We start from the raw sequence: 109596 nt of genomic DNA, 5'->3' as shown, positions 1-109596 counted from the left end.
GAAGCTCAGTCCGGCCACCGGCCACGGGAGTCGACCTGCCATGAGAAAAACCTTCATGGGCGTGAAGCTGCGCAAACTGCGCGCAGAGCGCGGCATGACCCAGATCGCGCTGGCCCAGGCGTTGGGCCTGTCGCCCAGCTACCTGAACCAGATCGAGCAGAACCAGCGGCCGCTCACGGTGCCGGTTCTGCTCAAGCTCAGCCGTGCCTTGGGCGTCGACCTGCAACAGTTCTCGGAGGACGATGAGGCGCGCCTGCTGGCCGGGCTCAAAGAAGCGCTGGCCGACGCCGCCGAGCCGATCTCCCTGCCCGAGCTGCAAGAGGTGGCCGCGCAGATGCCGGGCCTGGCACGGGCGGTGATCGACCTCTACCGGCGCCAGCACGCGCTGCTGGAGCGCCTGGAGACACTGTCGTCGCAGCTGGGGGACGAGCGTGCCAGCCCCGAGCCCATCGTCAGCCAGCCATTTGAGCTGGTGCGCGATTTCTTCTTTGCCCACCAGAACCATTTCGACCCGCTGGACCGGGCGGCCGAGCAGTGCGCCGCCGAGGCCAAGGTCTCGTCCTGGGGCGCTGTGGCCTGGCTGGAGCAGCGGCTGGGGGGCCTGGGGGTGCGCCTGCGCTGGGCGGCGGAGGGCAGCAAGCGCAGCTTCGACCCGCAGACCCGTGTGCTGACCTTGTCGGCCGATCTGGCGCCCGCGCAGCGGGCCTTCCAGATGGCGACCCAGCTCGCCTTGCAGGCGTTTTCGGCCGACATCGATGCCTTGATCCAGGTGCCGCCGTTCACCCACAATGAACCCGCGCGGCGGCTGGCCCGGGTGGGCCTGGCCAATTACTTTGCGGGGGCATTTTTGCTGCCGTATGGCGAGTTCCTGCAGGCGGCCGAAAGCTGCCGCTACGACATCGAGCGGCTCAGCAAGCGCTTCCAGGTGGGGCTGGAGACGGTGTGCCACCGCCTGAGCACGATGCAGCGCCTGGGGGCGCCCGGCGTGCCGTTCTTTTTTGTGCGGGTGGACCGCGCGGGCAACATCTCCAAGCGGCAGTCGGCCACCCACTTCCACTTCAGCCGCATGGGCGGCACCTGCCCGCTGTGGAATGTGTACGAGGCGTTCTCACGCCCGGGGCAGTTTCTCGCGCAACTGGCGGCCATGCCCGATGGGCGCCGCTACCTGTGGGTGGCGCACAGCAGCAGCCAGGGCGAGGCCGGGTACGGGTCGCCGCGGCGGTCTTTTGCGATGGGTCTGGGCTGCGATGCGCGGCACGCGGATCGCCTGGTCTATGCCAAGGGCCTGGACCTCAGCGACCCCGAGGCCGCCACCCCGATCGGCATGGGCTGCAAGGTGTGCGAGCGGCCCGCCTGCGCCCAGCGGGCCTTCCCCTTTGTGGGGCGGGTGCTGGCGGTCGATGAGAACCGCAGCCAGTCCACCCCCTACGGCTCGTGGTCGCCGCCCGATGCCCCCGGGCCGTGAGCCAGGTGAGCGGCCCGCAGGCCCGGCGGGCCAGGGCGGCAGGGTGTGGCGGCGGCGCTGGCGTCAGCGGTAGAAGGCTTCGACGCGGCCGCTGAGCTTGATCAGCAGCGGGCGGCCCTTGCGGTCCACGGTCTTGCCGGCGGGCACCTTGATCCAGCCTTCGCTGATGCAGTACTCCTCGACGTCAAAGCGCTCTTTGCCGTTGAAGTGGATGCCAATGTCATGCTCGAACACGGCGGCCACATGGTGCGGGCTGCGCGGGTCGATGGACAGGTGGTCGGGCAGGGCGGGCTTGGCGGGGGAGGCAGCGTCGGTCATGGCAACAATGAAAGTTCAAAAACAGGAAAGTCGCTGATTCTCGCGGATTTGGCACCCGCTTCGGCCCGCGCCCTGGGATGGGGGCTGTGCAGGCCGCCGGGCCCGCCGCGCCCCCACGTCGGGTGGCGCGGCCCCCAGCCCGGCCGGCCCCGGCTTGGGGGGGCGCTGCGGGGCCTCAGTAAGTGAGTTCGAGCACCACCAGGTGCTGCTCGTTGGCGGGCCAGTTCAGGCCCACCAGCACCTCGCCGTTGAACTCGGCCTTGACCGAGCGCAGCGGGGCCGGGGCCAGCACCAGGCGGCTGCTGGAGAAACCCGCCGTGCCCGTGGCGGGCACGCCGGGCAGGGTGCTGCTGCCGTCCAGGCTCAGGCTGTCGCGGCTGGGGTCAAAGTAGCCGCGCGGGCGGGTGTAGACCAGCACGCTGCCGGCAGTGCTGTCGGTCGGCGTCAGGCGCTCGGCGCGCAGGTGCACCCAGTCGCTGCCGCGCGCAAAGGCGCTGCGGTAGATGTGGGTGGTGGCGTAGCCGGGGGCGCTGATCACGAACTCATAGGGCTGGCCGGCCTCGGCCGTGAACGGGCCCCACAAGCCATCGCTGCCGACGGTTTTCTGGTGCACCGCGGCACCCTGGCGGCGGCCGGTCTCGGGGTTCACCGCAAACACCTCGACGCGTGCCCCGGGCAGCGGCAGGTTGCTGCTGAAGTTGCCGGTCTTGGGGTCCAGCGGGTTCACGCCCAGGCCCGTGACCTTGCCTTGCAGCACTGGCCGGGCCTGCACCACGATGCCGTGCTGGCGCGGGGCCTCGCCCGTCAGGAAGCGCCACATGGCCTCAAACGCCGGGCGCGAGTACGAGGTCTCGCGGTGATCGATGCGCGGGATCACCACGTTGGTGGCGCCCTTCAGCTCGGGGCCCGCGGCGGTCACGCCCGTGGGCTGGCCCGGCATGCCGATCCAGCGGCCCTCGGGCACGGCGTACTTGTCGTTGTTGTCGGAGCGGATGGTCATCCAGCGCACCGGGCCGGTGACCTCGTCACCGGCAGCGTTCTTGGGCGCATTGAGGGCGGTCAAAAAGGGCCCGGTGCCCGAGAATTCGTTGCCTTCGCGCACCCCCGCCACGGCCCACACGCCATGGTTCGGCGTGCCCCCGAGGATGGCGTGGCTCACCTTGTCGGCGCCACCGCCGTTCTGGATGTAGTTGCGGATCGCATTGCCGCCGCGCGAGTTGCCGATCAGCACCACCTGCGATGCGCCCGTGGCGGCGAGCACGCGTTCCACTTCGGCTTTCAGGTAGGCCATGTGTTCAGCGGCCGAGGTGCGGCCGGGCTGGGCCACCGCGTCGACATCGCGCGACAGCGGGTAGGGCAGGTCGATGGCATGCAGGCGGTCGGCCGGCCAGCCTTCGGATTCGAAGCGCCAGGCCGTGGTCTGCCACAGCGCGGCGGTGTCACCGTTGCCGTGCACAAAGACGACCGGCGGACGTTGGCTCAGCGAGGGCTTGCCGCTGCCGACAGCGGCGCAGCCGGTGGCCAGGGCCGCGGCGCCCAGGGCCAGGCCCAGGAAGCGACGGCGTGAACTGATGGGGTGCATGGGGAGCTCCAGAAACAAAAATGGCCCGCTCCGTGGGGCGGGCCCTGGGTCAGGGCAGTGTGAGGCCGGTGTTTGACGTGCCCGTGTCAGGTCCCGGTACCAGGTCCCGGTGGCCGGCCCCTGGGCGGGCGGTCGCTGACCAGCCCGCCGGGGACTCAGGCGAACACGCCTGCGGTGTCGTGCATGCGCTGCGACACCTCGCCCAGTTGGTGCAGGCTGTCGCCGAAGCTGATTTCGAGCTGGGTCAGCTTCTTGAAGTAGTGGCTCACGATGTACTCGTCGGTGACGCCGATGCCGCCGTGCAGCTGCACGGCTTGCTGGCCGACAAAGCGCATCGACTGGCCCAGCTGGTACTTGGCGCGCGCCATCGCCAGGCGGCGTTCCTCGGCCGGGGCGTTGAGGCGCAGCGAGGCGTAGTAGCTCATCGAGCGGGCCAGTTCGAGCTGCATCTTCATGTCGGCGACGCGGTGGCGCAGGGCCTGGAAGCTGGAGATCACGACGTTGAACTGCTTGCGCGTGTTCATGTAGTCGACGGTCACGGCCAGGGTCTTGTCCATCACCCCCACGGCTTCGGCGCAGGCGGCGGCAATGCCGATGTCCACCGCGTGCTCCAGCGCCAGCTGACCCTGGCGGGTCACCAGGGTGGCCGGGCTGTTGGCAAAGCGCACCTCGGCGGCACGGCCGCCGTCCTGGGTCGAGTAGCCCTGGGTGCTGACGCCGGTGGCGCTGCGCTCGACCAGGAACAGGGCGGTCTGCCCGTCCAGCTGCGCGGGCACCAGGTAGGCGTCGGCCTGGTCACCGGCGGCGACCACGCTTTTCTGGCCACTGACGGTGAAGCCCTGGCCGGCCGCTGTGGCGGTGGCTTGGGTGGCGTCGAGGCGGTAGCGGGCCTGGCGCTCCTGGTAGGCCAGCACCACCAGGGCCTCGCCCGAGGCGACGCGCGGCAGCCAGGCGGCCTTGACGTCGGCGGGGGCGTAATTGGCCAGCACGCCGCCGGCGATCAGGCTTTGGCTGAAGGGTTCGAGCACGATGCCGCGGCCCAGCTCCTCCATCACCACCATGCCTTCGACCGGGCCCATGCCCAGGCCGCCATCGGCCTCGGGCACGTACAGGCCGGTCAGGCCCAGTTCAGCGATTTCGCCATAGGCCTCGCGCGAGAAGCCGCCGGCATTCACGATGCCGCGGCGGCGCTCGAAGTCGTAGCCCTTGTCAACCCATTTGCGCACCGCGTCGCGCAGTTGCTCTTGGTCGTCGGTGAAGTCGAAATCCATGTGTGTCTCCTCTCAGCCCAGCACCGTCTGGGCGACGATGTTGCGTTGCACTTCGTTGGAACCGCCGTAGATGGTGGTCTTGCGCATGTTGAAGTAGGTCGATGCCAGCGGGGCGCAGTGGGCCGCGCCCACGTGGTCGCCTTGCCAGCCCGCGTCCATCGCTTCGTGGATGTAGGGCAGGGCGTAGGGGCCGGCCGCGAGCATCATGAGTTCGCTGTAACGCTGTTGCAGTTCGCTGCCGCGGATCTTGAGCAGGCCGGCGATGTCGAGCGAGTTCTTGCCCGACTTCTCGGCCGACAGCACGCGCAGCACCAGCATTTCGAGGGCCACGACTTCAACGTCGAGCTTGGCGATCTCGTCGCGGAAGCGCACGTCGTCGTACACCCCCTCGGCCTTGGCAATGCGCTTGAGGCGTTCCAGTTCGCGCTTGGCGCGGTTCACGTCGGCGATGTTGGTGCGCTCGTGGCTCAGCAGGTGCTTGGCGTAGGTCCAGCCTTTGTTTTCTTCGCCGATGAGGTTGTCGACCGGGACTTCGACGTTGTCGAACCAGACTTCATTGACCTCGTGATCGCCGTCGAGCAGCTTGATCGGGCGCACGGTGACGCCGGGCGATTTCATGTCGATCAGCAAGAAGCTGATGCCGGTTTGCGGCTTGCCTTCGTTGCTGGTGCGCACCAGGCAGAAGATCCATTCGCCGTACTGGCCCAGGGTGGTCCAGGTCTTTTGGCCGTTGACGATGTACTTGTCGCCACGGCGCTCGGCGCGCGTCTTGACCGAGGCCAGGTCCGAGCCCGAGCCCGGTTCGCTGTAGCCTTGGCTCCACCACACCTCACCGCTGGCAATGCCCGGCAAGAAGCGTTGCTGCTGTTCGGCATTGCCGAAGGCCATGATCACCGGGGCCACCATCACCGGGCCGAAGGGCACCACGCGCGGGGCGCCGGCGAGGGCGCATTCTTCTTCAAACAGGTGCTTTTGCACCGCGTTCCAGCCCGGGCCGCCGAATTCCTTGGGCCAGGCATGGCCCAGCCAGCCCTTTTTGCCCAGGATCTTGGCCCAGCGCTGCATGTCGTCGCGCGTCAGGCGCAAGGCGTTGTGGACCTTGTGGGCCAGGTCTGCGGGAAGGTTCTCTTTGACCCAGGCGCGAATGTCTTCGCGGAACTTCTGTTCTTCAGGGGTGAATGCCAAATCCATGGGGGTTGTCTCCGAAAGAAGCGGTTTGACGCCGGACCAGATCAACACTGGCCTCTCGCCCCATTTTTTAGCACGATCGTTCGCCTATTCCTGTCCGGGGCGCGACAAACCCAGTTGCTCGCAGAGGTGATTGAGTTCGCTGCGCAGGCTGGCCACCTCGGCTTCCAGTTGATCGACCCGGGCCTGCAGCGCGGCTGGGGCCGCGGCGCCCCCGCCGGACGGGGCGTTGGCCGGGGCCGAGGGGGTCAGCCAGGCCTCGTCCACCGGGCCGCACAGCAGGTGGGCCCAGCGCTGTTCGCGCGCGCCCGGGGCCCGCGGCAGCTTTTGCACCAGCGGACCGCCTTTGTCGGCCGAGCGCTCTTGCAATTCGTCGAGGAAGGCCTCGACCGACGAGATGTCGGCAAAGCGGTGCCAGCGTTCGCTGTTGATGCGCAACTCGCCCGCGGTTTGGGGGCCACGCAGCATCAGCAGGCCCAGCAGGGCCGCGGACTGGTCGGGCACGCCCAGCACCCGGCTGAAATTGTGTTCGTAACGCGACGCGCGACCGCCGCTGGATTCGATCACCAGCGACAGGCGCTTGAGTTCGTCCAGGGCCTCCTGGGCCTCGGCGTCGCTCAACTGCATCAGCGGTTCACGGCTGGTCTTTTGGTTGCTGCCCGAGACCACCGCGTTCAGCGTCAGCGGGTAGCTGTCGGGCACGGTGCGGGCTTTTTCCATCAGCGTGCCAAGCACGCGGGCTTCGGTGGGGGTGAGGGGGCGCAGGGGCATGGGGTTCAGGGCTCTAAAGTGCGCTGTCATTGTGCCTGCGCCGCAGGGTGGAGCGGGCCTGGCGCCGCGGCGGGCAGGGCCGACCCAGCCCGGGCACCTTGGTGGACATCCACGTGGACCCCGGGGGCTGGTACGCCTTGTGCTTTGGCCCAGGCATGAACACCGCCTTGTCCTCCGACGCCGGCCCGCTGGGCCACTTGCTGATCATCAACCCCAACACCTCGGCCTCGGTCACTGACCTGCTGTGCCGCCATGCCCAGCCGGTCGCCCAGGCGCAGGGCTGGCAGCTGCGGGCGGTGACTGCGCGGCTGGGGGCACCCTACATCAGTTGCGAGGCCAGCTATGCGGTGGCCGCGCACTCGGCGCTGGACGCCTGGGCCGCTGCACTGGCGGTCCCCGAGCCCGCGCCGCAGGCGGTGTTGCTGGCCTGCTTTGGCGACCCCGGGCTGCTGGCGCTGCGCGAGGCCAGCCCGGTGCCGGTGACGGGGCTGGCCGAGGCGTCGTTCATCGAGGCGCGGCGCCTGGGCCGCTTTGCCATCGTGACCGGCGGGGCGCGCTGGGCGCCGATGTTGCAACGGCTGGCGCAACAACTGGGCTACGCCGAGGCGCTGGCCGGCATCCACACGGTGGCACCCAGCGGGGCCGAGATGGCGGCCAACCCGCTGGCGGCGCGCGCGCTGCTGGCTCAGGCCTGCCGGGAGGCGGTGGCCCAGTGGGGCGTGCAAAGCGTGGTGCTCGGGGGGGCGGGGCTGGCGGGGCAGGCGGCGCTGTTGCAGGACACCGTGCCGGTGCCGGTGATCGACAGCGTGCAGGCGGGCCTGCGCGTGCTGCTGGGGGGGCAGGCCCCGGCCGGGGCGGGGCGCTCGGCCGCGGGCTTCTTCACGCGCTGGCAGGGCCTGTCGCCCGAACTGCAGGCGCTGGGTGCCGCGCCATGAGCCCACGCCTGAGATAATCGCGGGTTGTTCCTGAAGGACCCGGGCTGCGCCGGGTCTGGTTCTGACCCCATGAAAAACATCGTGATTCTGATTTCCGGCGGCGGCTCCAACATGCGGGCCTTGGTGGAGGCTGCCCGGCGCGAAGGCTGGGAACAGCGCTGGGGCGCCCGCATCAGCGCCGTGATCAGCAACCGCGCGGATTCGGCAGGCCTGGCCTGGGCGCGCGAGCAAGGCCTGGCCACGGCGGTCTTGAGTCACCGTGATTTTGAGTCGCGCGAAGCCTTTGATGCGGCGCTCGCGCAGGTGATCGACGGCCATCAGCCCAGCTGGGTGCTGTTGGCCGGTTTCATGCGCATCCTGACCCCCGGTTTCGTGGCCCGCTACGAAGGCCGTTTGATCAACATCCACCCCTCGCTCCTGCCCGCCTTCACCGGGTTGGACACCCACCGCCGGGCCATCGAGGCGGGCTGCGCTGTGGCGGGGGCCACGGTGCACCGCGTGACCGCGGTGCTGGACCACGGGCAAATCCTGGGCCAGGCTGTGGTGCCCATCGTGGCCGGCGACACGCCCGAGCGCCTGGCAGCCCGGGTGCTGAGCCAGGAGCACCGGCTCTACCCCTCGGTGGTGGCGCGCCTGCTGGCCCAGGGCTGAGCCTGCCCCGCCGGGCCGGCTTCGGCATGGCCTGGATGGCTAGGGGCCGTGTCAGGCCCAGCGCTGTGGGATGACCGTGGCCTTGCCGCGGTGGCGGCCGGGCGCGCGGCGCCGGTGATGGGGCTGCCTGTCAGGCGTCAGACCCGCTCGCTGAAGCGGTTGACTGGCGCGCTCCAGGCCTGCGAGTGGGCCTGGTACTCGCGGCGGGCGGCCTGCACCAGTTGAAGCCAATCCTGCGCCGGCGGCGTCGCGCTGCTGTCCTCGCTGCTGGTGCCGCTGCCGCTGGCCGAGCCACTGTCGGCGGATGCCTCGCTGCGGTTCAGGCTGTCGAGCTGCGCGCTGAGCTGGGTGACAAATTCATCGGTCTCGCTGGCGCTGATGCTGCCGTCCTGGTTGCTGTCAAGGGTGTCGAACAGCGCCTGCAAGGGATCGCTGGCGCTGGCCTCGCTGCTGCCACTGCTGCTGGCGGCCAGCCGCTCTTCGAGCGACACCACGCCGTCTTCGTTGGTGTCCAGTGGGTCGTAGGTTTGGCTGCTGCTGTCGCTGGCGCTGCCGCCGCGGCCCGGGCCGCCCGGGCCACCGGGTGGCGGCGGGGGGCGGTTGGCGCTGGCGGTGCTGGTGCTGCTGCTGGCCTGGTCCTCGTTTGACGGCCGCCCGGCGTCGAACTCGCTGCTGCTCAGGCTGCCGTCGCTGTCGCTGTCGAGTTGTTTGAACAGGGCTTCGGCCTCGCTGCTGCTGGCGGTGCTGTCGGTGTTGCCCGACATGTTCTCGAGCAAGGTCTGCAGTTCGGTTGTGCTGACCGAACCGCTGCCGTCGCTGTCGACCTGGCTGAACAGGTCGTCGCCGGCTTCGCCCGTGGCGCCGCTGCGCTGGGGCCCCCGCGATTGCGCAAACTCCAGCGTCGAGGGCGGGGGCAGGACCGACTGCAAGGTCTGTGCGAGTTCTTCGCCGCTCAGGGTGCCGTCGCTGTTGCTGTCGTGGTCGCTCAGCAAGTCGGTGGCGCTGCTGGTGCTGCTGACGCCGGTTTTTTGCGCCACGTCGTCCAGCAGGCTTTGCAGCTCGGTGCTGTCCACACTGTCGCTGTTGTCGGTGTCGAATTTCGACATCAGCTTCTCGGCCAGGCGACCCGCCCCGCCGGGCCGTGGGGGTGGGCTGCTGGACCAGGTGCTGCTGTGGGTGTTGACGCTGCTGAGGGCGGTCATGGTGCTTCCTTCCGATCGGGTGATGGGTTTCAGCGCGCTTGGCATTCAAGGCAGGAGCCGCCCGGCGTGGACCCGTTTCCATTCTTGGCAGGGCCGGTAAAGCCTGTTTGTCGGTTCTGTATCGGGGCGGGTACAAAGCCCTCTTTGAAGGCTTGAAAAAGAACGGTAAAGAACCCTTATTTCGATCTTGCAGGCGCGGGGCGCTGCTTACACTTCGCCGTCTTTTGCCCTTGGATTGCCCATGCAACATATTCTGGTGGTGGACGACGATGCAGACATCACCACGCTGTTGGTCCAGTACCTGGGCCGTTTTGGCTTCACGGTTCACGCCGCCTCGGACGCCGACGCGATGCGGGCCCAGCTCAGTGCCCACCCGGTGGACCTGGTGGTGCTGGATCTGATGCTCCCCGGCACCGACGGATTGGCGCTGGCGCGCGAGCTGCGCGCGCGCTCGCGCATCCCGATCATCATGCTGACCGCCCGTGGCAACCCTTACGACCGGGTGCTGGGCCTGGAGATGGGCGCCGATGACTACATGAGCAAGCCTTTCGAGCCGCGCGAACTGGTGGCCCGCATCCAGACCGTGCTGCGCCGCCTGGCGCCTGGGGCGTCGGCGCCCCCGGCGGTCGAGTCGGACGTGGTGCACTTTGACGGCTGGGCCCTGTACCGCATGGAGCGCCACCTGATCACGCCCGACGGCGTGGTGGTGCCGCTGTCCAACGCCGAGTTCCGCTTGCTGTGCACCTTTTTGGCCACCCCCCGCCGCATCTTCAGCCGTGACCAGCTGATGGAGCAGGCGCGTGGCCGGGCCATGGATGCCTTCGAGCGCAGCATTGACCTGCTGGTCTCGCGCCTGCGGCAAAAACTCTCCGACGACCCGCGCGAGCCCCGGCTCATCAAAACGGTGCGTGGCGCGGGCTACCTGTTCAACGTGCGCTCGGTGCAAGGCCACGTCGGATGGCAACGCTGACCCCGCGCCCGGCAGCGGCCCGGCCGACGGTCGGGGCTTGGCGTTCGCGTTGGCAAGCCTTCTGGGCTCACCCGCGCTGTCGCCAGGCGGTGCGGGTGCTGGTGGAGCGGGGGCTGCCCAAGTCCTTGTTGGGCCGGCTGGCGTTGTTGTTGTTTGTCGCGGTGCTGGCCAGCCATGTGTTGGCGCTGACGCTGATGTTCGAGGTGCATGACCTGATGGGCCTCGGCCCGCCGCGCCCACCCGAACCGGCGCCAGGCCAAGCCGTGACCCTGCGGCCGGGGCCGCCGTCCGCGGAGGCCCCGGCGTTGATGGGCCCGCCGGCCAGTGCTGCGGCCGGGGCGCCGCCTGAATGGGGCCCCAGGCAAGGTCCCGGACCGGGTCCCGGGCCAGGGCCGCGGCCTGAAGGGCCCGCTCCCGGCTTTCACGCGGGCTTGGTGGTGGACATCGGGGTGCGCCTACTGGCCTTGATGCTGGCGGCCTGGGTTGGAGCGCGCTGGCTGTCCAAACCGATTGACCGGCTCGCCTCGGCGGCGCGCGAACTGGGGCAGAACATCGACCGCCCGCCCCTGCCCGAGGATGGCACCACCGAGTGCCGGGAGGCCAGCCGGGTGTTCAACCAGATGCAGGCCCGCATCCGTCAGCAACTTGAAGAGCGCGACCGCTTTGTGGCCGCCGTGTCGCACGACCTGCGCACCCCACTGACCCGCCTGCGCCTGCGCGCCGAGAGCCTGGCGGACGCCGAGGACCGGCGCCAGTTCGGCCGCGACATCGTGGAGATGGACGAGATGATCACCGCCACGCTGGACCACCTGCGCGGCGTGGCCGACCCCGAGCCGCTGGTGTGGCTCGACGTCAAGGCCCTGGTCGACAGCCTGGCGGATGACCAGCAGGCCTGTGGCCATTGGGTGCCCGTGCATGGCCGGGCCGGGCCCTTGCGGGTGCAGGCCAGCGCGCTGCGCCGCTGCCTGGGCAACCTGGTGGGCAATGCGATCCGCTACGGCGGGCAGGCCGAGGTGTTCCTGTGGGACACCGGGGACGAGGTGGGCATCGAGGTGCGTGACCACGGCCCGGGCCTGCCCGAGGCCGAACTGGAGCGGGTCATGGCGCCGTTCTACCGCGTGGAAGGCTCACGCAACCGGCACCATGGCGGGGTCGGTCTGGGGCTGTCGATTGCGCGCGACATCGCGCTGCGCCACCAGGGCAGTCTGCAGTTGCGCAACGCCGCGGGTGGCGGGCTGCTGGCGGTGGTGGTGCTGCCGCGTCTGGCCCCGCCGTCTTGAGGTGGTTTTGAGGCCGTTTTGAGGCAGGGCGCTTGCTTCAGGGCGTTGCGGGCACCTCGGAGGCATCGCAGGGGCTGAAGCGGGGCCGCGTCTGGCCCTCGAACTCAATCGTCTCCAGGAACATGGCTGCCGGGCGCACCCACAGGCCGCGCTGGCCGTACAGGGCGCGGTACAGCGTCATGGGTTCGAGGGTTTCGCTGTGGCGCACGGTGTCGATCACCTGGTAGAAGCCGCCCTTGTAATGGCGGTAGAAGCCCGGCGTCACGCAGGGGCTGAGGGCGGGCAGGTCGAGGTCGTTGGGGGCGGTCATGGCGGTGTTCCGTGGGGCGGTGTGTGGCGTGGTGAAGGCGTGGTGATGTGGCGGTGGGGTGAGCGCCGACCCGTCACAGGGGCGCAACCCGCGGTCGGGGCTGCGCAGCATAGCCGGTGCCAGCGCTGCTGGCCGGCCGACCCGGCGACCGCCCCGAGGGATCGCTTTCAGACATGGGGCTGAGGTGGGGTTCAGGCCGGGCGAGGCGTGCGTGCTTGGGCCCGCGCGGTGAAGCATGGGAAAATGCACGCTTATGCACCCAAAAGCCCTGCTGGATGCCTGCGCCGAACTGGTCAGGCTCACCCTTCTGTTTGAACACCCCGCCGATTCGGTGGTGTCCCGTTTCTTCCGTGATCACCGCAACCTGGGGCCGCGCGAGCGCGCCACCCTGGCTGAAACCACCTACAACGTGCTGCGGCAAAAGCTGCGCTTTGAGTACCTGGCCCGCTCGGGTTCGGGGCCGCGCGAGCGCCGCCTGGCCATCCTGGGCTTCCATGGCCCGCGCGACTTTGTCAAAAGCGCCCTGACCGATCAGGAGCGCAACTGGCTCGACACCTGCGACGCCGTCACCGACGCCGACCTGATGGAGCCGCACCGCCACAACCTGCCCGAGTGGCTGGCGGGCCCGCTCAAGGCCCAGCTGCCCGAGGATTTCTGGTCGCTGGCGGCCAGCCTGAACCAGGGCGCGCCGCTCGACCTGCGCGTCAATGCGCTGGCCGACAAGCGCGACCAGGTGCAAAAAGAACTCAAGGCCGCGGGCATCAAGTCCGAACCCACGCCGTACTCGCCCTGGGGCCTGCGCGTGGACAGCAAGCCCGCGCTGACCAAGCTCGATGCGTTCACGCGGGGTGCCATTGAGGTGCAGGACGAGGGCTCACAACTGCTGGCCCTGCTGTTGGATGCCCACCGTGGCGAGATGGTGGTCGATTTCTGTGCCGGCGCCGGGGGCAAGACCCTGGCGATTGGTGCCAGCATGCGCAACACCGGCCGCCTTTACGCGTTCGACACCTCGGGTCACCGCCTGGATGCGCTCAAGCCCCGTTTGGCGCGCAGCGGTTTGTCCAATGTGCACCCGGCCGCCATTGCCCACGAGCGCGACGACCGCATCAAGCGCCTGGCGGGCAAGATCGACCGCGTGCTGGTCGATGCCCCCTGTTCGGGCCTCGGGACCTTGCGCCGCAACCCCGACCTGAAGTGGCGTCAGTCGCCCAAGGCGATCGACGAGTTGGTGCAAAAGCAGACCGCCATCCTGCAAAGCGCGGCGCGCCTGCTCAAGCCCGGTGGTCGTCTGGTCTATGCCACCTGCAGCGTCCTGCCGCAGGAGAACGAAGGCATTGCCGATGCCTTCTCGGCTGCCAACCCCGACTTCATCCCGCTGGCCGCTTCGCCGACGCTGTCCCAGCTCAAGGTGGCTGGCGCCGAAGCCCTGTGCAGCGGCGAAGGCGGCCTCTACCTGCGCCTGTGGCCGCACCAGCACGCCACTGATGGCTTCTTTGCCGCCGTCTGGACCCGCAAGGCTTGATCTGGCCGGGCCCCGCCGTCACATAACTGTCTAAACCTTGTGGTTAAACAAATTGTGGCTGGCGGGCGCCAGATTAAAATCCGAGATGGAGTCGTCCGCGTCCCTGCTCATTTCGGAGCGAGCCTCGCTTTTTGACGGGCCTCCTCAAGCAAAAGGTTGATACATGTTTTTACCGGATTGGGCTGTGTTGAACGCGGCCATTGATTGGCTGGGCCACGGCCTGTGGGGCCTGACTTGGTGGCAAGTGGTCTTGTACACCCTGGTCACGACCCACCTCACGATCTGCTCGGTCACCATCTTCCTGCACCGTTCGCAGGCGCACCGGGCCCTGGACCTGCACCCGATTCCGCAGCATTTCTTCCGCTTCTGGCTGTGGATCGGCACCGGCATGGTGACCAAGGAATGGGTTGCCATCCACCGCAAGCACCACGCCAAGTGCGAGACCCCGGACGACCCGCACAGCCCGCAGACCCGCGGCATTGAAACCGTGTTCTGGCAAGGGGCCGAGTTGTACCGCGCCGAAGCCAAGAACCGCGACACCATTTCCCGCTTCGGCCACGGCACGCCCGACGACTGGATGGAGCGCAATGTCTACAGCCGTTTCAGCTGGCAAGGCGTGGGCCTGATGCTGATCCTGGACCTGGCCTTGTTCGGCGGTCTGGGCGCCACCGTCTGGGCCGTGCAGATGCTGTGGATCCCGATCACCGCGGCCGGCATCATCAACGGCATCGGTCACTACTGGGGTTACCGCAACTTTGAAGCGGCCGACGCCAGCACCAACATCTCGCCGATCGGCATCATCATCGGCGGTGAAGAGTTGCACAACAACCACCACACCTACCCGACGTCGGCCAAGTTCTCGGTCAAGCCCTACGAGTTCGACATTGGCTGGGTTTACATCAGCCTGATGTCCAAGATCGGCTGGGCCAAGGTCAAGAAGACCCCGCCCAAGCTGCAACTGGGGGATGTCAAGCCGGTGGCCGACGAGAAGACCCTCGAGGCCCTGATCGCCAACCGCTACGAAGTGATGGCAGGCTATGCCCGTGGCGTGCGCCAGGAGCTGGCCGCGCTGAAGGTCAAGCAAGGCGATGCCTCGCTGATCGAAGCCGCCCGCCGCTGGCTGCACCGCGACGCCGAGAAAGTGCCCGCAGCCGCCCAACCGCAACTGGCGCAGGCCCGCGTGGCCTACCCGGCGCTCGACAAGATGGTCACCATGCGTGAAGAACTGCGCCAACTGTGGCTCAACACCTCGCAATCGCGCGAGCAACTGACGCGCGACCTGCAGGCCTGGTGCCACCGCGCTGAAGAAAGCGGCATTGCCGCGCTGCGCGACTTCTCGCTCACGCTGCGCGCTGCCAAGGCCTGATCCGCCCCAGTCGCCGCCACCACCGCCCCAGGTCGATCAGACCGGGGCGGTTTTTTTTCGCCTTGTCGCTTCGGGTGTCGATGGGGAGGTCGGTGTTCGGGCCCTGGGCGGGCGCAGCTTGCAGCCCGTAGCGCGCGCCCTGCGGGCCGCCCGCGCGCAGGCTGACCCAGCCGTCGACCGGGCAGCGCCAGGCCCCATGGGTGGGCAGTGACCAGATCAGGGGGGCGGCCCCCGCGCCCCCGGTGTGCATGAGCTGCACCTGGAGGGGGCCTTGCAGGCAGCGCAGTTCGCTGCCTGCCTGCAGGTGGAGCAGGCAGGTTTGCTCGGCCCCGACCGCGTGGCGCTGCGGTGCTGGGCAGGGGGAGGGTGTCGGGAGGGGGGTGTTCATGCCCTCCAGCGTAGAAAAAGCGCGGACCTGGCAACAGGCACAGTCCGGGGCGGTGCAGGGCGCATCAGCGCAGTTTGGTGCCCTCTGTTCTGCCTCGATTTGGTCGGCGCTGTATCTGTTCTGGTTGCCCGGCTTACGGCATCATGGCCCGCATGGCTGCCACTTCCCGAGACCTTCCGCCCTTGTACCGCCAGTGGGCCGAGCACTATCGCCAGGCCATCGCCAAGGGGGCCTTGTCCGCGGGGCAGCGCATGCCCTCGGTGCGCGAGCTGATGCAGCGCCACGCGATCAGCCTGTCCACGGCGCTGCAGATCCTGCGCACCCTCGAGGCCGAGGGCTGCCTGGAGGCCCGCCCGCGGGTGGGCTACTTTGTGTGCAGCCCGGCGGCTGTGAATTTGGGGGAGGCCACCGACCCGGATCCCCGCATGCCGGTGTCGCAGCTCGATGGCAAGGAGTTCGTGGGCATCAATGAGCGCATCTCCTTGTGGCTGGAGCAGGGGCGGCTGGCCGACGTGCGCATTGACCTCGGCTCGGCCATGCCGGCGCCCGAGTTGTTTGATGGTGCCACGCTGAACCGCCACGGCGCCGCGCTGCTGCGGGAGTTTCCAGACATCCTGGTTCAAGGGCATTCGCGCCCCGGCACCCACCCAGTGTTCCAGGCCGCCATGGCGCGCCGGGCGCTGGACGCCGGGGTGCAGGTGGCGCCCCAGGAGGTGATGGCCACGCTGGGCAATTCCGAGGCGGTCAACCTGGCGTTGAGCGCGGTGGCCGAGCGTGGCGACGTGATCGCGGTGGAGTCGCCGACCTTTTATGGTCTGCTGCAGGCGGTGGAGGCGCAGAACCTGCGCGCGCTGGAGATTCCCAGCAGTGCGCGCACCGGCATCTCGCTGGAGGCGCTGGAGCTCGCGGTGCAGCAGGAGCCCCGCTTGAAGGCGGTGGTGGTGGTGCCGCACCTGCAGATGCCCCACGGCGCGGTCATGCCCGACGAGCACAAGGCGCGACTGGTGGACTTTTGTGTGCGTCACCAGCTGGCCTTGATCGAGGACGACATCTACCGCGAATTCCTCGACAGCCCCCAGCCGCCGCGCCCGCTCAAGGCTTGGGACCGCCACGGGCAGGTGATCTACTGCGTGTCTTTCAACAAGACGGTGGCGCCGGGCCTGCGCCAGGGATGGATGAATGGCGGGCGCTGGCACACGCGCATCCACATGCTCAAGTTTGCCAAGACCCGCAACATGCAGGTCTGGGCCCAGTTGCTGACGGCCCGCACCGTGGAGGCGGCCGCGCACGAGCGTCATCTGCGGCGCCTGCGCCAGGCCTTGCGCCAGCAGCGCGAGCGCAGCGTGCAGGCGGTGGCGCGTTATTTTCCGGTGGGGACGCGGCTCAGTGTGCCGGCCGGGGGCTTGAGCCTGTGGATCGAGCTGCCGCCGGGGGCGTCGTCCTCGCGCCTGTTCGAGCAGGCGCTGGCCTTGGGCATCCGGGTGGCGCCCGGGCCGATGTTCTCCAACACGGGGCGCTACGAGCGCTTTGTTCGGCTCAGTTGCGGTCTGCCCTTTTCGGCCGAGGTCGAGGCCGCCTACGTCACCTTGGGGCGCTTGGTGCAGGCCATGCTTGATCAGGACCCATTGCAACGCGTGGCCGCCTGAGCGCGTGGCCGTCGCGGAGGCCGTGCGGGCATGAAAAAAGCCACCGGGCCGGGGCCGGGTGGCTTTTGGAACCAAGGCGCTGAATTACTTCAGCTTGATTTCCTTGTAGTCCACGTGCTTGCGAGCTTTGGGATCAAATTTCTTGATCAGCATCTTCTCGGGCGTGGTCTTCTTGTTCTTGGTGGTGGTGTAGAAGTGGCCGGTACCCGCAGTGGATTCCAGCTTGATCTTTTCGCGTCCGCCTTTGGCTGCCATGGTGGTTCTCCTTAAGCTTGGCCACGTGCGCGCAGGTCTGCGAGCACAGAGTCGATACCGTTCTTGTCGATCAGACGCAGAGCGGCGCTGGAAACGCGCAGGCGAACCCAACGGTTTTCAGTTTCAACCCAGAAACGGCGGTATTGCAGGTTCGGCAGGAACCGGCGCTTGGTTTTGTTGTTGGCGTGGGAAACATTGTTCCCGACCATCGGGCCCTTGCCCGTGACTTCACATACGCGTGCCATGTGGACACTCCTAAGACTGTTAACGGCCAAAGCCGCACCTCGCCACCCTGGCCGGTCAGGGCACTTAGGCTGACAGGACCCGCGTCGCTCGTCACTGGTCGCAGCGGCGGCGCGGTTCTGTTGCCTGGGTGGCGGTGGAGGTAATTTGCATCTGTGGCCAGCAAGGGTCTTGGCGACCTCATGCTTGCCTGTTTCAGCAAAGCTAAAGATTATAGCCTGCGGCGCTCAAAGGCTTCAAGCCCTGGCGCCATGCAGGGCTGTGATGGCAGAGCTCAGACCGCGCCGTCTTGCTCCAGAAAGCGTTGTGCATCGAGCGCGGCCATGCAGCCCGTGCCGGCGCTGGTGATGGCCTGGCGGTACACATGGTCTTGCACGTCACCGGCGGCGAACACGCCCGGCACGCTGGTCATGGTGGCAAACCCTTGCAGGCCCGAGCGGGTGACGATGTAGCCGTCCTTGGTGTCGAGCTGGCCTTCGAAGATCTGGGTGTTGGGTTGGTGGCCGATGGCAATGAAGCAACCGGTCAAGGTCAGTTCTTCGGTGCTGCCGTCTTGCACGTTCTTGAGGCGCACACCGGTCACGCCCGAGGCGTCGCCCAGGACTTCGTCGAGGGTGCGGAACAGCTTGAGCTCGATCTTGCCGGCGGCGACCTTCTCCTGCACCTTGTCATTGAGGATCGGCTCGGCCTTGAACTTGTCGCGGCGGTGGATCAGCGTGACCTTGCGCGCGATGTTCGACAGGTACAGCGCTTCTTCGACCGCGGTGTTGCCGCCGCCGACCACGCACACGTCCTGGTCGCGGTAGAAGAAGCCGTCGCAGGTGGCGCAGCCCGACACGCCGCGGCCCATGAAGTTCTGTTCCGACTCCAGGCCCAGGTACTTGGCCGAGGCGCCGGTGGCAATGATCAGTGCGTCGCAGGTGTATTCGCCGCTGTCACCGCGCAGTGTGAAGGGGCGCTTGCTGAGGTCCACCGAGTTGATGTGGTCGAAGATGATTTCGGTCTTGAAGCGCTCGGCGTGCTCCTGGAAGCGCTGCATCAGCTCGGGGCCTTGCACGCCGTGCACATCGGCGGGCCAGTTGTCGACTTCGGTGGTGGTCATCAGCTGACCGCCCTGGGCCATGCCGGTGACCAGCACGGGGTTCAGGTTGGCGCGGGCTGCGTACACTGCGGCGGTGTAACCTGCAGGGCCCGAGCCGAGGATGAGAACTTTGGCGTGTTTGACGTTGGACATGGTAGAAAGCCTGTTGTGATAAGGGGTCGACGTTGTGCGTTGAGGCGCCGCGGAGGCCTGAAGTATCCACCCGCAGGGGGCTGGTGCGGTCGCTGCGTTTTCAATGAGCGCGATTGTAAGAAGCTAATCAAGCCCCTGTGGGTGGGGGCTTGAAACCCTGCCGGTGCCCCGATGGGGCCCTGAGATGACCGAGTCTGGCCCAGGGCCAGCCTGCTTATGGAGAAGATTTGACATGACGACCATGGTGTCCAACCTGGAACTGCTTCGGCGCGTGCCCCTGTTTGCGCTGCTGACCGCGCCGCAGGCCGAATTGATCTCGCGTGTGGTGGTCAAGCGGCGTTTCAAGCGCGGCGAGGCCTTGGTGGAGCAGGGGCACAAGTCCGATGCACTGTTCATCCTGCTCAACGGCCGGGTGCGGGTGTTGACCACCGACAAGCGCGGCCGCGAGGTCATCCTGGCCACCCTGCGCACGGGCGACCACCTCGGCGAGATGAGCCTGATTGACAACCAGACCCACTCGGCCACCGTGCGGGCCGAGATCCAGACCGACGTGTTGACCTTGGGTCGGGCCGAGTTCATGCGCTGCCTGCAGGACAACAGCAGCGTGGCCTACGCGGTCATGAAGCGGCTGGTGCAGCGCCTGCGCCAGGCCGATCAGAAGATCGAATCGCTGGCGCTGATGGATGTCTATGGCCGCGTCGCGCGCGCCCTCATGGAACACGCCACGGAGTGCGAAGACGGCACCTTGCTGATCCGCGACAAGCTGTCGCGCCAGGACATCGCCAAGATGGTGGGGGCCTCGCGTGAAATGGTCAGCCGGGTCATGAAAGACCTCGAGGAGCGCGGCTTTGTGCAGTCCGACGACGAAGGTCGCATGACCATCAAAGACCGTTTGTTGCAACTGACCTGAGCTGGCCTCTGCCAGCGAGGCCTGGACCGGCCGAGATTGCGCTTAAGCTCGGTGCCCTTGCTGCCTTTATGACCTATTCACTCCACACCCTGACGTCTCCCGCGACCCGCCGGGAGGCGCCGCCACGCTCGGGCGTCAGCCGCTTCACCCACGAGATCGGCCTGATTCTGTGGGCCGCGGTGCTGGCCCTGTGCCTGCTCGCGCTGCTCAGCTACCACCCGCAAGACCCGGCCTGGTCGACCTCCGGCGGTTCGCGCCGGGTCTTCAACTGGGCTGGCCGCCTGGGGGCCTGGCTCGCGGACACCAGTTATTTCATGCTGGGTTTCTCGGTCTGGTGGTGCTTGGTGGCCGGGCTGCGGGCCTGGTTGGCCAGCCTGGCGCGCTGGATGCGCGCCGACGACCAAGGGCCGCCACAGGCGCGTTGGCGTTTTTGGCTGGGCCTGGTGCTGCTGCTGATGGCCAGCGCCACGCTCGAGTGGTCGCGCCTGTACCGGTTTGAAGGCCTGCTGCCGGGCCACGGCGGCGGTGTGTTGGGCTATTTGCTGGGCCCCGCCTCGATGAAGTGGCTGGGCTTCACGGGCACCGCGCTGGCGGCGCTCAGTGTCGCGGTGGTGGGCAGCGCGCTGGTGTTTGGGTTCTCATGGGGCCATGTGGCCGAGCGCCTGGGCGGCTGGCTGGACTCGCTGGTGCAGTCGCGCCGTGAGAAACGCGAGATGGCCGAGGACCTGGCGGTGGGCAAGCGCGCCGCGCGCGAACGCGAGGAGGTGGTGCTCGAAGAGCGGATCGAAAGCCGCGAACACCACCCCAAGCCGGTGCAGATCATCGAGCCGGTGATGGTCGAGGTGCCCAAGAGCGAGCGCGTGGTCAAGGAGCGCCAGAAGCCCCTGTTCACCGAGATGCCCGACAGCAAGCTGCCCCAGGTCGACCTGCTCGACGGTGCGCTGCTGCGCCAGGAAACCGTGTCGCCCGAGACGCTGGAGATGACCAGCCGCCTGATCGAGAAGAAGCTCAAGGACTTTGGCGTCGAGGTGCGTGTGGTGCTGGCCTCGCCGGGCCCGGTGATCACGCGCTACGAGATCGAGCCCGCCACCGGGGTCAAGGGCTCGCAGGTGGTGAACCTGGCCAAGGACCTGGCGCGCTCCTTGAGCCTGGTGTCGATCCGCGTGATCGAGACCATCCCGGGCAAGAACTACATGGCGCTGGAATTGCCCAACGCCAAGCGGCAGACCATCAAGCTCAGCGAAATCCTGGGCTCGCAGATCTACCACGAGGCCAAGTCCATGCTGACCATGGGCCTGGGCAAGGACATCATCGGCAACCCCGTGGTGGCCGACCTGGCCAAGATGCCGCACGTGCTGGTGGCGGGTACCACCGGTTCGGGCAAGTCGGTGGGGATCAACGCGATGATCCTGTCGCTGCTGTACAAGGCCGAGGCGCGCGATGTGCGGCTGCTGATGATCGACCCCAAGATGCTTGAAATGTCGGTCTACGAAGGCATTCCGCACCTGCTGGCCCCGGTGGTCACCGACATGAAGCAGGCCGCCAACGGCTTGACCTGGTGTGTGGCCGAGATGGAGCGCCGCTACAAGCTCATGAGCAAGCTCGGCGTGCGCAACCTGGCCGGCTACAACACCAAGATCGACGAAGCCCAGGCGCGCGAGGAGTTCATCTACAACCCCTTCAGCCTGACGCCCGAAAGCCCCGAGCCGCTGCAGCGCCTGCCACACATCGTGGTGGTGATCGACGAGCTGGCCGACCTGATGATGGTGGTGGGCAAGAAGATCGAAGAGCTGATTGCCCGCCTGGCCCAAAAGGCGCGCGCCGCTGGCATCCACCTGATCCTGGCCACCCAGCGCCCCAGCGTGGACGTGATCACCGGCCTGATCAAGGCCAACATCCCGACCCGCATCGCCTTCCAGGTCAGCAGCAAGATCGACAGCCGCACCATCCTCGACCAGATGGGCGCCGAAGCCCTGCTGGGCATGGGCGACATGCTGTACATGCCCTCGGGCACCGGCTTGCCGGTGCGCGTGCACGGCGCCTTTGTCAGCGACGAAGAAGTGCACCGGGTGGTCAGCTACCTCAAGAGCCAGGGCGACCCGGACTACATCGAGGGCGTGCTCGAAGGCGGCACGGTCGACGGCGAGGACGGCGTGGGCGAGGCCGGGGGCGACTCGGGCGGCGAAAAAGACCCGATGTACGACCAGGCCGTCGAGGTGGTGCTCAAGGACCGCAAGGCCAGCATCTCCTACGTGCAGCGCAAGCTGCGCATTGGCTACAACCGCTCGGCCCGCCTGTTGGAAGACATGGAAAAGGCCGGCCTGGTCAGTGCGCTGACCAGCAGTGGCCAGCGCGATGTGCTGGTGCCCAACCGCAACAGCGACGCCTGAGCCCGGCATCCGGGCGGTGGCGCCGGCTGTTGGCTTGTGGCTGTCGGGTGGGTGTTCTCGGATGGGTGTTGTCGATGTAGCGCCCGCGATGCAGCGCTGGCCCCGTGGGGGATCGATCCACGGGCGCACCGCCAGCGCAGGCTGGGGTGGCTGCCCGGGGCTGGAACGAAACCCGGCCCGCTTGATCTCACGCTGGCCCCCGCCTCTTTTTCTTGGAGTTTCTGAGCATGAAGTCCCGTTTTTTGCTGCTGGCCGCGCTGGCTGGTGCCTCTGTGTCGGCCTGGGCCGATGGGCTGCAGGCCCTGGAAGCCTTTGTCAAGAACACGCGCACCGGCCGCGCCGAGTTCACCCAGGTGGTGACGGCCCCGCTGCGCGAGGGGCAGACCACGGCCCGCAGCAAGACCTCGAGCGGTAGCTTTGAGTTCCAGCGTCCCGCGCACTTCCGGTTCCTCTACCGCAAGCCGTTTGAGCAAACCCTGGTGGCCGATGGGCAAACCGTGTGGCTGTACGACGTGGACCTGAACCAGGTCACCGCGCGCAAACAGGCCCAGGTGCTGGGTTCGACGCCGGCCGCCTTGCTGGCGTCCGCCCCCGACCTCAAGGCCCTGCAAGCCGATTTCAAGCTCAGTGCCGCCCCCGAGGCCGACGGCCAGCAGTGGGTGCAGGCGCTGCCCAAGGCCCGCGATGGGCAAATTCAAAGTGTGCGCATCGGGTTCCGTGGGGAGCAGTTGGCCACCCTCGACATCCTGGACAGCTTCGGTCAGCGCTCGGTGCTGAGCTTCAGCGGTTTTCAGGCCAACCCGACCTTGCCCGCCGAGACCTTTCAGTTCAAGCCCCCCGCAGGCGCCGATGTGGTGCGTCAGTGAGGTGATCAGGCCCTGATTTGGAGGCATGCAGGCCCGGTGGAGGGCTGATGTGCTGTGCTTTGGTGCACCGAGGGGCTGGCGGGCCTCGTTTTGGGGCGGATGCGTTGCGGTGATCGCTGTGGTGAACGCTGCGGCTCAGGGGCGCCTCGGGTGTTGCTGAGGCTGGGGCGGTGCGCGGGTCGCCCCGGGCGGCGGCTGGCCCAGCAGGTGGTGCAGGGTGCGGTTTTGCCAGTCGCGCTCGCTCTCCAGCACCTGCCGCGCCCGGGCCTCGGAGTCCTGACAGGCCAGTTGCTGCGCCCGCGCCGCATGTTGAGCCGCTTGCTGGGCCTCGCCCAGCACGGCACAGGCCACCGCGTGGGTGGCCGCCACCGTGGCGGCCGGGCAGGGCGGGCTGCCGTCGGCTGGGGAGGGTTGCTCCAGTTGCTGGGCCAATTTCTTGAGCCCATGGGCGGCCGCGGTCAGCGTGGGGCGGTCGATGCGTTGGCTCAGGTACAGCTCCAGCACGGTGACGGCGGTCACGGCCGCCGGGGCCTCGAGCAGGTGCTGAACCCGGCGCACGCAATGCAGGCCAAAGGCCAGTTGCAGGCGCTCGGCTTGGTCTTGCTGCTGCAGGTGGTCCCACAGGGCGGCGAGTTCAGGGGGCATGCGCGGGGCAAAAAAGGGGCCCACAGGAGGCAATCGTTCATTGTGCGCCGCGCTTGCGCCGCCGGGGCTAGGTAAAAACCAAGCACCGCCGCAGCGCCCCGGCGACGTTGGACAATGTCGTCATGAACCCGCAGCAGCCCGATCTTTTGTCTTCCGCCCCGTCCACCTCGTATGTGCCCCTGGCCGAGCGCTTGCGCCCGCAGTCGCTGGCCGAGGTGATCGGGCAGCAGCACCTGTTGGGGCCGGGCATGCCCTTGCGGCTGGCCTTCGAGTCGGGGCGCCCCCACAGCTGCATCCTGTGGGGCCCCCCCGGCGTGGGCAAGACCACCATTGCCCGCCTGATGGCCAAGGCCTTTGACGCGCACTTCATCACCATCAGTGCCGTGCTGGGGGGCGTCAAGGAGATCCGCGAGGCGGTGGAGCAAGCCGAGGCCGTGCGCCGTGGCCTGCACCCGCAGCCGACCATCCTGTTCGTCGATGAGGTGCACCGTTTCAACAAAAGCCAGCAGGATGCGTTCTTGCCGCATGTGGAGAGTGGCCTGTTCACCTTCATTGGCGCGACGACCGAGAACCCGTCCTTCGAGGTCAACTCGGCCCTGCTGTCGCGGGCCCAGGTCTATGTGCTGAAAGCGTTCCAGGAGGCCGATGCGCGTCAGCTCATCGAGCGTGCGCACACGCTGGCCTTGCAGCACCTGGACTTTGACGAGGGCGCGATCCAGACCCTGGCGGGCTACGCTGACGGTGACGCGCGCCGCTTGCTCAACCTGTTGGAGCAAAGCGCCATGGCGGCCCAGGCCAGCGGGGTGCAGGCCATCGATGCGGCCTTTCTGCAGCAAGCCCTGACGCTCAATGCGCGCCGCTTCGACAAGGGCGGTGACCATTTCTACGACCAGATCTCGGCGCTGCACAAGTCGGTGCGCGGCTCCAACCCCGATGCCGCGCTTTACTGGTTGTGCCGCATGCTCGACGGCGGCGCCGATGCGCGTTACCTGTCGCGCCGCGTGGTGCGCATGGCCTGGGAGGACATTGGCCTGGCCGATCCGCGCGCGCTGCAGATTGCCAACGATGCGGCCACCACCTACGAACGCCTGGGTTCGCCCGAGGGGGAGCTGGCCCTGGCGCAGGCGGTGATCTACCTGGCGGTGGCGCCCAAGAGCAATGCGGGTTACCTGGCCTACAAGCAGGCCAAGGCATTCATTGAAAAAGACCGTTCCCGCGAGGTGCCAGTGCACCTGCGCAACGCCCCGACCCAGCTGATGCAGGAGCTGGGTCACGGCAAGGCCTACCGCTATGCCCACGACGAACCCGAAGCCTACGCCGCGGGCGAGACCTACCTGCCCGACGGCATGGCGCCGCCGGGCTGGTACCAGCCCGTGCCGCGGGGCCTGGAGCTCAAAGTGGGCGAAAAGTTGGCCCACCTGCGCCGCTTGGACGAGGCGGCGGGCCAAAAGTGAAAATATTTTTCACCACTATTGCGTGAAAAGTGGAACTTTTACGTGCAGGAAACGACGGCAGGCGACAAAGTGCCACTGTTGCGTCTGATTTCGCCCCGTTGCGGTGCAGATCGTCTGTCAGGCCTGATTTTTAAGCGTATGGTGCTACTCAATGTGTAGCAGCGAAAACTGACTGGGGGCCATCTCGCGAGACGATGGCCCTCGTCGTGTTTGGCGCAGTGATGCCGCCAGATGGCGGCAATCGGGCGGGCCACAAAAGCAGCCCAATGAATGAACTCGGGGTTTGATCAGTTTTATTGATGAACAAATAGGCCTTCTGATGGAGGTCAAAACACGGGTAAACCCCGGCCAGACAATAACTTTTTCATTCTGTAGGCTTGGCTACAATCCCGGCCACCAACCCGCTCCGGATTTTTTCTGGCGGGTTTTTTGCTAGGTGGAAGATGGCTTTGTCGTGCCCCGGCCATCCGCCCGGGGATCGGCAAGGCTTCTGACTCAACGGAGAAACTTTATGGAAATATTGCTGCAGCAGATCATCAACGGTCTGGTACTGGGCAGCATGTATGCCCTGGTGGCCCTCGGCTACACCATGGTGTACGGCATCATCAACCTGATCAACTTTGCGCACGGCGAGGTTTTGATGGTCGGCGCGCTGACCAGCTGGACCTGCATCGGCATCATGAAAGAGGCCATGCCCGGCGCACCGGGCTGGCTGATCCTTCTGTTCGCCATGATCATTGCCTGCGTGGTGGCGGCGACGCTGAACTACGTGATCGAGAAGGTGGCTTACCGGCCGCTGCGCAACAGCCCCAAGCTGGCGCCCCTGATCACGGCCATCGGCATGTCGATCCTCTTGCAGACGCTGGCCATGATCATCTGGAAGCCGAACTACAAGCCGTACCCCACGCTGCTGCCGTCGACCCCGATCGACCTGGGCGGCGCCGTGATCACCCCGACGCAGATCCTGATCCTTGGCGTCACCGCCGTGTCCCTGGCCGTGCTGATGTGGCTGGTGAACTACACCAAGCTGGGTCGTGCCATGCGCGCCACCGCCGAGAACCCCCGCGTGGCCGCGCTGATGGGCGTCAAGCCCGACATGGTGATTTCGGCCACCTTCGTGATTGGCGCCGTGCTGGCCGCCATCGCCGGCATCATGTACGCCGCCAACTACGGCACCGTGCAGCACACCATGGGTTTCCTGCCGGGCCTCAAGGCCTTCACCGCCGCCGTGTTCGGTGGCATCGGTAACTTGGCCGGGGCCGTGGTCGGCGCCTTGCTGCTGGGCCTGATCGAGTCGATCGGCTCGGGCTACATCGGTCAGTTGACCGGCGGCCTGCTGGGCAGCCACTACACCGACATCTTTGCCTTCGTGGTGCTCATCATTGTGCTGACCCTGCGTCCTTCGGGCCTGTTGGGTGAGCGGGTGGCAGATCGCGCTTGAGCCCAGGAGAACCAACATGAATCAAGACAACAAGTTCCTGAAATACGCCGCCATGGGCGCCGGCTTGCTGGTGTTGCCCCTGGTGTTGCAATACTTCGGCAACGCCTGGGTGCGCATTGCCGACCTGGCTCTGCTGTACGTGATGCTGGCGCTGGGCCTGAATATCGTGGTGGGTTACGCCGGTCTGCTGGACCTGGGCTATGTGGCCTTCTACGCCGTGGGCGCCTACCTGTTCGGCCTGCTGGCCTCGCCCCAGTTGACCGACAACTTCGCGGCCATCGCGGCGATGTTCCCCAACGGTCTGCACACGCCATGGTGGGTCATCATCCCGGTGGGCGCGGTGGTGGCGGCCTTTGCGGGGGCCTTGCTGGGCGCGCCCACGCTGAAGCTGCGCGGCGACTACCTGGCCATCGTGACCCTGGGGTTCGGTGAGATCGTTCGTATCTTCATGAACAATCTCGACCACCCGATCAACATCACCAACGGTCCGAAGGGCCTGGGGCAGATCGACTCGATCAACTTCTTCGGTCTGGACCTGGCCAAGCGGCTGACGATTGGCGGTTTCGACATCAACTCGGTGACGCTGTACTACTACCTGTTCCTGGTGCTGGTGGTGCTGACCGTGATCATTTGCTACCGCCTGCAGGATTCGCGCATCGGCCGCGCCTGGATGGCCATCCGCGAAGACGAAATCGCGGCCAAGGCCATGGGCATCAACACCCGCAACCTGAAGCTGCTGGCTTTCGGCATGGGCGCCAGCTTTGGCGGCGTGTCGGGTGCCATGTTCGGTGCCTTCCAGGGCTTCGTGTCGCCCGAATCCTTCAGCCTGATGGAGTCGGTGATGATCGTGGCCATGGTGGTGTTGGGCGGCATTGGCCACATCCCGGGCGTGATCCTGGGCGCCGTGCTGCTGTCGGCCCTGCCGGAAGTGCTGCGCTACGTGGCGGGTCCCCTGCAAGCCATGACCGACGGCCGTCTGGATTCGGCCATCCTGCGCCAGTTGCTGATCGCTCTGGCCATGATCATCGTGATGCTGTTGCGTCCGCGCGGCCTGTGGCCAGCGCCTGAGCACGGCAAGTCGCTGCAGCAAGTTCGTTAAGGAGAGACACCCATGGCAGAAACCGTACTCAAGGTGTCCGGCATTTCCAAGCGTTTTGGCGGCCTGCAGGCCCTCAGCGACGTCGGCATCAGCATCGAACGTGGCCAGGTCTATGGCCTGATCGGCCCCAACGGCGCCGGCAAAACCACGTTCTTCAACGTCATCACGGGCCTGTACACGCCCGACAGCGGCAGTTTCGAGCTGGCAGGCAAGCCCTACCAACCGACGGCCGTGCACGAAGTGGCCAAGGCGGGCATTGCCCGCACGTTCCAGAACATCCGTTTGTTCGCTGAAATGACGGCGCTCGAAAACGTGATGGTGGGCCGCCACATCCGCACCCATTCGGGTCTGATGGGCGCCATCTTCCGCACCGCCAGTTTCAAGGCCGAGGAAGCCGCGATCGCCAAGCGCGCCCGCGAGCTGCTGGACTATGTGGGCATTGGCAAGTACGCCGACTTCAAGGCCCGTACCTTGTCCTATGGCGACCAGCGTCGCCTGGAAATCGCCCGTGCCCTGGCCACCGACCCGCAGCTGATTGCGCTGGACGAGCCGGCCGCTGGCATGAACGCGACCGAGAAGGTGCAACTGCGCGAGCTGATCGACCAGATCCGCCGCGACAACCGCACCATCTTGCTGATTGAACACGATGTGAAATTGGTCATGGGCCTGTGCGATCGCGTCACGGTGTTGGACTACGGCAAGCAGATTGCCGAAGGCAAGCCCGCCGACGTGCAGAAGAACGAGAAGGTGATCGAGGCCTACCTCGGCACCGGTGGCCACTGAGTTAGAAAGACATATCCCATGACAGCGAAAACGCTTCTGAAAGTCAGCGGCCTCAAGGTGTCCTACGGCGGCATCCAGGCCGTCAAGGGCGTGGACTTTGAAGTCCGCGAAGGCGAACTGGTGTCGCTGATCGGCTCCAACGGTGCCGGCAAGACCACCACCATGAAAGCCATCACCGGCGGCCTGGTGGCCAACGATGGCGACATCCAGTACTTGGACAAGTCCATCAAGGGCCAAGGCGCCTGGGACCTGGTCAAGCAGGGCCTGGTGATGGTGCCCGAAGGCCGCGGTGTGTTCACCCGCATGACCATCACGGAAAACCTCCAGATGGGCGCCTTCATCCGCTCCGACAAGGCCGGCATCCTGGAAGACATCGACAAGATGTTTGCCCTGTTCCCGCGCCTCAAGGAGCGCCGCGACCAGCTGGCCGGCACCATGTCGGGTGGCGAGCAGCAGATGTTGGCCATGGCCCGGGCGCTGATGTGCCAGCCCAAGGTGCTGTTGCTCGACGAGCCCTCGATGGGTCTGTCGCCCATCATGGTGGACAAGATCTTTGAAGTGGTCCGCGATGTGTCCGCCCAAGGCGTGACCATCGTGCTGGTGGAACAGAACGCCAGCCGTGCCCTGGCCATCGCCAGCCGTGGCTATGTGATGGAGTCCGGCCTGATCACCATGACTGGTCTGGGCAAGGACCTGCTGGTCGACCCCAAGGTGCGTGCCGCCTACCTGGGCGAATAAACCTCGCCCAGTGGGCCGCGCCCTGTGGGGGCGGCCCCCGAACCCCGCCGGGACAGCGCTTCGCTGCCCTCCCGAGCGGGGTTTTTTCATGCCTGCAGCGCCTGCCCGTCGGGTGGGCGGGTAGAGTGGGGGCCTTGCTTTGCGCGTTTGCCCATGTTTGCCTTCTTTCAAAACCTCCCGGTGCCGCTGCAGGCGGCCTTCCTGCTGACGCTCTCGAACGTCTTCATGACCTTCGCCTGGTACGGCCACCTGCGCAGCCTGGCCAGTTCACCCTGGTACGTGGCCGCCCTCATCAGCTGGGGCATTGCCCTGTTCGAGTACCTGCTGCAGGTGCCGGCCAACCGGATTGGCTTCACCCACTTCAATGTGGGGCAACTCAAGATCATGCAGGAGGTCATCACCCTGGCCGTTTTTGTGCCGTTTTCGGTCTTCTACCTGAACCAGCCCTTGAAGTTGGACTACCTCTGGGCGGGCCTGTGCATGGTGGGTGCCGTCTACTTCATTTTCAGGGGGGCTTGATCGCGAAGGCAGACCTTTGGCGGGTGTTGTTGGCCCGGGCGGTTAGAATGCAGGGCTTTGTCATCTTTTCGTCACATTGTGTGACTTTTTTTTCGCCTGCTAGGAGTCGCCATGCTGTTCGGCAAACTGTTGCCCCGTGAGGGCAATTTTTTCGAGATGTTCAACCAGCACGCCGAGCACATCGTCGAGGCGGCGCGAGCCTTCTCCCAACTGGTGGCCAACTACAACGATCCGCACCTGCGTGACAAGTACAACCAGGATGTGGACAACGCCGAACACGCGGCAGACCGGGTGACCCAAGAGGTTAACCGCCTGATCCACAAGACCTTCATCACCCCGATCGACCGCGAGCAGATCCACTCGCTGATCAACACCATGGACGACGTGGCCGACCTGATTCAGGACTCGGCAGAGACCATGGCCTTGTACGACGTGCGTGTGATGACCGAAGAAATCACCCGCCTGACCGACCTCAGCCTGAAGTGCTGCGAGCGCCTGCGCGATGCGGTCAAGCTGCTCGACAAGATCACCGACCAGCGCACCGCTGAAGCCGCGCTCAAGACCTGCGAAGAAATCGACCGCCTCGAGTCCGATGCCGACCGCGTGATGCGCTCGGCGATGAGCAAGCTGTTCCGCGAAGAACCCGATGTGCGTGAAGTCATCAAGCTCAAGGCCATCTACGAACTGCTCGAAACCATCACCGACAAGTGTGAGGATGTGGCCAACCTGATCGAGGGCATCGTCCTCGAGAACTCCTGATCCGGGGCGCAGCATGAGCAACGTTCAGGTGGCTTTGTGGGCCGTGATGGTCCTGGTGGCCATGGCCCTGGTGTTCGACTTCATGAACGGGTTTCATGATGCGGCCAACTCGATTGCCACGGTGGTCTCCACCGGGGTGTTGAAGCCCGGCCAGGCGGTGGTGTTCGCGGCCTTCTTCAACTTCATTGCGATCTTCATCTTCCACCTCAGTGTGGCCGCCACCGTGGGCAAGGGCATCGCTCAGCCCGGGGTGGTGGACATCCATGTGGTGTTCGGGGCCCTCACAGGGGCCATCGTCTGGAACCTGATCACCTGGTACTACGGCATCCCGAGCAGCTCGTCGCACGCGCTGATCGGCGGCATCGTGGGCGCGGTGATCGCCAAGGCCGGGGCCGGCGCGCTGCTGCCGGCCGGTATCTTGCGCACCGTGCTGTTCATCTTTGTGTCGCCGTTCCTGGGTTTTGTGCTCGGCTCGCTGATGATGGTGCTGGTGGCCTGGATCTGCCGACGCACCCGCCCGTCCAAGGTGGACCGCTGGTTCCGCCGCCTGCAGTTGGTGTCGGCCGGGGCGTACAGCCTGGGCCACGGCGGCAACGACGCGCAAAAGACCATCGGCATCATCTGGATGCTGCTGATCGCCACCGGCTACGCGCCCGTGGACGGCAGTGCACCACCAAGCTGGACCATCATCTGCTGCTACGCGGCCATCGGCCTGGGCACCATGTTCGGTGGCTGGCGCATCGTCAAGACCATGGGCCAGAAGATCACCAAGCTCAAGCCCGTGGGCGGTTTCTGTGCCGAAACCGGTGGGGCCTTGACGCTGTTCATCGCCACCATGATGGGCGTGCCCGTGTCGACCACCCACACCATCACCGGCGCCATCGTGGGCGTGGGCTCGGTGCAGCGTGCCAGTGCGGTGCGCTGGGGCGTGGCCGGCAACATCGTCTGGGCCTGGGTTTTGACCATTCCGGCGTCGGCTTTCGTGGCCGCTGTCGGCTACTGGATCAGCTTCCAGCTGTTCTGAACCCGACCGCGGGCCCCCGGCCCGCCCGACCCTGATCTGCACACCCTGTGCCGTCCCGTGCGAAGCGAGGCGGCCAGGGTGTTGTGCTTTGTGCGTGGCCCCGCGGGGCGCACCCAGGCTGGCGGGAATGCGCCGGCACCGACCGCCCCGCGCTCAGGCGGGCACGTTCATTCGCCTTGCAGGGCGTCAAACAGGGCGACGAACTCCTGCGTCAGCTTGTGGCGGGGGTCCAAATGGATCATGGGGCAGGCGCGTTCGTGCGATTCTTTGATCTTCACGCTGGCGCTGAGGTAGGGCTCCAGCACCGGCAGGCCTTCATCGACCAGCTCTTGCACCGTGCGCTTGGGCAGGGCCGCGCGGGGCTGAAACTGGTTGACGACGATGCCCTCCACCTCGAGGGCGCTGTTGTGGTCGGCCTGGATTTCTTTCACGCTGTCCAGCAGGCCGTACAGGGCGCGGCGCGAGAAGTCATCGCAATCAAAGGGGATCAGGCAGGACTGGGCCGCGATCAGCGCTGAGCGGGTGTAGAAGTTCAGCGCCGGCGGGGTGTCGATCCAGACCAGGTCGTAGGCGTCGTCCAGTTCGTTCAAGGCGTCGCGCAGCTTGTAGATCTTGTAGCGGCTTTCCAGCTTGCTGTGCAGCTCTTCGAGCTGCGGGCTGGCGGCCATCACATGCAGATGCTCCCAGGGCGATTCGACAATGAACTCGCTGGTCGCTGGGTTGCGCAGGGTGAACTTGAGCGTGGTGTCAAAGAACTCGGCCGCCCCAGCCGGGCCTTGTTCGATCGCGTCGCCCAGCAGGTAGCGGCTTGAATTGCCCTGGGCGTCGAGGTCGACGACCAGGGTCCGCAGACCGCGGGCCGCGCCGATGGCGGCCAGGTTGCTGGTGATGGTGGACTTGCCGACCCCGCCCTTTTGATTGAACACAACGCGTCGCATACCCTGTTTCCGTGCAGTTGCAATGCAGCTATTGTGCACTGCAGCATAAGTGCGTGGGCTGCTTTTTGTGCGCCAGGGCGGGGCGACCGAGCGCCGACAGTCGACCTGCGGCTCAGAGTTGGGTGCGCAGGCTCCAGATTTCGGGGAACAGCACCACGTCGAGCATCTTGCGCAGGTAGCTCACGCCGCCGGTGCCGCCGGTGCCGCGCTTGAAGCCGATCACACGCTCCACCGTGGTCACATGGCGGAAGCGCCACAGACGGAAGGCGTCTTCGAGGTCGGTCAGTTCCTCGCCGAGCTGGTACAGGTCCCAATGGGCCTGCGGGTCGCGGTAAACCTGCAGCCAGGCCTGTTCGACCTCGGCGCTGGCGGTGTAGGGTTGGGTCCAGTCGCGCTCGGTGTGGCTGCTGGGCACCACCAGGCCGCGGCGGGCCAGCAGGCGCAGCGACTGGTCGTACAAGGAAGGCGCCTGGTAGCGCGCCTGCACCTGGGCCAGCAGGTCGGGGCGGTGCGCGTGGGGCTTGAGCATGGCCGCATTCTTGTTGCCCAGCGCGAACTCGATGCAGCGGTACTGGTAGCTTTGAAAGCCGCTGGAGCTGACCAGGTAGGGCCGGATGGCGCTGTATTCGGGCGGCGTCATGGTGGCCAGCACGTCCCAGGCGTGCACCAGCTGTTCCATGATCTTGCTGACCCGGGCCAGCATCTTGAAGGCGGTGGGCAACTGGTCCAGCGCCACATGCTCAATCGCTGCGCCCAGTTCGTGCAGCATGAGTTTCATCCACAGCTCGCTGGTCTGGTGCTGCACGATGAAGAGCATCTCGTTGTGGTCGGGCGAGCGCGGGTGTTGCGCGCTCAGGATCTGGTCGAGCTGCAGGTAGTCGCCATAGCTCATGGACTGGCTGAAGTCGAGTTGGGCCTTCTCTTCGACCACGATGCGGGCCGTGTCCTGCGGGGTCGGGCTGGCCGCAGCGGTCGCTTCGGTGCCAGAGGCGGTGGGGTGGAAAGGGCACATGGCTCAGGTCACTGCGTGGGTTTGGTTGAATTCAGGGGCTTGCCAGGCACCGGTGCTCAGCACCTCGCGCAGTTGTTCGACCGCGTGCCAGACGTCGGCGTAGCCGATGTACAGCGGGGTGAAGCCAAAGCGCAGGATGTCGGGGTGGGCCGCGCCGTCGCCGCGTCGGAAGTCGCCGATCACGCCGCGCGCGATCAGCGCCTGCACGATGGCGTAGGCGCCCGAGGGGCCGCTCGGCTCGGCCGGGTTGATGCGCGTCAGGCTGACCTGCGAGCCCCGCTCGGCGTGGGCGCGCGGCGTGGCCAGGCCCAGGCCGTGGCCAGCGCAGCGGGCCTCGACCAGTTCAATGAACAGGTCGGTCAAGGCCAGCGACTTGGCGCGCAGCGCGGCCATGCCGCCCAGCGCATCGGCCGCGTGCAGGGTGTCCAAGCCGCATTCGAGCGCGGCCAGGCTGAGGATGGGCTGGGTGCCGCACAGGTAGCGGGCAATGCCCTCCGCGGGTTGGTAGTCGGGCGTGAAGGCAAAGGGCGCGGCATGGCCCCACCAGCCCGACAGCGGCTGCCAGAAGCGGCTGGCGTGGCGCGGGTGGGCCCAGACAAAGGCCGGGGCACCGGGGCCGCCGTTGAGGTATTTGTAGCCGCAGCCAATCGCAAAGTCAGCCTCTGCACCTTGCAGGTCGACCGGCACGGCGCCAGCGCTGTGCGCCAGGTCCCACACGGTCAGGGCGCCGGCGGCGTGGGCGGCGGCGGTCACGGCGGCCATGTCCAGCATGGCGCCGGTGCGGTAGTTGACGTGGGTCAGCATCAGCACGGCGACCTGCTCGTCCAGGGCGCCCAACACTTCCTCGGGCTCGACCAGCACCAGCTCCAGACCCCGTTCACGCGCCAGCGATTCGGCGATGTACAGGTCGGTCGGGAAGTTGCTGCGCTCGCTGACGATGCGCTTTCGCTGCGGGGCGTCTTCGCGCGCGATGTTGAGCGCGGCCGAGAGCACCTTGTACAGGTTGATCGAGGTGCTGTCGGTGCACACCAGCTGGTTCGGGCCGGCGCCCACCAGTGGGGCCAGTTGGTTGCCCAGGCGCTGCGGCAGGTCGAACCAGCCGGCGCTGTTCCAGCTGCGGATCAGGCCGTCGCCCCATTCGCCGGTGACCACTTGGGCGACGCGGGCCGGGGTGGCGGCGGGCAGCACGCCCAGCGAGTTGCCGTCGAGGTAGATCACGCCTTCAGGCAGTTGGAACAGCTGCTTCAAATCGCGCAGGGGGTCTTGCGCATCCAGCGCCAGGCAGTCCTGCAGGGTCGGTGGGGTGGTGGTCATGGTGGTGTCTCTTGAAAGGGCTGGGCAATGCAAAAAAAAGGGGGCGGCCGGTGGGCATCAGCGCGGGCGGCGCAACACGGCGCGCACCGGCGAGGCGTCGGCCGTGATCAATTTGAGCGGCAGGGCGATGAGTTCGTAATCGCCCTCGGGCACGGCGTCGAGCAGCAGGTTTTCCAGCACGCGCAGGCCACGCCGGCGGATCACCTGGTGGCTGTCCAGCGTCTTGCTGTCGGCCGGGTCGATGCTGGCGCTGTCGATGCCGACCAGCTGCACGCCCAGGTCGGCCAGGCGCTCCAGCACCTCGGGCGCATAGGCCGGCAGATCGGGGTCCCAGCGGGTGGGGCTTTGCGCGTAAGTGCGCACCAACACGCGCGCAGGCAGATCGACCAAGGCGTGTTCGATGTCGCGCCATTGCACCAGCGGGCGCGCTTGGCAGGCATGGATCACGCGGCAGGGGCCCAGGAAAGGGGCCAGGTCGAGCAGTCCAACGGGCGCGCCCTCGGGGTCGTAGTGCAGGGGGGCATCGGCGTGCGCGCCGACATGGGGCGACAGTGTGAGGGTGGCCACATTGACCGGGCACTCGGGCGTGATGCGGGCGTTCCAGTGTTGCTGGTAGGGCGTGTCGCCCGGAAAGACCGGTGCGTCGGCGTGGAGTGGGGGGGAAATGTCCCAGAGATCCCAGAGCTTTGTCATGGGGCGTGAAGTTAATGGCCTTGAAGACCTCGTGGTGTCGGTTTTTTACAACGAGATGGCAATTTTGCGAGCCGCTAGAATAAGAATTGTTTTCATTCAAAAGGCAGCTGTGCCAAGCGCTTCCCACTCCCTAGCTTCCCGACCTGGTGCTGATCTGGGTCTGCATGAACTGCCCCTGCGCACCGAGGCCTGGGTGTCGCGCTTGGACACCCGCAATGCGCCACAAGACCACGACCTGCTGCTGCGCCTGCTTGAAATCGGCTTTCTGCCAGGCGAGCCGGTGAAGGTGATTGCCAAGGGCTTCCCGTCGGCCGACCCCATCGCCGTGCGGGTGGGGCACACCACGTTTGCCTTGCGCCACCACGAGGCCGCTTTGGTCCGCGTGAGCGCCACCGCGCCTCAGGCCGGAGGTGCTGCATGAGCGCGGCCGAGGCCCTGACCCGCCCGGTGCGGGCCGCCCTGCTGGGCAACCCCAACTGCGGCAAGACCGCCCTGTTCAACCTGCTCACGGGCAGCCGCCAGAAGGTGGCCAACTACGCGGGCGTGACGGTCGAGCGCAAAGAGGGCGCCTTGCACACCGCTGGCGGGCGCCGCGTCGTGGTGCTGGACCTGCCCGGGGCCTACAGCCTGAACGCGCTGAGCGCCGACGAGGCCGTGACGCGCGACATCGTCACCGGCCACCGCCCCGGGGAGCCCCTGCCGGACCTGTTGGTCTGCGTGGCTGACGCGACCAACCTGCAGCTCAACCTGCGCCTGGTGCTGGAAGCCAAGGCCCTGGGCCTGCCCATGGTGCTGGCCCTGAACATGAGCGACGCAGCGCGCCGCGAGGGCATCGTGATTGACCGCGAGGTGCTGTCGCGCGAGCTGGGCCTGCCCGTGCTCGAGACCGTGGGCGTGCGCCACGATGGCGCACGCGAGTTGCTCGCCTACCTCGATCAATGGCAGGCCGCGGGCGCGGCCGATCGCGCCCACACCCCGTGGCAGCCGCCGCATTTTGACGAGGTCACCGCCACCCAGCTGGAGGTGCGCCGGATCCTGCGCCTCGCGGTGCAGGCGCGGCGTGACAGCCTGCGCGGCGACGACGCGATCGACGGCGTTGTGCTGCACCCGCTGTGGGGCATGTTGATCCTGGCGTTCACGCTGTTCATGATGTTCCAGGCGGTGTTCAGCTGGGCCACGGTGCCCATGGACGCCATCAAGGGCGGGGTGGAGGCGCTGGCCGAACTGGTGCGCGAACACCTGCCCGAGGGCGTGCTGCAAAGCCTGATCACCGACGGTGTGCTCGCGGGCGCCGGGGGCGTGCTGGTGTTCTTGCCGCAGATCCTGATCCTGTTCTTCTTCATCCTGGTGCTCGAGGACTCGGGCTACTTGCCGCGCGCGGCGTTCCTGCTGGACCGCGTGATGGGCACCGTGGGCCTGTCGGGGCGGTCTTTCATTCCGCTGCTGTCGAGCTTTGCCTGCGCCATTCCGGGCGTCATGGCGACCCGCACCATCACCCACTGGCGCGACCGCCTGGTGACCATCATGATCGCGCCGCTGATGACCTGCTCGGCCCGGCTGCCGGTGTACGCCCTGCTGATCAGCGCCTTCATTCCCGAGCGCACGGTGGCCGGGGTGTTCAATTTGCAGGGCCTGGTGATGTTCGGCTTGTACGCCGGCGGCATCCTGGGCGCCATGGCCGTGGCCGCGGTGTTCAAGCTGTGGCGCGGCAAGGTGGGGCCCACCCCGCTGGTGATGGAGTTGCCCGCCTACCGGGTGCCTGGTGTGCGCAACCTGATGCTGGGCCTGATGGAGCGCGCGATGATCTTCATCAAGCGCGTGGGCAGCATCATCCTCGCCCTGATGATCCTGCTGTGGTTCCTGTCCACCTTCCCGGGCCCGCCCGAGGGCGCCACCGGGCCTGCCATCCAGTACAGCCTGGCCGGGCAATTGGGCCAGGCCCTGGAGTGGGTGTTTGCCCCGATCGGTTTCAATTGGCAAATCGCCATCGCCCTGGTGCCCGGCCTGGCCGCCCGCGAGGTCGCGGTGGGGGCCTTGGGCACGGTGTATGCCCTGTCGGCCAGCGGTGACGATGTGGCCGCAGCGCTGGGGCCCCTGATCGCCCACAGCTGGTCGCTGGCCACGGCCCTGTCGCTGCTGGTCTGGTATGTGTTTGCGCCGCAGTGCATCTCCACCCTGGCGGCTGTGCGCCGCGAGACCAACAGCTGGCGCTATGTGGCCTTGATGGCCGGGTACCTGTTTGCCCTGGCCTACGGGGCCAGCTGGCTCACCTACCGCGTCGCGTCGTGGCTGGGGGGGGCTTGAACATGTGGCAGCACTTTCTGGTCGGGGGCGTGGTGATGGTCGCTGGTGGCTACGCGTTCTGGTACTGGATGCCGGCCGCCTGGCGCCGCCCGCTGGGCCGCCTGCAAAAGGGCCTCGGTGAGGCGCCGGGCTGCAGCGCCTGCAGCGATTGCACTGGGTGTGCGGCACCGGCCAAGACGCTGGCCAAGTTGTCCCAGTCGCCCCAGTCGCTTCAGTCGCTCCACTCGGGTGACCCGGGAGACCCGCGCGAGCGGGCGCCGGTCTGGATGCGCCCCGGCCGCTGAAAAGCACGGGGCCGGTCAGCCGGCCGCAGGGGGGAGGGCGACCGCTGGCCGCGGGGGGCAGGGCGCCCGCTGGCCGCCGGGCGGTGGGGCCTGCGCCCGCGCCCGCGCACAGGCCTCAGACGATGCGGTCGCCCACGGCCTCGGCGTAGGGCGGCAGGCCATGCCGGGCGCGGGCTTTTTCGCAGCCGTAATCGCCGGGTTCGAGTTCATGGCAGGGCGAGGGGCGCCACTCGTAGATGCCGCAGCCCACGCGCTGGCCGATCTGGCCGGTCAGCGCCGCGCAGCGGATCGGGACGTGGTCGGTGCCCCGCATGCGGCAGGTGCTGCCGTTGACCTCGACCGCCAGGCCAGACGGCACCTTGCCGCCCGCGTCGTCGAGCTCATAGACTGAAAAATCAACCCGGTAGGAGGCGCAGCAGGCGCCACAGCTCAGGCAGGGATGGGTCATGGGCGGATCGACGCGGCAGGGCCTCAGGCCACGCGGCCCAGCAGCAGGAATTCCATCAAAGCCTTCTGCACGTGCATGCGGTTCTCGGCTTCGTCCCAGACCACCGATTGCGGGCCATCGATGACGTCGGCTTCCACTTCCTCGCCGCGGTGCGCGGGCAGGCAGTGCATGAACAGGGCGTCCGGGCGGGCGACCTTCATCATCTCGGTGTCCACGCACCAGTCGGCAAAGGCCGCACGGCGGGCTTCGTTCTCGGCCTCGTAGCCCATGCTGGTCCAGACGTCAGTGGTCACCAGGTCGGCATCGCGGCAGGCTTCCATGGGGTTGGCAAAGACCTTGAAGCAGTCTTGCTGGCGCACGCCGGCCACCGCCTCGTTGACTTCGTAGCCGCTGGGGGTGCTGACGTGCACCTTGAAGTCCAGCAACTCGGCCGCCTGCAGCCAGGTGTTGGCCATGTTGTTGCCGTCACCCACCCAGGCCACCGTCTTGCCCTGGATCGAGCCGCGGTGCTCGATGTAGGTGAAGATGTCGGCCAGGATCTGGCAGGGGTGGAACTCGTTGGTCAGGCCGTTGATGACCGGCACGCGCGAATGCTCGGCAAAGCGCTCGATCTTGTCCTGGCCGTAGGTGCGGATCATCACCAGGTCAACCATGCGGCTGATGACCTTGGCGCTGTCCTCGATCGGTTCGGCCCGGCCCAGCTGGCTGTCGCCGGTGGTCAGGTGCACGACCGAGCCCCCGAGCTGGTACATGCCGGCTTCAAAGCTCACCCGGGTGCGGGTGCTGGCCTTCTCGAAGATCATCGCCAGCGTGCGGTCGGCCAGCGGGTGGTACTTCTCGTAGGCCTTGAACTTCTTCTTGATGACGGCCGCGCGTTGCAGCACATGGGCGTATTCGTCGGCCGTCAGGTCATTGAATTGCAGGTAGTGGCGCAGGGGCGTGGGACTCATTGCTTGGACTCCGACAAAAAGGCCTTCACCAGCGGGGCCAGGATGGCCACGATCTGGTCGGCTTCCTCGGCGCTGAGGATCAGCGGCGGCACCAGACGGATCACGCTGTCGGCGGTCACGCTCAGCAGCAGACCGGCGTCGGCCGCGCGCTGGGTCAGCACGCCGCAGGGGCGGTCGAGGTCGATGCCCAGCATCAGGCCTTGGCCGCGGATTTCCTTCACGCCGGGCACACTGCCCAGCTCGCGCTGCAGGGCTGCGCGCAGGTGTTCACCCACCTGGGCGGCGTTGGCCAGCAGGCCGTCTTCTTCCATGATGCGGATGGTTTCCACCCCGGCGCGCATGGCCAGCGGGTTGCCGCCAAAAGTGGTGCCGTGGTTGCCCGGCTGGAAGATGCCGGCCGCCTTGGGGCCTGCGACCACCGCGCCGATCGGCACGCCCGAGCCCAGGCCCTTGGCCAGGGGCATCACGTCGGGCACGATGCCAGCCCATTGGTGGGCAAACCACTTGCCGGTGCGGCCCATGCCGCACTGCACTTCGTCAATCATCATGAGCCAGTCGCGCTCGTCGCACAGCGCGCGCACCTGGCGCAGGTAGTCCAGGTGCATGGCGTTGATGCCGCCTTCGCCCTGGATGGTTTCAAAGAACACGGCCACCACATTGGGGTTGCCGGCGGTGGCCTGCTTGAGGGCCTCGATGTTGTTGACCGGGACGCGGATGAAGCCCTCCACCAGGGGGCCAAATCCCTTTTGGATTTTTTCGTTGCCGGTGGCCGACAGGGTGGCGATCGAGCGGCCATGGAAGGCTTTCTCGTAGACCACGATCTCGGGGCGCTCGATGCCCTTGTCATGGCCGAACTTGCGCGCCAGCTTGAGCGCGGCTTCGTTGGCTTCCAGGCCGGTCGAGCAGAAGAACACATTGCTCATGCCCGAGAACTCGACCAGTTTCTTGGCCAGTTCTTCCTGGCCCGGCACGTGGTAGTAATTGCAGCAGTGGATGAGCTTGGCGATCTGGTCCTGCAGGGCGGGCACCAGCTTGGGGTGGTTGTGGCCCAGGGTGTTGACCGCGATGCCACCCAGGCCGTCGAGGTACTTGCGCCCGTTCACGTCCCAGACCCAGGCGCCTTGGCCATGCGACATGGCGATCGGCAGTCGGCCGTAGGTGTTCATTACGTGGGGCGAAGAGGCCTCAATCAAAGCGGTCATGCTGTACTCCAAAACAGGGCTTATAGGTCCATGGCGACGGGGTTCAGCGAGAATCGTTCCGCTGAAACGTAATTTTAGGCGCAGCGCGGTGATGCTTTTTTGACCATTTCGCATTACAGCAATGCATGTCGCCTGATGGTTTTTAGTCTTATATAAGATAGAATACTGCTGCCCGACCGAGGGTGTCCCACCCCCGGTTTGACCCACCCCCAAAGCGCACATCCCATGGTTTCTGATTCCGCCAAAGAAGTCTTCATCCAGGGCCTCACCCAAGATGGCAAGACCTTCCGGCCCAGCGATTGGGCGGAGCGCCTGGCGGGCGTGATGAGCCAATTTCGCCCCGGCGGCGCCCAGCCGGGCAGCCACCTGAGCTACTCGCCCTGGTGCATTCCCACCACCCTCAATGGGGTCAAATGCGTGGTGGTGCACCGCGATCTGCGCGACCACGAGCCCATGGCCTGGGACTTTGCCCTCAATTTCGCCCGTGACAACCACCTGCAGGTGGTCGAGGCCTGTCTGGTGCCCGACGCCCCCAAGAAGCCCTGAGTCGGCTGGCCGCCAGCCTCCGGCGTGGTGGCGGGCGCACGGTGCCCGCGGGGCACGGAGCATTTCACCCTTTGACCAGGCTTGAGACCGGCACCGGCGCTGGTGTCCGAATCTGCACCTGAATCCGAGCCTGCGCGCCCGCTTGTTTTGGCGCGCCTGGGGCTTGTTCGACGCTGCGTCGGCGTCGCACCTTTGGCGGGGTGGTCGAGGGGATGGCGGGCTGATGGTCCCAACGACAGGCAACAAAAAACCGCCCGAAGGCGGTTTTTGCTTTGCTGACAGCGCACCCGTTACAAACGGCGGGTCAAAGGGCTTGCGCTTCTTTCACCCGGGCTGTTTGCCTGAAAGATCAGGCGGCGAGGGCCAGGGCCTTGACCTTGGCAGCCAGGCGGCTCTTGTCGCGAGCGGCCTTGTTCTTGTGGAAGATGCCCTTGTCGGACACGATGTCGACCACGCTCTGGGCCTTGGCGAAGGCTTCAGCAGCTTTGGTCTTGTCACCGGCTGCGACCGCCTTTTCGACGTTCTTCACAGCGGTGCGGTATTTGGAGCGCAGGGACGTGTTGGCTGCGTTCAGCTTCACGTCTTGGCGTGCGCGCTTGCGGCCGGAGGCCAGGCGCGGGTTCTTTTTCTTGGGCTTGGTAGATGCCATTTTTAATTCCTTGTGTGTTTGGAGATGTTGCCAGCAAAGCCCGCGATTCTAACCCAAGTGCGCTGCTGGGCCTAGAGGGCCTGTCACAGACAGCGAATACACTGCACGGGTGTCACTCTTCAAAGCCGCCTCCACCGTCTCCTTGTTCACCCTGGCTTCGCGCGTCACCGGGCTGGTGCGCGAGCTGTTGATGGCCTCTGCGTTTGGCGCCAGCGCCATGACCGATGCCTTCAATGTGGCTTTCCGGATTCCCAACCTTTTTCGTCGGTTTTTTGCCGAAGGGGCCTTCAGCCAGGCCTTCATCCCGGCCTTGGCCGCCAGCAAGGAGCAGCACGGCGAAGAAGCCACCCGCCTGGTCATCGACCGCGTTGCCACGGTATTGGCCTGGGCGCTGGTGCTGACCTGTGTGCTGGGCGTGCTGGGGGCCCCGTGGATGGTCTGGGCCATGGCCAGCGGCCTGCAGCAGGACCCCGAAGGCTATGACGCCGCGGTGTTCATGACGCGCTGGATGTTCCCCTACATCGGCTTCATGTCGATGGTCGCCTTGTCGGCCGGCGTGCTCAACACCTGGCGGCGTTTTGCCGTGCCGGCCGCCACCCCGGTGCTGCTGAACCTGTCGATGATCCTCGCCGCCTGGCAGGGGGCCCCCTGGCTGGCGCGCCTCAACATTGAACCCATTTTTGCCATGGTCGGCGGCGTGATGCTGGGCGGCCTGTTGCAGTTGCTGCTGCAGGTGCCGGTGCTGGCCCGCCTGGGCCTGCTGCCGCGCATTGGTTTGAGCTGGGGCCGCGTGCGCCAGGCCTGGGCGGACCCCGCCACCCAGCAGGTGGTGGGTCTGATGTTGCCCGCCTTGCTCGGTGTGGGCGTGGCGCAGATCTCGATGATGATCAACACCCAGATCGCCTCGCACCTGGCGCCCGGCAGCGTGAGCTGGATCACCTACGCCGACCGCCTGATGGAGTTCCCCACCGCCATGCTGGGCGTGGCCCTGGGCGTGGTGCTGATGCCGCAACTGGCCGCCGCCCGCAGCAAGAAGGACACCGCCGCCTATTCCGACCTGCTGGACTGGGGCTTGCGCCTGGTGGTGCTGATGTCGGTGCCCAGCGCGGTGGCGCTGCTGACCTTTGCCAAGCCGCTGGTGGCCACGCTCTACCACTACGGCCAGTTCTCCGAGCGCGATGTGTTGCAGACCACCACCGCCCTGATGGGCTGGGGCGTGGGCTTGATTGGCGTGGTGGCCATCAAGGTGCTGGCGCCCGGCTACTTTGCCAACCAGGACACCCGCACGCCAGTCAAGATCGCCTTGGTGGTGCTGTGCCTGACCCAGGTGCTCAACTATGGCTTGGTGCCGTACTTCCAGCACGCGGCCCTGACCTTGTCGATTGGCCTGGGCGCCCTGATCAATGCCACCTGGCTGCTGATCGGCCTGGTGCGCCGCGGTTCGTACCGGCCGTTGCCTGGGTGGAGCCTGTTCTTGCTGCAGGTGGTGGCCGGCAGTGCCATGTTGGCCATCTTTTTGATGTGGGCGGCCAATGAATTTGCCTGGGTGGCGCTGCGCGAACAACCTTGGCACCGCGTGGGCCTGCTGGCCGCGCTGCTGCTGGGCTCGGTGCTGATTTACTTTGGCGCCCTGTGGGCGGCCGGCGTCAAGCTGCGGCAGCTGCTGCGCCGCTAGGCCGCTGGCAGGGTTTTGGCTTGACGCTCCCCGGGGCACTCGTTAAAAACCAGTGATGGGTTTCTCCTTTTCCTTGCCGACGCCGCTGGGCTACTTCAGCACCCTGGTGCAGTCCGATGTCCACTTTCCGCTGCTCGAGGCCGCGGCCAGCGTGGCCCAGGACGATGAGCCCGAACTCGACGTGCAGCAGGTGCTGGGTGACCTGGACCAGCTGCAAGCCCGCCTGGGGCGGCGCCTCAAGGCGGGCGCCTCGTCGCTCCAGAAGCTGCAAACCCTCAACCAGTTTTTCTATCACGACCTGGGTTTTGGCGGCAACCTCAACAACTACTACGACCCCGACAACAGCTACCTCAACGCGGTCCTGCGCACGCGGCGGGGCATTCCAGTGTCGCTGGCCATCCTCTGGCTCGAGCTGGCGCAAGGCCTGGGCCTGAAGGCGCAGGGCGTGGGGTTTCCGGGGCACTTCCTCATCAAGGTCAACCTCGCGGGCGGGCAGGTGGTGCTGGACCCGATCAATGGCCAGTCGTTGGGCAAAGAGGCCCTGTCGGAGCGCCTGGAGCCGTTTCGCCACCGCAGCGGTCTGGTCGATGATTTCGAGGCCCCTTTGGGCCTGTACCTGCAAGCCACACCGCCGCGCGACATCCTGGCCCGGCTGCTGCGCAACCTCAAAGAGATCCACCGTTCGCAGCAGGACTGGGCCCGCATGGTGGCGGTGCAAGACCGCCTCATCGTGTTGCAGCCCCAGGTCTGGGCCGAGTACCGCGACCGCGGCCTGGCGCACGCCGAACAGGGCCGTGATGAGCTGGCCGAGCGCGACCTCAAAACCTACCTCGAACACGCCCACGACGCGGTGGACCTGGGCTTGGTGGCGGTGCGCCTGGCCGAGCTGCGCAGCGCCCGCCCCTGAGGCACCGGCGTCTGCCTGGCCTCAGCGCTCCGGTGTGGTCGCCAAGCGTGGGCGGGCCTCAATGGGGGCGGAGGTCAATGCGGGGCGGCGCGGCGCGTCCATTGCGACGGCGCACCAGCGCGCCCCAGGTCACGCCAGGTGCGGCGCAACTGGGTGTCCGAGCTGAAGCCCGCCATCGCGGCCGCCTGGGTCACGTTGAGCCCCGCTTGCAAGGCGGTTTCGGCCACCGCCAGCCGCAATTGGCGCACATAGTCCAGTGGCGCGATGCCTGCGTGCTCGGTGAACAGGCGACCCAGGTGGCGCGCTGAGGTGTGGGCCACCTCGGCCATGCGGGGCACGCTCCAGTCGCGCTGGGGCTCCTGGCTCACCGCGTCCTGCACCCGGTGCAGGGCGGGGTGCAGGTGGTCGCGGTGGTGCAGGAACGGCGACAGTTCCGGCGCCTGCGGTCCCCGGCGCCAGCCCATCACCAGGGTCTGGGCCACCTGGGCGGCCAGCGCCGGGCCGCAGTGCTGGGCAATGCGGTGCAGGAACAGGTCGATGCCGGTGGTCACCCCGGCGCTGGTGCTGACCGGGTTGTCCAGCACAAAGACCCGGTTCTGCACCACCTCGCAGGCCGGGTCGGCGGCCCGCAGTTCATCGAGGTGCTGGTGGTGGGTGGTGACGCGGTGGCCGCTGAGCAGGCCCGCATGGGCCGCGATGACGGCGCCGGCGCAAACGCACAGCAGCTCCAGCCGCCCGGCCTGCAGGCGCAGACCGCGCAGCCAGTGCAGCACCGCGCGGCCCTCGGGGTGGTCCAGCGCCACGGTGCGGCCCGGCTGACCCACCACCACGACCCAGTCGCAGTCGACGCCGGGCGAGGGCTGCGATGGATGCGCGTCAGCGACCGCGGCGGCCTGGGCGGCCTCGGCAGTCGCCCCCCGCGGCCCCAGTTCGGGCAGTGGTGCGAGCCCACTGATGTGGGCCCCTACCGAACTGCGGGTGTGCGGGCTTGGGCCCACAAAGTGCAGCTCGAACACCGCAGGCAGGCCCTGGGCCAGGCGGGCCTGGTTGGCGATGCGCAGCGCCTCGGCCGGGCCCGCCCAGTCCAGGATCAGGCTGTCGGGCAGCAGCACAAAATGCACGGCGATCCGGGGCGCTGCCGCCGCCAGGAGGGGCCCCCCGTCGGGCACCCTGGGCGGCGCGTTCAGGCGGGGTGGCGCAGCCATCGGTAGTCCATTTGGCGGGCGGTGCGCTCGGCCAGGGCGAGCGAGCCCAGGCGTGCCACCAGGTGCAGGCTCATGTCGATGCCTGCGCTGATGCCGGCCGAGGTGACCAGGCGCCCCTGGTCCACCCAGCGCACCCCTTCCTGCACCGTCAACGCCGGGTACTGCCGGCGCAGGTCGGCGACGTCCTCCCAGTGGGTGGTCACGGTCTGGTCGTGCAGCACCCCGGCCGCGGCCAGGATGAAGGCCCCGGTGCAGACCGAGGCGGTGACTTGGGCGTGTTCGGCCGCGCTGCGCACCCAGGCCAGGGTGGCGGGGCTGCGCAGTGCCGCGTCCACCACCCCACCGGGCACCACCAGCAGGTCGGGGTGCGGGCATTGGGCCAGTTCGTGGCTGGGCAGCAGGGTCATGCCGGCGCGGGCGCGCACGGGCTGGCGGCTGGCGCCCACGCACAGCACCTGCCAGTGGGCCGGGCTGTCTGCGGGCGGTGGCTGGCCCGCCTCGGAGGCCATGCGGGCGGCCATGCGGGCCGCGGTCGTGAAGACCTCGTAAGGGCCGGCCAGGTCCAGTGCCTCGACCTCGTCAAAAGCCAGGATGGCGATCTGCAGCGGGCGCTGAGCGCCCGGGGGCGGCACGGGGCTCATGCGGCAGCCTGGGCGCGGGCCAGGGCCTCGCTGACGCTGCACAGGGTGGCAAAGCGGCCTTGCAGCACGGTGCCGGTGCGCAGCGCGATGTCGGCGGCGCTCAGGGTGCTGCCATCGGGTTGGGTCATGGCCCAGGTCAGCGTGGCTTCGGTGACGAAGTCGACTTGCCAGCCCAGGTCCGAGGCATGGCGCGTGGTGGTCTCGCAGCACTGCTCGGTGCGGATGCCGCTGACGATCAGGCGCTGGATGCCGTTGCGGGTCAGCCAGACATCGACCCCGGTGCCGACCAGCGCGCTGTGGCGGCGCTTGGTGAAGGTGGCCGTGGCTTCGAAGTCCGCCAGACCTTGCAGCGGGCGCACCTGGCCCGACACCTGGGAGAACGGGTTGTCGGCCACTTCGGGGCCGTCGCTGTGGAAGACCCGCAGCACCGGCAGCTTGTGGGCGATGGCGCCCTCGATCAGGGCGTTTTGCGCGGCCAGGTAGGCCGGCAGGTCCTGTTCGGTGAAGAAGGGGCGGTGGCGAAACGATTCCTGCACATCAATCACGATCAGGGCGGTGCTCATTTTCAGACTCCATCAGGATTAGGGATGGCTTGAATTTTCCGCATTTCTGCGGATGTTGCCGCACGGTGTGGGACAGGTGCCGATCATTTTCGGACATCTTTGAGGGATGGCGAGCCGGCGCTTGCCGCGGCCGCGCTCAGGCCAAAAAAAAGCCAGCCCGATGGGCTGGCGTGGGGCGCGGCCGCGGCCCTGGGGCAGGGCGGCCACGCGGGGTGGGGTCGGACTCAGGCCACGACCACGGCGGCACCGTCGCCGCGCGGGGCGATGGCCCCGATGGTGTAGACGGTTTCACCGGCCGCGCGCAGCGTGGCGGCGGTGGCTTCGGCGTCTGCCGCATCGACCACCACGACCATGCCGATGCCGTTGTTGAAGGTGCGGTTCATCTCGATGTCGTCAATGCCGGCCACTTTTTGCAGCCAGGCGAACAGCTCGGTCTGGGGCCAGCTGCCCTTTTGCAGGTGGGCAGCGGTGCCTTCGGGCAGCACGCGCGGGATGTTCTCGAGCAGGCCGCCACCGGTGATGTGGGCCAGGGCCTTGATCGGGTGTTGGGCCAGCGCTTGCAGCACCGGCTTCACGTACAGGCGGGTGGGCGCCATGATGGCTTGCTTGAACGGTTGGCCGTCCAGGGTGGCGGGCAGGTCGGCGCCCGCGCGCTCGATCACCTTGCGCACCAGGCTGAAACCGTTCGAGTGCACGCCCGCCGAAGCCAGGCCCAGCACCACGTCGCCGGCCTTCACGTTTTGGCCGGTCAGGATCTTCGACTTTTCCACGGCGCCGACGGCAAAGCCCGCCAGGTCGTATTCACCGTCGGGGTACATGCCGGGCATCTCGGCAGTTTCACCGCCGATCAGGGCGCAGCCCGACAGCTCGCAACCACGGGCAATGCCGCCCACCACCGCCGCGGCGGTGTCCACATGCAGCTTGCCGCAGGCAAAGTAGTCCAGGAAGAACAGCGGCTCAGCGCCTTGCACCAGCACGTCGTTGACGCTCATGGCCACCAGGTCGATGCCCACGGTGTCGTGCATGTTCCACTCGAAGGCCAGCTTGAGCTTGGTGCCCACGCCGTCCGTGCCGCTGACCAGCACCGGTTCTTGGTAGCGCTTGGGCACTTCGAACAAAGCACCAAAGCCGCCGATGCCGGCCAAAACCCCTTCGCGCATGGTTTTCTTGGCCAGCGGCTTGATGCGCTCGACCAAGGCGTCGCCGGCGTCGATGTCAACGCCAGCGTCTTTGTAGGACAGGGGAGTGGAGGAAGATGTGGAGGAGCTCATTTGAATGGACGGCACGGACAGGCGTGCACGGCGACTAGAATTTACGGTGATTTTAAGGGCTGACCCGAAGCGGGCGTCCGCAACCTCTTCATTGATGCATTTTTCCACCACTCAAAAACGCGCTGCCACCTGGGCGGCCATGGGCGTCGGGCTGCTGTTGCTGCTGTCGCTGCTCAAGCCTGTGCTGGCCCCCTTTGTGGTGGCCGCGGTGCTGGCTTACGCGCTCACGCCGATGGTCAACTGGCTCGACGACCTGGGCCGGGGCCGCTTGCCGCGGGTGGCCGCGGTGTTGATCGTCGAGGTGGTGTTTTTGATTGCGGTGCTGAGCCTGGTCACCCTGCTGGTGCCCATCCTGGCCAAGGAACTGCCCCTGATGCGTGAACAGGTGCCCCTGCTGCTGGACCGCCTGAACGACCTGATCAAGCCCCTGGCCGCGCAGTTCGGCTTCAAGCTGATGCTCGACATGGGCTCACTCAAGACCCTGGTGCTGAAATACCTCAACACCAATGCCGAGGACATGGCCGCTTCGGTGCTGTCCTCGCTCAAGCTGGGCGGCAGCGTGGCCCTGGCGGTGCTGGGCAACGCGGTGTTGATTCCGGTGGCGCTGTTCTACCTGTTGATGGACTGGAACCGCTTCGTCAGCCTCTTTGTCGAGCTGGTGCCGCCGCGCCTGCGCGAGGGCTACGACAGCTTTGTCAACGAAGCTGATGGCGTGCTGGGCCAGTACCTGCGCGGTCAGCTGCTGGTGATGCTGTTGCTGGCGGTGTTCTACAGCGTCGGGCTGGCCCTGTTTGGGCTGGAGCTGGCGGTGCCGATTGGCATCTTCACGGGCCTCGCCGTGTTCGTGCCTTACCTGGGTTTCGGCCTCGGGCTGGTGATGGCGCTGGTGTCGGGCTTTTTGCAGTTTGCCTCGCTCAAGGCCCTGCTGATGGTGGCCGTGGTTTACGGCCTGGGGCAGTTTGTCGAGAGCTTCATCCTGACGCCGCGCCTGGTCGGTGAGCGCATTGGCCTGCACCCGCTGGTGGTGATTTTTGCCTTGCTGGCCTTTGGCCAGGTGCTGGGCTTTGTCGGCGTGCTGATCGCGCTGCCGGCCAGCGCCGTGCTCCTGGTGGCCATCCGGCGCGTGCGGGCCGGTTACCTGGGCAGCCGCCTGTACACCGGTTGAGGCCTGGCATGCTCATGAAACAACTGGCCCTCGACATCGGTCTGGCGTCCGGCCCCACCTTGGATCGTTTTTTCGCCGGCCCCAACGAAGCCGCGCTGCGCCACCTGGAGATCTGGGCCGGCGACGGCAGCAGCCAGGACCTGCGCTCGCCGGTGCCCACCTACCTGTGGGGCGACAGCGGCTGTGGCAAGACCTATTTGCTCAAGGCCGTGCAGGCGGCGCTGCGCGACCACGGCGCCCGCGTGGGCTGGATGGACGCCAGCATGCACGAGCCCCCCGAGTACGAAGAAAGCTGGGCTGCTGTGTTGATGGACGAGGTGCACCTCTACACCGCGACCCAGCAGCACATGGCGTTCAACTGGTTCGTCAACGCCCACGCGCACCAGCGCTGGGTGCTGGCCGCCGGCGAGCTGCCCCCGGCCGACCTCAAGCTGCGCGAAGACCTGCGCACCCGCCTGGGCTGGGGCCATGTGTTCCACCTGCAGCTGCTCAGCGAGCCCGAGCGGCGCGCCGTGCTGCGGCAGGAGGCCGATGCCCGTGGCATCTTCCTCAGTGACGAGGTGATGGATTTCATGCTGAACCGCTTCTCGCGCGACCTCGGCAGCCTGATGCAACTGATCGACCAGCTCGACGGCTTTGCCCTGCGCACCCAGCGTGCCATCACCATTCCCCTCATCAAGGCCATGCTCGAATCCGAGTGAGCAGGCCGTTACCTGTTTGTCATGTCTTCCTCTCCCTTGAAACTGGCGCTGTTCGACCTCGATCACACCCTGCTGCCGATCGACTCCGACTACGCCTGGGGCCAGTTCACCACCCGCATTGGCTGGACCGATGCGGTCGAGTTCGCGCGCCGCAACGACGAGTTTTTTGCCCACTACCAAGCGGGCACGCTGAACGTGCACGACTACGTGCGCTTTGCGATTGACGCGGTGCGCCGCCAGGGGCCCGAGAAGGCCGCCGAGGCGCATCAGCAGTTCATGCGCGAGGTGATCGAGCCCGTCATCACCGAGTCCGCCCTGGCCCTGCTGCGGCGCCACCAGGCCGCAGGCGACACCGTGATCATCATCACCGCCACCAACGAGTTCGTGACCCGCCCGATCGCCCGCGCGCTGGGCGTCAGCGAGCTGATTGCGGTGCAGTTGCAGCGCGACGCGCAGGGCTGGTTCACCGGCGAAATCGACGGCATTCCCTCCATGCGCGAGGGCAAGGTGCTGCGCATGGAACAATGGCTGGCTGCGCGCCAGCTGGACTGGTCGCAAGTCGAGAGCACTTTCTACAGCGATTCCACCAACGATGTGCCGCTGCTGGAGAAGGTGAATCACCCCGTGGCCACCAACCCTGACGAGCGCCTGCGAGCCCTGGCCCAGAGCCGCGCCTGGCCCATCCTGGACCTGTTTACAAAAACAACATGATCAAGAAGTTCATCGACAAATTGCTGGGCAAAGCCTCGGCCCCTGCCGCCAAGGGCAGCAAGCCCAAGTTCGGCAAGCGCGAGGAAGTGCCTTTCAGCGTGCACGGCATCAACCCCGAGCTGGTCGACCGCCGCGCCAACGACGTGGTGCGCACCCTGCAGGACGCGGGTTACGAGGCCTACATCGTCGGCGGTGCGGTGCGTGATTTGCTGCTGGGGCTGCGCCCCAAAGATTTTGACGTCGCCACCAACGCCACCCCGGAGCAGGTCAAGGGCCTGTTCCGGCGCGCCTTCATCATCGGCAAGCGCTTCCGCATCGTGCACGTGGTCCATGGGCGCGGGCGCGAGCACGAGGTGATCGAGGTGTCCACCTTCCGTGCCTACCTGGACAACACCGCGGTCGAGCAGCAGGTCAGTGGCAACGAGCGTACCAGCAAGCACGCGCTGGCCGGCATGACCCACGCCGTGGACGCCAGTGGCCGCGTGCTGCGCGACAACGTCTGGGGCCCGCAGGAGGAAGACGCGGTGCGCCGTGACTTCACGATCAACGCCATGTACTACGACCCTGAAACCCAGGTCGTGGTGGACTACCACAAGGGCATCCAGGACGCCAAGAAAAAGGTCTTGCGCATGATCGGCGACCCCGCCACGCGCTACCGCGAAGACCCGGTGCGCATCATCCGCGCGGTGCGTTTTGCGGCCAAGCTCAGCCCGCTGGGCTTTGAGCTCGAACCCAAGACGGCGGCGCCGCTGGTGGCCTCGCAGTCCTTGCTGGCCGATGTGCCGCAAAGCCGCTTGTTCGACGAAATGCTCAAGCTGCTGCAAACCGGGCACGCGCTGGCGACCATCGCCACGCTCAAGAAACTGGGCCTCTCGCGGGGCATCTACCCGCTGCTCGATGTGGTGGTGGAGCGCGCAGATTCGCCCTTTGTCACCGCCGCCCTGCAAGACACCGACCGCCGCGTGAACGAAGGCAAGCCGGTGGCGCCCAGCTTCTTGCTGGCCACCGTCTTGTGGCAGGACGTGCGCGAGGGCTGGGAGCAGCGCCTGGCCCAACGCCAGCACCCGTTCCCGGCTTTGCAAGAGGCCATTGACGAGGTGTTCAGCGCCCGCATTGGCGACGTCTCGGGCCGTGGCAAGCTGGCCGCCGACATGCGCGAGATCTGGGTCATGCAACCGCGCTTTGAGAAGCGCGTCGGCAGCACGCCCTACGGCCTGGTCGAGCAAGCCCGCTTCCGCGCCGGTTTTGACTTCATGCGCCTGCGCGCTGACGTCGGTGAGGTCGATGAAGCCCTGGCCGAGTGGTGGGAAGAATTCAGCACCGGGGACGACAACACCCGCGAAGACCTGCTGGACCAAGCCCGCGAAGAGCAAAAAGCCCGCCAAAAGGCCCAGGCCCCCAGCGTGCGCCGCGCGCCGCGCAAAGACCCCGCCGACGTCCCGCCGCGCGGTGAAGGCGCCGCGGTGGACGCCCCTGGCGCTCCCGCCCCCGAGGGCGGGGCCGAAGGCCAGGCCGCACCCAAGAAGCGCCGCCGCCGCCGCAAGCCCAGTGGCGACCGCGCCGCCGCGCCGCCGGCCAGTGACGCCGGTCCGGGCTGATTGGCTTTGTCGGGGGTGTTTTTGACGGCTTGGGACCCCGCCGCGCCGCTGGGCCGGCCCGAGGCCGTGCCCGACGCGCCGGTGACGGCCTACATCGGCATCGGTGGCAACCTGGGCGATGCCCGGGCCACGGTCGAGCGCGCGCTGCGCGCGCTGGCCACCCAACTGCCGGGCTGCCAGGGCCTGCGCGCCTCGTCGCTGTACCGCAGTGCCCCGGTGGACGCGGGCGGCCCCGACTTTGTGAACGCGGTCGCGGCGCTGCAGACCACGCTGTCGCCACTGGCCTTGCTGCACGCCTTGCAGGCCTTGGAGCAGGCCGAGGGACGCGAGCGCCCCTACCGCAATGCACCCCGCACGTTGGACCTGGACGTGTTGATGTACGGCGCGCTGCGCCTGGACAGCCCCGAACTGACCGTGCCCCACCCCCGCTGCCACGAGCGCGCTTTTGTGCTGTTGCCGCTGGCCGAGCTGTGGCCCGAGGGGGTCCGCCCCGATGCCCTGGCCGCCGTCGCGGACCAGCGCATCGAACGGCTTTGAGGTCTGCCTGACGCGCCCTGCCGGGCCGGCCGTGGCCCTGGGCCCGGTGGCGTGACCTGCCAGACCGGGCGGCGCCCTGGTCGCCAGCCGCCATCGGGCACCTTGGCGCGTGGCGGGCCGGTGGCGCGGGCCCGGGCGGTGGGCTCAGTCCACCTTGGCGCCCGATGCCTTGACCCCCTTCTCGTACTTGGCCAGTTCGCTTTTCATGAAGCTGCCAAATTGCTCGGGGCTGCTGGGCACCGGCTCGGCCATCAGGGCGGCAAAGCGGGTTTTGGTCTCGGGGGCGTTCAAGGCCGCAACAAAGGCCTGGTTCAGTTTGGTGACCACGTCCCTGGGCGTGTGGGCCGGGGCCACCAGCCCCCACCAGGTGTCGATGCTGAAGCCTTTGTACTGTTCGGCGATGGCGGGCACCTCGGGCAACAGGGGGCTGCGTTGTGCCGTGGTCACGGCCAGCGCCTTGAGCTTGCCCGAACGGATGTTGGGCGCTGCGGTGGCCAGGTTGTCGAAGTTGAAGTCCACCTCGCCTGCCAGCAGCGCCAGTTGCGCCGGGTTGCCGCCGTTGTAGGGGATGTGCAGCGCAAAGATGCCCGCCTGGGCCTTGAACATTTCACCCGCCAGGTGGCCGGCGCTGCCGCTGCCGCCGCTGCCGAAGTTGAGCTTGGCCGGGTGGGCGCGGGCATAGGCCACCAGGTCGGCCAGGGTGTTGATGTTCAGGCGCCGCGCGGTGTCGGCGTTCACGACCAGCACGTTCGGCACCCGCAGGATCTGCGTGATGGGCGTGAAGTCGCGGGCCGCGTCATACGGCATGCGTGTGTACAACCAGGGGTTGACCGCGTGGGTGGCCGTGGCGGCAATCCCGAGGGTCAGGCCATCGGGGGCGGCCTTGGCCACCAGGTCGGCGCCGATGTTGCCGCCTGCGCCGGGCTTGTTGTCGACGATGACCGGGCCCAGCGTGTCCTTCACCCGTTCGGCGAGCACCCGTGCCGTGACATCGATCGGGCCGCCCGGGGCATAGGGCACGATCAAGCGAATCGGTCGTGCGCTCTGGGCCAGGGCCGAGCGTTCGGACCAAAAGGACAGCGGGGTGGCGGCCAAGCCTGCCAGGAGGAGGTGTCTGCGGTTCATGCCCCATTGTCCCGCCTCTGCGCGGGCGTGACAAACGCTTACAACGCTTTGCGTGGCCGATGTGATACCGCCGCGGGGCTGGCGCGTTGTCAGTCCCATGGAGGTCGTCTCCATGCCACTGAAGGATGCACCATGAAAGTCAACGCCCTTGTCTCTGCTGCGCTGGTGAGCGCTGTGTTCGGTCTCAGCGGAGCGGCCTTCGCCCAAGCCCCGGCCACCACCCCAGCCACCACCCCAGCCACCACCCCAGCCATCGTCGCGGGCCCCACCGCCGCACCGGCCCCGGCGGTGAAGGCCGAGACCCCGAAGGCCGACGCCGGCAAGGTGGCCGCATCGACCGACACCCATGCCAAGGCCAAGCACGCCAAGAAGCACAGCAAGTCCGAGGCGGGCAAGCCGGACGCCGCCAAAGCCACCCCGGCCTCCTGAGCCCGCAGGCCGCCCCCTCCGGGCGGGCGGCCCGCCCCACAGCAAAAAAGCCACAGCGCCTGACTGCCCTGTGGCTTTTTTTTTCAATCGGGTCCCGCCGGGCGGCGGGTCACGCTGGCGCCCGCCCAGAGGCAGAAGGCAGAGGCAGAGGCTCAGGCTGCGTGCTTGTCGGCTTCGCTGGTGAAGGCGTCGGCGTAAAACTCTTCCGCGGGCAGGCCGCGCTCGGCGCTGTAGGCCACGCGGGCCGACTCGACCACGATGGGGGCACCGCAGGCGTAGACCTGGTGGCCCGAGAGGTCGGCAAAGTCGTCCAGCACGGCTTGGTGCACAAAGCCGGTGCGGCCGGTCCAGCCATCTTCAGGCAGGGCGTTGGACACCACCGGCACGTAGCGCAGTTGCGGCATCTCGGCGACCTTGGCTTGCACCCAGGCGTCCAGGTACAGGTCGCCGGGGCGGCGGCCCCCCCAGTACAGCGTGACCGGGCGCGAGCTGCCCTTGAACTGCAGGTGTTCGATCAGCGCCTTGATGGGGGCAAAGCCGGTGCCCGATGCCAGCAGCACGATGGGCTTGTCGCTGTCTTCGCGCAGGTAGAAGCTGCCGAACGGGCCTTCGATGCGCAGGATGTCTTTTTCCTTCATGGCCCCGAACACATGGTCGGTGAACTTGCCGCCAGGCATGTGGCGCAGGTGCAGTTCCACGCCCGGCGCTTCGGCCTGGGTGTGGGGGGCGTTGGCCATCGAATACGCGCGGCGTGCGCCGTCCCGCAAGATGAATTCCACGTACTGACCCGCGTGGTAGCGGAAGGTCTCGGCCGCCGGCAGTTGCAGGCGCAGCTTCATGACGTCGGCGGAGACCTTTTCCAGCGCCGCGACGCGGGCCGGCATCTTTTTGATCGGGAAGGCGCTTTCGTCGGTCACCTGACGCGATTCCAGCACCAGGTCGCTCTGCGGGATGGCGCAGCAGGTGAGGATGAAGCCGTTGGCTTCTTCCTCGGCGCTCAGCGCCTTGGCCTGGTGGTCGCCATGGACCACGCTGCCTTCCAGCTTCTTGCATTTGCAGGAGCCACAGGCGCCGTCCTTGCAACCGTAGGGCAGGCCCACGCCTTGGCGTATGGCGGCGGCCAACACGGCTTCGTCGGGGTTGGCGGTGAATGCGCGTCCACTGGGCTGTACGGTGACGTTGAAGCTCATCTTTTGGGTATCCTCGGGGCCGTCTTTAGAAATCTGTGAAGCCCCGATTTTGCCTTCAAACCAGTTCCCCCTCGGCGCGCTGCCTGCGCGCTTTCGCCGTCAACGTGTGCTGATCGTGGGCTGTGGTGATGTCGGTCAACGTGTGGCGCGCCAGTTGCAGGGCCGCGCGCGGGTGCTGGCCCTGACCTCGTCGCCCGAGCGCATGCCCGCCTTGCGGGCGCTGGGTGTGACCCCCTTGCAGGGCAACCTGGACCAGCCCGCCAGCCTGCGCCGACTGGCCGGGCTGGCGACCCGGGTGCTGCACCTGGCGCCGCCCCCCACCGAAGGCCAGGCCGAATGGTGGCGCGACCCGCGCACCCTGGCCCTGAGCCGGGTGCTGCGCAGCCGCAGCCTGCCCCAAGCGCTGGTCTATGGGTCCACCAGCGGGGTCTATGGCGACTGTGGCGGGGCGCTGGTCAGCGAGTCGCGGCCGGTGCAGCCCAGCACCCCGCGTGCCCAGCGCCGGGTGGACGCCGAGCGCGTGGTGCGCCACCTGGGGCGCAGCGTGCGCACCAGCATCCTGCGCATCCCGGGCATCTACGCCCCCGACCGCCCGGGGGGCACGCCGCGCGAGCGCTTGCTGCGCGGCACGCCGGTGCTGCGGCGCGAGGACGATGTCTACACCTGCCACATCCACGCCGACGACCTGGCCCGGGCGTGTTCGGTGGCGCTTTGGCGGGGGCAAGCCCAGCGCACCTACAACGTCTGTGATGACGCGCACCTGCTGATGGGCGACTATTTCGACCTGGCGGCCGACTTGTACGGCCTGCCCCGGCCACCGCGCGTGGCCCGCGCCGAGGCCCGCGAGCAACTGCCGGTCAGCTTGCTGAGCTTCATGAGTGAATCCCGGCGCCTGCTCAACCAGCGCCTGAAGGCGGAGTTGCGCTTGCGTTTGCAGCACCCCAGCGTGGCCTCCGGCCTGCGCGGGGGCTGAGGCGGGCGCGCGCGCTGCTGCGGCGGGCGCTCAGATGCCCTCGGGCTGGCGCAGGCTGCGCAGCCGGGGGATGGCCTGCAGCCGGATCTGCTTCAGCGTCGCGCCTTGCAGCACGGTCAACTCCACGGGCTGGTCCAGGGCAGGGTGGGCCCACAGCGTTTTGTAGAAGCCCTCCAGCGAACTGACGCCGCTGCCGTCCACCGCCAGCACCAGGTCACCGGCCTGCAAGCCAGCCTGGGCGGCCGGACCGCCCTCGGTCACCTTGACGATCTGGATCCGACCGGCCGCATCGCTGGCGTTCAGGCCCAGCCAGGGTCGCTGGCGGCTGCTGCGGCTGCTGCCGTTTTGCAGCAACTCGCTGAGCACGGGCTTGAGCAGGTCCACCGGCACGAACAGGTTGCCGGGCAGGCGCCGGTTCGGGTCTGCCGCATTGGGCACGCGCAGGCTGCCGATGCCCAGCAGTTCGCCGCGCTGGTTGAACAGCGCGGCCCCGGAGTGGCGGGCAATCGGCGGGCTGGTGAACAGCGCGGCCTCGATGTGGTACTCCCACGCACCGGAGAAGGGGCGCTGGCTCATCAAGCGGGTCGGGCTGACCTCGGCGGTTTCGTCGTTGCCGGCCCCGGTGAAGGTCAGCAGGTCGTCGCCCACCTGCAAGCCCGTCATGGTCCCCAGCGGGACCGCGGGCAGGGCGGGGGTGGCCAGCAGGGGCTTGAGCAGCCCAAAGCCTGTGGCCGGGTCATAGGCCACGGTGCGTGCCGGCAGGGTTTGGCCGTCGGCGGTGGTGATCTGCAGTTGCTGGGCTTCAAGGATCAGGTAGCCGATGGTCAGGGTCAGGCCATCGGGGCCAATCACCACCCCGGTGCCGGAGCGCTGGGCCCCCAGGGTGTCGACCGAGGGCGCGCCCTCAATCGCCTGGGCTTGCACCCCCACCACCGCGGCATGGGCGCGGCTCAGGGCTTGCAGCCGGTCGGCCACCCGCGCTTCGGCGGGCTCGCCCCGACCCGCCGCGGTACCTTGGGTGGCCCACGCCGAGGCCGGCAGGGCGCTCAGCGCCAACAGGCCGAGCCAGCCCCAGGTGCAGACAAGACGCTTCAGCAGCCGCATACCAGCCCCCTTCGGGCCCCGGGGGCGTTGCGACCGACCGAGGGTTGGTCTGGCTACCCCGAGGGAGTGTGGAAAATGCCACGCCTCAAGTATGCGATTTTTTGGCCAGTTGTGTGGGCGGGCCACATCGCCCCCACCGGCAGCCGGGGTGTCAGCCTTCGCGCTTCACCTGGGCCTGGGCGTCGGCCGTCGACACCCGGCGGCGCAGCCGGATGTTGAGCATTTCCACCGCCACCGAGAACGCCATCGCGAAGTAGATGTAGCCCTTGGGCACATGGTGGTCAAAGCCCTCGGCGATCAGCACCACGCCGACCACCACCAGGAAGGACAGCGCCAGCATCTTGATGGTCGGGTGATCCGACACAAAGCGCCCGATCGCGCCCGCAAACACCATCATCAAGCCCACCGAGGCGACGACCGCCGCGATCATGACCCGCACGTCGTCCACCATGCCCACCGCGGTGATGATCGAGTCGAGCGAGAACACCAGGTCCACCAGCATGATCTGGATGATCACCGACATGAAGCTGCTGCGGCCTTTGCCGTCGGCGTGATCTTCTTCGCCTTCCAGGGTCTGGTGGATCTCGCCGGTGCTCTTCCAGATCAGGAACAAGCCGCCGCAGATCAGGATCAGGTCCCGACCCGAGATGTCTTGCCCGGCCACGCTGAACACCGGTGCGGTCAGGCCAATGATCCAGGACAGCACCAGCAGCAGTCCGATGCGCATGAACATCGCCATGAACAGGCCCAGCCGCCGCGCCAGTTCGCGTTTGGCCGGCGGCAGGCGGTCGACCAGCACCGAGATGAAGATGACGTTGTCGATGCCCAGCACCAGTTCGAGGGCGGTCAGGGTGGCGAACGCCATCCAGGCCTGCGGAGAGCTCAGGAGTTCCATCATGATTGGTCTTTCAGCCAGCAGATCGGGTTCTCTTTGTAACTTGTTTTCGGTGCTTGGGAAACCATTGACGCGGGTCAAGTTGCGCCAGCGGGGGCGGCGGACAATGAGCCGCAGATGACCAGCGGCCCCTGGGCGCGCCCACGGTGTGGGCCATGCCGGCAGGCCGCACCGATACTCAAGCTTCTTTTCGGGAGACACGATATGACTGAACGAAAAACCCCCGCCGCCGCGCCCCTGGAATCGGCGCCCCCGGCGCGGCCGATTCGCCGCCCTGTGGCGCGCAGCCGGGCCGCACGGCGCGGGGATGTGGCGCCGTCGGTCAAACCCCAGGCCTTGGCGCGCCATGTGGCCCATGAGGCCACCGATGCGGCCCAGGCGCAGCAACTGTCGGTGGTGATGTCGCTGCTCGATGCCCACAACCCGACGCCCGCCGCCGAGCGGAGCCAAACCCTGCGTGCCTTGCTGGAGGGCGCATCGCAGGACGATCTGCAGGTCTTGCAAGAGGCCCTGCACGGGCTCGACCAGGCCCCTGCCGTGCGCGGCAACCCCGACGAAGCGCTGGCCGCCGATTGGCGCGACGGGGGCTACCCCTACCGCCACCTGATGCGCCGCGCCTCCTACGAACGCGAGAAGTTCCGCCTGCAGGTCGAGTTGCTCAAGCTGCAGGCCTGGGTCAAGGAGACCGGCCAGCGCGTGGTGATCCTGTTCGAAGGCCGTGACGCGGCCGGCAAGGGGGGCGCCATAAAGCGTTTCATGGAGCACCTGAACCCGCGCGGTGCGCGCGTGGTGGCGCTGGAGAAGCCGTCCGACATCGAGCGCGGTCAGTGGTACTTTCAGCGCTATGTGCAGCACCTGCCGACGCGTGGCGAGATCGTGCTGTTTGACCGCAGCTGGTACAACCGCGCCGGCGTCGAGCGTGTGATGGGCTTTTGCAGCGACGCCGAGTACACCGAGTTCATGCGCCAGGCCCCGGAGTTCGAGCGCAACCTGGTGCGCAGCGGCGTGCACGTGATCAAGTTCTGGTTCTCGGTCAGCCAAAAGGAGCAGCGCCGCCGCTTCAAGGAGCGTGAATCGCACCCCTTGAAACAATGGAAGCTCAGCCCCATCGACAAGGCTTCGCTGGACAAGTGGGACGACTACACGCGCGCCAAGGAAGCCATGTTCTTTGAGACCGACACGGCCGATGCGCCCTGGACCGTGATCAAGAGCGACTGCAAGAAGCGGGCGCGCCTGAACGCCATGCGCTATGTGCTGCACCTGCTGAGCTACACCAACAAAGACAGCCAGCAGATCGGCAAGCTCGACCCCTTGATCGTCGGGCGTGCCCATGTGGTCTATGAGCGCGGTGAACACCCCGGAGGGGCTTTGCTCTGAGTCGCTGATCAGGCGGCACCCGTGGCGGCTGCGCGGCCGCGCCCGGGCCATCGGGTCAAGAGGCCATCAGGCCTGCGGGTTGTTTTGACGACCCTGGGGTGTCGGGCACCCGGCGGCTGACGGGCAGGCCCTGGGCCGGGCCTTCAATCGGGGCCGGGCCACTGGGGTGGGGCGGGGGCCGCCTTGGCGCTGCCCGCTGGCCCCTGGGCTGAGCCCCGGGTCAGGCCGCAGGGCCCGGTCGCCTCACAGCACGCCAGATTGACGCAGTTCAGCGATGCGTTCAGCGCTCAGTCCCATCTCGCTCAGCACCTCGGTGGTGTGCTGGCCCAGGGCCGGGGGCGCGTTGCGCAGCACGGGCGGGTTGTCCACCAGGCGCAGGGGGCTGGCCACGCCTTTGACCTCAGCGATCCCATCCCCCGCGTCTCGCGGCAGCGTCACGGCCAGGCCGCGTGCCTGAACCTGGGCGTCGTCAAAGGCGCGCCCGATGTCGTTGATGGGGCCGCAGGGCACGGCCTTGTCTTCGAGCAGGGTGATCCAGTCGGTGGTGTTGCGCGTGCGGGTCAGCTCGCTCATCATGGGGATCAGGGTGTCACGGTGCTTCACGCGCAGGGTGTTGGTGGTGAAGCGCTCGTCCTGGGCCCACTCGGGCCGGCCTGCCGCCACGCAGAAGCGCGCAAACTGCCCGTCATTGCCAATCGCCAGCAGCATGGCGCCGTCGGCGGTCGGAAAGTCCTGGTAGGGCGCGAGGCTGGGGTGGCTGTTGCCTTGCCGGCCCGGCACCTGGCCGGTGTTGAGGAAGCCTGCCGCCTGGTTGGCCAGGATGGCCATGCCCACGTCCAGCAAGGACATGTCGATGTGTTGCCCCCGGCCCGTCTGGTGGCGCACGTTGAGCGCGGCCAGGATGGCGGTGGACGCGTACACCCCGGTGAACAGGTCGGTCAGCGCCACGCCCACGCGCAGCGGGCCGCCGCCCGGCTGGTCATCGGCCCGGCCGGTGATGCTCATCATGCCGCTCATGGCCTGGATCATCAGGTCATAGCCGGCCCGCTCGGCGTAGGGGCCATCCTGCCCAAAGCCCGTCACCGAGCAGTAGATCAGGCGGGGGTTCAGCGCCAGCAGGCTGGCGTGGTCGAGGCCGTACTGGCGCAGGCCGCCGACCTTGAAGTTCTCGACCACGATGTCCGCTTGCAGCGCCATGTCGCGGATCAGGGCCTGCCCGTCCGGGGTGGCCATGTCGATGGTCACCGAGCGCTTGTTGCGGTTGCAGGCCGTGAAGTAACTGGCCTGGGCCGTGTCCTGGCCCTGCGCATCCTTGAGGAAGGGCGGGCCCCAGTGGCGGGTGTCGTCACCCGCACCAGGGCGCTCGATCTTCACCACGTCGGCGCCCAGGTCCGCGAGGATCTGGGTGCACCAGGGGCCCGCCAGCACGCGGGACAGGTCCAACACCTTGAGGCCGGCAAGGGCTCCGGGCTGGGCGGTAGGCAGGGTGGTCATGCGCAGTCAGGCTCAGTTGGCGAAGGCGGCGATGCCGGTTTGGGCGCGGCCCAGGATCAGCGCGTGCACATCGTGCGTGCCTTCGTAGGTGTTGACGACTTCGAGGTTCACGAGGTGACGTGCCACGCCGAACTCATCGCTGATGCCGTTGCCCCCCATCATGTCGCGCGCTAGGCGGGCGATGTCCAGCGCCTTGCCGCAGGAGTTGCGCTTGATGATCGAGGTGGTTTCCACCGCGGCTGTGCCTTCGTCCTTCATGCGGCCCAGGCGCAGGCAGCCTTGCAGGCCCAGCGCGATCTCGGTTTGCATGTCGGCCAGCTTCTTCTGGATCAGCTGGTTGGCGGCCAGGGGGCGGCCGAACTGCTTGCGGTCCAGGGTGTATTGGCGGGCGGTGTGCCAGCAGAACTCGGCTGCACCCAAAGCGCCCCAGGCGATGCCGTAGCGGGCGCTGTTCAGGCAGGTGAACGGGCCCTTGAGACCTTCGATCTCGGGGAAGGCGTTTTCCTCGGGCACGAACACATCGTCCATCACGATTTCGCCGGTGATCGAGGCGCGCAGGCCCACCTTGCCGTGGATGGCCGGTGCGCTCAGGCCCTTCATGCCCTTTTCCAGCACGAAGCCGCGGATCGGGCCGACGGCGCCGCCTTCGGACACTTCCTTGGCCCAGACCACAAACACATCGGCGATCGGGCTGTTGGAGATCCACATCTTGCTGCCCTTGAGCTTGTAGCCGCCGGCGGTCTTGTAGGCGCGGGTGGCCATGCTGCCGGGGTCGGAGCCGTGGTCGGGTTCGGTCAGGCCGAAGCACCCGATCCATTCGCCGGTGGCCAGCTTGGGCAGGTACTTCTGGCGTTGGGCTTCGGAGCCGAACTCATAGATCGGCACCATCACCAGCGAGCTTTGCACGCTGGCCATCGAGCGGTAACCCGAGTCCACGCGTTCCACTTCACGCGCGATCAGGCCATAGGCCACATAGTTGAGGCCCGGGCCACCGTACTGCTCGGGGATGGTGGGGCCCAGCAGGCCCAGTTCGCCCATTTCGCGGAAGATGGCCGGGTCGGTTTTCTCGTGGCGGAAGGCTTCCAGCACGCGCGGGGCCAGCTTGTCCTGGCAGTAGGCTGCGGCGGCATCACGGATCATGCGCTCGTCGTCGGTCAGCTGTTGGTCGAGGAGGAAGGGGTCAGCCCATTGGAAGGCGGCACGGCTCATGAGAGGTCTCCGGTGAGTGATGAGGTTCAAGTCGGGGGCGATTGCGGATGTTCGGCAACCTGGCAGGAACCGGCCCCAAAAAGCGCTTGACCGGATCCTGCGTGTCGATGCGACATCGTAGCCTTGCGAAGGCGCTTCGACAAACGAGAGTTTCACATCGAGTTATGAGTTAGGGGAACTTATAGACCCAATATTGGGTTAAAAATGGCAACTAATCCCAGATCAAGTTCCATATCAGCATGAGAAGAAAGATACCGTCCACCCAGGCCCTGGCTTGCTTCGAAGCGGCCGCCCGGCACGAGAGTTACACCCGTGCCGCGCAGGAACTGGCGCTCACGCAAAGCGCGGTGTCGCGCCAGATCACCGCGCTGGAGGAGTACCTGGGCGTGGCCCTGTTCCGCCGCACCCGCCATGGCGTGGCCCTGACCCCCAGTGGGGCCAACTACAGCCGCCAGGTGGCGCGCCGCCTGCAAGGCCTGGAGCGCGACACCCTGGACGTGATGGCGCGGCAAGGGCAGGGCGGCGCCCTGCTGCTGGCCGCCGTACCCACCTTTGCCACCCGGTGGTTGATCCCGCGCCTGCCCCAACTGGCCCAGCAGCACCCGGAGCTGACGGTGCACATCGAGACCCGCACGCGCCCGTTTCTGTTTGCCGACACCGAGTTCGATGCCGCCTTGTACGCGGGCACGCCAGAGCAGGTGGCCAACTGGCCCGGGGTGCGGGCCCAGCGCCTGCTGACCGAGGACGTGGTGGCCGTTTGCAGCCCGGCCTTGCTGCAAGCCCGGGGCTTGTCCCCCAGCGGTCTGGCGCCGCAGGACCTGGTGGACCTGCCGCTGTTGCAGCAAAGCACGCGGCCCTATGTCTGGCGTCAGTGGTTTGATTCGGTCGGGCTGGCGCCGCCGGGCGCCATGGAGGGGCCCCGCTACGAGTTGTTTTCGATGCTGGCGGTGGCCGCGTCCCATGGGCTGGGCGTGGCGCTGATGCCGCCGCTGTTGATCGAGGCCGAACTGGCGCGGGGCGAACTGGTGCAGGCCTGCCCGGTCAGCCTGCAGGGGGAGCGGGCCTACTACCTGGTCACGCCCGCGCAGGACGACCCCCCGGTGCTGCGAGCCTTCAGCCAGTGGCTGTTGGCCGCGGCGGGTCACCCGGCTTGAACGCCGGCTTTTTTTAACACTTTACCGTCCCACTCGCGCCGGCCCGGCTGGGATTCCGTTAGGCTAGCCCGCTTTGATCGAACGCCTCGCGCAAGGAACCTCGAATTGAGCTCGAATCCTGCTGAAGAATCTGTGGACCCCACAAGCCGCCGCCGCTGGCTGGCGCTGGGTTTGGTGGGCTTGGTGGGCTTGGTGGGCCCGGTCTGGGCGGCCCCCAACAAACCGAAACCGCGGGCCGCACCGGCCAAACCCGCCCCCCGTGGCGCCGTGCGTCAACAGGCGGCCCCCAGCGCCGCCCCTGCGACCCCCCCGAAGATCGTGCAACGCGAACCGGCCCTGGTGCCACGCCTGACGGCGGCAGCGCCCGAAGGGCCTTTTTACAGTGGCCCGGGGCCCGTGCGGCCCGACATCAGCGAAGGCCTGCCCGGCGTGCCGCTGGAGGTGCGCTTTGTGGTGGTCGACCAGACCGCCATGCCCTTTGCCGGGGCCCTGGTGGACCTGTGGCACTGCGATGCCAAGGGCGTTTACTCCGGCTTCGCCGCCCAAGGCGAACAGGGCGACATCGACACCCGTGGCCGCACCTTCTTGCGGGGCCGCCAGGCCACCGACCGCAATGGGGTGGCGGCTTTTCGCACCATCTACCCGGGCTGGTACCCGGGGCGCACCACGCACCTGCACTTCAAGATCTGGAACGGTGAGAACACGGTGCTGACCTCGCAGCTGTTCATGCCCGATGCGCTGAGTGAGTACCTGTACACCCAGCTTGACGACTACCGCCGCGACCGCCTGCGCGACACCCTCAACAGCAACGACAGCATCGCCTTGCAGGCGGGCAACAGCCTGCTGGGCTCGGTGCGCGAGGAGCGCGAGCAGTACGTGGTCACGCTGGCCGTGGCGGTGGACCGATCGGCGCGCTTGACGCCCGAGCCGACCCCGCTGGGCGAGGCCGCGCCACGGCCGCCCGTGGCAACGGGCTTCGGCTTGGACTCTGCCGAACGCCGCCAGGCCCTGGTGCCGGGCCGCCGCTGAGGTCTTGCGCCGTTCAACGCACCGACCCCACCCCGCCTTCGCGGCCACTGGATTTGTCCCCGCTCCTCAGGGACAAGCTTGTGGATAAGCCGTGGGGTGCAGGCTGAATGACCTGCTAAGTGCTTGATTTCAAAAGACAAGCCTTGTGCTGCCTAGAAAATGGGCAGGTCAAATCCCGGGCATCCCAGCTTGGGGCCGCGAGCGCAGGTCGGGCTGTCGGGGGCGGCCAGCCACCCCGGGGCGTGGCCGCTATCAACCTGGGGCTGCGCCTGCCCCCACGGGCCCTCTGGTTAGCGGAGGGCGAAAAAAAAGGCCCTCTTGCGAGGGCCTCGGGGCGCGGGTGGTCTGGACCACCACAGCAGGCAGGGGTTGACGAATCAACCGCCCTTGCTGGGGCGCTTGCCCGGGTTCTTCTTGCTGCGCGTTGCGACGCCGCGTTCCAGGCTGACGCGTTGGCCGCGGCCGCCGGTGGCCAGGGTCATGCCGGGCAGGGGGGTGGGGGCCGGAGTGCGCTTGCGATCTGCTTCGGTGACGATTTTGTTGCCCATGGGAGCCTTCAGAACAAAAAGTTGAAACCCCCTATTAGGCCACAGTTGGAGAAGCCCCGGTCCAAAGCCAGGCCCCGACCCCGCACGGGGGCACCTTGACCGGGGCCTCCCAGGCGCTTTCGGCAGCTTGCTTCACTAGAATCAGGCCCTCTTGGGGGCGCATTGGTCCCTGGTTCATTGACTTTTTTTGAGGTGTTGTTTTGCCCCTGCCGCCGCCCCTTGCCCGCCGTCCCATGCACACCCGCCAGGTGCAATACCGGGGTTATCAGCGAGAAGATGGCCTGTGGGACATCGAAGGGGAGATGAAGGACACCAAGACAGAGGACTTCCACATCCCCGGTGAAGGCCATTGGGCGCCCGGTGAGGCGATCCACCACATGCTGATCCGGGTCACGGTGGACACCCGCTTTGTGGTGCGTGACCTCCAAGTGGCGATGGACAGCGTCCCGCACGCCGAATGCCCGCCCGCACAGGCGGCCATGCGCACCATGATCGGCTGCAGCATGGCCGGTGGCTGGCGCCAGTCCATTGAGCGCAACCTGGGCGGTATCCAGGGCTGCGCCCACTTGCGCGAACTGCTGTTCAACCTGGCCACGGCGGCCTACCAGACCATCCCCAGCGCCTTTGAGCCCAACGCCGACCAGCCGCCCATGCACCTGGGGCGTTGCACCGCCTGGGACTTCAATGGCCCCCTGGTGCAGCGCCAACACCCGGTCTTTTTTGGCCATGTGCCCAAGCGGCGTCAGCCGCCCAGCGCCTGAGTCTGCGGCCGTGGGCGCAGGCCTGGGCGCAGCTTGGGCCCCAGCTGAGGGCCCGTGCTATCAGGCGCGCAGGGACTTGAGCTGGGCCAGCTCGGCTTTGAGGCTGCTGTTCTCGGCCTGCAGCTCCACGATGGTCTGACGCAGGCGCGCGATGGTGCCCTCGGGCGTTTCGGGTTCGGTGCGCTCCACCGCCTTGGCGGCGCGCACCTTGCGGGCCGCCTGTTGCAGTTCCTTCTTGCCCCCGGCCGCCGCGGCCACTTGCTCCTCCATCGGCAGCGACGCCACCGTGGCGGCCGCATTGATCGAAATCGTGCCCGACTTCACGGCGGCCACCAGTTCCGGTGCCGCTTCTTTCTGGATCTTCTCGATCTGGCTGATGGTCGCACTGCTGATGCGGGCGGCCTTGGCCAGTGCCTCGCGTGTCATCACGGCCTCTTGTTCAGCCGTGGCCGGGGCGGTTGCGGTGGCAGCGGCGGCACTGGCTGTGCCCTCGGTGGCCTGGCCTGGGGCATCCTCCCAGGGCTGCAGAGGGGCCTCGGTCGCATCTGCCGCCACCGACACCGCGGCGCTGTCGCCGGCTTGGGCGGCGGGTGCTGCCGAAGGGGCTGCCGGCGCTTTGGGGGCCGGCTCGCGGCTGGCCAGGATGTCCTTCTTGCGCAGGGCCAAGACCCCGCGTTGGAAATCGGACAGGCTGCGGCGGCCCAGGTGCTGGTCAATCATCCACAGGCGCACATCGTCCATCGATTTGAACTGGGTGTTCTGCACCGTGTTGAAGGGCAGGCCATGTTTTTGGCAAATGCCGTAGCGGTTGTGGCCGTCGACCAGCACGTCGCCCCACAGCACCAAGGCGTCCCGGCAGCCCTCGGCCAGGATGCTGCGCTCCAGGGCCGCGTGCTCGTCGGGGGTCAGGGGGTCGATGTAGGCCAGTAGTTCTTCGTTGACGGTGATGTCCATGGGGCAGAGAGAAAAGTGAAACAGGTCGCCAAAAGGCGGGGCGGCGATTGTACGGGCCCGGCCCCAGGGCGGGCGCCAGACCGCGTGCGCTCGCTTTGTGTGCGCAAGTTGACAAAGCGGCGTGCAATGTCCCGCCGTTTGTGATTGGCGCGGTCAGAATCCCGACATCGCTGCAGTTCGGTGCGCCGGTGGCCCCCGCCACGGCATCAGCATCGAGCAGCGAGTGCTCTTTTTTTATCCACCTTCGAGGTTTCGGTCATGGCCTTCATCCACAGCCTGCTGCGCGTTCTGATCCTGTGCACTGCCATGCTGGGGGCGGTGGCTTTCCTCAGTGCCTGCGGCAACTCGGTGAGCCTGGAGAACTACCAGCGCCTCAAGGTCGGGCAGACCTTTGACGAGGTCAAACAGATCATCGGTGAGCCCTCACGCTGCGACGAAACCCTGGGGGTGCGCAACTGCGTCTGGGGCAACACCGAGCGCAGCATCCGCGTCAACTTTGCCCTCGACAAGGTGCTCCTGCTGTCGGCGGACAACCTCAAGTAAAACCCCCACGTCGGTTGACGGGGGCCCGCGGGGGCGGCCTCAGACACCGCGCGCCGTGACCCAAGCCCACGGCACAATAGCGCCATGCCGAGCTTGTACGAATCCATGAACGCTGCCCTGCGCGCCCACTGGCAGCAGCACAACAACCAATACCCCACCTTCATCCTGGCGCCCGAGCAGCACGAGCCCCTGATGGCCGAAATCGCGCTCGTGCGCGAGGTGTTTGGCCCCGCCGCGGCCTTGTTCCCGCGGGACAAGTTCCACGGTGCTCCCATCGAGCTGCGCCCGGGGGCCGCCCCGGCGATCCGGTCGGTTGACGGGGTGGAGACCCTGCTCGAACTTTGAGACTCTGAGGGGCGCCTGCAGCGGCGCCCATTCGGTTGGCGCGAGCGCTGGCCCCCAAGCGCAGTTGGTGGGGCTGGCGGCCCATCCAAGCCCTGTTCCTGAGGCCGTTTTGGCCATGAAAAAAGCCCTGACTCTTGCGAATCAGGGCTTTCTATTTGGTGCCGGAGAGATGAATCGAACACCCGACCTTCTCATTACGAATGAGCTGCTCTACCGACTGAGCTACACCGGCTTGAATCAAAAATTATACACCGGTGTGGTAGCTGGTGACGCGGTCGACCTCATTTTTTGAGCCCAGGATCACGCTGACGCGTTCGTGCAGTTGGCCGGGTTCGATGTCCAGGATGCGCTGGCGGCCGTTGGTGGCGGCGCCGCCGGCTTGCTCGACCAGCCAGCTCATGGGGTTGGCTTCGTACATCAGGCGCAGCTTGCCGGGCTTGTTGGGCTCGCGCTTGTCCCAGGGGTACATGAAGACGCCGCCGCGGGTCAGGATGCGGTGCACGTCGGCCACCATGCTGGCGATCCAACGCATGTTGAAGTCCTTGCCGCGCGGGCCTTCCTTGCCTTGCAGGCACTCGTCGATGTAGCGCTTCACGGGCTCGTCCCAGTGGCGCATGTTGCTCATGTTGATGGCGAACTCTTTGGTGTCGGCGGGGATGCGCACGTTTTCCTGGGTCAGCACGAACGAGCCTTGTTCGCGGTCCAGGGTGAACATGGACACGCCGTCACCGACGGTCAGCACCAGGGTGGTTTGCGGGCCGTACACACAGTAGCCGGCGGCCACTTGCTTGGCGCCGGCCTGCAGGAAGTCCTGCTCGGTCACGCCGGGCGAGCCTTCAGGCTTCTTCAGCACGCTGAAGATGGTGCCGATGCTGACGTTGACGTCGATGTTGCTGGAGCCGTCGAGCGGATCGAACAGCAGCAGGTACTCGCCTTGCGGGTAGCGGTTGGGCACCAGGTAGATGCTGTCCATTTCTTCCGAGGCCATGGCGGCCAGGTGGCCGCCCCATTCGTTGGCTTCGATCAGCACCTCGTTGGCGATGATGTCGAGCTTCTTTTGCACTTCGCCTTGCACGTTCTCGCTGTCGGCCGAGCCGAGCACACCGCCCAGCGCGCCCTTGTTGACGGCTTGGCTGATGCTCTTGCAGGCACGCGCCACCACTTCGAGCAGCAGGCGCAGTTGCGAGGGGATGTGACCTTCTTCGCGTTGTTGTTCAACGAGGTAGCGGGTCAGGCTGATTCTTTGGGCCATGGTTTTCTTCTCCTTAATCGGCGAGTGCGCGGGTCACGACTTCGCGCACGTCGTTGCTGAGGTCGGCTTTGGCGGCGACACGGGCAATGGCTTCGCGGGCGGCGCTGCGGTAGGGTTCAGCCAGCTTCTTCCAGCGGTCCAGGGCGCGGGCCAGTCGGGCGGCGACCTGGGGGTTGATGGCGTCGAGCTCGATCACGCGGTCGGCCCAGAACACGTAGCCCGCGGCGTCGCTGCGGTGGAAGGCGCCCGGGTTGGCGCTGCAGTAACTGAAGATCACGCTGCGCGCGCGGTTGGGGTTGCGCAGGTTGAAGTCCGGGTGGGTCATGAGCTGGCGCACCGCGGGCAGCACATGGCCGCCGTGGTCAGGCGCACCGGCTTGCAGCGAGAACCACTTGTCGATCACCAGGGCTTCGTTCTTGAACAGGGCATGGAAGCGGCTCAGGGCCGGGGCCGCCAGTTCGTGGCCACTGATGACCAGGGCGCTCAGGGCGTTGAAGCGGTCGGTCATGTTGGCCGCGTCCTTGAAGCGCTGGAAGGCCTTGCCCGGCCAGACCGTGTCGCCACTGCGGCGGGCGGCCACGCACAGCTGGGTCAGGGCCAGGCCGGCCAGGGCGCGGCGGCCTGAGGACACCGGGTCGGGCCGGTAGCCGCCGGTGTCGCGGTTGTCTTCCCAGGCTTGTTGCCACTGAGTTTGCAGGGCGGTGGCCAGCTGCTCGCGCATGGCTTCGCGCACCGCGTGGATGCGCTGCGGGTCGACCACGTCCAGCTGCTCAGCCAGGTAGGTTTCCGAGGGCAGGGTGAGCACCAGTTCCTTGAAGGCGGCGTCCAGCGTGGGGTCGGCCAGCACCTGGCGCATGGCGTCGAGGTAGGCGTCGTCCAGCACCGGGGTCTGGGCCAGGTCGCTGTCGCCCTGGATGGCCTTGAGCGCGCGGGCCAGGGCCAGGCGTTGACCGGCTTCCCAGCGGTTGAACGGGTCGCTGTCGTGCGCCAGCAGGGTCAGCAGCTCGGTGTCGGTGTAGGCGTAGTCCAGCACCACCGGGGCCGAGAAGTCACGCAGGATGGACGGCACCGGGGCGCTGTCCACGTTGACGAAGGTCAGCGTTTCGCTGGCCTCGGTCAGCACAAAGGTGCGCGTGCCGGTTTCGGCCTGGGCCCAGTGCGCCAGTTGCAGGGGCAGGGCCTGGCCCTGGGCGTCGAGCAGACCCAGGTTGACGGGGATCACGAACGGGTCTTTGAGGGCCTGGCCCGGGGTCGGCGCGCAGCTTTGCGTCAGGCTCAGGGTGTAGGTGCGGGCCGCGGCATCGTACTGGCCGCTGGCGTGCAGGCGTGGCGTGCCGGCCTGGCTGTACCAGCGCTTGAACTGGGGCAGCAGGCGCGCCAGATCCGACTGCGGGTTGGCGTCGGCAATGGCCTGGGCGAAGTCGTCGCAGGTCACGGCCTGGCCGTCGTGGCGCTCGAAGTACAGCTTCATGCCCTGGGCAAAGCCGTCGCGACCCACCAGGGTCTGCATCATGCGTACCACCTCGGCACCCTTCTCGTAGATGGTGACGGTGTAGAAGTTGTTGATCTCGATGTAGCTGTCGGGGCGCACCGGGTGGGCCATCGGGCCCGCGTCCTCAGGGAACTGGGCGGTGCGCAGCACGCGCACGTCTTCGATGCGCTTGACCGCGCGCGCCGAGGGGCTGCCCGCCAGGTCTTGGCTGAATTCCTGGTCGCGGAAGACGGTCAGGCCTTCTTTGAGGCTCAACTGGAACCAGTCCTGGCAGGTGACGCGGTTGCCGGTCCAGTTGTGGAAGTACTCGTGACCGACCACGCTCTCGATGTTGCTGAAGTCGGCATCGGTGGCGGTGGCCTGGTTGGCCAGCACGTACTTGGTGTTGAAGATGTTGAGGCCCTTGTTCTCCATGGCGCCCATGTTGAAGTCGCTGGTGGCGACGATCATGAAGCGCTCCAGGTCGAGCGGAAGGCCGAAGCGGGCTTCGTCCCAGGCCACGCTGGCCATCAGCGAGTTCATCGCGTGCTCGGTCTTGTCGAGGTCGCCAGGGCGCACAAATACCTGCAGCAAGTGGTCCTTGCCCGCGCGAGAGCGGATGCGCTGCTCACGCGCCACCAGTTGGCCCGCGACCAGCGCGAACAAATAGCAGGGCTTCTTGTGCGGGTCGACCCACTTGGCGAAGTGGCGGCCGTCTTCGAGTTCGCCTTCCTCAACCAGGTTGCCGTTGGACAGCAGCACCGGGTACTTGGCCTTGTCGGCCCGCAGCGTGACGGTGTAGCTGGCCATCACGTCCGGGCGGTCCAGGAAGTAAGTGATGCGGCGGAAACCCTCGGCTTCACACTGGGTGAAGAACGAGTCGTTGCTCACGTACAGGCCCATGAGCTTGGTGTTCTTGGCCGGGTTGCAGGTGGTGAAGATTTCCAGGTCGAAGGCGTCCGGGCCTTCGGGCAGGTTTTCCAGCACCAGCTGGTTGCCGTCCATCTTGAAGGACGTGCCTTGGCCATTGACCAGCACGCGCGCCAGGTTGAGCTCCTCGCCGTCCAGGCGCAGGGCCTGGGGCGCGACGTCGCCGTTGCGACGCAGGCGCATCTTGTTGAGCACGCGGGTCTTGGCGGGGTCGAGGTCGAACACCAGTTCAACCGTGTCGATCCAGTACGCGGGAGCGGTGTAGTCTGCACGGTGGATGGCCGTGGCTTGTCCTTCTCGCATCATTGGGTTTCTTTCCTTTGGGCCCGGGTCGGGCTTGGGGTGGATGGGGGGTCAGACGCCTTGCTTGAGCGAGGCTTCGATGAACGCGTCCAGGTCGCCGTCCAGCACCTTTTGGGTGTTGGAGATTTCGACGTTGGTGCGCAAGTCCTTGATGCGGCTCTGGTCCAGCACGTAGCTGCGGATCTGGTGGCCCCAGCCCACATCGGTCTTGGTGTCCTCGAGCTTTTGTTGCTCTTCCATGCGCTTGCGCATCTCAAAGTCGTACAGGCGCGAGCGCAGGCGCTTCCAGGCCACATCGCGGTTGCTGTGTTGGCTGCGACCGTCCTGGCACTGCACCACGATGCCCGTCGGGATGTGGGTCAGGCGCACGGCGGAGTCGGTCTTGTTGATGTGCTGACCGCCGGCCCCGCTGGCGCGGTAGGTGTCGGTGCGCACGTCGGCGGGGTTGATGTCGATCTCGATCGAGTCATCCACCTCGGGGTAGACGAACACGCTGGCAAAGCTGGTGTGGCGACCGCCCGACGAGTCGAACGGCGACTTGCGCACCAGGCGGTGCACACCGGTTTCGGTGCGCAGCAGGCCAAAGGCGTATTCGCCCTCGATCTTGATGGTGGCGCTCTTGATGCCCGCCACGTCGCCCGGGGTTTCGTCTTCGACCGTGGCCTTGAAGCCCTTGCGCTCGGCGTACTTCAGGTACTGGCGCAGCAGCATGCTGGCCCAGTCGCAGGCCTCGGTGCCACCGGCGCCGGCTTGCAGGTCCAGGAAGCAGGGGCTGGGGTCGGCCGGCTGGTTGAACATGCGGCGGAACTCCAGTTGCTCGATGGCCTGGGTCAGCTGGGCGCATTCGGCCTCGATGGTTTCGAGGCCGGCTTCGTCGCCTTCTTCCTTGCTCATCTCGTAGAGCTCGGTGTTGTCGGCCAGCTCGGTGGTCAGGCGCTCGATCACCAGCACGATGTCGTCGAGGGCTTTCTTTTCTTTGCCCAGTTCCTGGGCTTTCTTGGGGTCGTTCCAGACGCTGGGGTCTTCCAGCGAGGCGTTGACCGTCCTCAGGCGTTCAGCTTTGGCATCGTAGTCAAAGATACCTCCGTAAATCGACCGTGCGGGCGCTCAGGTCCGCCAGGTTGGTGCCGATGAGGTTGACGCGTTCTGCTTCCATGATTTTTTCCTGTGAGTGTTCGGGGGCAGGCGACGGGCGACGCGGGATGGCGCCGCCGGTGGCATGCAAACCCTGCATTTTCTCACGGGTCTTGCTTGGGCAGACGGGGGGCGGGTCGAGGTCGCCCATAAAAAAGACCGCCGAAGCGGTCTCTGAGGGGGCGACAGGCCAGCCCGGACAGGCTGGCCAGCGGCTCAGTGGATCACCATCAGGGTGAACGGCGGCACGTAGGCTTGCAGCGTCACGAAGATGCCGACCAGGCAGGCCAGTGCAATCGAGTGGAAGAACACGTAGCGCAGGATGTCGCCTTCGTGGTTGAACCAGCGGGTGGCGGTGGAGGCCACGACGATGGACTGCGCATCGATCATCTTGCCCATCACGCCGCCCGAGCTGTTGGCTGCACCCATCAGGTTGGGCGACAAGCCCAGCTGCTCGGCCGCCACCTTCTGCATGCCGCCAAACAGCACGTTGGACGCCGTGTCCGAACCCGTCAGGGCCACGCCCAGCCAGCCCATCAAGGTGCCAAAGAAGGGGTAGAACATGCCGGTTGACGCGAACGCCAGACCCAGCGTGGTGTCCAGGCCGGAATAGCGCGTCAGTGTGCCCAGGGCCAGCATCAGCACGATGGTCAGCAGCGAGTAGCGCACCAGCCAGACGGTCTTGCCAAACGATTTGGCCAATGCCGGCAAGGTGTAGCCCATCACCAAGCCCCCCACAATCGCGGCCAGCAGGATGCCGGTGCCCGTCATGGACAGCAGGTTGAGCACGAACTCAGCGCTCTCCGCCGTGGCCTTGGGGACTACCGGGGGCACTTTTTCGATCATCTTGTGCAGCCCTTCGATGGCGAACTTCGGCGCCCAGAGGCTGTTCAAGAAGGTCTTGGTGGCCGGCAGGCCCCAGACGAACACGAACACGGTCAAGATGACCCATGGCGTCCAGGCCTTGACCACCACGGCCCGCGGGTGCACGGTGGGGACGGTGGGCTTTTGCGCTTCGCCGCCGCTGGCTTCATGGCCCTTCAGGGACACCGAGGTCCAAATCTCGGCGGGCTTCCACACCTTCAGGAAGCCGACCAGGGCCGCCATCGAGCACATGGCCGCGATCACGTCCACCAGCTCGGGGCCCATGTAGTTGGACACCAGGAACTGCGGCACCGCGAAGCTCACACCGGTCACCAGGATGGCTGGCCAGATTTGCTTCATGCCGCGCCAGCCTGCAAAGGCCCAGATCAGCCAGAAGGGCACCAGCAGCGAGAAGAAGGGCAGCTGGCGGCCGATCATGGCCGAGACCTCGGCGAGGTCGTAGCCGTGTACCTTGGCCAGGGTGATCACCGGTGTGCCGAGCGCGCCGTAGGCCACGGGCGCCGTGTTGGCGATCAGTGACAGGCCCGAGGCCGCCAGCGGCGAAAAGCCCAGGCCGATCAGGATCGCGGCCGTCACCGCCACTGGCGTGCCAAAGCCAGCAGCCCCTTCAAAGAAGGCGCCAAAAGCGAAGGCGATCAGCAGCAGTTGCAAGCGGCGATCTTCCGTGATGCCGGCGATCGAGTCCTGCAGCACCTTGAAGCTGCCGTTTTGCTCGGTCAGTTGGTGCAGGAAGATGATGGTCAACACGATCCAGCCGATCGGCATCAGGCCGGTGAGGCCCCCCAAAAAGGCGGCCTTGCCCGCCATGTCGAGCGGCATGCCAAAGGCCAACACGGCGATGGCGATCGCACTGAGCAGCCCTAAACCGGCCGCGATGTGGGCCTTGAGGTGCAGAAAGCCAAGACCAACCAGCATGACGACCACGGGGACGCCTGCCAGCAAAGTAGACAGCAACATGTTGCCTGTCGGGTTGTAGACCTGTTGCCAAATCATCTGTTATCTCCTGTGTTGTTGATGGGGCACAGGGACTTTAGTCAGGGGATTTGGCAGGCGGCTGTCGAGAAGCTGTCGGATTGGTCCTTTCGGCCTGAAAAGATTTCACAGCTTGATTGCAGGATTTGATGCGGTCCGAATGGGGGGCCAAACGGCGACCTCAAACCGCGATTCCAAGGGTTTATACGGTTTGCTATCAGGTTCGAGTCAGGGCGCGGGATGACGTCTTGAAAAAAGCCACGGAGCGCACCAGATCCGCGGCTTGCTGCTGCAGGCTTTGTGCTGCCGCGGCGCTTTGCTCGACCAGGGCGGCGTTTTGCTGGGTCGTCTGATCCAGTTGCTGGATCGCCTGCCCGATCTGGCTCACCCCCGTGCTTTGCTCGCGGCTGGCGGCGCTGATCTCGGTCATCAGGCGCGTCACCTCGGCGATCGAGGCCACCAGGTCGTTCATGGTTTGACCGGCTTGGCCCGCGACTTCTGCGCCTTGGTTGACTTGGCTGTGGCTGGTTTGGATCAGGGCCTTGATCTCGCGCGCGGCGGCGGCGCTGCGCTGCGCCAGCACCCGCACCTCGCTCGCCACCACCGCAAAGCCCCGACCCTGCTCGCCGGCCCGCGCGGCTTCGACGGCGGCGTTCAGCGCCAGGATGTTGGTCTGAAACGCAATGCCGTCGATGACCCCAGTGATGTCGGCGATGCGGTGCGCGCTGTGCTGCATCTGCTGCACCGATTGCACCACCGACTGCACGGCCTGACCCGCCCGTTGCGCGGTGCTGGACGCGCTGCCGCTGACGTGCTCGGCGCGGCTCGCGTTGTCGGCGTTGTTCTGCACGGTGGCCGACATCTGCTCCATGGCGGCTGAGGTTTGTTCCAGCGCAGAGGCTTGTTGTTCGGTGCGTTGGCTCAGGTCGTGGTTGCCCTGGGCGATTTCCCGGCTGGCATGCGCCACGCTGTCGGCGCCGGCCCGCACCTGGCCCACAACCTGGGCCAGTCGGGCCTGCATGTCGGCCATGGCGCGCAGCAGGTCGGCCAGTTCGTCGCGGCCCTGGGCGGCCACGGGCAGGGTCAGGTCGCCGTCGGCCACGGCCCGGCTCAGGTGCACCGCGCGGCCCAGCGGCGCTGTCACGGAGCGGCTGAAGCGCCAGGCGCCCAGCCCGCTGATGAGGCACACCAGCCCCATCACGGCGAGGCTGATCCAGGTGCTTCGCTGGGCCTGGTGGGCGGCCTGGGCCCCCGATTGCTCGCTGGCTTCGCGGATCAGCGCAGTGGCCTTGTCCAGCAGTTGGGATGGCTCGCGGTCGATGCCGGTCACCGCCCGGTCGCCCACGGTGGCGTCGAACTGGGCCTGCTCGAAATCCGTCAGGCCCCGGCGGTAGGCCTGCCCCATGCGCTCGTGGCTTTGTTTGAACCGTTGCAGCAGGGCTTGGGCTTCGGGCTGGGCGACCTGGCCTTGCAGGGCCTGGGCGCGCTGCTGGACCAGGGCCTCCTGCTTCTCAAAGGCGGCCCAGTAACGCTGCCGTTGCGCCGGGTCGCGCCCGCGCAGCAGCACGTTCTTCCATTCCTGAATCTGCACCTTGAAGTCACTGAGCAGCTGGATCGCCCCCACCGCGTGGTCATGGTCCCGCTGGACCACTTCGCGGTAAACAGTGATGGATTGGTTCAGCTGAATCAGGCCAAACAAAGCGGCGGCCAGCAGGGCGGCCAGGGCACTGGCGAAGGCGAGAGGCAGTTTGAGACTCAGGCGCATGGCGACTTCCCTTCACTGACCTTGGCGCGGGCCAGCCGGTCGCCGGAACGGGAGACGGGCCTGTCGCTGCCACACGGTGGATGAGCGCGAGCATGCCTGAAAGCCGCCGATTTGTGCGTATTTTTTGAGGCTTCAGGTCAAAAATTCGGTCAACAGCCGGGCCAGTGCTTCGGGTTGATCGTGGTGCAGCATGTGGCCTGCCTGGTCGATGCAGGCGATGCGGTGCTGGGGCACACGCTTCAGGCGCTCGTGGTAGTCGGCCAGGGTGTACTGGCCTTTCCACCACTGGCCCAGGCTGTCGTCGCTGGCCTCGACGGCCAACAGGGGCGCGCTGATGCGCTGGTACAGCTCCAGCGCCTCATCGGCTCGGTAGAGCTGGGCACTGGTGACCTTGTGCGCGGCTTCACCCAGGATGTGCCAGCGCGGGCTGCCGTCGGCCTGGGGGCGTTCTTGCGCCCAGTGTGGGGCCAGCCAGCGGGCCTTGTTGGCACTCAGCCGCGGGTTGGTTTTGATCAGGCGCTGGGCCACCCCTTCGAGGCTGTCGTAGCTTTTGAGGTCCATCTCGCCCCGGCGCAGGGCTTTGAGTTCGTCCATCCACTTGGCATAGCGGCCCGGCGCTTGCGAGGGGCGCGAGGCGGGCATGCCGAAGCCCTCCAGGTTGACCAGGCGGCGGATGCGCTGCGGGCGGGCGCCCGCGTACATCATCACCACATTGCCGCCCATGCTGTGGCCCACCAGGTCGATGGGCTGGTCGGCGGTGCAGTGGTCGAGCAGGGCGTCGAGGTCGCCCAGGTAATCGGCAAATTGGTAGTGGTCGCAGTGGGGGCCGGTGGTGAGGCCAAAGCCGCGCCAGTCGGGTGCGATGATGTGCCGCTCGCCCGGCAGGGCGTCCACCATGAACTGGTAGGACGCGGCCACGTCCATCCAGCCATGCACCAGCACCAGTGGTGGCTGGCCGGCCTGCGCCTCGCCCCACACCCTGACGTGGTATTGGTGGCCCCGGATGGGGATGAATTCGCTGCGGGATGGGCGTCTTGGCACGTACATGGCTGCCATGATACGAAGCGGCCAGCGGCCGCGTCAGTCAAGCGCAGGACAGCGCTGGTCGCTCTGGCGGGGGGCCGGTCACCGGCCCTGCAAGAAATGCGGCGCGCTCTTACACTGCTGCGGCTTGCGCACTCTGGGGGGCTGCTTTTCGGCCCGCCCCGAGGCCCTGACGGCGGGCCATCGCCCTCATTTGGGTGGCTTCAGCCCTTTGTTTCTTGATCGGAGATTCCATGAACCAAGTCCAACTCGGACACAGCGACCTGCGTGTCACCCCGGTGTGCCTGGGCACCATGACTTTTGGTGAGCAAGTCGATGAAGCCAACGCCCACGCCATCCTGGACCGCTCGCTGGCCCTGGGCGTGAACTTCCTCGACACGGCCGAGATGTACGCCGTGCCGGCCCGCGCCGAGACCTGTGGCGCCACCGAAACCATCATCGGCAACTGGTTGGCCAAGCACCCGGGCCAGCGTCAAAAGGTGGTGCTGGCCACCAAGGTGGCCGGCCCGTCGCGCGGCATGCCCTGGATCCGCGAGGGCGCGGGCATGACCGCAGCGGACATCCTGGCCTCGTGCGAGGGTAGCCTGCGCCGCCTGCAGACCGACGTCATCGACCTCTACCAGATCCACTGGCCGGAGCGCCACGTGCCCGCGTTCGGGGCGCTGTACTTCGACCCCGCCAAGGACAAGTCGGTCACCTCGATCCACGAACAACTCGACGCCCTGGGCCAGTTGGTCAAGGCCGGCAAGGTGCGTTACATCGGCCTGTCCAACGAAACGCCCTATGGCGTGCACGAGTTCGTGCGTCTGGCCGAACAACATGGCCTGCCGCGTGTGGCCACCGTGCAGAACCCGTACTGCCTGATCAACCGCAGCTACGAGAACGCGCTCGACGAGAGCTGCCACCGCTTGGGCGTGTCGCTGCTGGCGTATTCGCCGCTGGGCTTTGGCCTGCTGACGGGCAAGTACGACGCCAGTGGCATCGAGGGGCCGGACGCGCCGAAGGACGGCCGCATTGCGCGCTACGAGTCGGTGCGCAAACAGCGCTGGGGCCGCCTCGAAGCCCTGGCCGCCGCCCGCCGCTACAACGCGCTGGCGCGCGAGCATGGTCTGACGCCCAGCCAACTGGCCCTGGCCTTCTGCTACACCAAGTGGCAAGTGGCCAGCACCATCATTGGCGTCACCTCGGTGGCCCAACTGGAAGAAGACGTGGCCGCCTACGGCACCACGCTGTCGCCCGAGTTGCTGGCCGCCATCGACGCCATCCGCTGGGAAACGCGCGACCCCGCGATCTGACGCGACCATCAGGCGCGTCGATCCGCCCCGGGCACCTGACGCACCGATCCGATGGGCACCGCAGCCCGCCCCGCTGCCGAGGCGGGTTGAGCCCGGTCAGGCGGCGGCCGGTGCCTCGGCCCGGTTCGGCTTGACCCGGCCCGCCTGCCAGGGCGCGCTGCCGGCTTCACCGAGGTCCCAGAACAGGCCGGCCATCACGGCCAGGCCCTCGCGCGCCACCGAGCCCAGCAGGTGCTCATTGGGCGCGTGCTGCGCGCAGGCCGGGTACGAGTGCGGCACCCACAGTGTGGGCAGGCCCAGGCCGTCGGCAAACAGGTCGTTGGGCAGCGAGCCCGCCAGGTTGGGCAGCAGCACCGCCGGCTGGCCCGCGCTGGCCTGCATGGACGCCAGTGCCCAGTCCACCCAGGGGTTGTCCAGGTCCAGGCGGGTGGCGCCGCAGGCCATGCTGACGTTGACCTGCACATCGTCAAAGCCGTGCGCGTCCAGGTGGGCGCGCACATGGTCTTGCAGGTGGGTCCAGTCGGTGCCCACCACAAAGCGCAACTGGCAGTGCGCCACCGCGTTGGGCGGGATGGCGTTGACCGGCCGCGTGGCCGACCCCGCGCCCAGGGCCAGCACTTCCAGCGTGTTCCAGCCCACCAGCTGTTCGGCCGGGCTCAGGCCGGGTTCGCCCCAGCCGGGGCTGAGTTCGGGGTCGTCGTGCCCGCCCCCCACCGGCACGTCGCGCAGGGCCTGACGCAGGCGCTCGGGCGGCGGTGGTGGCAGCAGGCCGGGCACCAGGATGCGGCCTTGCGGGCCGACCAGGCAGGCCAGCGCGTGGCTCAGGCGGACGGCCGGGTTGCTCAGCACGCCGCCCCAGTTGCCCGAGTGGTAGGCCCGTTCGCGTGCGTTCACGCGCAGCGAGAAATTGACCGCCCCACGCGACCCCAGGAACAGGGTCGGGCGGCTGGCCTGGGCGCGCGGGCCGTCGCTGGCCAGGAACAGGTCGGCCCGCAAGGCGCTGCGCTGTTGTTCGCAGAAGGCAGCCAAGCCTGGGGAGCCGGCTTCTTCGCCCATCTCCAGCAGCACCGTGACGTTGTAGCCCAGGCGTTGCTGGCGGGCCTGCAGCGTGTGCTCCAGCGCGGCCAGCACGATGCTGTGCTGGCCCTTGTTGTCGGCACTGCCGCGGCCATACCAGCGGTCGCCCTCGATGGTCAGTGTCCAGGGGCTCAGGCCGTCGCGCCAGCGTGCATCCTGGCCGTTGACCACGTCACCGTGGCCGTAGCTCAGCACGGTGGGCAGGGCGGGGTCTTCGACGCGGTGCGCCAGCAGCAGCGGGCCAGCGCCTGGCACCGGGTTGTCGTGCAGGTGCACCGCAAAGCCCAGCCGGCTCAGCCAGGGCTGGATCTCGTCGCTCAGGTAGCCACGCAGGGCGGCGTGGGTGGCGGCCGGGGCGTCGGGGCCCAGGTCGCTTTCGGTGCGCCAGCCCAGGCGGCGGTTCAGGTCGGTGGCCAGGCCGCCGGTATCGAAGTACTGGTGGACTTGGGCCAGGAGGTCAGAGCGGGTCATGGGCTGGGTTCATTTTCTGTCAGGGGTTGGGGAAGACCTCAGGACGCGATGTACCGGTCCTTGCGGTGGTTCATGGTGAGGATCAGGTTCAGCATCACGGCGCCGCCAATCGACAGCGCCACATTGCTCAGGGGGGCGGTCCACAGGGCCAGCAGCACGATCACGCAGTCCACCGCCATCTGGATGTGGCCGGCTTTCCAGCCGCGGCTTTCTTGCAGGTAAAACGCCAGGATCCCGATGCCGCCCAGGCTGGCGCGGTGCCGGAACAGCATCAAGAAGCCCACGCCCATCAACAGGCCGCCCAGCACGGCGGCGTAGGCCGGGTGCAGGGTGTCGAAGCTCACCAACTGCGGTGTGATCTCGGTCATCACCGACAACAGGGCCACCGCGGCCATGGTCTTGAGCACAAAGGCCTGGTCCATCTTGCGCCAGGCCAGCACATAAAACGGCAGGTTGAGCACAAAGAACACCTTGCCGAAGCTGTAGCCGGTGGCGTAGTGCAGCAAAAAGGCCAGGCCCGCCATGCCGCCGCTGAGCAGGTGGTCACGCGAGTAGATGGCCACGCCCAAGGCGATCAGCAGCGTGGCCGAGAACAGGGCCAGCGCGTCCTCGGTCAGGCTGTGGCGGGTCAGGTCGCTGACGGGCGAGGGGGGCGCTGGCGCGGCCACCGCGGGCGTGTTGGCCGAGGGGGCGTCCGCAGACGGCGGGTTGGAGGGTTCAGGTGCGTTCATGAAAAAGGTTCCGTGTGAGGCCGCGGGCCCTGTGGCCCGACGCCAAGGCGTCAGGGCAAGCAAGGGGCGGGCCGCGTAGGACACCATTTTTTCACCGTGGGGGCTGTGACCGGGATCAGAGCCTGCTCATTCAAGCGTCACTTTGGCGCGCGCCACCGCGGCGCGGAACTGCGTGATCTCCAGTTCCATCTGTTTGATCAACTTGGCCGAGTCCAGGAACACCGGCTCCAGCGACTGCGCACGGAACTGGGCCTGCACCTCGGGCTGGGTCATCACGCGGCTCAGCTCCTGGCTCAGGCGCGCGATCACCGCGGGGGGCGTGTGGGCGGGCGCGGCCAGGGCATACCAGCCCTCAAAGCTGGCGTCCTCCAGCTTGAGTTCGGCCAGCGTGGGCACGTCGGGCAGGCTGGGGATGCGTTGGCGGCTTGGCGTGGCCAGGGCCCTCAGCTTGCCGGCCTTGAGGTGAGGGGCGGCACTGGCCAGGGTGTCGAAGGTGGCCTCGACCTCGGCCGACATCAGGGCCGTGGCGACCTGGGCGCTGCCCTTGTACGGGATGTCCTGCAGCGACACCTGGGCCGCCAGGCCCAGCAGGATGCCGGCCAGGTGCGGCGCGGTGGCACTGCCGTAGGTGGCGTAGCGCACCGCGCCGGCCTGCTTGCGGGCTGCGCTCAGCAGGTCGTTCAGGGTCTTGAAGGGCGACTGCGCGGGCACCACCAGCACCAGCGGGGCGCGCGCCAGCATGGCGATCGGGATCAGGTCTTTGAAGGGGTCGTAGCCAATGCGTGGCTTGAGCGCCGGATTGACCGTGTACGAGGTCGAGCCCGACACCAGCAGGGTGTAGCCATCGGGGGTGGCGCGCACCACGGTTTCGGTGCCGATCAGGGTCGAGGCACCGGGCTTGTTGTCCACCAGCACCGACTGCCCCAGTCGTTGGGACAGCGCCTGCCCGGCGGCCCGGGCCACGATGTCGGTGCCGCCGCCCGGCGGGAAGGGCACCATCAGGCGCACATTGCGTTGGGGCCAGGCCGCGCTGTCGGCGGCGTGCAAGCCCAGGGGCAGTCCGGCGCTCAGGGCCAGCAGGGAGAGGGCGGTGCGGCGTTGCATGGGGCGGGTCATCCGGTGGGCCAGCGCCTGGGGCGCCGGTTGGGGTTGCAAACAAAGGTGTGTCGGGCCTTCATTAGACGACGAGGCAAGGGTATTCAGGCCTGTTTCTTGCGTTGCCTTCGTTAGAGAATTAACAAGGCCCCGTTGCTTGGATTGGAAAGGTCACCTGCCGTGAAGCTGCCTCTGTTCAGTTTGCCCCTGCGTTACTTTGTCGTGGTGGCCCGGGCCCGCTCGGTCAGCGAGGCGGCGCGCCAGCTGCATGTGGCGGCCTCGGCGGTGAGCCGGCAGATCACCCTGCTCGAAGACAGCCTGGGCCTGGCTTTGTTCGAGCGCGCGCCGCGCGGCATGGTGCCCACCGCCGCGGGCGAAAAGCTGCTGGCCCACGTGCTGACGGCGACCGAGGACAGTGGCTTTCTGCTCGAACAGCTGCGCGGCCTGGCGGGGCGCCCCCGGGTGCGCCTGGCCTGCACCGAAGGCTTTGCGGCCGGCTTCATGGCGGGTGCCCTGCGGACCTTCCGGGCCCAGCACCCGACGGCCCAGCTGGAGCTCAATGTGGTGGCCCCTGAGCAGGTCAACCTGTTGTTGCGTCAGGGCGAAATCGACCTGGGCCTCAAGTACAGCCTGACCCCCGAGAAAGAAGTGGCGGTGTTGCACACGGTGCAAGCCCCGGTGATGGCCGTGGTGCGCGCCGACCACCCCCTGGCGGGCAAGCCCCGCATCCGGGTGCAGGACGCCGTGCGCTACCCGCTGGTGCTGGGCGCCGCGGGCACCACCAGCCGACGTCTGTTTGACCTGGCGTGCAGCCAGCACGGGGCGCAGTACGTGCCCACCGTGGTCAGCAATTTCTCGCCAGCGCTGATGTCCATGATGAGCGACAAGGACCTGATGCCGGCGGGCTACCTGACCGTGGCGCATTGGGTGGCCCAAGGCGAGCTCAAGGCCTTGCCCTTTGTCGAGCCCGAGCTGCAGCAGCGCCGCCTGTGCCTGCTGGCCCAGGCCGGGCGCAGCCTGTTGCCGCCGGTGCAGGCCTTTGCCGACCTGCTGGTGGCCGGGGTGGGCGAGTTTGGCAAGCGCAAGGTGCGCACGCGCCCGCCGCGCAGCCCGCGCACGGCGGCCGAGCCGCAGACCGAGCCCGCCTGAGCCCGCCCGGCGTTGCTAACATGGCGACCCGGATGTCGGGCACGCCGGTGCCCCCTGCATGTCATGGCCAAAAAAGAACACGTCTCTGAAACCCCCGCCACCCAGTGGCTCAAGGCCCACCGGGTGGCCTACACCGAACACCCTTATGAGTACCTGGAGCATGGCGGGGCGCTGCACAGCGCCGAGGTGCTGGGGCAAGACCCTTTCACCGTCGTCAAGACCCTGATCATGCAGGACCAGGACGCCAAGCCCCTGGTGGTGTTAATGCACGGCAACCGCAAGGTGTCGACCAAGAACCTGGCGCGTCAGATCGGGGCCAAGTCGGTGGAGCCCTGCGCCCCCGAGGTGGCCAACCGCCACAGCGGTTACCTGGTCGGCGGCACTTCGCCGTTCGGCACCCGCAAGGCCATGCCGGTCTACATCGAGGAGAGCATCCTGAGCCTGCCGCGCATCTGCATCAACGGCGGACGGCGTGGTTTTTTGGTGGGGCTGGACCCGCAGGTCTGTGTGGCGCTGCTGGGTGCCCGTCCGGTGCAGTGCGCGCTGGCAGAATGATCGCCCTGGGCGGCTGAGCCGCCGCTGTTTTCATGCGCCGGGCGGCCCAGTGGCCCCTGGTGTCGATGCTTTGTTGAGAGGACCGCTACCTTGCAGACTTTTTACCCTCTGGCCGCCACGGCCCTGGCCTACCTGCTGGGCTCGCTGTCGTTTGCCGTCATCGTCAGCCGCCTGATGGGCCTGAACGACCCGCGCACCTACGGCAGCAAGAACCCCGGCGCCACCAATGTGCTGCGCTCGGGCAGCAAGGCCGCGGCCGTCATCACCTTGTTGCTGGATGCCCTCAAGGGCTGGTTACCGGTGTTCCTGGTGCGCCGCTATGGCGCCGCGTTGGACCTGGGCGATGGCACCCTGGCCCTGGTCGGGCTGGCGGCTTTCCTGGGTCACCTGTACCCGGTGTTTTTCCGCTTCGTGGGTGGCAAGGGCGTGGCCACGGCGCTGGGCGTGCTGTTTGGCGTCGACGCGGTGCTGGGCCTGGCAGCGGGTGCCGTGTGGCTGCTGATGGCGGTGTTGTTCCGCTACTCGTCGCTGTCTTCGCTGACGGCGGCGGCCGCCGCACCGGCCCTGTACGTGCTGGCCAGCGGCACCGCCTGGTACGCCGAAACCCCGGTCACCGTGGCGCTGGCCGTGATGGCCGCGCTGCTGTTTTACCGCCACCGCGAGAACATCCAGCGCCTGTTGGCGGGCACCGAGTCCAAGCTCGGGCAAAAGAAAAAAGCCTGAAGGCGGGGCGCTGCGCACCCGGGGTATCCCCGGGTGTCAGCCCGCCGGGGCGCGCTGGCCGCGGCGGGCCCCCGGGTGAAGGCGTCGCCGCCGCGTTGGCGGCTGGGCCCCACTCAAGCGCCGACCGCAAGGCCCCCCGACCTCACAGCATGTCGGGCGGGTGGTTGCGGGCCACCTGCAACATCACCGAGTGGTTGATCATCAGGGTCACCGCGTGCGAGGGCATGGCGGCCTGGATGCGGTGTTCACCGCGCGTCGTGTTGTACAGGCGGGGTTGCGGGTAGGGCTCGCCGCGCGCGTTGATCAGGCTGGCCACCAGGGGCTGGTTGGCGCGTTCGGTGCGGCGCAGCACCACCGCCAGGTCTTGGTTGTCCAGCTTCACGTAGGTGCCCGGCGGGCACAGGCCCACCCGGCGCACCAGCACCTGGGCGACATCGTCCTGTCGGCCCTGGCTGGCGCCAATCACCATGCGCAGTGAGTCGGTCACGCTTTTGCCCACGCGGCTGCGGCGCGGGCTGATCATGGCCGCATAGCGGTCCACCACCTGCAGGATGTGGGTCAGGCGCAGGCCTGGGTCGGGGGCGCCGCCCGGCACGGGCAGGGGCAGGTTTTCGTGGTGCGAGGCCACCACCGCCAGCCACAGTTCGTCCTGGATGCCGACGCGGGCCAGCAACAGGCAGCTTTTGACCGAGTGGGCGTCGATGTTGGACTGCTGCTCGACGCTGGGGCGTTCGCGCTGCTCGGCCAGCTCGTCCTGCAGTGCGGTCATCGCGATGTTCATGGTCAGCGCGGCGGCCACCAGGCTGTCGCGTTGCTCACGCGGCAATTTGACCTCTTGCGCGATGATGTGGCACAGCGCCGCGCAGACCAGGGCGTGGGTCGTGCTGTAGCCCGCGATCGAGGTGCCCGCCATCTGGAACAGCAGGTACAGGCCGGTGTCGGCGTCTTCTTCGAGCAGGTCTTGCAACCAGCGGTCGTATTGGCGGATCTTCTGCGCAAAGTCAGGCACGTTCTCGGGCACCGCCAGCAGCAGGCCGAGGCTGGACTCCAGGTCACCCCAGAGCGTGAGCAGGTCCTCGTAGCTGCTGGTCTCGGGGTCCGAGACCAGGGACATGGGCAGGGTATCTTTCAAGGCTTTTTATCCAGCACCATTTGGTCGCCACTCTGGCGCATCTGGAAGCGGCTCAGGAAGCTGTTGCCCAGCAGGACAAAGGGCAGGGGATTGCTGAGCACCACCGCGTCGACGTCATAGACCTCCACGTCACCGACGCGCAGGCTGGCCAGCTTCATGGGCCAGGCGGGGGTGCTGCCATTGGCCGTGCTCATGGCCACCTGGGGGCTGGCCAGGTAGGCCAGGCCCATGCGGTCCGCGTCTGGCCGACCGATGGCCACCACGGTGGCGCCGGTGTCGAGCATGAACTGCATCACCTGGCCATTGATCATGCCCTGGCTTTTGAAATGCCCGCTGCTGTCGGAGGTGAGGGTGATCTTTTTGCCGTTCGGGGGCTTGGGCCCTGCGCTGGCGGCCCCCAGTTGCACCGGGGCGTCACCCAGGCGCAGCGTCTGGCGGCGACCGTCTTGCTCGATCAGGGCCTCGTCACGTCCCACCGACAGCACCCGCACGCCCAGCAGGCTGTCGCCCACGGCCACGGCTTTGGGGGGCTGTTGGCCAATCACCAGCAGGGCCCGCCCACCCAGCACACCGCCCAGGGTCACGGGTTCGGCGGCCAGGCCGCTGGGGGCCACGGCTGCCAAGCCCCAGCTCAGGCCCAGGCAAGCCAGTCCCCGCCGGGAGCGGGCCAAGCCGAAGGGGCGCTGCAGCGTGGGCCGGGCAGGCATGGGGGCCGGTCAGTCGCGGAAGTTGTTGAAGTCCAGCGGCACGTCGGTGATGTCTTTGCGCACCAGGGCCATCGCGGCCTGCAGGTCATCGCGCTTGGCACCGGTCACGCGCACGGCGTCGCCCTGGATGGCGGCTTGCACCTTGAGCTTGCTGTCCTTGATCAGCTTCTGGATCTTCTTGGCCACTTCGGATTCGATGCCGTTGCGCACCTTGATGACCTGCTTGACCTTGTCGCCACCGACCTTCTGCACCGAGCCCTTGTCGAGGAAGCGCACGTCCACATTGCGCTTGGTGAGCTTGTTGCGCAGGATGTCCTCGACCTGGTCGAGCTGGAATTCAGCGTCACCGAACAAGGTGATTTCCTTGTCCTTGAGTTCGATGGCGGCCGAGGTGCCTTTGAAATCGAAACGTGTGCCAATTTCCTTGGCCGCGTTCTCGACGGCATTCTTCACTTCGACCAGGTTGGCTTCACAGACGGTATCAAAAGAGGGCATGGGAGTTCAGACGGAGCAGATGAGACAATAAGACCGATGTTAGTCGAGAAAAATGCCCCGCTCCAAGCCTGCAATACCTTTGGCATCGTGGCCCGCGCCCAGACCCTGGTGCGGGTGCGCGAAGTGCAGGACCTGAGCGCTGTCCTGGCCGACCCCGAACTGGGGCCCGAGCCCAAATTTGTGCTGGGGGGCGGCAGCAACATTGTGCTCACCGGCGATGTGCGCCCGGTGGTGCTGAAGATGGAAATCCCCGGCATCCGCCTGCTCGAGGAAACCCCGCGCGCCTGGATCGTGGAGGTCGGCGCCGGCGTGGCCTGGCACGACGCGGTGGTCTGGACTCTGGCTCAGGGCCTGCCCGGGCTGGAGAACATGGCGCTGATCCCCGGCACGGTGGGGGCTTCACCGGTGCAGAACATCGGTGCCTACGGCGTTGAGCTGCAAGACCGCTTCGAGTCGCTGGACGCGTTTGACCTGCTCACCGGGCAGACCTTCACGCTGGACGCGGCGCAGTGCGGCTTTGGCTACCGGGATTCGGTGTTCAAGCACGCGGCCCCGGCCGACCCGCAGGCCGAAGGCCTGGCGCGCGGACTGGGCCTGGCGGGGCGGGCGGTCATCACCCGCGTGCGCCTGCGCCTGCCCAAGCCCTGGAAACCCGTGCTCGGTTACCTGGACCTCGAGCGCCGTCGCGTGCAGGCGGGCATCGAGCAGCCCAGCGCACAGCAGATCTTCGAGTGGGTGTGTGACATCCGGCGCAGCAAGCTGCCGGACCCGGCGCAGATCGGCAACGCGGGCAGTTTCTTCAAGAACCCGTCGGTGACGCCCGAGCAGTGCGCCGACATCATCGCGCGCGAGCCCAAGATCGTGCATTACCCGATGCCCGATGGCAGCGTCAAACTGGCCGCGGGCTGGTTGATCGACGCTTGCGGTTGGAAGGGCAAGTCCGTGGGCAAGGCGGGCGTCTATGAAAAGCAGGCGCTGGTGCTCGTCAACCGGGGGCAGGGCCAGGACAGCGTGACCGGGGGCGAGGTCATGACGCTTGCGGGCGCCATCCAGACCAGTGTGTACGAGCGCTTTGGCATCCGCCTGGAACCCGAGCCCGTGGTGATCTGAGGCCAGCTCAGGCCGGTGGGCCCGCGCCCGCTGGGTCCGACCCGCCAACAAAAAGGCCAGCCCGGCATGACCGGCTGGCCTTTTGGGTTGGGGCGTGCCCCAGGGCCCGGTGGGGCCCAGTGGCTTATTCGCCCTTGCCCGGCAGCGAGGGCAGCGGCGAGTTGCCACCCAGCGACAGCAGGCCGGCCTGGGTGTAGATGCCCAGCTTTTCGCGCGTGTCCACGATGTCCAGGTTGCGCATGGTCAGCTGGCCAATGCGGTCGGCCGGCGAGAAAGGCGCGTCCTCGACCTTTTCCATCGACAGGCGCTCGGGCGCGTAGGTCAGGTTGGGGCTTTCGGTGTTGAGCAGCGAGTAGTCGTTGCCACGGCGCAGTTCCAGCGTCACCGTGCCGGTCACGGCGCGGGCCACCCAGCGTTGGGCGGTTTCGCGCAGCATGATGGCTTGCGGGTCGAACCAACGGCCTTGGTACAGCAGGCGGCCCAGCTTGAGGCCGTTGACGCGGTACTGCTCGATGGTGTCTTCGTTGTGGATGCCGGTCACCAGGCGCTCGTAGGCGATGTGCAGCAGCGCCAGGCCAGGGGCTTCATAGATGCCGCGGCTCTTGGCTTCGATGATGCGGTTCTCGATCTGGTCGCTCATGCCCAGGCCGTGGCGGCCACCGATGCGGTTGGCTTCGAGGATCAGGGCCACCGGGTCGTCGTAGCGCACGCCATTGAGGGCCACCGGTTGGCCTTCTTCAAAGGTGACGCTGACTTCTTCGCGCTTGACTTCAACGTCTTCGCGCCAGAAAGCCACCCCCATGATCGGGTTGACGATGCGGATGCCGCTGTTGAGGTTCTCCAGGTCCTTGGCTTCGTGCGTGGCACCCAGCATGTTGGAGTCGGTGGAGTAGGCCTTTTCAGCCGACATCTTGTAGCCAAAGCCTTGGGCCGTCATGAAGGCCGACATTTCAGCGCGACCGCCCAGTTCGTCGATGAAGGTCTGGTCCAGCCAGGGCTTGTAGATCTTCAGCGAGGGGTTGGTCAGCAGGCCGTAGCGGTAGAAACGCTCGATGTCGTTGCCCTTGAAGGTGCTGCCGTCGCCCCAGATGTTGACGTCGTCTTCCTTCATCGCGGCCACCAGCATGGTGCCGGTCACAGCGCGGCCCAGCGGGGTGGTGTTGAAGTAGGTCACACCGCCCGTGGAGATGTGGAAGGCGCCGGCTTGCAGCGCGGCGATGCCTTCGTGGGCCAGTTGCGTGCGGCAGTCCACCAGGCGGGCCAGTTTGGCGCCGTAGGCCAGGGCCTTGCGGGGGATCTCGTCGTAGTCGGGTTCGTCGGGCTGGCCCAGGTTGGCGGTGTAAGCGTAGGGCTCAGCGCCCTTGAGCTTCATCCAGAGCAGGGCTGCGCTGGTGTCCAGACCGCCCGAGAAGGCGATGCCGACTTTTTGCCCGGTGGGCAGTTGTTGCAGGATGGTGGCCATGTTCGGTCCTTGTGGGGTGGATCAGCCGAAGTGGCAGATGTAGTGGTAGGCCTCGGTCACGCGGATCTCGAAGGACGAGTTGCCCGGCACCTTGAACGATTCACCGGCGCTGGAGGCGACCCAGGTGTCGGTGCCCGCGAGCTTGTATTCGCAGGCACCGCCGACGCATTCCATGATTTCCGGCGCGCCGGTGTTGAAGGTCAGGGTCGAGGGCAGCACCACGCCAACGCTCTTCTTGGTGCCGTCGGCGAGGGTGAAGCCGTGGCTCACGCACTTGCCGTCGAAATAAACATTGGCCTTCGTGGTCAGGGCCACGTTTTGGATGGTGTCAGTGGTCATTCGGGTGAATCCGTTGGGGGTTGGGCCGGGCGGCGCTGGCCAGGCCGGGGTCGCTGCGCGCGGGGCGCGACGCACACACGGTCGGTGGGCCGATTTTGGGCAAACCCCGATTTTAGGTCAGCGCGTGACCCGCTTTCCGCGATCGGTGCTTTGGCGACCCGGCGATCAGCCCTGTCGCCAGGGGGCGTGGCGTTCGCGGCAGCAAAAACCCCCAGGGGGCGGGCGCCACCCTGGGGGTGAATCGGTGTCGGGCCGCTGGGCGGCTCGGCGGGTGGGGCGCCTCAGTTCGGGCTGGGGTAGAGCGGGGCCGGGGCGTAGCTGGGGGCGGCCACCGGGCGCACATTGGGGTGACCGCCGTAGTTGCTTTGCACCGGGCGGCCGTTGATCACCGGCGTCACCTGGACGGGGATGAACTGGCCTGGGTCGTTCGGGGTCTGCACCATGTACTGGCGGCCCGCGTACTCATAGGTCACGTTGTAGCCCACCGTGCGGTTCTCGTAGCGGGTCTGGGTGCTGCAGTTCTGCACGTTCTGGACCTGCGAGGCGCCGGGGCCTTCGATGGAGTTGCCCAGCATGGCGCCACCCAGCACGCCCAGCACGGTGGCCACGGTCTTGCCCGTGCCGCCACCCACTGCGTTGCCGACTGCGCCACCGGCCACGGCGCCCATCACGGCGCCGGCGCCCGAGGTCGAGCCGGGGCGAACCACCTCTTGGTTGGTGCACACCTGCTGGGGCACCGCCACCTGCTGGATCACCGCCACGCTGGACACCACGCGGGCCATTTCCTGGGCACTGGCGCCACCCATGGCGCCCAAGCCGGCCAGGCTGATCAGGGTCATGGCAATCGTTTTGGTCATGAAATACCTCTTTTCTTGGGATCTGAACGCCCTAAGGGCTTGTCAGGTTGACTTCAGTCTAGTGGGGTGGTTCCGGCCACTGGGACGCCGTGCTGTAAACAGTTGTAACAAACGGTTGGCGCCTGCCCGGGGCGCTCAAACGCTCCGCTGGGCCCAGTCGTCGGCCTTGAAGCCCACGCTGTAGCGCGGCGTGGCGGCGGGGCCCCAGTCCACCACGGGGCGCTTGATGACGCTGGGTTGGCTCAGCATCAGGGCGCGCGCGCTGGCACTGTCGGTCACCGCGGCCTGGGTGGCCGGGTCGAGCTTGCGCCAGGTCGTGCCTTGGCGGTTGAGCAGCTTGTCCCAGCCCAGGGCCTGCAGCCAGTGGTCCAGTTCGGGCGTGGGCACGCCGGCCTTCTTGAAGTCATGAAAAACAAAGGCGTGGCCCTGTTCGGTGAGCCAGGTGCGGGCCTTCTTGACGGTGTCGCAGTTCGGAATGCCGTAGACGGTGAGGGTAGGGGGATTCATGGTGCCGATGATGCCGCAGCCCGCCGTGCGCGACAATCCACGGTCTTATGAAAACCCCCCTGCCTACCACCCTGGACGCCTGGCTGGCGCATTGCGAGCAGCTGCACCCGAAAAACATCGAGATGGGCCTGGACCGTGTGCGCGAAGTCGCACAGCGCCTGAGCCTGCGTTTTGACAGCCCTGTGATCACGGTGGCGGGCACCAACGGCAAAGGCTCGACCTGCGCCATGCTCGAGGCGGTGCTGTTGCAGGCGGGTTACCGCACCGGGGTCTACACCTCGCCGCACCTGGTGCATTTTGAAGAACGCTGCCGTGTGCATGGCGAATCGGTCACCGCCGAGGCGCTGCTGCCTCATTTTGAGGCAGTCGAAGTCGCGCGCCTGCAAGGTGAGCCGGTGTCGCTGAGCTACTTTGAGTTCACCACCCTGGCGATCCTGCGCTGCCTGTCGATGTCGGGCCTGGAGGTCGCCATTTTGGAGGTGGGCTTGGGCGGGCGCCTGGACGCCGTCAACGTGGTGGACACCGACTGCGCGGTCATCACCAGCATCGACCTCGACCACATGGAGTACCTGGGCAACGACCGCGAGACCATCGGCCTGGAGAAGGCCGGCATCATGCGCACGGGCCGCCCGGTGGTGGTCAGTGACCCGGTGCCGCCGCAAAGCGTGCTGGACCGCGCGCTGGAGATCGGTGCCGACCTGTGGCGCTTTGGCACCGATTTCAATTTCTCGGGCGACAAGCAGCAGTGGGGCTGGGCCGGCCGGGGGCGCCGTTACAGCGGCATGGCCTACCCGGCGCTGCGCGGTGCCAACCAGCTTGTCAACGCGTCGGGTGTGTTGGCGGCCCTGACCGCGCTGCGTGACCGTCTGCCGGTCACCGCACAGGCGGTGCGCAACGGTCTGGCCATGGTCGAACTGCCGGGCCGCTTCCAGATCGTGCCGGGCCAGCCCAACCTGGTGCTGGACGTGGCCCACAACCCCCATTCGGTGGCCGCCCTGACGGCCAACCTCGACGCCATGGGCTACGCCCCCTGCACCCACGCGGTGTTGGGCGCCATGGCCGACAAGGACCTGGGCCCGATGCTGGCCAAGATCGGCCCGCTGGTGGACCGTTGGTATTTCACCGACCTGCCCACACCGCGTGCCGAGACGGCCGCCGGCCTGCAGGCCAAATGGCACGCCCTGCAGATGGCGGCGGGGGGGCGGCGCGAGGTGCCCACCGCCACTTTCCGCGATCCGATGGCGGCCTTGAACGCAGCTGTCGCGGCAGCAGACCCGGCTGATAGAATCGTGGTCTTTGGTTCGTTCTTCACCGTGGGTGGCGTTTTGAAGGACGGAATTCCCCGCCTTCACGCCAAACACCTGGACGCCTGAACACCTCACCTCATGGCTTTTTTCAAGTTCCGCTGGCCCCTGGGGGGCGCTTCCAAGGGCCGTGACGAGCGCCCGCCGGCCAGTGCGCAGGCTGACAGCGTCGAGGTTCTGCGCCGCCGCGCCCGCCACCGCCTGATCGGTTCAGCGGTGCTGGTGCTGGCCGGTGTGCTGGGGTTCCCGCTGTTGTTTGACACCCAGCCACGGCCGGTGCCGATCGACATCCCGATCGTCATCCCCGACAAGAACAAGACCACCCCGCTGGCGGTGCCGACGCCGAGCCCGGCGCTGTCCGGTATCGCGCCCGACGAAGAAGTGGTGGCTGGCAGCGATCGCCGCGACAACCGCCCCGAGTCCAAGACCACCGTGGCCGCGGCCGAACCGCGCAAGGACAGCGTCAAGCCCGAACCCCGCGCCGAAGCCAAGCCGGAGGCCAAGGCCGAACGCAAGCCCGAGGCCAAACCAGAACACAAGCCGGAGCACAAGGCCGAGGCCAAGCCGGAGCCGCGCCCCGAAGCCAAGGCCGAAGCGCGGCCTGCCACCCGCCCGGACGCCAAGCCTGAACCCAAGGTCGAGGCCAAGGCAGACAGCAAGCCCGAACCGAAGGCCGACAAGGCCGAGGCCAAGTCGGACGACGCCGCCCGCGCGCGTGCCCTGCTCGAAGGCAAGGCGGCCCCCGAGGCCGCGGCGGCCGACGCCGCCCGTTTCATCGTGCAGGTCGGCGCCTTCAGTGACGCGACCAAGGCGCGTGAGGCGCGCCTGAAGCTTGAAAAAGCCGGTCTCAAGACATACACGCAAGTGGTGGACACGCCCGATGGCAAGCGCATTCGGGTGCGGGTCGGACCGTTCGCAGGCAAGGTGGAGGCCGATAAGGCCGCCGGGCGCATCAAGTCCCTTGATTTGCCCGCTTCCATCCTGACCTTGTAATTCAGCGTGCACCGGAAGCGAGGGCAGGTCTGATGGCCGTGGTCGATATGGCGTTGTTGCTGGTGCTGGGGGTGTCCCTGGTGATCGGCGCCTGGCGCGGTCTGGTGTACGAGATGGTGTCGCTGGCCGGTTGGGTGGTGGCTTTCTGGGTGGCTCAGTGGTTCGCGCTCGACGTGGCGGCCTACCTGCCGTTGGGCGGACTGGACGGGCCCATGCGTTATGCGGCCGGGTTCCTGGTGGTGTTCATCGCGGCCATCTTTGCCTCAGCGCTGGTGGCCTTTCTGGCCCAGAAGCTTGTGTCGGCGATTGGCGTGAGGCCTGCCGACCGCGCGCTCGGGGCCTTGTTTGGCCTGGTGCGTGGCGCAGTATTCTTGCTCGCGGTGGCGGCGGTGGTTCAGATCACCCCGCTGCACGAGGGCGGTTGGTGGCAGGAGTCAAAAGGGGCACCGGTGCTTGCGGCGGTGCTGGATGGTTTGAAGCCGGCGTTGCCGGCGCAGTTTGGAAGATACCTTCCTTGATCGGGGTTTTGTCATGTGTGGAATCGTCGGCGTTGTCAGCAACGCCCCTGTGAATCAGCTCATTTACGACGCGTTGCTGTTGCTGCAGCACCGTGGTCAGGATGCCGCCGGCATCGTGACCCAGCAGGAGCGGAAATTCTTCATGCACAAGGCCAAGGGCATGGTGCGTGACGTGTTCCGCACCCGCAACATGCGCGCCTTGCCGGGTGATGTCGGCTTGGGCCAGGTGCGTTACCCGACCGCGGGCAACGCCTACAGCGAGGAAGAGGCCCAGCCCTTCTACGTGAACGCGCCCTTCGGCATCGTGCTGGTGCACAACGGCAACCTGACCAACGCCAAGGCGCTGCGCTCGGAGCTGTTCTCCACCGACCACCGCCACACCAACACCGACAGCGACTCCGAAGTGCTGCTGAACGTGTTTGCGCACGAACTCGAGCGCGCCACCCGCGGCCTGCCGCTGCAATCCGAAGAGGTGTTTGCCGCGGTGCGTGCCGTGCACAAGCGCGTCAAGGGCTCGTACGCCGTGATCGCGCTGATCGCCGGGCACGGCCTGCTGGCTTTCCGCGACCCGCACGGCATCCGTCCGCTGGCCATGGGCCGCAGCGCCGACGGCACCGTGATGGTGGCCAGCGAGTCGGTGGCCCTGGAGGGCACGGGCCATGTGTTCGAGCGCAACATCAACCCCGGCGAAGCCGTGTTCATCGACCTCAAGGGTCAGATCCACTCGCAGCAATGCGCCGAGAACCCCAAGCTCAACCCCTGTATTTTTGAGTTTGTCTACCTGGCCCGTCCCGATTCGGTGCTGGACAACATCTCGGTCTACCAGGCTCGCCTGAACCTGGGCGAGACCCTGGCCAAGCGCGTGGTCTCGACGGTGCCGCCGAACGAGATCGATGTGGTCATCCCGATCCCCGAATCGAGCCGCCCCAGCGCCACCCAGTTGGCCCACCTGCTGGGCCTGCCGTACCGCGAAGGCTTTGTGAAGAACCGCTACGTCGGCCGCACCTTCATCATGCCGGGCCAAGGCGTGCGCAAGAAGTCGGTGCGCCAGAAGCTCAATGTGATCGCCAGCGAGTTCAAGGGCCGCAACGTGCTGTTGGTCGACGACTCGATCGTGCGCGGCACGACCAGCCGTGAAATCGTCCAGATGGCGCGCGACGCCGGCGCCAACAAGGTCTACATGGCCAGCGCGGCACCGCCGGTGCGCTACCCCAATGTGTACGGCATCGACATGCCGACCAGCACCGAGCTGGTGGCCCACGGCCGCACGGTCGAGGAAGTGCGCCAGATCATTGGCTGCGACGCCCTGATTTACCAAGATGTTGACGCCATGAAGGCCGCGATTGGCTCGCTGAACAGCGGCATCACGGGTTTTGATGCGTCGTGCTTCGACGGTGTCTACGTGACCGGCGACATCACCTCCGACGACATCGTGCGCCTCAACGAAAACCGCGTGGGCCAAGACGAGGCCGGTGACACCGACACCTCGCGCCTGGCCCTGCCAAACGCCCAGGAAGCCTGAGCCCGGGGGCTTGGGCCCCCACCGTGCGACCGGGCCGATGGCCTTGTTATTTTGTGTTCCCAGCGATCTGGCCACCTCGGTGGCCAGTCGCCTTTAAGCCCTGACCTGTCATGACCACCGCTTCCACCCCCGTGCGCACCCGTTTTGCGCCGTCGCCCACTGGCTTCATCCACCTTGGCAACATCCGCTCGGCGCTGTACCCCTGGGGCTTTGCGCGTGCCAACCAAGGTACCTTCGTGCTGCGCATCGAGGACACCGACCTGGAACGCTCTTCGCAGGCCGCGGTGGACGTGATCATCGAAGGCATGAAGTGGCTGGGCCTGGACCACGACGAAGGCCCGGTCTACCAAATGCAGCGCATGGACCGCTACAAGGAAGTGCTGGCCCAGTTGCAGGCGGCAGGCCATGTCTACCCCTGCTACATGAGCGTGGCCGAACTCGACGCGCTGCGCGAGCGCCAGATGGCTGCCAAGGAAAAGCCGCGTTATGACGGCACCTGGCGTCCGGCCCCGGGCAAGACCCTGCCGCCGGTGCCCGAAGGTGTGCAGCCGGTGCTGCGCTTCAAGAACCCGCAAGGCGGTTCGGTGGTCTGGGAAGACAAGGTCAAGGGCCGCATCGAGATCAGCAACGACGAACTCGACGACCTGGTGATCGCCCGCCCCGATGGCACGCCGACCTACAACTTCTGCGTCGTGGTCGACGACATCGACATGGCCATCACCCACGTGATCCGTGGCGACGACCACGTCAACAACACGCCGCGCCAGATCAACATCTTCCGTGCCCTGGGCCAAGAGCCCCCGGTCTACGCCCACTTGCCCACCGTGCTCAACGAGCAGGGCGAGAAGATGAGCAAGCGCAACGGTGCCAAGCCCGTGACCCAGTACCGCGACGAGGGCTACCTGCCCGAGGCCATGGTGAACTACCTGGCCCGCCTGGGTTGGTCGCATGGCGACGATGAGATCTTCAGCCGCGAGCAGTTCCTGTCCTGGTTCAACCTTGACCACCTGGGTCGCAGCGCGGCCCAGTTCGACGAGGCCAAACTGCGTTGGGTCAACGCCCAGCACCTCAAGGCCATGGACGACCAGGCCCTGGCCGACAAAGTGCTGCCCCTGTTGCAGGCCCGGGGCCTGAACGGCCTCGACGACGGCCGCCTGCCGCGCATTTGCGGCCTGTTCAAGGACCGCTGCGACACCCTGGTGGTGCTGGCGGACTGGGCCGAGGTGTTTTACGCCGACAGCGTGAAGATGGTCGAAGAGGAGCGCGCCAAGCATGTGACCGAGGCCATCTACCCGGCGCTCGACACCCTGGCTGCCAAGCTGCAGGACTGTGCCTGGGACAAGGCCTCGATTGCCGCGGCCTTCAAGGAAGTGCTGGCACAATACGGGCTGAAGATGCCCCAGCTGGCCATGCCGGTGCGGGTGCTGACGGTGGGCACGGCCCACACGCCGTCGGTCGATGCGGTGCTCGAATTGGTCGGAAAAGAAAAAATTTCGATTCGTTTGCAAAACCGCTGAAAATCTGCCTATAATTCAAGTCTCAGCAGTTAACGACTTAGAGAAATTTAAGAAGTTAGCAAGAAGTCGAGAGACTTCAAGTGGGGGTATAGCTCAGCTGGGAGAGCGCTTGCATGGCATGCAAGAGGTCATCGGTTCGATCCCGTTTACCTCCACCACTTTGTTGAGTAGTCCAAGGTTTTGACCCTATCGTCTAGAGGCCTAGGACATCACCCTTTCACGGTGAGTACCGGGGTTCGAATCCCCGTAGGGTCGCCAAGTTTGTAGCACTTGGCTCTGGCAACAGAGCGAAAAAGCTGCCTGCCAGGAGTGGTAGTTCAGTTGGTTAGAATACCGGCCTGTCACGCCGGGGGTCGCGGGTTCGAGTCCCGTCCACTCCGCCAGTTTGAAGTCTTTGTGTGTCAATGATGTGCAAAGCGTTTTTTGGTGAAAGCCAAGAAATTGGGGGTATAGCTCAGCTGGGAGAGCGCTTGCATGGCATGCAAGAGGTCATCGGTTCGATCCCGTTTACCTCCACCAATTTTTGCTAGTTTCGGTTAGTCCAAGGTTTGACCCTATCGTCTAGAGGCCTAGGACATCACCCTTTCACGGTGAGTACCGGGGTTCGAATCCCCGTAGGGTCGCCAAGTTTGTAGCACTTGGCTCTGGCAACAGAGCACAACAGCTATCTACCAGGAGTGGTAGTTCAGTTGGTTAGAATACCGGCCTGTCACGCCGGGGGTCGCGGGTTCGAGTCCCGTCCACTCCGCCATAGACTTCTGTAAATCGTTGATTTGAAAAAGCTTTTTAGCTTACAAGGCAACGGCTCACAAGTCAACTCACAACGCCGCAACGGTTTCCGTTTGCGGCGTTTGTCTTTGTGCCGTCGCGTGCGCGTGGCAAGTCGCCGCGCAGCGTGGCCTTCGAGTCGCACGCCGCTTCTGCTGCTGTCTGGCAAAGTTTTTTCGTTGTGCTGGCGCGCTCGCCCCGCAATATGCTGAAAAAAGCCACCGCCACTCATTGAGCCGCTGCGGTCGGCCAGTTGCCACGGCGTAGCCACTCGATCTGATTCCCCTTGAACACTCGTTGTTCTGGTCGCATCGACCGGAAGGCTTTGCCGTGTGCGTTTGTTTTGTTCAGCCTTCGGAGATCATCATGGCAAGCACGCCCGCCACCAATACCGCAGCATCCGCTGCATCGTTCAAACCTTTCTTTCAACGCATCAGCCAGGGCGAAGACCGCCACGCAGATGTGCTGGCCTGTTGCGCCATGCTTAGCAACAAGAGCCTTGCCGACATCTTCAAGCAGGCTGAAACCCTAGGACTGCCCAAGGCCGGCCCCTATTGGCTCTATGCGGATGGTGACTTCATTGCCCGCTTGCTGGCAGCCCATGGACTGGTCGCAACTGTCTGGAAGGAGGCAAAAAGCTACGCTGGACTTCCCGAGGTAGCTCTGGCGCTTGTGTCCTACGATGAATCATATGAGGTGGGGCGGGCAGTTCTCTATCACCGCAACACCTCCGTCGACGGCAAGACAGCCCAGCCGTATGTGGTTGATCCCTACCCGCACACTGACAGCAAGTTCCATGTGCGTATGGGCACTGCTGCCTTGGCCGAGCTCCCGCCGTCCTGGTACATCGGCGTGACACAGATGAACAAAACTGCCGGGAAGTGAGTGATGCAGGCGGGCTGCTTGGGTGAACCATTCGCCGATCTGCTGTTTCAAGACCTGCGCAAGATCGAACTGATAGATCCGTGGCGTGTGGCTGGACACCCTGTCGGCGTAACGGGAAGCAGTCTGCTTGCGGGGGCTATGGCGTTGCATTTTGGTGATCTGGCAGTGATTTGCTCCTCACCGCTTCGGTACGCTCACACGGAGCAGGGCACTGCCATCGCCGCGTGGAGCAGCGCCGGGATGTTGTCCTTGGGCTATCGCGTCAGCGTTGTGCGCACCGAGGATGCTGGTCTGGTGCTCCCGGCTGGATCATGCGGCCTGACGGTGAGCGCCAAAGACCTGCGGTTGCGTGGCCTGCTGGGGCCCGAGCTACCGCTCATGCTCCTGCAACGCCTGACCGAAGATGGGGGCGTCGGAGCGATTCAACTGCGAGTTGGTGGCGCGGAATGGTTCCAACTGCTCTACCGGCGTGATCTGGATGGTGCCATCGAGTTTTCACCGGTTGGTGCCCGGCATCACATCGAAGCAATCACGGTCGATAGTCCGGCCGACGAGCTCGGTTGGCTGCATCCCGCCAGTGCATACCCGTTTGTTATGGATGGACAGTACTGGCGGACAGCACACCCCAAAGATTGGCCGTGGCCCTTGGCGCGGGAGTGGCGAAGTCAACCAGCCAGCTGCCAATATCGGCAGGTCATGAAGACTGCGCTACTCGCAAGGTTTGCCCAGCACGAAAACCTTAATAGGCGTCTGCTGGCCTTGCGTTGTCCGGTGGCTGTGGCTGATGTCCCAGTGTGCCTACTCGAAGAAGTTGCTGCGTCAGCCCTAGTCTTTCAAACGGAATATAGAGCGCGTATGATGTGCAGTACTTTGTACAAAACTTGAAGGAGCTATTCATGGCCATTTCTGCCAGTGATGTGATCCCGCTGTCGCAGGCCAGAGCGAACCTGTCTGAACTGGCCGACCAGGTGAAAGCTGGTGCAGAGAAGATCATCACCAAGAACGGGGAGAGCTATGTGGCCGTCATCGACGCCCAACGGCTGGACTACTACCACCAGCTTGAGCGTGAACGCATCCACCTGCTGTTGATTGACGATGCGAGCAAAGGCCTCGCAGACATCGCGGCAGGAAATACCAAGGATGCGCACAGCACGCTGCATGCCATCAAGCGGCGCCGCGCTGCCAAGGTGACCGGATAAGAAGCCGCCACACGTCGTGACAGCCAAGCACACCGTCAAACTCACAACCAACTTCGAGCGGAACCTTGAAGAGATTGAGGCCTTCTTGGTTGAGGCCGGGGCTCCGCACGCCTTCGACGCACTGCTTGACGAGTTGACGGACACCGTCATCCCCAATCTTGAAAGCTTTCCTGGCATGGGGCGCTTATTCCTAGAACGGCCGGCGCGCTCTGTTGAGGTGGCCAACGGCGTTGCTCGCCTGACCAAAAAACTCGGTTCGCTCGGCAAGGATGGCGAGCTGCGCGAGTACGTGATGACGCACTACCTGCTGCTGTATGCGCGGATCAAGGGCACGGTCTACCTGCTTTCGATTCGCCACCAGAGACAGCTTTCCTTTGACTTCGAAACGCTATGGCAAAGGTAGTCAGGTCAACATCTACAAATAATGGCAATACGTCAGAAGGCTCTGTAGCGTTTCAGCACTACAGCGGGGAGGCATAACTGTGGCGAAATCAGAAGCAGAGACAAGATCAGAACTCATAGACCAACAGCTTGCGCAAGCCGACTGGAACGTCAAAGACCCTACGCAGGTCGTTGAGGAATTCGACATCCTGACGCAATTGCCTCCCGGCGTGGCCGAACCTCGCACACCTTACGAGGGCCACCAGTTCAGTGATTACGTCTTGCTTGGCAAAGACCGCAAGCCCTTGGCGGTAGTCGAAGCCAAGAAGACCAGCCGTGATGCCGCCATTGGCCGTGAGCAGGCAAAGCAGTACTGCTACAACATCCAGAAGCAACTGGGCGGCGAACTGCCGTTTTGCTTCTACACCAACGGCCACGAGCTCTATTTCTGGGACTTGGAAAACGCGCCGCCACGCAAGGTGGTCGGCTTTCCTACACGCGACGATCTGGAACGCTTTGCCTACATCCGCCGCAATCGCAAGCCGCTGACACAGGAATTCATCAACACCTCGATTGCCGGGCGTGATTACCAGATCCGCGCGATTCGTTCGGTGCTCGAAGGTATCGAGAAAAAACAGCGTGATTTCCTGCTGGTGATGGCCACTGGCACCGGCAAAACCCGCACCTGCATTGCCATGGTTGATGCGCTGATGCGCGCTGGTCACGCAGAGAAAGTGCTGTTTCTGGTTGATCGGATTGCGTTGCGCGAGCAAGCACTGGCAGCCTTCAAGGAGCACATGCCCAACGAGCCGCGCTGGCCCAATGTGGGTGAAAAGTTGATTGCCACGGATCGCCGCGTATATGTCGCCACCTATCCCACGATGCTCAACATCATCCGGGACGAGGCGCAGCACCTGTCGCCGCACTTCTTCGATTTCATCGTCGTCGATGAAAGCCATCGCTCCATCTACAACACTTTCGGCGAAGTCCTCGACTACTTCAAGGCCATCACGCTGGGCCTGACGGCCACGCCAACCGACATCATTGATCACAACACCTTTCAGCTTTTCCATTGCGAAGACGGCATCCCCACGTTTGCCTACACCTATGAAGAAGCCGTGAACAACGTGCCACCCTACCTCTGTAACTTCCAGGTCATGAAGATTCAGACTAAGTTTCAGATGGAAGGCATCAGTAAGCGCACCATCTCCTTGGAGGACCAGAAGAAGCTGATCTTGCAGGGCAAGGAGATTGAAGACATCAACTTCGAGGGTACCCAGCTTGAAAAGCAGGTGATCAACAAGGGCACCAACACCCTGATCGTCCGCGAATTCATGGAAGAAGCCATCAAGGATGCCAATGGCGTGCTGCCGGGCAAGACCATCTTCTTCTGTGCCACAAAGGCGCACGCCCGGCGCATGGAAGAAATCTTCGATAAGCTCTATCCGCAGTACCACGGCGAACTCGCCAAAGTGCTGGTGTCAGACGATCCACGCGTCTACGGTAAAGGCGGCCTGCTCGATCAATTCACCAACAACGACATGCCGCGCATCGCCATCAGCGTGGACATGCTCGATACCGGCATCGACGTACGCGAAATCGTCAACCTCGTCTTCGCCAAGCCGGTCTATTCCTATACCAAGTTCTGGCAGATGGTCGGACGCGGTACACGCCTGCTGGAAACCAGCAAGCCCAAGCCCTGGTGCCTTGAAAAAGATGTGTTCCTGATTCTCGACTGCTGGGACAACTTCGAATACTTCAAGCTCAACCCCAAAGGCAAGGAACTGAAAGCCCAGTTGCCGCTGCCCGTGCGGCTGGTCGGCCTGCGGCTCGACAAGATCGAAAAGGCCAACGACAGCGGCCATGCCGACATCGCCGCGCGCGAAATCGCCAAGCTCCGCCTGCAGGTGGCAGCATTGCCCAAAGAGTCGGTGGTGATCAAGGAAGCCGCCGCTGCGCTAGCGCGGCTGGAGGATGACAACTTCTGGATCAGCCTCAGTCACGAACGGTTGGAGTTCCTGCGCGCTGAAATCAAGCCGCTGTTCCGCACTGTGTCCGAGGCCGATTTCAAGGCCATGCGTTTTGAACGTGACCTTCTCGAATACTCGCTGGCCGTTCTGAATGATGATAAGGAACAAGCCGAAACCATCAAGGAGTGCATCGTCGAACAGATCAGCGAACTGCCGCTCTCCGTCAGCTTCGTAAAGCAGGAAGAAGCCCTGATCCGCGCCGCGCAAACCAGCCACTACTGGGCCAAGGCGGATGAAGATGCCTTCGACGAACTGATTGCCAAACTCGGCCCGCTGATGAAATTCCGTGAACAGAACGCCGGCCAGGAGCAAACCCACCTTGATCTGGCCGATGAACTGCACAAGAAGGAATGGGTGGAGTTCGGCCCGCAGCACGAAGCGGTCAGCGTCACCCGCTACCGCGAAATGGTCGAGGCTTTGATTGCCGAACTCACCGCGCATAACCCGGTGCTGCAGAAGATCAAGAACGGCGAGACGGTCAGCACGGTGGAAGCCAATGAACTGGCCGAACTGCTGCACGAAGAACACCCGCACATCACCGAAGACCTGCTGCGTCAGGTCTACAAGAACCGCAAGGCGCGCTTCATACAGTTCATCCGCCACATCTTGGGCATTGAAGTGCTCAAGAGTTTTCCGGATGAAGTCAGCGTCGCCTTCGATCAATTCATCCGCGCCCACACCACGCTCAGCAGTCGGCAGATGGAGTTCCTCAATCTGCTGAAGGGCTTCATCATCGAGCGCGAAAAGGTGGAGAAGAAAGACTTGATCAACGCCCCCTTCACGGTCATTCACCCGCAAGGCATCCGTGGCGTGTTCAGTCCGTTTGAGATCAACGAAATCCTGCAGCTGACCGAACGGTTGGCTGCCTAAAAAATAGGGCACCTCATGCTACAGAACAACCCCGAACTCAAAAGCAAGATCGACCAGCTCTGGAACAAATTCTGGAGCGGCGGCATCAGCAACCCACTCACCGCCATCGAGCAGATCACCTACCTGCTGTTCATGAAACGGCTCGATGAGCTGGACCAGAAGCGCCAAGCTGATGCTGAATGGACTGGCGAGAACTACACCTCAAAATTCGTTGGCAGCTGGATTCCATCCGAGTATCGCAGCCAGCAAGAGCCTGAAAAATTCGCCATCGACAAGCGCACGCTGCGCTGGAGCGAATTCAAGCGCATGCAGGCTGAAGAAATGCTGCAGCACGTGCAAGGCAAGGTGTTCCCCTTCCTCAAAGACCTGAACGGTGCCGAGTCCAATTTCACCCACCACATGAAGAATGCGGTGTTCATCATCCCCAAACCGGCCCTGCTGGTGGAGGCGGTGAAGACCATCGACGACATCTTCGAAGTGATGGAGCGCGATTCGCGTGAGAACGGCCAGGCCTTTCAGGACATCCAAGGCGATGTCTATGAAATGCTGCTGTCCGAGATCGCCACTGCTGGCAAGAATGGCCAGTTCCGCACCCCACGGCACATCATCAAGCTGATGGCTGATTTGGTGCAGCCGCAACTGGGCCACAAGATTGCTGACCCGGCCTGTGGTTCCGGCGGCTTTTTGCTCGGCGCTTATCAGTACATCGTCACACAACTTGCTATCAAGGCAGGCAGCAAAGACCTCACGCCCGATGAAGATGGCTTCGTGCGCACCTCGGTCGCCGCCGCGCTCACCGAAAAAGCGCAAGCCATTCTGGCCAGCTCACTCTGGGGCTATGACATCGACGCCACCATGGTGCGCCTGGGGCTGATGAACCTGATGATGCACGGCATCGACGAGCCGCACATCGACTACAAGGACACCCTAAGCAAGAGCTACACCGAGGAAGCCGAATACGACATCGTGATGGCCAACCCGCCCTTTACCGGCAGTATCGATAAGGGCGACATCAACGAAAATCTGCAACTCGGCACCACCAAGACCGAGCTGCTGTTTGTCGAGAACATTTACCGCCTGCTCAAGAAGGGTGGCACCGCTTGCGTGATCGTGCCGCAAGGCGTGCTGTTCGGCTCCGGGGGCGCGTTCAGAACGCTGCGCCAATTGCTGGTGGAGCGTTGTGACCTCAAGGCCGTGGTTACCATGCCCAGCGGCGTATTCAAGCCCTACGCCGGGGTCAGCACCGCCATCCTGCTGTTTACCAAAGTCTGGGGGCCAAAAGACAAAGTCACCCAGCCTGCTACCGAGCATGTGTGGTTCTACGAAATGGCTGCCGACGGCTATTCGCTGGATGACAAGCGCAGCAAGCAGGAAGGCAACGGAGATCTGCAAGACATCATCGAAAAATACCACGGGCGTAATCCAGCCAGTGACACCGACCGCACGGCCAAATGTTTCATGGTGCCGCGCACTGAGATTTCGGACGAGAAAAATAACTTCGATCTCTCGCTCTCACGCTATAAAACCGATGTGTTTGAGGAAGTGCATTACGACGCGCCGGGCGTGATTCTGGATCGGCTGATTCAGGCCGAGGTGGGAGATGTGGAGGAGGCAGACCTCGCCAAGGTTCAAAGCGGCATCGTGCGTGAGTTGCTGGAGTTGAAGGGGATGGTGGGATGAAGAGCCGTTTCCCGATTGTTGAGCTTGGAAAACACGTTCGACAAGTGAGCCAACGAAATCGGGTTGAGGCCGATGTCGAAGTGTTTTCCGTCACCAACTCAGAAGGCTTCACAAGATCAACTGATTACTTTAGCAAAGAAGTTTTCAGCAAGGACGTCTCAAACTACAAGATCGTCAGCCCGGGGCAATTTGCCTACAACCCTTCACGCATCAATGTTGGATCGATTGACTACCTTCGGCACGACAGCACGGTTCTAGTAAGCCCACTGTATATCGTGTTCGAAGCCGGCAAAGATCTTCACGCAGACTATTTGCTGCGCTATCTAAAAAGTGGCTGGGGCAATGCACAGATTCGGGCGAATACTGAGGGCGCTGTTCGTGACTCCCTGAAGTTCAAAGGATTAGAGAGCATCAATTTGCCGCTCCCGCCCCTCGACGACCAAATCCGCATTGCCCATCTGCTCGGCAAAGTCGAAGGACTGATCGCCCAGCGCAAACAACACCTGCAACAACTCGACGACCTGCTCAAGAGCGTGTTTCTGGAGATGTTTGGCGACCCGGTGCGGAATCAGAAGGGGTGGGAGCCGACGACGATTGGTCAGATCATCAAGGTGGCAAGTGGAAATGGTCTAGTGGCCAAGGACATGAATACCGACGGTCCCTACAAGGTATATGGCGGGAATGGGGTCAATGGCACTCACACGGAATACATGTTCGACGCGCCAACATTGGTCATCGGCCGAGTTGGCTACTACTGCGGCTCCGTGCACCTTACAGAGCCAAAATCATGGGTTACAGACAATGCGCTTTACGTGAAGGACCTTTTGAAGAAGACGGATCTGGTCTTTCTCAAGCATTTGCTGGCTATCCATGATCTTAATAAAGCGGCTGGGCGCGCCGCGCAACCGCTTGTGTCAGGATCAAGAATCTATCCGATCGGGACCATTGACGTGCCTTATGAAAATCAGACGGCGTTCTCGGCGGTTGTAGAAAGAGTTGAAGCCCTCAAATTCCCTTACCAGCAAAGCCTTACTGACCTCGAAGCCCTCTACGGTGCCCTGAGCCAGCAGGCCTTCAAGGGCGAGCTGGATTTGTCGCGGGTGCCCTTGCTGGGCATCGACCCGGAGAAAGAGAAAACCGTGGCAGCAGAACCTTTGCAAACTCCCGCCGAACAAAGCCTGGCAATCCACCTACCTGACACCGACAACTTGCTGGCTGCGCTGGAGAGCGCGGAGGCGCGCAAGAATCTGCTCGTCCAATGGCTGGAAGCCTATCTCAACCAACTGGGCAGCACGCCGTTTTCAGTACAGAATTTCATGGCGGCGGCGCAGAACCGGCTGGCGGAACTGCACCCAGACAACGATTTCGAACTGGGCGCCAACGACTACGAACATATCAAAGCCTGGGTATTCGATGCATTGGCTGCTGGCACACTGACACAGGCTTTTGACGACGCTGGCAACCGTATCGAGCTCAAGGCGGCGCAGGCATGAAACTGCTGCGCCTCAAAATCACGGACCCAGCGGGCTTTCGCAGCCTGCCCTGTGGTTTTGAGCATCACTTCCGCACGGAATGGAGCCTGCAGGATGAACTGGCCCAGCCCGATGGCTTTGCGCCCTTCGTCTGTGCTGGCCCCAATGGCAGCGGCAAGTCCAATCTGCTCGAAGCACTGGCAGCGATCTTCTTTCAGCTGGAAATCCTGCGGGTGCGCCGCAGTTTTCTGCCCGAGGTGTTGCAGAACACTGGCCAGGATTTTTTACCGGTGGCGTTTGAACTGGATTACCTGATCCGCATACCCTCTCAGTACTGTGGCCCCGACAGTCCAGCGTGGGCGAAAGTGGGCGTGTGGAAAAACCCCGGTGAATCGGTGCGCTTCCAGTGGGTGAACCAGAGCGACTTCGAAACTGACGTTTACGAGGTTTTCAAGGGCGGCCACGCCGACATCCTGCTGCCGCAGTACGTACTGGGCTATTCGTCGGGCGAGAACGAAATCCTCAGCTTGCCCTTTTTCAAGATGCGCTTCGTGCAGTTCGACGAGTACTGGACAGCACTGGCCAAACAGCTTCCTTATCCCGGTCGCCCAGATGCGCGATTAGCCTACCTCGATAGTGGATTCAGCCAAGCCATTCTGCTGTGCAACCTGCTGTTTCAGGACGAGACCACGCTCCAGCCCTTCCGCGAGGATGTCGGCATTGAGGCGCTCAAGGAATTTCGCATCATTTTGCGCCGGAGTATCCCGCTGACACGGCAACAAGCCGAGGCTTTTACTGCGGGTGATTATGTCCAGCCCGGTTACGCGCAGCCGGGCTACTTCGCAGACAACGCCGCCATCAACCTTGACCCGGAGACGGGTGACTACCGGCTCAAGTTGCTGCATGGGTTAGAAGGCGACGGACGGACCTCCATAATTGAAAAACTCAAGCGTTGCGCCACGCTGCATTTCCATGATGAAGCTACCGATACGCTGATCTTGGACTATTGGGTCAACGAACGGACGAAAGATGCCTTCCGCGACAATTTCGATGATTCCGCCTTGTCCCTGTTCCAGGCGCTGCAAGTCCTGCTGACGCTGAATCTGTATTCGGTCAGCGATGCGCTGAAGTCGGATCTCTACACATCCACCAGCTATTACGTCGGCGAAACGGTGCCGACGCTGGCATCCGACCAGCGCATCATGCGGTTCAAGTTCGTGCGCTTCACCAAGCAGGGCGTGGCGCAGCCGATGATGCTCAAAGAACTGTCGGACGGCGAGCACCAATTGCTGCACAGCCTAGGCTTGTGCCTGCTGTTCCGCCAGACCAACAGCCTGTTCCTACTCGACGAGCCCGAAACGCACTTCAACCCGGACTGGCGCGCCAACTTCATCACCCGCTTGCGACAATGCCTGCCCGGCAGCGGTGAGTTCGCACAGGAGATGCTGATCACCACACATACGCCATTTCTGATTTCCGATAGCAAGCCGGAGAAGGTGCTGGTATTTGCCAAGGACAAATCCAGCGGCGAGGTCAGCATCAGCCACCCGCCGTACAACACGCTGGGCGCCTCGATCAACAAGATCACCATGAACACCTTCGGTAAGCGCGAAACCATCGGCGGCCATGCGCAGGCCTTGTTGGAGGCGTTGCGGGCCCGCTTTGAGCTGGGCGGCGAAGACAAAGAATCGTTGATCACAGAAATTCACCAGCAACTCGGCGACTCTGTGGAAAAAGTGCTGCTGATCAAGGCCATCCTCGACGGTAATCAGCCGGGCAATGGGGAGGCAGAAGGCTGATGCTGTTTCCGTACACCTATGTGCCGCATCAGATGGAGAGGATGCAGCGGTTTGTTAACTTCATCTTCTATCAAGTATGGTGTCGGGCGCGGAAAGCCGGCCCCTACGGACTCAACCTGTTTGATGCCAATCCGCCGCTCAAAGACGTAATGACGTCTTTTGCGTATGACCACACCGATGCTGGGGATCGTTTTTCGAGTCAGGTTCAAGCCATTTACCTGAGCTTCTCCCAGCTTGAGCGCAGAGAGATCGCGCAGTTCAAGCGTTGGTACCAAGGCAATAACGATCTGGAGAAAGTGTGCGCCAATGATCCAACAGTACATCTAGCCCGCTACAGCGACATTGCTGTCAACTACAAGAATATCGCTGACCAGCTCAGCACGTTCTTCAAGGGCTTGTACTCGCAGTCGCTTTTGGACCTTGCAGCACTGCGAGCCAAGATCGGTCACATCGACCATCACTACCAGACTTTCGTACTAACCAATAAAGCTGGGAAATGCCCCTTTTGTGGCATCAGCGATCTACTGGGCGAATACAACAGCAAGCGTGAAGCCTACGATCACTACCTCCCCAAGGCACTGTACCCGTTTAACTCTATCAATTTTCGTAATCTTGTCCCTGCCTGCCACCACTGCAACAGCAGCTATAAGACCAGCAAGGATCCGGCCTACACACCCAAAGACCCCGCCAGAGCAGTTCATCGTCGGGCCGTTTTCTACCCTTACAAAACAGCAGTGCATTCCATTGAGCTGCAAATCAATCTGCAGCATTCCGACATTTCCAAGCTAACCCCAGCAGATATCACCCTGCAATTTGGCCCCGCCGCCATCACACAGGAGATTGAAACCTGGAAGGACGTGTACGGTATTGAAGAACGCTACAAAGCCAAACTTTGCGGAGAAAATGACGGAAAGTACTGGCTGACGCAGGTGCTTGAAGAATGCCAAGCGTATGGCAAGCAGCCCGCAGACATCTTGGCAATGCGTGCTCAGCAGACTCAGAGTCGACCGTATGCCGACTGTAATTTCCTCAGAAAACCATTTCTGGATGCCTGCAAGGCAAATGGAGTTATTCCGTGACCTCGTCGCACCATCCGTAAGTCTGCGGCGAAGTTTTTATATGTTGGACAGTCGCAAGTGGTCCCGGCACAGTACTGACTCGGCACCGCTTGCCATGACGGAAGCGGCGAACCGAGCCGTGTGAGTTGCGGCGGTCAGACTCCCCATCCCTTGCATTCATCCCCAAAGGCCACGGCATCCGTCGTGGCCTTTTTGCGTAAGCGTCCCGGCAAGTCATCTACCCAATCCTGCGCCGCCGCTTGAGGATCCATCCCACCAATCACTCCCCTTGGTGGACACATGGACTCTTCAGCAATCAATCTCCCATCTCCCGGCCGGCGCCGCGGTGTATTGACCCAGCACTTTCTGCACAGGTCAGGCCGCTAACGCATAAGCCTCAGCGGGGGTCTTCATTTTCAGCGCCTGGTGAGGGCGCCGATGGTTGTACCAACTGATCCAGTCCGCAATCA

General features: G+C 65.8%; 107 protein-coding genes and 7 tRNA genes. 63 read left to right on the top strand and 51 right to left on the bottom strand.

All coding sequences use genetic code 11. The features are described from left to right. Positions 1 to 40 precede the first annotated feature (40 nt). A complete protein-coding gene (locus PSQ40_RS18320) occupies positions 41 to 1465 on the top strand; it encodes a short-chain fatty acyl-CoA regulator family protein (protein ID WP_273953329.1) in 1425 nt (474 codons plus the stop codon). A 63-nt stretch (positions 1466 to 1528) separates the two neighbouring features. Here the strand turns inward: PSQ40_RS18320 and PSQ40_RS18315 are convergent, their stop codons facing one another. From PSQ40_RS18315 to PSQ40_RS18295, 5 genes are all read right to left on the bottom strand, one after another. Continuing rightward, positions 1529 to 1783 (bottom strand): DUF3297 family protein, encoded by a 255-nt coding sequence (locus PSQ40_RS18315; RefSeq protein ID WP_273928629.1) that lies wholly within the window; start codon positions 1781 to 1783, stop codon positions 1529 to 1531. A 175-nt stretch (positions 1784 to 1958) separates the two neighbouring features. After that, positions 1959 to 3365 carry an alpha/beta fold hydrolase gene (locus tag PSQ40_RS18310; RefSeq protein ID WP_273953328.1) on the bottom strand — a complete coding sequence of 469 codons (1407 nt, stop codon included), beginning with the start codon at positions 3363 to 3365 and terminating at the stop codon, positions 1959 to 1961. 155 nt (positions 3366 to 3520) lie between these two features. Continuing rightward, positions 3521 to 4636 (bottom strand): acyl-CoA dehydrogenase family protein, encoded by a 1116-nt coding sequence (locus PSQ40_RS18305; protein ID WP_273953327.1) that lies wholly within the window; start codon positions 4634 to 4636, stop codon positions 3521 to 3523. A gap of 12 nt (positions 4637 to 4648) precedes the next feature. After that, entirely contained in the window at positions 4649 to 5827 is a 1179-nt protein-coding gene (locus PSQ40_RS18300; RefSeq protein WP_273953326.1) for an acyl-CoA dehydrogenase family protein, read from the bottom strand. Positions 5828 to 5911: 84 nt separating this feature from the next. After that, positions 5912 to 6595, bottom strand: a complete 684-nt coding sequence (locus tag PSQ40_RS18295) for a YceH family protein (protein ID WP_273953325.1) — start codon at positions 6593 to 6595, stop codon at positions 5912 to 5914. Between the two features lie 188 nt (positions 6596 to 6783). On the opposite strand from PSQ40_RS18295, the gene PSQ40_RS18290 reads away from it, so the two are divergent. Together PSQ40_RS18290 and purN are read left to right on the top strand one after the other, a co-directional pair. Beyond that, entirely contained in the window at positions 6784 to 7530 is a 747-nt protein-coding gene (locus tag PSQ40_RS18290; RefSeq protein ID WP_273953379.1) for an aspartate/glutamate racemase family protein, read from the top strand. Positions 7531 to 7599: 69 nt separating this feature from the next. Next, positions 7600 to 8181, top strand: a complete 582-nt coding sequence (gene purN / locus PSQ40_RS18285) for a phosphoribosylglycinamide formyltransferase (protein ID WP_273953324.1) — start codon at positions 7600 to 7602, stop codon at positions 8179 to 8181. A gap of 137 nt (positions 8182 to 8318) precedes the next feature. Here the strand turns inward: purN and xopAW are convergent, their stop codons facing one another. Continuing rightward, positions 8319 to 9383, bottom strand: a complete 1065-nt coding sequence (xopAW, locus tag PSQ40_RS18280) for a XopAW family type III secretion system calcium-binding effector (protein ID WP_273953323.1) — start codon at positions 9381 to 9383, stop codon at positions 8319 to 8321. Between the two features lie 241 nt (positions 9384 to 9624). Between xopAW and PSQ40_RS18275 the strand changes: the two genes are divergently transcribed. Together PSQ40_RS18275 and PSQ40_RS18270 are read left to right on the top strand one after the other, a co-directional pair. Beyond that, the gene (locus PSQ40_RS18275; protein WP_273953322.1) at positions 9625 to 10353 is read left to right on the top strand and encodes a response regulator; all 729 of its coding nucleotides are present in this window, start codon (positions 9625 to 9627) and stop codon (positions 10351 to 10353) included. After that, positions 10341 to 11633 carry an ATP-binding protein gene (locus PSQ40_RS18270; RefSeq protein WP_273953321.1) on the top strand — a complete coding sequence of 431 codons (1293 nt, stop codon included), beginning with the start codon at positions 10341 to 10343 and terminating at the stop codon, positions 11631 to 11633. Before PSQ40_RS18275 ends, PSQ40_RS18270 begins: the two co-directional genes overlap by 13 nt. 37 nt (positions 11634 to 11670) lie before the next feature. On the opposite strand, the gene PSQ40_RS18265 is transcribed toward PSQ40_RS18270, so the two are convergent. Beyond that, positions 11671 to 11943, bottom strand: coding sequence for a DUF1653 domain-containing protein (locus tag PSQ40_RS18265; RefSeq protein ID WP_273953320.1), 273 nt, complete (start codon positions 11941 to 11943; stop codon positions 11671 to 11673). Between the two features lie 253 nt (positions 11944 to 12196). Here PSQ40_RS18265 and PSQ40_RS18260 point away from each other — a divergent pair, with 253 nt between their 5' ends. Continuing rightward, complete coding sequence (locus PSQ40_RS18260) at positions 12197 to 13465, top strand: RsmB/NOP family class I SAM-dependent RNA methyltransferase (protein WP_273953319.1); 1269 nt, start codon at positions 12197 to 12199, stop codon at positions 13463 to 13465. Between the two features lie 163 nt (positions 13466 to 13628). Beyond that, on the top strand, positions 13629 to 14831 hold the full coding sequence (locus PSQ40_RS18255; RefSeq protein ID WP_273953318.1) for a DesA family fatty acid desaturase: 1203 nt from the start codon (positions 13629 to 13631) through the stop codon (positions 14829 to 14831). On the opposite strand, the gene PSQ40_RS18250 is transcribed toward PSQ40_RS18255, so the two are convergent. Then, the gene (locus tag PSQ40_RS18250) at positions 14806 to 15219 is read right to left on the bottom strand and encodes a hypothetical protein (protein ID WP_273953317.1); all 414 of its coding nucleotides are present in this window, start codon (positions 15217 to 15219) and stop codon (positions 14806 to 14808) included. The genes PSQ40_RS18255 and PSQ40_RS18250 overlap by 26 nt on opposite strands. Before the next feature lie 152 nt (positions 15220 to 15371). Here PSQ40_RS18250 and PSQ40_RS18245 point away from each other — a divergent pair, with 152 nt between their 5' ends. Further along, positions 15372 to 16865, top strand: a complete 1494-nt coding sequence (locus PSQ40_RS18245; protein WP_273953316.1) for an aminotransferase-like domain-containing protein — start codon at positions 15372 to 15374, stop codon at positions 16863 to 16865. 84 nt (positions 16866 to 16949) lie between these two features. On the opposite strand, the gene rpmG is transcribed toward PSQ40_RS18245, so the two are convergent. The 3 genes from rpmG to trxB form a co-directional block, all read right to left on the bottom strand. Continuing rightward, positions 16950 to 17120 carry a 50S ribosomal protein L33 gene (rpmG, locus tag PSQ40_RS18240; RefSeq protein WP_019574658.1) on the bottom strand — a complete coding sequence of 57 codons (171 nt, stop codon included), beginning with the start codon at positions 17118 to 17120 and terminating at the stop codon, positions 16950 to 16952. Positions 17121 to 17131: 11 nt separating this feature from the next. After that, a complete protein-coding gene (gene rpmB / locus PSQ40_RS18235) occupies positions 17132 to 17365 on the bottom strand; it encodes a 50S ribosomal protein L28 (RefSeq protein ID WP_057676948.1) in 234 nt (77 codons plus the stop codon). Between the two features lie 272 nt (positions 17366 to 17637). Beyond that, a complete protein-coding gene (trxB, locus tag PSQ40_RS18230; RefSeq protein WP_273953315.1) occupies positions 17638 to 18597 on the bottom strand; it encodes a thioredoxin-disulfide reductase in 960 nt (319 codons plus the stop codon). A gap of 232 nt (positions 18598 to 18829) precedes the next feature. Here trxB and PSQ40_RS18225 point away from each other — a divergent pair, with 232 nt between their 5' ends. The 3 genes from PSQ40_RS18225 to lolA all read left to right on the top strand — a co-directional run bounded on the left by PSQ40_RS18225 (position 18830) and on the right by lolA (position 22763). Beyond that, the gene (locus PSQ40_RS18225; protein WP_273953314.1) at positions 18830 to 19507 is read left to right on the top strand and encodes a Crp/Fnr family transcriptional regulator; all 678 of its coding nucleotides are present in this window, start codon (positions 18830 to 18832) and stop codon (positions 19505 to 19507) included. Positions 19508 to 19575: 68 nt separating this feature from the next. Further along, positions 19576 to 21897, top strand: a complete 2322-nt coding sequence (locus PSQ40_RS18220) for a DNA translocase FtsK (protein WP_273953313.1) — start codon at positions 19576 to 19578, stop codon at positions 21895 to 21897. A 227-nt stretch (positions 21898 to 22124) separates the two neighbouring features. Further along, positions 22125 to 22763 carry an outer membrane lipoprotein chaperone LolA gene (gene lolA / locus PSQ40_RS18215; RefSeq protein ID WP_273953312.1) on the top strand — a complete coding sequence of 213 codons (639 nt, stop codon included), beginning with the start codon at positions 22125 to 22127 and terminating at the stop codon, positions 22761 to 22763. A 135-nt stretch (positions 22764 to 22898) separates the two neighbouring features. Here lolA and PSQ40_RS18210 read toward each other — a convergent pair whose 3' ends face one another. After that, positions 22899 to 23408: a hypothetical protein gene (locus PSQ40_RS18210; RefSeq protein ID WP_273953311.1), complete on the bottom strand. Its 510-nt coding sequence runs from the start codon at positions 23406 to 23408 to the stop codon at positions 22899 to 22901. Between the two features lie 122 nt (positions 23409 to 23530). Here PSQ40_RS18210 and PSQ40_RS18205 point away from each other — a divergent pair, with 122 nt between their 5' ends. The 8 genes from PSQ40_RS18205 to PSQ40_RS18170 all read left to right on the top strand — a co-directional run bounded on the left by PSQ40_RS18205 (position 23531) and on the right by PSQ40_RS18170 (position 31225). Next, positions 23531 to 24862 (top strand): replication-associated recombination protein A, encoded by a 1332-nt coding sequence (locus tag PSQ40_RS18205; protein ID WP_273953310.1) that lies wholly within the window; start codon positions 23531 to 23533, stop codon positions 24860 to 24862. A gap of 511 nt (positions 24863 to 25373) precedes the next feature. Further along, a complete protein-coding gene (locus PSQ40_RS18200) occupies positions 25374 to 26303 on the top strand; it encodes a branched-chain amino acid ABC transporter permease (protein WP_273953309.1) in 930 nt (309 codons plus the stop codon). 16 nt (positions 26304 to 26319) lie between these two features. Then, positions 26320 to 27402, top strand: a complete 1083-nt coding sequence (locus tag PSQ40_RS18195; protein ID WP_273953308.1) for an ABC transporter permease subunit — start codon at positions 26320 to 26322, stop codon at positions 27400 to 27402. Between the two features lie 12 nt (positions 27403 to 27414). Next, positions 27415 to 28185, top strand: coding sequence for an ABC transporter ATP-binding protein (locus PSQ40_RS18190; RefSeq protein ID WP_273953307.1), 771 nt, complete (start codon positions 27415 to 27417; stop codon positions 28183 to 28185). An 18-nt stretch (positions 28186 to 28203) separates the two neighbouring features. Continuing rightward, on the top strand, positions 28204 to 28923 hold the full coding sequence (locus tag PSQ40_RS18185) for an ABC transporter ATP-binding protein (RefSeq protein WP_273953306.1): 720 nt from the start codon (positions 28204 to 28206) through the stop codon (positions 28921 to 28923). A 153-nt stretch (positions 28924 to 29076) separates the two neighbouring features. Further along, the gene (locus PSQ40_RS18180; RefSeq protein WP_273953305.1) at positions 29077 to 29442 is read left to right on the top strand and encodes a DMT family protein; all 366 of its coding nucleotides are present in this window, start codon (positions 29077 to 29079) and stop codon (positions 29440 to 29442) included. Positions 29443 to 29553: 111 nt separating this feature from the next. Beyond that, entirely contained in the window at positions 29554 to 30201 is a 648-nt protein-coding gene (locus PSQ40_RS18175; protein ID WP_273953304.1) for a DUF47 domain-containing protein, read from the top strand. A 13-nt stretch (positions 30202 to 30214) separates the two neighbouring features. Next, on the top strand, positions 30215 to 31225 hold the full coding sequence (locus PSQ40_RS18170; protein ID WP_273953303.1) for an inorganic phosphate transporter: 1011 nt from the start codon (positions 30215 to 30217) through the stop codon (positions 31223 to 31225). Positions 31226 to 31392: 167 nt separating this feature from the next. On the opposite strand, the gene PSQ40_RS18165 is transcribed toward PSQ40_RS18170, so the two are convergent. From PSQ40_RS18165 to kynB, 4 genes are all read right to left on the bottom strand, one after another. Then, positions 31393 to 32163, bottom strand: a complete 771-nt coding sequence (locus PSQ40_RS18165; protein WP_273953302.1) for a ParA family protein — start codon at positions 32161 to 32163, stop codon at positions 31393 to 31395. A gap of 112 nt (positions 32164 to 32275) precedes the next feature. Beyond that, on the bottom strand, positions 32276 to 33175 hold the full coding sequence (gene kynA, locus PSQ40_RS18160; RefSeq protein ID WP_273953301.1) for a tryptophan 2,3-dioxygenase: 900 nt from the start codon (positions 33173 to 33175) through the stop codon (positions 32276 to 32278). A gap of 3 nt (positions 33176 to 33178) precedes the next feature. Next, positions 33179 to 34489, bottom strand: a complete 1311-nt coding sequence (gene kynU, locus PSQ40_RS18155; RefSeq protein WP_273953300.1) for a kynureninase — start codon at positions 34487 to 34489, stop codon at positions 33179 to 33181. A gap of 57 nt (positions 34490 to 34546) precedes the next feature. Further along, on the bottom strand, positions 34547 to 35182 hold the full coding sequence (gene kynB, locus PSQ40_RS18150) for an arylformamidase (RefSeq protein WP_273953299.1): 636 nt from the start codon (positions 35180 to 35182) through the stop codon (positions 34547 to 34549). A gap of 109 nt (positions 35183 to 35291) precedes the next feature. Here kynB and PSQ40_RS18145 point away from each other — a divergent pair, with 109 nt between their 5' ends. Genes PSQ40_RS18145 through PSQ40_RS18135 form a run of 3 tightly spaced genes read left to right on the top strand, consistent with a single transcriptional unit; the run spans position 35292 to position 37770 of the window. Then, on the top strand, positions 35292 to 35603 hold the full coding sequence (locus PSQ40_RS18145) for a FeoA family protein (protein ID WP_273953298.1): 312 nt from the start codon (positions 35292 to 35294) through the stop codon (positions 35601 to 35603). Then, the gene (gene feoB / locus PSQ40_RS18140; RefSeq protein ID WP_273953297.1) at positions 35600 to 37486 is read left to right on the top strand and encodes a ferrous iron transporter B; all 1887 of its coding nucleotides are present in this window, start codon (positions 35600 to 35602) and stop codon (positions 37484 to 37486) included. Before PSQ40_RS18145 ends, feoB begins: the two co-directional genes overlap by 4 nt. A gap of 2 nt (positions 37487 to 37488) precedes the next feature. Then, positions 37489 to 37770 (top strand): hypothetical protein, encoded by a 282-nt coding sequence (locus PSQ40_RS18135; RefSeq protein ID WP_273953296.1) that lies wholly within the window; start codon positions 37489 to 37491, stop codon positions 37768 to 37770. Positions 37771 to 37885: 115 nt separating this feature from the next. On the opposite strand, the gene PSQ40_RS18130 is transcribed toward PSQ40_RS18135, so the two are convergent. The 3 genes from PSQ40_RS18130 to PSQ40_RS18120 are packed head-to-tail and all read right to left on the bottom strand — an operon-like array spanning position 37886 to position 40370. Further along, positions 37886 to 38218: a YkgJ family cysteine cluster protein gene (locus tag PSQ40_RS18130; protein WP_273953295.1), complete on the bottom strand. Its 333-nt coding sequence runs from the start codon at positions 38216 to 38218 to the stop codon at positions 37886 to 37888. A 23-nt stretch (positions 38219 to 38241) separates the two neighbouring features. Beyond that, on the bottom strand, positions 38242 to 39168 hold the full coding sequence (argF, locus tag PSQ40_RS18125) for an ornithine carbamoyltransferase (protein ID WP_273953294.1): 927 nt from the start codon (positions 39166 to 39168) through the stop codon (positions 38242 to 38244). Continuing rightward, a complete protein-coding gene (locus PSQ40_RS18120) occupies positions 39165 to 40370 on the bottom strand; it encodes an aspartate aminotransferase family protein (protein WP_273953293.1) in 1206 nt (401 codons plus the stop codon). The genes argF and PSQ40_RS18120 overlap by 4 nt, the downstream gene beginning before the upstream one ends. A gap of 225 nt (positions 40371 to 40595) precedes the next feature. Between PSQ40_RS18120 and PSQ40_RS18115 the strand changes: the two genes are divergently transcribed. Next, positions 40596 to 40916, top strand: coding sequence for a DUF3579 domain-containing protein (locus PSQ40_RS18115; protein WP_273953292.1), 321 nt, complete (start codon positions 40596 to 40598; stop codon positions 40914 to 40916). Positions 40917 to 41265: 349 nt separating this feature from the next. Here PSQ40_RS18115 and rpsT read toward each other — a convergent pair whose 3' ends face one another. Then, a complete protein-coding gene (gene rpsT, locus PSQ40_RS18110; protein ID WP_273928711.1) occupies positions 41266 to 41565 on the bottom strand; it encodes a 30S ribosomal protein S20 in 300 nt (99 codons plus the stop codon). 109 nt (positions 41566 to 41674) lie between these two features. On the opposite strand from rpsT, the gene murJ reads away from it, so the two are divergent. Both murJ and PSQ40_RS18100 read left to right on the top strand, forming a co-directional pair. Continuing rightward, a complete protein-coding gene (gene murJ, locus PSQ40_RS18105) occupies positions 41675 to 43240 on the top strand; it encodes a murein biosynthesis integral membrane protein MurJ (RefSeq protein WP_273953291.1) in 1566 nt (521 codons plus the stop codon). 55 nt (positions 43241 to 43295) lie between these two features. After that, positions 43296 to 44147 (top strand): SirB1 family protein, encoded by an 852-nt coding sequence (locus PSQ40_RS18100; RefSeq protein ID WP_273953290.1) that lies wholly within the window; start codon positions 43296 to 43298, stop codon positions 44145 to 44147. 74 nt (positions 44148 to 44221) lie between these two features. On the opposite strand, the gene PSQ40_RS18095 is transcribed toward PSQ40_RS18100, so the two are convergent. The 4 genes from PSQ40_RS18095 to purM form a co-directional block, all read right to left on the bottom strand. Then, the gene (locus PSQ40_RS18095) at positions 44222 to 45352 is read right to left on the bottom strand and encodes a GlxA family transcriptional regulator (RefSeq protein WP_273953289.1); all 1131 of its coding nucleotides are present in this window, start codon (positions 45350 to 45352) and stop codon (positions 44222 to 44224) included. Continuing rightward, entirely contained in the window at positions 45331 to 45993 is a 663-nt protein-coding gene (locus tag PSQ40_RS18090) for a DJ-1/PfpI family protein (RefSeq protein ID WP_273953288.1), read from the bottom strand. The genes PSQ40_RS18095 and PSQ40_RS18090 overlap by 22 nt, the downstream gene beginning before the upstream one ends. Further along, positions 45990 to 46556, bottom strand: coding sequence for a cysteine hydrolase family protein (locus tag PSQ40_RS18085; RefSeq protein ID WP_273953287.1), 567 nt, complete (start codon positions 46554 to 46556; stop codon positions 45990 to 45992). Before PSQ40_RS18085 ends, PSQ40_RS18090 begins: the two co-directional genes overlap by 4 nt. A gap of 224 nt (positions 46557 to 46780) precedes the next feature. Then, on the bottom strand, positions 46781 to 47827 hold the full coding sequence (gene purM / locus PSQ40_RS18080) for a phosphoribosylformylglycinamidine cyclo-ligase (RefSeq protein WP_273953286.1): 1047 nt from the start codon (positions 47825 to 47827) through the stop codon (positions 46781 to 46783). Between the two features lie 94 nt (positions 47828 to 47921). On the opposite strand from purM, the gene PSQ40_RS18075 reads away from it, so the two are divergent. The 5 genes from PSQ40_RS18075 to folK are packed head-to-tail and all read left to right on the top strand — an operon-like array spanning position 47922 to position 52539. Then, positions 47922 to 48992 (top strand): AI-2E family transporter, encoded by a 1071-nt coding sequence (locus tag PSQ40_RS18075; RefSeq protein ID WP_273953285.1) that lies wholly within the window; start codon positions 47922 to 47924, stop codon positions 48990 to 48992. A gap of 14 nt (positions 48993 to 49006) precedes the next feature. Continuing rightward, the gene (gene hda, locus PSQ40_RS18070; RefSeq protein ID WP_273953378.1) at positions 49007 to 49693 is read left to right on the top strand and encodes a DnaA regulatory inactivator Hda; all 687 of its coding nucleotides are present in this window, start codon (positions 49007 to 49009) and stop codon (positions 49691 to 49693) included. Positions 49694 to 49714: 21 nt separating this feature from the next. After that, positions 49715 to 50404 (top strand): histidinol-phosphatase, encoded by a 690-nt coding sequence (locus PSQ40_RS18065; RefSeq protein WP_273953284.1) that lies wholly within the window; start codon positions 49715 to 49717, stop codon positions 50402 to 50404. After that, entirely contained in the window at positions 50401 to 52002 is a 1602-nt protein-coding gene (gene pcnB / locus PSQ40_RS18060) for a polynucleotide adenylyltransferase PcnB (protein ID WP_273953283.1), read from the top strand. Before PSQ40_RS18065 ends, pcnB begins: the two co-directional genes overlap by 4 nt. A gap of 21 nt (positions 52003 to 52023) precedes the next feature. After that, the gene (gene folK, locus PSQ40_RS18055) at positions 52024 to 52539 is read left to right on the top strand and encodes a 2-amino-4-hydroxy-6-hydroxymethyldihydropteridine diphosphokinase (RefSeq protein WP_409338618.1); all 516 of its coding nucleotides are present in this window, start codon (positions 52024 to 52026) and stop codon (positions 52537 to 52539) included. Positions 52540 to 52683: 144 nt separating this feature from the next. Here the strand turns inward: folK and PSQ40_RS18050 are convergent, their stop codons facing one another. Continuing rightward, positions 52684 to 53664: a Bug family tripartite tricarboxylate transporter substrate binding protein gene (locus tag PSQ40_RS18050; protein WP_273953282.1), complete on the bottom strand. Its 981-nt coding sequence runs from the start codon at positions 53662 to 53664 to the stop codon at positions 52684 to 52686. Positions 53665 to 53796: 132 nt separating this feature from the next. Here PSQ40_RS18050 and PSQ40_RS18045 point away from each other — a divergent pair, with 132 nt between their 5' ends. After that, positions 53797 to 54093 (top strand): hypothetical protein, encoded by a 297-nt coding sequence (locus tag PSQ40_RS18045; RefSeq protein WP_273953281.1) that lies wholly within the window; start codon positions 53797 to 53799, stop codon positions 54091 to 54093. Between the two features lie 152 nt (positions 54094 to 54245). Here the strand turns inward: PSQ40_RS18045 and PSQ40_RS18040 are convergent, their stop codons facing one another. Next, a complete protein-coding gene (locus PSQ40_RS18040) occupies positions 54246 to 55283 on the bottom strand; it encodes a CDP-6-deoxy-delta-3,4-glucoseen reductase (protein ID WP_273953280.1) in 1038 nt (345 codons plus the stop codon). A gap of 49 nt (positions 55284 to 55332) precedes the next feature. Here PSQ40_RS18040 and PSQ40_RS18035 point away from each other — a divergent pair, with 49 nt between their 5' ends. Next, positions 55333 to 56256, top strand: a complete 924-nt coding sequence (locus PSQ40_RS18035; RefSeq protein WP_273953279.1) for an SDR family oxidoreductase — start codon at positions 55333 to 55335, stop codon at positions 56254 to 56256. Between the two features lie 30 nt (positions 56257 to 56286). Here PSQ40_RS18035 and PSQ40_RS18030 read toward each other — a convergent pair whose 3' ends face one another. Together PSQ40_RS18030 and PSQ40_RS18025 are read right to left on the bottom strand one after the other, a co-directional pair. Then, positions 56287 to 57360, bottom strand: coding sequence for a S1C family serine protease (locus PSQ40_RS18030; protein ID WP_273953278.1), 1074 nt, complete (start codon positions 57358 to 57360; stop codon positions 56287 to 56289). Between the two features lie 151 nt (positions 57361 to 57511). Next, positions 57512 to 58258: a TerC family protein gene (locus PSQ40_RS18025; RefSeq protein ID WP_273953277.1), complete on the bottom strand. Its 747-nt coding sequence runs from the start codon at positions 58256 to 58258 to the stop codon at positions 57512 to 57514. A 201-nt stretch (positions 58259 to 58459) separates the two neighbouring features. On the opposite strand from PSQ40_RS18025, the gene ppk2 reads away from it, so the two are divergent. Continuing rightward, complete coding sequence (ppk2, locus tag PSQ40_RS18020; RefSeq protein ID WP_273953276.1) at positions 58460 to 59632, top strand: polyphosphate kinase 2; 1173 nt, start codon at positions 58460 to 58462, stop codon at positions 59630 to 59632. A 243-nt stretch (positions 59633 to 59875) separates the two neighbouring features. Here the strand turns inward: ppk2 and PSQ40_RS18015 are convergent, their stop codons facing one another. After that, positions 59876 to 61126, bottom strand: a complete 1251-nt coding sequence (locus PSQ40_RS18015) for a CaiB/BaiF CoA transferase family protein (protein WP_273953275.1) — start codon at positions 61124 to 61126, stop codon at positions 59876 to 59878. A gap of 12 nt (positions 61127 to 61138) precedes the next feature. Continuing rightward, on the bottom strand, positions 61139 to 62335 hold the full coding sequence (locus PSQ40_RS18010) for an acyl-CoA dehydrogenase (RefSeq protein ID WP_273953274.1): 1197 nt from the start codon (positions 62333 to 62335) through the stop codon (positions 61139 to 61141). 239 nt (positions 62336 to 62574) lie between these two features. Between PSQ40_RS18010 and PSQ40_RS18005 the strand changes: the two genes are divergently transcribed. After that, positions 62575 to 63489: a LysR substrate-binding domain-containing protein gene (locus PSQ40_RS18005; RefSeq protein WP_273953273.1), complete on the top strand. Its 915-nt coding sequence runs from the start codon at positions 62575 to 62577 to the stop codon at positions 63487 to 63489. A gap of 132 nt (positions 63490 to 63621) precedes the next feature. Beyond that, positions 63622 to 64518: an intradiol ring-cleavage dioxygenase gene (locus PSQ40_RS18000; RefSeq protein ID WP_273953272.1), complete on the top strand. Its 897-nt coding sequence runs from the start codon at positions 63622 to 63624 to the stop codon at positions 64516 to 64518. A gap of 377 nt (positions 64519 to 64895) precedes the next feature. On the opposite strand, the gene PSQ40_RS17995 is transcribed toward PSQ40_RS18000, so the two are convergent. Continuing rightward, positions 64896 to 65066: a hypothetical protein gene (locus tag PSQ40_RS17995; protein ID WP_273953271.1), complete on the bottom strand. Its 171-nt coding sequence runs from the start codon at positions 65064 to 65066 to the stop codon at positions 64896 to 64898. Positions 65067 to 65299: 233 nt separating this feature from the next. On the opposite strand from PSQ40_RS17995, the gene PSQ40_RS17990 reads away from it, so the two are divergent. Then, positions 65300 to 65827 carry a DUF2889 domain-containing protein gene (locus PSQ40_RS17990; RefSeq protein ID WP_273953270.1) on the top strand — a complete coding sequence of 176 codons (528 nt, stop codon included), beginning with the start codon at positions 65300 to 65302 and terminating at the stop codon, positions 65825 to 65827. Between the two features lie 60 nt (positions 65828 to 65887). On the opposite strand, the gene PSQ40_RS17985 is transcribed toward PSQ40_RS17990, so the two are convergent. Further along, on the bottom strand, positions 65888 to 66781 hold the full coding sequence (locus tag PSQ40_RS17985) for a ParB N-terminal domain-containing protein (RefSeq protein WP_273953269.1): 894 nt from the start codon (positions 66779 to 66781) through the stop codon (positions 65888 to 65890). Positions 66782 to 67039: 258 nt separating this feature from the next. Here PSQ40_RS17985 and PSQ40_RS17980 point away from each other — a divergent pair, with 258 nt between their 5' ends. After that, positions 67040 to 67324, top strand: coding sequence for a hypothetical protein (locus tag PSQ40_RS17980; RefSeq protein WP_273953268.1), 285 nt, complete (start codon positions 67040 to 67042; stop codon positions 67322 to 67324). A gap of 84 nt (positions 67325 to 67408) precedes the next feature. Beyond that, positions 67409 to 67669, top strand: a complete 261-nt coding sequence (locus tag PSQ40_RS17975; RefSeq protein WP_273953267.1) for a hypothetical protein — start codon at positions 67409 to 67411, stop codon at positions 67667 to 67669. A 156-nt stretch (positions 67670 to 67825) separates the two neighbouring features. Here PSQ40_RS17975 and PSQ40_RS17970 read toward each other — a convergent pair. The 8 genes from PSQ40_RS17970 to PSQ40_RS17935 all read right to left on the bottom strand — a co-directional run bounded on the left by PSQ40_RS17970 (position 67826) and on the right by PSQ40_RS17935 (position 77428). Beyond that, positions 67826 to 67901: transfer RNA gene (locus PSQ40_RS17970), tRNA-Thr, on the bottom strand. Between the two features lie 12 nt (positions 67902 to 67913). Continuing rightward, positions 67914 to 68921, bottom strand: coding sequence for a class 1 fructose-bisphosphatase (locus tag PSQ40_RS17965; RefSeq protein WP_273953266.1), 1008 nt, complete (start codon positions 68919 to 68921; stop codon positions 67914 to 67916). Between the two features lie 13 nt (positions 68922 to 68934). Continuing rightward, entirely contained in the window at positions 68935 to 71625 is a 2691-nt protein-coding gene (pepN, locus tag PSQ40_RS17960) for an aminopeptidase N (RefSeq protein ID WP_273953265.1), read from the bottom strand. A 51-nt stretch (positions 71626 to 71676) separates the two neighbouring features. Then, positions 71677 to 72781 (bottom strand): peptide chain release factor 2 gene (prfB, locus tag PSQ40_RS17955; protein ID WP_273953264.1). Its coding sequence is split into 2 segments (ribosomal slippage): positions 71677 to 72699 and positions 72701 to 72781, totalling 1104 coding nucleotides; the frame shifts between segments, so codons are not numbered across the junction. After that, entirely contained in the window at positions 72698 to 72910 is a 213-nt protein-coding gene (locus PSQ40_RS17950) for a hypothetical protein (RefSeq protein ID WP_273953381.1), read from the bottom strand. Before PSQ40_RS17950 ends, prfB begins: the two co-directional genes overlap by 84 nt. A gap of 65 nt (positions 72911 to 72975) precedes the next feature. Beyond that, on the bottom strand, positions 72976 to 74637 hold the full coding sequence (locus tag PSQ40_RS17945; RefSeq protein ID WP_273953263.1) for an L-lactate permease: 1662 nt from the start codon (positions 74635 to 74637) through the stop codon (positions 72976 to 72978). Positions 74638 to 74833: 196 nt separating this feature from the next. After that, positions 74834 to 76381, bottom strand: coding sequence for a methyl-accepting chemotaxis protein (locus PSQ40_RS17940; protein ID WP_273953262.1), 1548 nt, complete (start codon positions 76379 to 76381; stop codon positions 74834 to 74836). 132 nt (positions 76382 to 76513) lie between these two features. Continuing rightward, positions 76514 to 77428, bottom strand: a complete 915-nt coding sequence (locus PSQ40_RS17935; RefSeq protein ID WP_273953261.1) for an alpha/beta fold hydrolase — start codon at positions 77426 to 77428, stop codon at positions 76514 to 76516. A 230-nt stretch (positions 77429 to 77658) separates the two neighbouring features. Here PSQ40_RS17935 and PSQ40_RS17930 point away from each other — a divergent pair, with 230 nt between their 5' ends. Next, positions 77659 to 78720: an aldo/keto reductase gene (locus tag PSQ40_RS17930; RefSeq protein WP_273953260.1), complete on the top strand. Its 1062-nt coding sequence runs from the start codon at positions 77659 to 77661 to the stop codon at positions 78718 to 78720. 96 nt (positions 78721 to 78816) lie between these two features. Here the strand turns inward: PSQ40_RS17930 and PSQ40_RS17925 are convergent, their stop codons facing one another. From PSQ40_RS17925 to PSQ40_RS17915, 3 genes are all read right to left on the bottom strand, one after another. After that, the gene (locus tag PSQ40_RS17925; protein WP_273953259.1) at positions 78817 to 80268 is read right to left on the bottom strand and encodes a M20 family metallopeptidase; all 1452 of its coding nucleotides are present in this window, start codon (positions 80266 to 80268) and stop codon (positions 78817 to 78819) included. A 38-nt stretch (positions 80269 to 80306) separates the two neighbouring features. After that, positions 80307 to 80999, bottom strand: a complete 693-nt coding sequence (locus tag PSQ40_RS17920) for a YitT family protein (protein WP_273953258.1) — start codon at positions 80997 to 80999, stop codon at positions 80307 to 80309. 126 nt (positions 81000 to 81125) lie between these two features. Continuing rightward, on the bottom strand, positions 81126 to 82103 hold the full coding sequence (locus PSQ40_RS17915) for a Bug family tripartite tricarboxylate transporter substrate binding protein (RefSeq protein WP_273953257.1): 978 nt from the start codon (positions 82101 to 82103) through the stop codon (positions 81126 to 81128). A gap of 171 nt (positions 82104 to 82274) precedes the next feature. Between PSQ40_RS17915 and PSQ40_RS17910 the strand changes: the two genes are divergently transcribed. The 3 genes from PSQ40_RS17910 to plsY all read left to right on the top strand — a co-directional run bounded on the left by PSQ40_RS17910 (position 82275) and on the right by plsY (position 84521). Beyond that, positions 82275 to 83243, top strand: coding sequence for a LysR family transcriptional regulator (locus tag PSQ40_RS17910; RefSeq protein WP_273953256.1), 969 nt, complete (start codon positions 82275 to 82277; stop codon positions 83241 to 83243). A gap of 63 nt (positions 83244 to 83306) precedes the next feature. Continuing rightward, positions 83307 to 83798, top strand: a complete 492-nt coding sequence (gene ybaK / locus PSQ40_RS17905; protein ID WP_273953255.1) for a Cys-tRNA(Pro) deacylase — start codon at positions 83307 to 83309, stop codon at positions 83796 to 83798. Positions 83799 to 83888: 90 nt separating this feature from the next. Further along, positions 83889 to 84521 (top strand): glycerol-3-phosphate 1-O-acyltransferase PlsY, encoded by a 633-nt coding sequence (plsY, locus tag PSQ40_RS17900; RefSeq protein ID WP_273953254.1) that lies wholly within the window; start codon positions 83889 to 83891, stop codon positions 84519 to 84521. A gap of 142 nt (positions 84522 to 84663) precedes the next feature. Here the strand turns inward: plsY and PSQ40_RS17895 are convergent, their stop codons facing one another. The 3 genes from PSQ40_RS17895 to PSQ40_RS17885 are packed head-to-tail and all read right to left on the bottom strand — an operon-like array spanning position 84664 to position 86855. Continuing rightward, the gene (locus PSQ40_RS17895) at positions 84664 to 85635 is read right to left on the bottom strand and encodes an HD-GYP domain-containing protein (RefSeq protein ID WP_273953253.1); all 972 of its coding nucleotides are present in this window, start codon (positions 85633 to 85635) and stop codon (positions 84664 to 84666) included. Between the two features lie 14 nt (positions 85636 to 85649). Continuing rightward, the gene (locus PSQ40_RS17890; protein ID WP_273953252.1) at positions 85650 to 86360 is read right to left on the bottom strand and encodes a retropepsin-like aspartic protease family protein; all 711 of its coding nucleotides are present in this window, start codon (positions 86358 to 86360) and stop codon (positions 85650 to 85652) included. A 9-nt stretch (positions 86361 to 86369) separates the two neighbouring features. Continuing rightward, positions 86370 to 86855, bottom strand: a complete 486-nt coding sequence (locus PSQ40_RS17885; protein ID WP_273953251.1) for a YajQ family cyclic di-GMP-binding protein — start codon at positions 86853 to 86855, stop codon at positions 86370 to 86372. A gap of 36 nt (positions 86856 to 86891) precedes the next feature. On the opposite strand from PSQ40_RS17885, the gene murB reads away from it, so the two are divergent. After that, positions 86892 to 87965, top strand: coding sequence for a UDP-N-acetylmuramate dehydrogenase (gene murB / locus PSQ40_RS17880; RefSeq protein ID WP_273953250.1), 1074 nt, complete (start codon positions 86892 to 86894; stop codon positions 87963 to 87965). Positions 87966 to 88089: 124 nt separating this feature from the next. Here the strand turns inward: murB and argG are convergent, their stop codons facing one another. The 4 genes from argG to PSQ40_RS17860 all read right to left on the bottom strand — a co-directional run bounded on the left by argG (position 88090) and on the right by PSQ40_RS17860 (position 91130). Continuing rightward, the gene (argG, locus tag PSQ40_RS17875) at positions 88090 to 89427 is read right to left on the bottom strand and encodes an argininosuccinate synthase (RefSeq protein ID WP_273953249.1); all 1338 of its coding nucleotides are present in this window, start codon (positions 89425 to 89427) and stop codon (positions 88090 to 88092) included. 21 nt (positions 89428 to 89448) lie between these two features. Beyond that, positions 89449 to 89766, bottom strand: a complete 318-nt coding sequence (ppnP, locus tag PSQ40_RS17870) for a pyrimidine/purine nucleoside phosphorylase (protein WP_273953248.1) — start codon at positions 89764 to 89766, stop codon at positions 89449 to 89451. 281 nt (positions 89767 to 90047) lie between these two features. After that, entirely contained in the window at positions 90048 to 90623 is a 576-nt protein-coding gene (locus PSQ40_RS17865; protein ID WP_273953247.1) for a glycine zipper 2TM domain-containing protein, read from the bottom strand. A gap of 135 nt (positions 90624 to 90758) precedes the next feature. Next, positions 90759 to 91130 carry an ArsC family reductase gene (locus tag PSQ40_RS17860; protein ID WP_273953246.1) on the bottom strand — a complete coding sequence of 124 codons (372 nt, stop codon included), beginning with the start codon at positions 91128 to 91130 and terminating at the stop codon, positions 90759 to 90761. A 47-nt stretch (positions 91131 to 91177) separates the two neighbouring features. On the opposite strand from PSQ40_RS17860, the gene folC reads away from it, so the two are divergent. The 20 genes from folC (at position 91178) to PSQ40_RS17760 (ending at position 109147) form a co-directional block, all read left to right on the top strand. Continuing rightward, the gene (folC, locus tag PSQ40_RS17855) at positions 91178 to 92503 is read left to right on the top strand and encodes a bifunctional tetrahydrofolate synthase/dihydrofolate synthase (RefSeq protein WP_273953245.1); all 1326 of its coding nucleotides are present in this window, start codon (positions 91178 to 91180) and stop codon (positions 92501 to 92503) included. A 12-nt stretch (positions 92504 to 92515) separates the two neighbouring features. Continuing rightward, positions 92516 to 93427 (top strand): SPOR domain-containing protein, encoded by a 912-nt coding sequence (locus tag PSQ40_RS17850; protein ID WP_273953244.1) that lies wholly within the window; start codon positions 92516 to 92518, stop codon positions 93425 to 93427. A gap of 32 nt (positions 93428 to 93459) precedes the next feature. After that, positions 93460 to 93945 (top strand): CvpA family protein, encoded by a 486-nt coding sequence (locus PSQ40_RS17845; RefSeq protein ID WP_273953243.1) that lies wholly within the window; start codon positions 93460 to 93462, stop codon positions 93943 to 93945. A gap of 13 nt (positions 93946 to 93958) precedes the next feature. After that, a complete protein-coding gene (gene purF, locus PSQ40_RS17840; RefSeq protein ID WP_273953242.1) occupies positions 93959 to 95467 on the top strand; it encodes an amidophosphoribosyltransferase in 1509 nt (502 codons plus the stop codon). 110 nt (positions 95468 to 95577) lie between these two features. Continuing rightward, the gene (gene gltX, locus PSQ40_RS17835) at positions 95578 to 96984 is read left to right on the top strand and encodes a glutamate--tRNA ligase (protein ID WP_273953241.1); all 1407 of its coding nucleotides are present in this window, start codon (positions 95578 to 95580) and stop codon (positions 96982 to 96984) included. An 82-nt stretch (positions 96985 to 97066) separates the two neighbouring features. Beyond that, positions 97067 to 97142, top strand: a tRNA-Ala gene (locus tag PSQ40_RS17830). Positions 97143 to 97166: 24 nt separating this feature from the next. Then, positions 97167 to 97242: transfer RNA gene (locus tag PSQ40_RS17825), tRNA-Glu, on the top strand. A gap of 48 nt (positions 97243 to 97290) precedes the next feature. Further along, positions 97291 to 97367: transfer RNA gene (locus tag PSQ40_RS17820), tRNA-Asp, on the top strand. A gap of 60 nt (positions 97368 to 97427) precedes the next feature. After that, positions 97428 to 97503, top strand: a tRNA-Ala gene (locus PSQ40_RS17815). A gap of 31 nt (positions 97504 to 97534) precedes the next feature. Continuing rightward, positions 97535 to 97610, top strand: a tRNA-Glu gene (locus PSQ40_RS17810). A gap of 48 nt (positions 97611 to 97658) precedes the next feature. Continuing rightward, a tRNA-Asp gene (locus tag PSQ40_RS17805) sits at positions 97659 to 97735 on the top strand. A gap of 383 nt (positions 97736 to 98118) precedes the next feature. Then, a complete protein-coding gene (locus PSQ40_RS17800) occupies positions 98119 to 98637 on the top strand; it encodes a hypothetical protein (RefSeq protein WP_273953240.1) in 519 nt (172 codons plus the stop codon). 18 nt (positions 98638 to 98655) lie between these two features. After that, the gene (locus tag PSQ40_RS17795; protein WP_273953239.1) at positions 98656 to 99522 is read left to right on the top strand and encodes a hypothetical protein; all 867 of its coding nucleotides are present in this window, start codon (positions 98656 to 98658) and stop codon (positions 99520 to 99522) included. Between the two features lie 11 nt (positions 99523 to 99533). Next, positions 99534 to 99836 carry a type II toxin-antitoxin system Phd/YefM family antitoxin gene (locus PSQ40_RS17790; RefSeq protein WP_273953238.1) on the top strand — a complete coding sequence of 101 codons (303 nt, stop codon included), beginning with the start codon at positions 99534 to 99536 and terminating at the stop codon, positions 99834 to 99836. Positions 99837 to 99852: 16 nt separating this feature from the next. Continuing rightward, the gene (locus PSQ40_RS17785) at positions 99853 to 100239 is read left to right on the top strand and encodes a type II toxin-antitoxin system RelE/ParE family toxin (RefSeq protein ID WP_273953237.1); all 387 of its coding nucleotides are present in this window, start codon (positions 99853 to 99855) and stop codon (positions 100237 to 100239) included. 79 nt (positions 100240 to 100318) lie between these two features. Beyond that, the gene (locus tag PSQ40_RS17780) at positions 100319 to 103117 is read left to right on the top strand and encodes a type I restriction endonuclease subunit R (protein ID WP_273953236.1); all 2799 of its coding nucleotides are present in this window, start codon (positions 100319 to 100321) and stop codon (positions 103115 to 103117) included. Positions 103118 to 103132: 15 nt separating this feature from the next. Then, a complete protein-coding gene (locus PSQ40_RS17775; protein ID WP_273953235.1) occupies positions 103133 to 104797 on the top strand; it encodes a type I restriction-modification system subunit M in 1665 nt (554 codons plus the stop codon). After that, positions 104794 to 106290 carry a restriction endonuclease subunit S gene (locus tag PSQ40_RS17770; protein ID WP_273953234.1) on the top strand — a complete coding sequence of 499 codons (1497 nt, stop codon included), beginning with the start codon at positions 104794 to 104796 and terminating at the stop codon, positions 106288 to 106290. Before PSQ40_RS17775 ends, PSQ40_RS17770 begins: the two co-directional genes overlap by 4 nt. Then, on the top strand, positions 106287 to 108068 hold the full coding sequence (locus tag PSQ40_RS17765) for a restriction system-associated AAA family ATPase (RefSeq protein WP_273953233.1): 1782 nt from the start codon (positions 106287 to 106289) through the stop codon (positions 108066 to 108068). The genes PSQ40_RS17770 and PSQ40_RS17765 overlap by 4 nt, the downstream gene beginning before the upstream one ends. Then, positions 108068 to 109147 (top strand): HNH endonuclease, encoded by a 1080-nt coding sequence (locus PSQ40_RS17760; RefSeq protein ID WP_273953232.1) that lies wholly within the window; start codon positions 108068 to 108070, stop codon positions 109145 to 109147. Before PSQ40_RS17765 ends, PSQ40_RS17760 begins: the two co-directional genes overlap by 1 nt. Before the next feature lie 354 nt (positions 109148 to 109501). Here the strand turns inward: PSQ40_RS17760 and PSQ40_RS17755 are convergent, their stop codons facing one another. Further along, positions 109502 to 109594 (bottom strand): integrase core domain-containing protein, encoded by a 93-nt coding sequence (locus PSQ40_RS17755; RefSeq protein WP_273953376.1) that lies wholly within the window; start codon positions 109592 to 109594, stop codon positions 109502 to 109504. Positions 109595 to 109596 lie beyond the last annotated feature (2 nt).

It is taken from the genome of Curvibacter cyanobacteriorum (genome assembly GCF_028649475.1).
Taxonomy (GTDB): Bacteria; Pseudomonadota; Gammaproteobacteria; order Burkholderiales; family Burkholderiaceae_C; genus Curvibacter; species Curvibacter cyanobacteriorum.
The sequence above is the reverse complement of the archived record's forward strand: the minus strand, read 5'-3'. Positions and strand labels throughout refer to the sequence as shown.

Excerpts from the sequence above, each read along its gene's own strand:
- PSQ40_RS17935 (WP_273953261.1), bottom strand. The coding sequence starts at position 77,428 with ATGTACGTGCCAAGACGCCCATCCCGCAGCGAATTCATCCCCATCCGG.
- feoB (WP_273953297.1), top strand. The coding sequence starts at position 35,600 with ATGAGCGCGGCCGAGGCCCTGACCCGCCCGGTGCGGGCCGCCCTGCTG.
- PSQ40_RS17965 (WP_273953266.1), bottom strand. The coding sequence starts at position 68,921 with ATGGCCCAAAGAATCAGCCTGACCCGCTACCTCGTTGAACAACAACGC.
- PSQ40_RS18245 (WP_273953316.1), top strand. The coding sequence starts at position 15,372 with ATGGCTGCCACTTCCCGAGACCTTCCGCCCTTGTACCGCCAGTGGGCC.
- PSQ40_RS18015 (WP_273953275.1), bottom strand. The coding sequence starts at position 61,126 with ATGACCACCCTGCCTACCGCCCAGCCCGGAGCCCTTGCCGGCCTCAAG.
- PSQ40_RS18315 (WP_273928629.1), bottom strand. The coding sequence starts at position 1,783 with ATGACCGACGCTGCCTCCCCCGCCAAGCCCGCCCTGCCCGACCACCTG.
- PSQ40_RS18190 (WP_273953307.1), top strand. The coding sequence starts at position 27,415 with ATGGCAGAAACCGTACTCAAGGTGTCCGGCATTTCCAAGCGTTTTGGC.
- murB (WP_273953250.1), top strand. The coding sequence starts at position 86,892 with ATGTTAGTCGAGAAAAATGCCCCGCTCCAAGCCTGCAATACCTTTGGC.
- kynB (WP_273953299.1), bottom strand. The coding sequence starts at position 35,182 with ATGACAAAGCTCTGGGATCTCTGGGACATTTCCCCCCCACTCCACGCC.
- PSQ40_RS17860 (WP_273953246.1), bottom strand. The coding sequence starts at position 91,130 with ATGAATCCCCCTACCCTCACCGTCTACGGCATTCCGAACTGCGACACC.
- PSQ40_RS17950 (WP_273953381.1), bottom strand. The coding sequence starts at position 72,910 with ATGGGCGACCTCGACCCGCCCCCCGTCTGCCCAAGCAAGACCCGTGAG.
- rpmG (WP_019574658.1), bottom strand. The coding sequence starts at position 17,120 with ATGGCAGCCAAAGGCGGACGCGAAAAGATCAAGCTGGAATCCACTGCG.
- PSQ40_RS18025 (WP_273953277.1), bottom strand. The coding sequence starts at position 58,258 with ATGATGGAACTCCTGAGCTCTCCGCAGGCCTGGATGGCGTTCGCCACC.
- PSQ40_RS18275 (WP_273953322.1), top strand. The coding sequence starts at position 9,625 with ATGCAACATATTCTGGTGGTGGACGACGATGCAGACATCACCACGCTG.
- PSQ40_RS18090 (WP_273953288.1), bottom strand. The coding sequence starts at position 45,993 with ATGAGCCCCGTGCCGCCCCCGGGCGCTCAGCGCCCGCTGCAGATCGCC.
- PSQ40_RS17920 (WP_273953258.1), bottom strand. The coding sequence starts at position 80,999 with ATGAACGCACCTGAACCCTCCAACCCGCCGTCTGCGGACGCCCCCTCG.
- ppnP (WP_273953248.1), bottom strand. The coding sequence starts at position 89,766 with ATGACCACTGACACCATCCAAAACGTGGCCCTGACCACGAAGGCCAAT.
- pcnB (WP_273953283.1), top strand. The coding sequence starts at position 50,401 with ATGATCAAGAAGTTCATCGACAAATTGCTGGGCAAAGCCTCGGCCCCT.
- PSQ40_RS18065 (WP_273953284.1), top strand. The coding sequence starts at position 49,715 with ATGTCTTCCTCTCCCTTGAAACTGGCGCTGTTCGACCTCGATCACACC.
- ybaK (WP_273953255.1), top strand. The coding sequence starts at position 83,307 with ATGGCCAAAAAAGAACACGTCTCTGAAACCCCCGCCACCCAGTGGCTC.
- purF (WP_273953242.1), top strand. The coding sequence starts at position 93,959 with ATGTGTGGAATCGTCGGCGTTGTCAGCAACGCCCCTGTGAATCAGCTC.
- PSQ40_RS17885 (WP_273953251.1), bottom strand. The coding sequence starts at position 86,855 with ATGCCCTCTTTTGATACCGTCTGTGAAGCCAACCTGGTCGAAGTGAAG.
- PSQ40_RS18005 (WP_273953273.1), top strand. The coding sequence starts at position 62,575 with ATGAGAAGAAAGATACCGTCCACCCAGGCCCTGGCTTGCTTCGAAGCG.
- PSQ40_RS18085 (WP_273953287.1), bottom strand. The coding sequence starts at position 46,556 with ATGAGCACCGCCCTGATCGTGATTGATGTGCAGGAATCGTTTCGCCAC.
- PSQ40_RS18225 (WP_273953314.1), top strand. The coding sequence starts at position 18,830 with ATGACGACCATGGTGTCCAACCTGGAACTGCTTCGGCGCGTGCCCCTG.
- PSQ40_RS18030 (WP_273953278.1), bottom strand. The coding sequence starts at position 57,360 with ATGCGGCTGCTGAAGCGTCTTGTCTGCACCTGGGGCTGGCTCGGCCTG.
- PSQ40_RS17800 (WP_273953240.1), top strand. The coding sequence starts at position 98,119 with ATGGCAAGCACGCCCGCCACCAATACCGCAGCATCCGCTGCATCGTTC.
- lolA (WP_273953312.1), top strand. The coding sequence starts at position 22,125 with ATGAAGTCCCGTTTTTTGCTGCTGGCCGCGCTGGCTGGTGCCTCTGTG.
- PSQ40_RS18310 (WP_273953328.1), bottom strand. The coding sequence starts at position 3,365 with ATGCACCCCATCAGTTCACGCCGTCGCTTCCTGGGCCTGGCCCTGGGC.
- PSQ40_RS18320 (WP_273953329.1), top strand. The coding sequence starts at position 41 with ATGAGAAAAACCTTCATGGGCGTGAAGCTGCGCAAACTGCGCGCAGAG.
- PSQ40_RS18115 (WP_273953292.1), top strand. The coding sequence starts at position 40,596 with ATGGTTTCTGATTCCGCCAAAGAAGTCTTCATCCAGGGCCTCACCCAA.
- trxB (WP_273953315.1), bottom strand. The coding sequence starts at position 18,597 with ATGTCCAACGTCAAACACGCCAAAGTTCTCATCCTCGGCTCGGGCCCT.
- PSQ40_RS18165 (WP_273953302.1), bottom strand. The coding sequence starts at position 32,163 with ATGCGACGCGTTGTGTTCAATCAAAAGGGCGGGGTCGGCAAGTCCACC.
- xopAW (WP_273953323.1), bottom strand. The coding sequence starts at position 9,383 with ATGACCGCCCTCAGCAGCGTCAACACCCACAGCAGCACCTGGTCCAGC.
- rpmB (WP_057676948.1), bottom strand. The coding sequence starts at position 17,365 with ATGGCACGCGTATGTGAAGTCACGGGCAAGGGCCCGATGGTCGGGAAC.
- PSQ40_RS17790 (WP_273953238.1), top strand. The coding sequence starts at position 99,534 with ATGGCCATTTCTGCCAGTGATGTGATCCCGCTGTCGCAGGCCAGAGCG.
- PSQ40_RS17995 (WP_273953271.1), bottom strand. The coding sequence starts at position 65,066 with ATGGGCAACAAAATCGTCACCGAAGCAGATCGCAAGCGCACTCCGGCC.
- PSQ40_RS18270 (WP_273953321.1), top strand. The coding sequence starts at position 10,341 with ATGGCAACGCTGACCCCGCGCCCGGCAGCGGCCCGGCCGACGGTCGGG.
- rpsT (WP_273928711.1), bottom strand. The coding sequence starts at position 41,565 with ATGGCATCTACCAAGCCCAAGAAAAAGAACCCGCGCCTGGCCTCCGGC.
- PSQ40_RS18250 (WP_273953317.1), bottom strand. The coding sequence starts at position 15,219 with ATGAACACCCCCCTCCCGACACCCTCCCCCTGCCCAGCACCGCAGCGC.
- PSQ40_RS17895 (WP_273953253.1), bottom strand. The coding sequence starts at position 85,635 with ATGTCCCTGGTCTCGGACCCCGAGACCAGCAGCTACGAGGACCTGCTC.
- PSQ40_RS17940 (WP_273953262.1), bottom strand. The coding sequence starts at position 76,381 with ATGCGCCTGAGTCTCAAACTGCCTCTCGCCTTCGCCAGTGCCCTGGCC.
- PSQ40_RS17975 (WP_273953267.1), top strand. The coding sequence starts at position 67,409 with ATGCCGAGCTTGTACGAATCCATGAACGCTGCCCTGCGCGCCCACTGG.
- purM (WP_273953286.1), bottom strand. The coding sequence starts at position 47,827 with ATGAGCTCCTCCACATCTTCCTCCACTCCCCTGTCCTACAAAGACGCT.
- PSQ40_RS17765 (WP_273953233.1), top strand. The coding sequence starts at position 106,287 with ATGAAACTGCTGCGCCTCAAAATCACGGACCCAGCGGGCTTTCGCAGC.
- PSQ40_RS18200 (WP_273953309.1), top strand. The coding sequence starts at position 25,374 with ATGGAAATATTGCTGCAGCAGATCATCAACGGTCTGGTACTGGGCAGC.
- argG (WP_273953249.1), bottom strand. The coding sequence starts at position 89,427 with ATGGCCACCATCCTGCAACAACTGCCCACCGGGCAAAAAGTCGGCATC.
- PSQ40_RS17770 (WP_273953234.1), top strand. The coding sequence starts at position 104,794 with ATGAAGAGCCGTTTCCCGATTGTTGAGCTTGGAAAACACGTTCGACAA.
- PSQ40_RS17985 (WP_273953269.1), bottom strand. The coding sequence starts at position 66,781 with ATGGACATCACCGTCAACGAAGAACTACTGGCCTACATCGACCCCCTG.
- PSQ40_RS18135 (WP_273953296.1), top strand. The coding sequence starts at position 37,489 with ATGTGGCAGCACTTTCTGGTCGGGGGCGTGGTGATGGTCGCTGGTGGC.
- purN (WP_273953324.1), top strand. The coding sequence starts at position 7,600 with ATGAAAAACATCGTGATTCTGATTTCCGGCGGCGGCTCCAACATGCGG.
- PSQ40_RS18120 (WP_273953293.1), bottom strand. The coding sequence starts at position 40,370 with ATGACCGCTTTGATTGAGGCCTCTTCGCCCCACGTAATGAACACCTAC.
- PSQ40_RS18050 (WP_273953282.1), bottom strand. The coding sequence starts at position 53,664 with ATGAACCGCAGACACCTCCTCCTGGCAGGCTTGGCCGCCACCCCGCTG.
- PSQ40_RS18010 (WP_273953274.1), bottom strand. The coding sequence starts at position 62,335 with ATGAGCCGTGCCGCCTTCCAATGGGCTGACCCCTTCCTCCTCGACCAA.
- PSQ40_RS18300 (WP_273953326.1), bottom strand. The coding sequence starts at position 5,827 with ATGGATTTGGCATTCACCCCTGAAGAACAGAAGTTCCGCGAAGACATT.
- PSQ40_RS18075 (WP_273953285.1), top strand. The coding sequence starts at position 47,922 with ATGCATTTTTCCACCACTCAAAAACGCGCTGCCACCTGGGCGGCCATG.
- argF (WP_273953294.1), bottom strand. The coding sequence starts at position 39,168 with ATGAGTCCCACGCCCCTGCGCCACTACCTGCAATTCAATGACCTGACG.
- PSQ40_RS18195 (WP_273953308.1), top strand. The coding sequence starts at position 26,320 with ATGAATCAAGACAACAAGTTCCTGAAATACGCCGCCATGGGCGCCGGC.
- PSQ40_RS17990 (WP_273953270.1), top strand. The coding sequence starts at position 65,300 with ATGCACACCCGCCAGGTGCAATACCGGGGTTATCAGCGAGAAGATGGC.
- PSQ40_RS17890 (WP_273953252.1), bottom strand. The coding sequence starts at position 86,360 with ATGCCTGCCCGGCCCACGCTGCAGCGCCCCTTCGGCTTGGCCCGCTCC.
- PSQ40_RS18185 (WP_273953306.1), top strand. The coding sequence starts at position 28,204 with ATGACAGCGAAAACGCTTCTGAAAGTCAGCGGCCTCAAGGTGTCCTAC.
- PSQ40_RS17915 (WP_273953257.1), bottom strand. The coding sequence starts at position 82,103 with ATGCAACGCCGCACCGCCCTCTCCCTGCTGGCCCTGAGCGCCGGACTG.
- PSQ40_RS18295 (WP_273953325.1), bottom strand. The coding sequence starts at position 6,595 with ATGCCCCTGCGCCCCCTCACCCCCACCGAAGCCCGCGTGCTTGGCACG.
- PSQ40_RS17850 (WP_273953244.1), top strand. The coding sequence starts at position 92,516 with ATGGCTTTTTTCAAGTTCCGCTGGCCCCTGGGGGGCGCTTCCAAGGGC.
- PSQ40_RS18130 (WP_273953295.1), bottom strand. The coding sequence starts at position 38,218 with ATGACCCATCCCTGCCTGAGCTGTGGCGCCTGCTGCGCCTCCTACCGG.
- PSQ40_RS17865 (WP_273953247.1), bottom strand. The coding sequence starts at position 90,623 with ATGACCAAAACGATTGCCATGACCCTGATCAGCCTGGCCGGCTTGGGC.
- PSQ40_RS18205 (WP_273953310.1), top strand. The coding sequence starts at position 23,531 with ATGAACCCGCAGCAGCCCGATCTTTTGTCTTCCGCCCCGTCCACCTCG.
- PSQ40_RS17930 (WP_273953260.1), top strand. The coding sequence starts at position 77,659 with ATGAACCAAGTCCAACTCGGACACAGCGACCTGCGTGTCACCCCGGTG.
- PSQ40_RS17980 (WP_273953268.1), top strand. The coding sequence starts at position 67,040 with ATGGCCTTCATCCACAGCCTGCTGCGCGTTCTGATCCTGTGCACTGCC.
- PSQ40_RS18175 (WP_273953304.1), top strand. The coding sequence starts at position 29,554 with ATGCTGTTCGGCAAACTGTTGCCCCGTGAGGGCAATTTTTTCGAGATG.
- PSQ40_RS18045 (WP_273953281.1), top strand. The coding sequence starts at position 53,797 with ATGAAAGTCAACGCCCTTGTCTCTGCTGCGCTGGTGAGCGCTGTGTTC.
- PSQ40_RS18180 (WP_273953305.1), top strand. The coding sequence starts at position 29,077 with ATGTTTGCCTTCTTTCAAAACCTCCCGGTGCCGCTGCAGGCGGCCTTC.
- kynA (WP_273953301.1), bottom strand. The coding sequence starts at position 33,175 with ATGTGCCCTTTCCACCCCACCGCCTCTGGCACCGAAGCGACCGCTGCG.
- PSQ40_RS18210 (WP_273953311.1), bottom strand. The coding sequence starts at position 23,408 with ATGCCCCCTGAACTCGCCGCCCTGTGGGACCACCTGCAGCAGCAAGAC.
- ppk2 (WP_273953276.1), top strand. The coding sequence starts at position 58,460 with ATGACTGAACGAAAAACCCCCGCCGCCGCGCCCCTGGAATCGGCGCCC.
- PSQ40_RS18095 (WP_273953289.1), bottom strand. The coding sequence starts at position 45,352 with ATGGCTGCGCCACCCCGCCTGAACGCGCCGCCCAGGGTGCCCGACGGG.
- PSQ40_RS17760 (WP_273953232.1), top strand. The coding sequence starts at position 108,068 with ATGCTGTTTCCGTACACCTATGTGCCGCATCAGATGGAGAGGATGCAG.
- PSQ40_RS18040 (WP_273953280.1), bottom strand. The coding sequence starts at position 55,283 with ATGAGCTTCAACGTCACCGTACAGCCCAGTGGACGCGCATTCACCGCC.
- PSQ40_RS17925 (WP_273953259.1), bottom strand. The coding sequence starts at position 80,268 with ATGACCCGCTCTGACCTCCTGGCCCAAGTCCACCAGTACTTCGATACC.
- pepN (WP_273953265.1), bottom strand. The coding sequence starts at position 71,625 with ATGCGAGAAGGACAAGCCACGGCCATCCACCGTGCAGACTACACCGCT.
- hda (WP_273953378.1), top strand. The coding sequence starts at position 49,007 with ATGAAACAACTGGCCCTCGACATCGGTCTGGCGTCCGGCCCCACCTTG.
- PSQ40_RS18260 (WP_273953319.1), top strand. The coding sequence starts at position 12,197 with ATGCACCCAAAAGCCCTGCTGGATGCCTGCGCCGAACTGGTCAGGCTC.
- PSQ40_RS17775 (WP_273953235.1), top strand. The coding sequence starts at position 103,133 with ATGCTACAGAACAACCCCGAACTCAAAAGCAAGATCGACCAGCTCTGG.
- PSQ40_RS17945 (WP_273953263.1), bottom strand. The coding sequence starts at position 74,637 with ATGATTTGGCAACAGGTCTACAACCCGACAGGCAACATGTTGCTGTCT.
- PSQ40_RS18170 (WP_273953303.1), top strand. The coding sequence starts at position 30,215 with ATGAGCAACGTTCAGGTGGCTTTGTGGGCCGTGATGGTCCTGGTGGCC.
- folC (WP_273953245.1), top strand. The coding sequence starts at position 91,178 with ATGAAAACCCCCCTGCCTACCACCCTGGACGCCTGGCTGGCGCATTGC.
- PSQ40_RS18100 (WP_273953290.1), top strand. The coding sequence starts at position 43,296 with ATGGGTTTCTCCTTTTCCTTGCCGACGCCGCTGGGCTACTTCAGCACC.
- PSQ40_RS17845 (WP_273953243.1), top strand. The coding sequence starts at position 93,460 with ATGGCCGTGGTCGATATGGCGTTGTTGCTGGTGCTGGGGGTGTCCCTG.
- gltX (WP_273953241.1), top strand. The coding sequence starts at position 95,578 with ATGACCACCGCTTCCACCCCCGTGCGCACCCGTTTTGCGCCGTCGCCC.
- PSQ40_RS18220 (WP_273953313.1), top strand. The coding sequence starts at position 19,576 with ATGACCTATTCACTCCACACCCTGACGTCTCCCGCGACCCGCCGGGAG.
- PSQ40_RS18305 (WP_273953327.1), bottom strand. The coding sequence starts at position 4,636 with ATGGATTTCGACTTCACCGACGACCAAGAGCAACTGCGCGACGCGGTG.
- kynU (WP_273953300.1), bottom strand. The coding sequence starts at position 34,489 with ATGACCACCACCCCACCGACCCTGCAGGACTGCCTGGCGCTGGATGCG.
- PSQ40_RS18265 (WP_273953320.1), bottom strand. The coding sequence starts at position 11,943 with ATGACCGCCCCCAACGACCTCGACCTGCCCGCCCTCAGCCCCTGCGTG.
- PSQ40_RS18255 (WP_273953318.1), top strand. The coding sequence starts at position 13,629 with ATGTTTTTACCGGATTGGGCTGTGTTGAACGCGGCCATTGATTGGCTG.